This window comes from Buchnera aphidicola (Cinara cf. splendens/pseudotsugae 3390), from assembly GCF_900698845.1.
In the GTDB taxonomy this organism is placed as follows: Bacteria; Pseudomonadota; Gammaproteobacteria; order Enterobacterales; family Enterobacteriaceae; genus Buchnera_F; species Buchnera_F aphidicola_AM.
In genome coordinates, this window is the sequence record NZ_LR217692.1 from 1 (window position 1) to 115,343 (window position 115,343).

General features: G+C 24.6%; 94 protein-coding genes, 8 tRNA genes and 1 other RNA gene. 60 read left to right on the plus strand and 43 right to left on the minus strand.

Going from position 1 to position 115,343, the window contains the following annotated elements; translation table 11 throughout:
- The first annotated feature begins 81 nt into the window (after nt 1-81).
- The gene (gene mnmG / locus BUCISPPS3390_RS00005; RefSeq protein WP_154060629.1) at nt 82-1,974 is read left to right on the plus strand and encodes a tRNA uridine-5-carboxymethylaminomethyl(34) synthesis enzyme MnmG; all 1,893 of its coding nucleotides are present in this window, start codon (nt 82-84) and stop codon (nt 1,972-1,974) included.
- 132 nt (nt 1,975-2,106) lie between these two features.
- Here the strand turns inward: mnmG and gyrB are convergent, their stop codons facing one another.
- From gyrB to BUCISPPS3390_RS00030, 4 genes are all read right to left on the minus strand, one after another.
- Entirely contained in the window at nt 2,107-4,518 is a 2,412-nt protein-coding gene (gene gyrB, locus BUCISPPS3390_RS00010; protein ID WP_154060630.1) for a DNA topoisomerase (ATP-hydrolyzing) subunit B, read from the minus strand.
- Nucleotides 4,519-4,563: 45 nt separating this feature from the next.
- Nucleotides 4,564-5,670 carry a DNA polymerase III subunit beta gene (dnaN, locus tag BUCISPPS3390_RS00015; protein ID WP_154060631.1) on the minus strand — a complete coding sequence of 369 codons (1,107 nt, stop codon included), beginning with the start codon at nt 5,668-5,670 and terminating at the stop codon, nt 4,564-4,566.
- 3 nt (nt 5,671-5,673) lie between these two features.
- On the minus strand, nt 5,674-6,015 hold the full coding sequence (locus BUCISPPS3390_RS00020) for a helix-turn-helix domain-containing protein (protein WP_172599018.1): 342 nt from the start codon (nt 6,013-6,015) through the stop codon (nt 5,674-5,676).
- 296 nt (nt 6,016-6,311) lie between these two features.
- Nucleotides 6,312-6,719 carry a DnaA ATPase domain-containing protein gene (locus tag BUCISPPS3390_RS00030; RefSeq protein ID WP_331877449.1) on the minus strand — a complete coding sequence of 136 codons (408 nt, stop codon included), beginning with the start codon at nt 6,717-6,719 and terminating at the stop codon, nt 6,312-6,314.
- 603 nt (nt 6,720-7,322) lie between these two features.
- Between BUCISPPS3390_RS00030 and rpmH the strand changes: the two genes are divergently transcribed.
- The 5 genes from rpmH to mnmE all read left to right on the plus strand — a co-directional run bounded on the left by rpmH (nt 7,323) and on the right by mnmE (nt 10,943).
- On the plus strand, nt 7,323-7,457 hold the full coding sequence (gene rpmH / locus BUCISPPS3390_RS00035; protein WP_154060634.1) for a 50S ribosomal protein L34: 135 nt from the start codon (nt 7,323-7,325) through the stop codon (nt 7,455-7,457).
- 24 nt (nt 7,458-7,481) lie between these two features.
- Complete coding sequence (rnpA, locus tag BUCISPPS3390_RS00040) at nt 7,482-7,853, plus strand: ribonuclease P protein component (protein ID WP_172599019.1); 372 nt, start codon at nt 7,482-7,484, stop codon at nt 7,851-7,853.
- Between the two features lie 62 nt (nt 7,854-7,915).
- Nucleotides 7,916-8,077 (plus strand): hypothetical protein, encoded by a 162-nt coding sequence (locus tag BUCISPPS3390_RS00045; RefSeq protein ID WP_172599020.1) that lies wholly within the window; start codon nt 7,916-7,918, stop codon nt 8,075-8,077.
- Between the two features lie 562 nt (nt 8,078-8,639).
- Entirely contained in the window at nt 8,640-9,503 is an 864-nt protein-coding gene (gene yidC / locus BUCISPPS3390_RS00050) for a membrane protein insertase YidC (RefSeq protein ID WP_154060636.1), read from the plus strand.
- Between the two features lie 75 nt (nt 9,504-9,578).
- Nucleotides 9,579-10,943: a tRNA uridine-5-carboxymethylaminomethyl(34) synthesis GTPase MnmE gene (gene mnmE / locus BUCISPPS3390_RS00055; RefSeq protein WP_154060637.1), complete on the plus strand. Its 1,365-nt coding sequence runs from the start codon at nt 9,579-9,581 to the stop codon at nt 10,941-10,943.
- A 34-nt stretch (nt 10,944-10,977) separates the two neighbouring features.
- On the opposite strand, the gene BUCISPPS3390_RS00060 is transcribed toward mnmE, so the two are convergent.
- Nucleotides 10,978-11,050 (minus strand) — tRNA-Phe (locus BUCISPPS3390_RS00060).
- Between the two features lie 386 nt (nt 11,051-11,436).
- Here BUCISPPS3390_RS00060 and BUCISPPS3390_RS00065 point away from each other — a divergent pair.
- From BUCISPPS3390_RS00065 to efp, 3 genes are all read left to right on the plus strand, one after another.
- Nucleotides 11,437-11,730 carry a co-chaperone GroES gene (locus BUCISPPS3390_RS00065; protein ID WP_154060638.1) on the plus strand — a complete coding sequence of 98 codons (294 nt, stop codon included), beginning with the start codon at nt 11,437-11,439 and terminating at the stop codon, nt 11,728-11,730.
- Between the two features lie 51 nt (nt 11,731-11,781).
- Nucleotides 11,782-13,434, plus strand: a complete 1,653-nt coding sequence (gene groL / locus BUCISPPS3390_RS00070) for a chaperonin GroEL (RefSeq protein WP_154060639.1) — start codon at nt 11,782-11,784, stop codon at nt 13,432-13,434.
- A 154-nt stretch (nt 13,435-13,588) separates the two neighbouring features.
- Nucleotides 13,589-14,158 carry an elongation factor P gene (efp, locus tag BUCISPPS3390_RS00075; RefSeq protein WP_154060640.1) on the plus strand — a complete coding sequence of 190 codons (570 nt, stop codon included), beginning with the start codon at nt 13,589-13,591 and terminating at the stop codon, nt 14,156-14,158.
- 30 nt (nt 14,159-14,188) lie between these two features.
- On the opposite strand, the gene dnaC is transcribed toward efp, so the two are convergent.
- Nucleotides 14,189-14,923 carry a DNA replication protein DnaC gene (gene dnaC, locus BUCISPPS3390_RS00080; protein ID WP_154060641.1) on the minus strand — a complete coding sequence of 245 codons (735 nt, stop codon included), beginning with the start codon at nt 14,921-14,923 and terminating at the stop codon, nt 14,189-14,191.
- 243 nt (nt 14,924-15,166) lie between these two features.
- The gene (rsmD, locus tag BUCISPPS3390_RS00085; protein ID WP_154060642.1) at nt 15,167-15,745 is read right to left on the minus strand and encodes a 16S rRNA (guanine(966)-N(2))-methyltransferase RsmD; all 579 of its coding nucleotides are present in this window, start codon (nt 15,743-15,745) and stop codon (nt 15,167-15,169) included.
- A gap of 260 nt (nt 15,746-16,005) precedes the next feature.
- Here rsmD and ftsY point away from each other — a divergent pair, with 260 nt between their 5' ends.
- The 3 genes from ftsY (at nt 16,006) to metE (ending at nt 20,716) form a co-directional block, all read left to right on the plus strand.
- Nucleotides 16,006-16,863, plus strand: a complete 858-nt coding sequence (gene ftsY, locus BUCISPPS3390_RS00090; RefSeq protein WP_269471940.1) for a signal recognition particle-docking protein FtsY — start codon at nt 16,006-16,008, stop codon at nt 16,861-16,863.
- Nucleotides 16,864-16,952: 89 nt separating this feature from the next.
- Complete coding sequence (rpoH, locus tag BUCISPPS3390_RS00095) at nt 16,953-17,819, plus strand: RNA polymerase sigma factor RpoH (protein ID WP_172599036.1); 867 nt, start codon at nt 16,953-16,955, stop codon at nt 17,817-17,819.
- A gap of 614 nt (nt 17,820-18,433) precedes the next feature.
- Nucleotides 18,434-20,716, plus strand: a complete 2,283-nt coding sequence (gene metE / locus BUCISPPS3390_RS00100; RefSeq protein WP_154060976.1) for a 5-methyltetrahydropteroyltriglutamate--homocysteine S-methyltransferase — start codon at nt 18,434-18,436, stop codon at nt 20,714-20,716.
- A 243-nt stretch (nt 20,717-20,959) separates the two neighbouring features.
- On the opposite strand, the gene rpoC is transcribed toward metE, so the two are convergent.
- The 12 genes from rpoC to BUCISPPS3390_RS00160 form a co-directional block, all read right to left on the minus strand.
- Entirely contained in the window at nt 20,960-25,192 is a 4,233-nt protein-coding gene (gene rpoC / locus BUCISPPS3390_RS00105; RefSeq protein ID WP_154060645.1) for a DNA-directed RNA polymerase subunit beta', read from the minus strand.
- Between the two features lie 96 nt (nt 25,193-25,288).
- The gene (gene rpoB, locus BUCISPPS3390_RS00110; protein WP_154060646.1) at nt 25,289-29,320 is read right to left on the minus strand and encodes a DNA-directed RNA polymerase subunit beta; all 4,032 of its coding nucleotides are present in this window, start codon (nt 29,318-29,320) and stop codon (nt 25,289-25,291) included.
- 236 nt (nt 29,321-29,556) lie between these two features.
- Nucleotides 29,557-29,925, minus strand: a complete 369-nt coding sequence (gene rplL / locus BUCISPPS3390_RS00115) for a 50S ribosomal protein L7/L12 (protein ID WP_154060647.1) — start codon at nt 29,923-29,925, stop codon at nt 29,557-29,559.
- A 49-nt stretch (nt 29,926-29,974) separates the two neighbouring features.
- Nucleotides 29,975-30,466, minus strand: a complete 492-nt coding sequence (gene rplJ, locus BUCISPPS3390_RS00120; RefSeq protein ID WP_154060648.1) for a 50S ribosomal protein L10 — start codon at nt 30,464-30,466, stop codon at nt 29,975-29,977.
- A gap of 171 nt (nt 30,467-30,637) precedes the next feature.
- Nucleotides 30,638-31,327: a 50S ribosomal protein L1 gene (gene rplA / locus BUCISPPS3390_RS00125; RefSeq protein ID WP_154060649.1), complete on the minus strand. Its 690-nt coding sequence runs from the start codon at nt 31,325-31,327 to the stop codon at nt 30,638-30,640.
- A 2-nt stretch (nt 31,328-31,329) separates the two neighbouring features.
- Nucleotides 31,330-31,761 carry a 50S ribosomal protein L11 gene (rplK, locus tag BUCISPPS3390_RS00130; protein WP_154060650.1) on the minus strand — a complete coding sequence of 144 codons (432 nt, stop codon included), beginning with the start codon at nt 31,759-31,761 and terminating at the stop codon, nt 31,330-31,332.
- A gap of 69 nt (nt 31,762-31,830) precedes the next feature.
- The gene (gene nusG, locus BUCISPPS3390_RS00135) at nt 31,831-32,373 is read right to left on the minus strand and encodes a transcription termination/antitermination protein NusG (protein ID WP_154060651.1); all 543 of its coding nucleotides are present in this window, start codon (nt 32,371-32,373) and stop codon (nt 31,831-31,833) included.
- Between the two features lie 12 nt (nt 32,374-32,385).
- On the minus strand, nt 32,386-32,763 hold the full coding sequence (gene secE, locus BUCISPPS3390_RS00140; RefSeq protein WP_154060652.1) for a preprotein translocase subunit SecE: 378 nt from the start codon (nt 32,761-32,763) through the stop codon (nt 32,386-32,388).
- A gap of 235 nt (nt 32,764-32,998) precedes the next feature.
- Nucleotides 32,999-33,072: transfer RNA gene (locus BUCISPPS3390_RS00145), tRNA-Thr, on the minus strand.
- A 53-nt stretch (nt 33,073-33,125) separates the two neighbouring features.
- Nucleotides 33,126-33,199 (minus strand) — tRNA-Gly (locus BUCISPPS3390_RS00150).
- Between the two features lie 2 nt (nt 33,200-33,201).
- A tRNA-Tyr gene (locus BUCISPPS3390_RS00155) sits at nt 33,202-33,283 on the minus strand.
- Between the two features lie 7 nt (nt 33,284-33,290).
- Nucleotides 33,291-33,363, minus strand: a tRNA-Thr gene (locus BUCISPPS3390_RS00160).
- A 781-nt stretch (nt 33,364-34,144) separates the two neighbouring features.
- On the opposite strand from BUCISPPS3390_RS00160, the gene BUCISPPS3390_RS00165 reads away from it, so the two are divergent.
- From BUCISPPS3390_RS00165 to argH, 4 genes are all read left to right on the plus strand, one after another.
- Nucleotides 34,145-35,026: a methylenetetrahydrofolate reductase gene (locus tag BUCISPPS3390_RS00165; protein WP_154060653.1), complete on the plus strand. Its 882-nt coding sequence runs from the start codon at nt 34,145-34,147 to the stop codon at nt 35,024-35,026.
- A gap of 103 nt (nt 35,027-35,129) precedes the next feature.
- Complete coding sequence (locus BUCISPPS3390_RS00170; protein ID WP_154060654.1) at nt 35,130-35,924, plus strand: hypothetical protein; 795 nt, start codon at nt 35,130-35,132, stop codon at nt 35,922-35,924.
- 20 nt (nt 35,925-35,944) lie between these two features.
- Nucleotides 35,945-37,159 (plus strand): argininosuccinate synthase, encoded by a 1,215-nt coding sequence (locus tag BUCISPPS3390_RS00175; protein ID WP_154060655.1) that lies wholly within the window; start codon nt 35,945-35,947, stop codon nt 37,157-37,159.
- A 41-nt stretch (nt 37,160-37,200) separates the two neighbouring features.
- Nucleotides 37,201-38,583 (plus strand): argininosuccinate lyase, encoded by a 1,383-nt coding sequence (gene argH, locus BUCISPPS3390_RS00180; RefSeq protein WP_154060656.1) that lies wholly within the window; start codon nt 37,201-37,203, stop codon nt 38,581-38,583.
- An 817-nt stretch (nt 38,584-39,400) separates the two neighbouring features.
- Here argH and rpoD read toward each other — a convergent pair.
- The 3 genes from rpoD to rpsU form a co-directional block, all read right to left on the minus strand.
- Nucleotides 39,401-41,242 (minus strand): RNA polymerase sigma factor RpoD, encoded by a 1,842-nt coding sequence (gene rpoD, locus BUCISPPS3390_RS00185; protein WP_154060977.1) that lies wholly within the window; start codon nt 41,240-41,242, stop codon nt 39,401-39,403.
- A gap of 175 nt (nt 41,243-41,417) precedes the next feature.
- Nucleotides 41,418-43,199, minus strand: a complete 1,782-nt coding sequence (gene dnaG / locus BUCISPPS3390_RS00190; protein ID WP_154060657.1) for a DNA primase — start codon at nt 43,197-43,199, stop codon at nt 41,418-41,420.
- An 88-nt stretch (nt 43,200-43,287) separates the two neighbouring features.
- A complete protein-coding gene (rpsU, locus tag BUCISPPS3390_RS00195; protein WP_154060658.1) occupies nt 43,288-43,503 on the minus strand; it encodes a 30S ribosomal protein S21 in 216 nt (71 codons plus the stop codon).
- 226 nt (nt 43,504-43,729) lie between these two features.
- Here rpsU and tsaD point away from each other — a divergent pair, with 226 nt between their 5' ends.
- Together tsaD and BUCISPPS3390_RS00205 are read left to right on the plus strand one after the other, a co-directional pair.
- A complete protein-coding gene (gene tsaD / locus BUCISPPS3390_RS00200; RefSeq protein ID WP_154060659.1) occupies nt 43,730-44,758 on the plus strand; it encodes a tRNA (adenosine(37)-N6)-threonylcarbamoyltransferase complex transferase subunit TsaD in 1,029 nt (342 codons plus the stop codon).
- A 208-nt stretch (nt 44,759-44,966) separates the two neighbouring features.
- Nucleotides 44,967-46,193, plus strand: a complete 1,227-nt coding sequence (locus BUCISPPS3390_RS00205) for a CCA-adding protein (RefSeq protein WP_154060660.1) — start codon at nt 44,967-44,969, stop codon at nt 46,191-46,193.
- 178 nt (nt 46,194-46,371) lie between these two features.
- Here the strand turns inward: BUCISPPS3390_RS00205 and BUCISPPS3390_RS00210 are convergent, their stop codons facing one another.
- Nucleotides 46,372-46,818, minus strand: coding sequence for a PTS glucose transporter subunit IIA (locus BUCISPPS3390_RS00210; RefSeq protein WP_154060661.1), 447 nt, complete (start codon nt 46,816-46,818; stop codon nt 46,372-46,374).
- A gap of 446 nt (nt 46,819-47,264) precedes the next feature.
- Here BUCISPPS3390_RS00210 and ligA point away from each other — a divergent pair, with 446 nt between their 5' ends.
- On the plus strand, nt 47,265-49,037 hold the full coding sequence (gene ligA / locus BUCISPPS3390_RS00215; RefSeq protein WP_154060662.1) for an NAD-dependent DNA ligase LigA: 1,773 nt from the start codon (nt 47,265-47,267) through the stop codon (nt 49,035-49,037).
- Between the two features lie 39 nt (nt 49,038-49,076).
- Here the strand turns inward: ligA and BUCISPPS3390_RS00220 are convergent.
- A tRNA-Lys gene (locus tag BUCISPPS3390_RS00220) sits at nt 49,077-49,149 on the minus strand.
- A 5-nt stretch (nt 49,150-49,154) separates the two neighbouring features.
- Nucleotides 49,155-49,227, minus strand: a tRNA-Val gene (locus tag BUCISPPS3390_RS00225).
- A gap of 152 nt (nt 49,228-49,379) precedes the next feature.
- Here BUCISPPS3390_RS00225 and gltX point away from each other — a divergent pair.
- Nucleotides 49,380-50,795 carry a glutamate--tRNA ligase gene (gltX, locus tag BUCISPPS3390_RS00230; RefSeq protein WP_154060663.1) on the plus strand — a complete coding sequence of 472 codons (1,416 nt, stop codon included), beginning with the start codon at nt 49,380-49,382 and terminating at the stop codon, nt 50,793-50,795.
- 251 nt (nt 50,796-51,046) lie between these two features.
- On the opposite strand, the gene BUCISPPS3390_RS00235 is transcribed toward gltX, so the two are convergent.
- Entirely contained in the window at nt 51,047-51,319 is a 273-nt protein-coding gene (locus BUCISPPS3390_RS00235; protein WP_154060664.1) for a flagellar hook-basal body complex protein FliE, read from the minus strand.
- A gap of 176 nt (nt 51,320-51,495) precedes the next feature.
- On the opposite strand from BUCISPPS3390_RS00235, the gene fliF reads away from it, so the two are divergent.
- The 11 genes from fliF (at nt 51,496) to BUCISPPS3390_RS02160 (ending at nt 60,248) form a co-directional block, all read left to right on the plus strand.
- On the plus strand, nt 51,496-53,184 hold the full coding sequence (gene fliF, locus BUCISPPS3390_RS00240) for a flagellar basal-body MS-ring/collar protein FliF (protein ID WP_172599021.1): 1,689 nt from the start codon (nt 51,496-51,498) through the stop codon (nt 53,182-53,184).
- A complete protein-coding gene (locus BUCISPPS3390_RS00245; protein WP_154060666.1) occupies nt 53,181-54,167 on the plus strand; it encodes a FliG C-terminal domain-containing protein in 987 nt (328 codons plus the stop codon). Before fliF ends, BUCISPPS3390_RS00245 begins: the two co-directional genes overlap by 4 nt.
- 3 nt (nt 54,168-54,170) lie before the next feature.
- On the plus strand, nt 54,171-54,851 hold the full coding sequence (locus BUCISPPS3390_RS00250; RefSeq protein WP_154060667.1) for a FliH/SctL family protein: 681 nt from the start codon (nt 54,171-54,173) through the stop codon (nt 54,849-54,851).
- A gap of 24 nt (nt 54,852-54,875) precedes the next feature.
- On the plus strand, nt 54,876-56,240 hold the full coding sequence (locus BUCISPPS3390_RS00255; protein WP_172599022.1) for a FliI/YscN family ATPase: 1,365 nt from the start codon (nt 54,876-54,878) through the stop codon (nt 56,238-56,240).
- A gap of 237 nt (nt 56,241-56,477) precedes the next feature.
- A complete protein-coding gene (locus tag BUCISPPS3390_RS00260; RefSeq protein ID WP_154060669.1) occupies nt 56,478-56,702 on the plus strand; it encodes a hypothetical protein in 225 nt (74 codons plus the stop codon).
- 114 nt (nt 56,703-56,816) lie between these two features.
- Complete coding sequence (locus BUCISPPS3390_RS00265) at nt 56,817-57,449, plus strand: hypothetical protein (RefSeq protein WP_154060670.1); 633 nt, start codon at nt 56,817-56,819, stop codon at nt 57,447-57,449.
- A gap of 129 nt (nt 57,450-57,578) precedes the next feature.
- A complete protein-coding gene (gene fliN, locus BUCISPPS3390_RS00270; protein WP_154060671.1) occupies nt 57,579-57,965 on the plus strand; it encodes a flagellar motor switch protein FliN in 387 nt (128 codons plus the stop codon).
- Nucleotides 57,966-58,005: 40 nt separating this feature from the next.
- The gene (locus BUCISPPS3390_RS00275) at nt 58,006-58,407 is read left to right on the plus strand and encodes a hypothetical protein (RefSeq protein ID WP_154060672.1); all 402 of its coding nucleotides are present in this window, start codon (nt 58,006-58,008) and stop codon (nt 58,405-58,407) included.
- Nucleotides 58,408-58,414: 7 nt separating this feature from the next.
- Nucleotides 58,415-59,149 carry a flagellar type III secretion system pore protein FliP gene (gene fliP / locus BUCISPPS3390_RS00280; protein ID WP_154060673.1) on the plus strand — a complete coding sequence of 245 codons (735 nt, stop codon included), beginning with the start codon at nt 58,415-58,417 and terminating at the stop codon, nt 59,147-59,149.
- A gap of 35 nt (nt 59,150-59,184) precedes the next feature.
- A complete protein-coding gene (locus BUCISPPS3390_RS00285; RefSeq protein WP_154060674.1) occupies nt 59,185-59,451 on the plus strand; it encodes a flagellar biosynthetic protein FliQ in 267 nt (88 codons plus the stop codon).
- 41 nt (nt 59,452-59,492) lie between these two features.
- Complete coding sequence (locus BUCISPPS3390_RS02160) at nt 59,493-60,248, plus strand: flagellar biosynthetic protein FliR (protein ID WP_420021830.1); 756 nt, start codon at nt 59,493-59,495, stop codon at nt 60,246-60,248.
- A gap of 180 nt (nt 60,249-60,428) precedes the next feature.
- Here the strand turns inward: BUCISPPS3390_RS02160 and rpmG are convergent, their stop codons facing one another.
- The 3 genes from rpmG to ppa all read right to left on the minus strand — a co-directional run bounded on the left by rpmG (nt 60,429) and on the right by ppa (nt 61,462).
- Nucleotides 60,429-60,596 carry a 50S ribosomal protein L33 gene (gene rpmG, locus BUCISPPS3390_RS00295; protein WP_154060676.1) on the minus strand — a complete coding sequence of 56 codons (168 nt, stop codon included), beginning with the start codon at nt 60,594-60,596 and terminating at the stop codon, nt 60,429-60,431.
- A 7-nt stretch (nt 60,597-60,603) separates the two neighbouring features.
- A complete protein-coding gene (gene rpmB / locus BUCISPPS3390_RS00300; protein ID WP_154060677.1) occupies nt 60,604-60,825 on the minus strand; it encodes a 50S ribosomal protein L28 in 222 nt (73 codons plus the stop codon).
- Nucleotides 60,826-60,913: 88 nt separating this feature from the next.
- Nucleotides 60,914-61,462 (minus strand): inorganic diphosphatase, encoded by a 549-nt coding sequence (gene ppa, locus BUCISPPS3390_RS00305; RefSeq protein WP_154060678.1) that lies wholly within the window; start codon nt 61,460-61,462, stop codon nt 60,914-60,916.
- Nucleotides 61,463-61,743: 281 nt separating this feature from the next.
- On the opposite strand from ppa, the gene BUCISPPS3390_RS00310 reads away from it, so the two are divergent.
- A complete protein-coding gene (locus BUCISPPS3390_RS00310) occupies nt 61,744-63,093 on the plus strand; it encodes a metallopeptidase TldD-related protein (RefSeq protein WP_154060679.1) in 1,350 nt (449 codons plus the stop codon).
- 18 nt (nt 63,094-63,111) lie between these two features.
- On the opposite strand, the gene rnpB is transcribed toward BUCISPPS3390_RS00310, so the two are convergent.
- An RNA gene (rnpB, locus tag BUCISPPS3390_RS00315) (RNase P RNA component class A) lies at nt 63,112-63,497 on the minus strand.
- On the minus strand, nt 63,486-64,322 hold the full coding sequence (gene rsmI / locus BUCISPPS3390_RS00320) for a 16S rRNA (cytidine(1402)-2'-O)-methyltransferase (RefSeq protein ID WP_154060680.1): 837 nt from the start codon (nt 64,320-64,322) through the stop codon (nt 63,486-63,488). The genes rnpB and rsmI overlap by 12 nt, the downstream gene beginning before the upstream one ends.
- Nucleotides 64,323-64,653: 331 nt before the next feature.
- Between rsmI and BUCISPPS3390_RS00325 the strand changes: the two genes are divergently transcribed.
- From BUCISPPS3390_RS00325 to dapE, 4 genes are all read left to right on the plus strand, one after another.
- A complete protein-coding gene (locus tag BUCISPPS3390_RS00325) occupies nt 64,654-65,871 on the plus strand; it encodes a beta-ketoacyl synthase N-terminal-like domain-containing protein (protein WP_154060681.1) in 1,218 nt (405 codons plus the stop codon).
- A gap of 228 nt (nt 65,872-66,099) precedes the next feature.
- A complete protein-coding gene (gene tal / locus BUCISPPS3390_RS00330; RefSeq protein WP_154060682.1) occupies nt 66,100-67,056 on the plus strand; it encodes a transaldolase in 957 nt (318 codons plus the stop codon).
- A gap of 74 nt (nt 67,057-67,130) precedes the next feature.
- Nucleotides 67,131-69,128, plus strand: coding sequence for a transketolase (tkt, locus tag BUCISPPS3390_RS00335; protein WP_154060683.1), 1,998 nt, complete (start codon nt 67,131-67,133; stop codon nt 69,126-69,128).
- A 110-nt stretch (nt 69,129-69,238) separates the two neighbouring features.
- Nucleotides 69,239-70,369 carry a succinyl-diaminopimelate desuccinylase gene (dapE, locus tag BUCISPPS3390_RS00340; protein WP_154060684.1) on the plus strand — a complete coding sequence of 377 codons (1,131 nt, stop codon included), beginning with the start codon at nt 69,239-69,241 and terminating at the stop codon, nt 70,367-70,369.
- 262 nt (nt 70,370-70,631) lie between these two features.
- Here dapE and dapA read toward each other — a convergent pair whose 3' ends face one another.
- Both dapA and aroC read right to left on the minus strand, forming a co-directional pair.
- Complete coding sequence (gene dapA, locus BUCISPPS3390_RS00345; RefSeq protein ID WP_154060685.1) at nt 70,632-71,507, minus strand: 4-hydroxy-tetrahydrodipicolinate synthase; 876 nt, start codon at nt 71,505-71,507, stop codon at nt 70,632-70,634.
- A gap of 395 nt (nt 71,508-71,902) precedes the next feature.
- Nucleotides 71,903-72,964: a chorismate synthase gene (aroC, locus tag BUCISPPS3390_RS00350; protein WP_154060686.1), complete on the minus strand. Its 1,062-nt coding sequence runs from the start codon at nt 72,962-72,964 to the stop codon at nt 71,903-71,905.
- 288 nt (nt 72,965-73,252) lie between these two features.
- On the opposite strand from aroC, the gene smrB reads away from it, so the two are divergent.
- The 11 genes from smrB (at nt 73,253) to metG (ending at nt 84,652) form a co-directional block, all read left to right on the plus strand.
- Nucleotides 73,253-73,795, plus strand: coding sequence for an endonuclease SmrB (gene smrB / locus BUCISPPS3390_RS00355; protein ID WP_154060687.1), 543 nt, complete (start codon nt 73,253-73,255; stop codon nt 73,793-73,795).
- Nucleotides 73,796-74,136: 341 nt separating this feature from the next.
- Nucleotides 74,137-75,063 carry an ATP phosphoribosyltransferase gene (gene hisG / locus BUCISPPS3390_RS00360; protein ID WP_154060978.1) on the plus strand — a complete coding sequence of 309 codons (927 nt, stop codon included), beginning with the start codon at nt 74,137-74,139 and terminating at the stop codon, nt 75,061-75,063.
- A 7-nt stretch (nt 75,064-75,070) separates the two neighbouring features.
- Nucleotides 75,071-76,402: a histidinol dehydrogenase gene (gene hisD / locus BUCISPPS3390_RS00365; protein WP_154060688.1), complete on the plus strand. Its 1,332-nt coding sequence runs from the start codon at nt 75,071-75,073 to the stop codon at nt 76,400-76,402.
- Nucleotide 76,403: 1 nt separating this feature from the next.
- The gene (gene hisC, locus BUCISPPS3390_RS00370; protein WP_154060689.1) at nt 76,404-77,468 is read left to right on the plus strand and encodes a histidinol-phosphate transaminase; all 1,065 of its coding nucleotides are present in this window, start codon (nt 76,404-76,406) and stop codon (nt 77,466-77,468) included.
- Between the two features lies 1 nt (nt 77,469).
- Nucleotides 77,470-78,537: a bifunctional histidinol-phosphatase/imidazoleglycerol-phosphate dehydratase HisB gene (gene hisB / locus BUCISPPS3390_RS00375; protein ID WP_154060690.1), complete on the plus strand. Its 1,068-nt coding sequence runs from the start codon at nt 77,470-77,472 to the stop codon at nt 78,535-78,537.
- The gene (hisH, locus tag BUCISPPS3390_RS00380; protein ID WP_154060691.1) at nt 78,537-79,127 is read left to right on the plus strand and encodes an imidazole glycerol phosphate synthase subunit HisH; all 591 of its coding nucleotides are present in this window, start codon (nt 78,537-78,539) and stop codon (nt 79,125-79,127) included. The genes hisB and hisH overlap by 1 nt, the downstream gene beginning before the upstream one ends.
- A gap of 5 nt (nt 79,128-79,132) precedes the next feature.
- Nucleotides 79,133-79,873, plus strand: a complete 741-nt coding sequence (locus tag BUCISPPS3390_RS00385; protein ID WP_154060692.1) for a 1-(5-phosphoribosyl)-5-[(5-phosphoribosylamino)methylideneamino] imidazole-4-carboxamide isomerase — start codon at nt 79,133-79,135, stop codon at nt 79,871-79,873.
- Nucleotides 79,855-80,631, plus strand: a complete 777-nt coding sequence (gene hisF, locus BUCISPPS3390_RS00390) for an imidazole glycerol phosphate synthase subunit HisF (RefSeq protein ID WP_154060693.1) — start codon at nt 79,855-79,857, stop codon at nt 80,629-80,631. Before BUCISPPS3390_RS00385 ends, hisF begins: the two co-directional genes overlap by 19 nt.
- Nucleotides 80,625-81,239, plus strand: a complete 615-nt coding sequence (hisIE, locus tag BUCISPPS3390_RS00395; protein ID WP_154060694.1) for a bifunctional phosphoribosyl-AMP cyclohydrolase/phosphoribosyl-ATP diphosphatase HisIE — start codon at nt 80,625-80,627, stop codon at nt 81,237-81,239. Before hisF ends, hisIE begins: the two co-directional genes overlap by 7 nt.
- Nucleotides 81,240-81,321: 82 nt before the next feature.
- Nucleotides 81,322-82,728, plus strand: a complete 1,407-nt coding sequence (gene gndA, locus BUCISPPS3390_RS00400; RefSeq protein WP_154060695.1) for an NADP-dependent phosphogluconate dehydrogenase — start codon at nt 81,322-81,324, stop codon at nt 82,726-82,728.
- Between the two features lie 280 nt (nt 82,729-83,008).
- On the plus strand, nt 83,009-84,652 hold the full coding sequence (metG, locus tag BUCISPPS3390_RS00405; RefSeq protein ID WP_154060696.1) for a methionine--tRNA ligase: 1,644 nt from the start codon (nt 83,009-83,011) through the stop codon (nt 84,650-84,652).
- A gap of 7 nt (nt 84,653-84,659) precedes the next feature.
- Here metG and tilS read toward each other — a convergent pair whose 3' ends face one another.
- A complete protein-coding gene (tilS, locus tag BUCISPPS3390_RS00410; RefSeq protein WP_154060697.1) occupies nt 84,660-85,991 on the minus strand; it encodes a tRNA lysidine(34) synthetase TilS in 1,332 nt (443 codons plus the stop codon).
- A 20-nt stretch (nt 85,992-86,011) separates the two neighbouring features.
- Nucleotides 86,012-86,084: transfer RNA gene (locus tag BUCISPPS3390_RS00415), tRNA-Val, on the minus strand.
- Nucleotides 86,085-86,308: 224 nt separating this feature from the next.
- Here BUCISPPS3390_RS00415 and BUCISPPS3390_RS00420 point away from each other — a divergent pair.
- Together BUCISPPS3390_RS00420 and tyrS are read left to right on the plus strand one after the other, a co-directional pair.
- Nucleotides 86,309-86,944 carry an endonuclease III domain-containing protein gene (locus BUCISPPS3390_RS00420; RefSeq protein WP_154060698.1) on the plus strand — a complete coding sequence of 212 codons (636 nt, stop codon included), beginning with the start codon at nt 86,309-86,311 and terminating at the stop codon, nt 86,942-86,944.
- A gap of 173 nt (nt 86,945-87,117) precedes the next feature.
- Complete coding sequence (gene tyrS / locus BUCISPPS3390_RS00425) at nt 87,118-88,404, plus strand: tyrosine--tRNA ligase (protein WP_154060699.1); 1,287 nt, start codon at nt 87,118-87,120, stop codon at nt 88,402-88,404.
- A 29-nt stretch (nt 88,405-88,433) separates the two neighbouring features.
- Here the strand turns inward: tyrS and BUCISPPS3390_RS00430 are convergent, their stop codons facing one another.
- A complete protein-coding gene (locus tag BUCISPPS3390_RS00430) occupies nt 88,434-88,808 on the minus strand; it encodes a HesB/IscA family protein (RefSeq protein WP_172599024.1) in 375 nt (124 codons plus the stop codon).
- Between the two features lie 642 nt (nt 88,809-89,450).
- Here BUCISPPS3390_RS00430 and BUCISPPS3390_RS00435 point away from each other — a divergent pair.
- The 7 genes from BUCISPPS3390_RS00435 (at nt 89,451) to pheT (ending at nt 97,331) form a co-directional block, all read left to right on the plus strand.
- Nucleotides 89,451-90,506, plus strand: a complete 1,056-nt coding sequence (locus BUCISPPS3390_RS00435) for a 3-deoxy-7-phosphoheptulonate synthase (protein WP_154060701.1) — start codon at nt 89,451-89,453, stop codon at nt 90,504-90,506.
- A 156-nt stretch (nt 90,507-90,662) separates the two neighbouring features.
- Complete coding sequence (thrS, locus tag BUCISPPS3390_RS00440) at nt 90,663-92,597, plus strand: threonine--tRNA ligase (RefSeq protein ID WP_232036958.1); 1,935 nt, start codon at nt 90,663-90,665, stop codon at nt 92,595-92,597.
- A gap of 3 nt (nt 92,598-92,600) precedes the next feature.
- The gene (infC, locus tag BUCISPPS3390_RS00445) at nt 92,601-93,137 is read left to right on the plus strand and encodes a translation initiation factor IF-3 (RefSeq protein ID WP_154048787.1); all 537 of its coding nucleotides are present in this window, start codon (nt 92,601-92,603) and stop codon (nt 93,135-93,137) included.
- Between the two features lie 59 nt (nt 93,138-93,196).
- Nucleotides 93,197-93,394: a 50S ribosomal protein L35 gene (gene rpmI, locus BUCISPPS3390_RS00450; protein WP_154060702.1), complete on the plus strand. Its 198-nt coding sequence runs from the start codon at nt 93,197-93,199 to the stop codon at nt 93,392-93,394.
- A gap of 48 nt (nt 93,395-93,442) precedes the next feature.
- On the plus strand, nt 93,443-93,802 hold the full coding sequence (gene rplT / locus BUCISPPS3390_RS00455; protein ID WP_154060703.1) for a 50S ribosomal protein L20: 360 nt from the start codon (nt 93,443-93,445) through the stop codon (nt 93,800-93,802).
- Between the two features lie 170 nt (nt 93,803-93,972).
- On the plus strand, nt 93,973-94,938 hold the full coding sequence (pheS, locus tag BUCISPPS3390_RS00460) for a phenylalanine--tRNA ligase subunit alpha (protein ID WP_154060980.1): 966 nt from the start codon (nt 93,973-93,975) through the stop codon (nt 94,936-94,938).
- Complete coding sequence (gene pheT, locus BUCISPPS3390_RS00465; RefSeq protein ID WP_154060704.1) at nt 94,938-97,331, plus strand: phenylalanine--tRNA ligase subunit beta; 2,394 nt, start codon at nt 94,938-94,940, stop codon at nt 97,329-97,331. The genes pheS and pheT overlap by 1 nt, the downstream gene beginning before the upstream one ends.
- Before the next feature lie 696 nt (nt 97,332-98,027).
- Here the strand turns inward: pheT and glyS are convergent.
- Both glyS and BUCISPPS3390_RS00475 read right to left on the minus strand, forming a co-directional pair.
- Nucleotides 98,028-100,109: a glycine--tRNA ligase subunit beta gene (gene glyS, locus BUCISPPS3390_RS00470; RefSeq protein ID WP_154060705.1), complete on the minus strand. Its 2,082-nt coding sequence runs from the start codon at nt 100,107-100,109 to the stop codon at nt 98,028-98,030.
- Nucleotides 100,110-100,112: 3 nt separating this feature from the next.
- Nucleotides 100,113-100,997: a glycine--tRNA ligase subunit alpha gene (locus BUCISPPS3390_RS00475; protein ID WP_154060706.1), complete on the minus strand. Its 885-nt coding sequence runs from the start codon at nt 100,995-100,997 to the stop codon at nt 100,113-100,115.
- A 286-nt stretch (nt 100,998-101,283) separates the two neighbouring features.
- Here BUCISPPS3390_RS00475 and nfo point away from each other — a divergent pair, with 286 nt between their 5' ends.
- From nfo to rsmA, 3 genes are all read left to right on the plus strand, one after another.
- Entirely contained in the window at nt 101,284-102,153 is an 870-nt protein-coding gene (nfo, locus tag BUCISPPS3390_RS00480; RefSeq protein ID WP_154060707.1) for a deoxyribonuclease IV, read from the plus strand.
- Nucleotides 102,154-102,235: 82 nt separating this feature from the next.
- Nucleotides 102,236-102,541, plus strand: a complete 306-nt coding sequence (gene rplY / locus BUCISPPS3390_RS00485) for a 50S ribosomal protein L25 (protein ID WP_154060708.1) — start codon at nt 102,236-102,238, stop codon at nt 102,539-102,541.
- Between the two features lie 1,183 nt (nt 102,542-103,724).
- Nucleotides 103,725-104,543: a 16S rRNA (adenine(1518)-N(6)/adenine(1519)-N(6))-dimethyltransferase RsmA gene (gene rsmA / locus BUCISPPS3390_RS00490; RefSeq protein WP_154060709.1), complete on the plus strand. Its 819-nt coding sequence runs from the start codon at nt 103,725-103,727 to the stop codon at nt 104,541-104,543.
- Nucleotides 104,544-104,990: 447 nt separating this feature from the next.
- Here the strand turns inward: rsmA and carB are convergent, their stop codons facing one another.
- The 4 genes from carB to ileS all read right to left on the minus strand — a co-directional run bounded on the left by carB (nt 104,991) and on the right by ileS (nt 113,364).
- The gene (gene carB / locus BUCISPPS3390_RS00495; protein WP_154060710.1) at nt 104,991-108,224 is read right to left on the minus strand and encodes a carbamoyl-phosphate synthase large subunit; all 3,234 of its coding nucleotides are present in this window, start codon (nt 108,222-108,224) and stop codon (nt 104,991-104,993) included.
- Nucleotides 108,217-109,344 carry a glutamine-hydrolyzing carbamoyl-phosphate synthase small subunit gene (gene carA, locus BUCISPPS3390_RS00500; protein WP_154060711.1) on the minus strand — a complete coding sequence of 376 codons (1,128 nt, stop codon included), beginning with the start codon at nt 109,342-109,344 and terminating at the stop codon, nt 108,217-108,219. Before carA ends, carB begins: the two co-directional genes overlap by 8 nt.
- 85 nt (nt 109,345-109,429) lie before the next feature.
- Nucleotides 109,430-110,263 (minus strand): 4-hydroxy-tetrahydrodipicolinate reductase, encoded by an 834-nt coding sequence (gene dapB, locus BUCISPPS3390_RS00505; RefSeq protein WP_154060712.1) that lies wholly within the window; start codon nt 110,261-110,263, stop codon nt 109,430-109,432.
- Between the two features lie 263 nt (nt 110,264-110,526).
- Complete coding sequence (gene ileS / locus BUCISPPS3390_RS00510; RefSeq protein ID WP_154060713.1) at nt 110,527-113,364, minus strand: isoleucine--tRNA ligase; 2,838 nt, start codon at nt 113,362-113,364, stop codon at nt 110,527-110,529.
- A 473-nt stretch (nt 113,365-113,837) separates the two neighbouring features.
- Between ileS and rpsT the strand changes: the two genes are divergently transcribed.
- Nucleotides 113,838-114,098: a 30S ribosomal protein S20 gene (gene rpsT, locus BUCISPPS3390_RS00515; RefSeq protein ID WP_154060714.1), complete on the plus strand. Its 261-nt coding sequence runs from the start codon at nt 113,838-113,840 to the stop codon at nt 114,096-114,098.
- An 86-nt stretch (nt 114,099-114,184) separates the two neighbouring features.
- Here rpsT and dnaJ read toward each other — a convergent pair whose 3' ends face one another.
- On the minus strand, nt 114,185-115,324 hold the full coding sequence (gene dnaJ, locus BUCISPPS3390_RS00520; RefSeq protein WP_154060715.1) for a molecular chaperone DnaJ: 1,140 nt from the start codon (nt 115,322-115,324) through the stop codon (nt 114,185-114,187).
- Between the last annotated feature and the right edge of the window lie 19 nt (nt 115,325-115,343).

The window sequence follows — 115,343 nt, forward strand, 5'->3', positions numbered from 1 at the left end:
TATATAAATATATAAATATATAATATATAAATATAAATAAATAAATAAATGAATATTAATTCAGTATTTTAGGAAAAAGAAATGGTTTTTTATAAAAAATTTGATATTATTGTAATTGGAGCAGGACATGCTGGTACAGAAGCAGCTTCTGCTTCTTCAAGAATGGGTCATAAAACTTTGTTATTAACACATAAAATTAATACCATTGGTGCTTTGTCATGTAACCCAGCTATTGGTGGTTTAGGTAAAAGTCAATTGGTAAAAGAAATTGATGCAATGGGTGGTTTGATGGCAAAAGTAACCGATTATGCAGGTATTCAATTTAAAATTTTAAATTCAAGAAAAGGATCTGCAGTACAGTCTACACGAGCACAGACGGATAGACTTTTGTATCAAAAAAAAATACAATTTTTTTTGAGAAATCATGATAATTTAACAATTTTAGAAACAGAAGTATTGGATTTAATAATTAAGAATTACCAGGTATATGGCGTTTTGACTGCTGATGGTGTTTGTTTTAAAAGTACTGTTGTTATATTAACCGCTGGAACTTTTTTAAATGGAAAAATGTATATTGGTTCTAAAACTATGTTTGGAGGTAGAAGAGGTGATTCAAATTCATCAACGTTAGCTGAAAATTTAAAAAAATATTTTTTTAGAACTGGGCGATTAAAGACAGGTACGCCACCACGTTTACATGCTAAAACAATTGATTTTAATAAATTAGAACAACAATGGGGCGATATTCCTACTCCTGTTTTTTCTTTTATGGGATCTATTTCACATCATCCTAAACAAGTACCGTGTTATATTACATATACAAATGTGAATACACATAATTTAATTAAAGATAATTTATGTTGCAGTCCGATATATAGTGGTTTTATTCACGGAGTTGGTCCTCGTTATTGTCCATCTATTGAAGACAAAATAGTTCGATTTCCTGATAAATTTCGTCATCAAATATTTTTAGAACCCGAAGGTATTAACAGCGAAATAATTTATCCAAACGGGATTTCTACTAGTCTTCCGTATTCAATACAAAAAAAAATGATTCATTCAATTTCAGGATTAGAAAAATCAGAAATTGTCTATCCTGGATATGCTGTAGAATACGACTATTTTGATCCCAGAGATTTACGTATGACATTAGAATCTAAAATTATCAAAAATTTTTTTTTAGCCGGTCAAATTAATGGGACTACTGGTTATGAAGAAGCTGGCGCTCAAGGTTTAATTGCAGGTATAAATGCCGCGTTATCAGTTCAAAATAAAGATCCTTGGTTTCCTAAAAGGAATGAAGCATATATTGGTGTTTTAATAGACGATTTATGTAATAAAGGTACTTCTGAGCCTTATCGTATGTTTACTTCACGAGCAGAATATCGATTGTTATTACGAGAAAATAATGCTGATGATCGTTTAACAAAAATTGGTTATAAACTTGGGTTAGTTAATCATGGACAATGGACATGTTTTTCTAAAAAAAGAGATAAAATTTCACAAGAATCTGAACGATTAAAAAATATTAAAATTACATCTAAATCCATTAATTCTTTTTTTAAAAATAAAAAATTAGATATTACTTTAAAAAAAAATTGTTCTGCTTTTGATTGTTTACGTCGACCACATATTACATATGATATTTTAATGGATTTTCTTAACCAGAATATATTTGATAATTGTGTTGTTGAAGATAAAGCTGTTATACATGAAATTGAGACACGGAGTAAATATTATGGATATATTAAACGTCAAAAAAAAGAAGCTAAAAGAAGTATTCGATATGAAAATGTAAAATTGTCATCTATAAAAGATTATAAGGACATTATTGGCCTATCGAATGAAGTAATTATAAAATTAAATGAATATCGTCCTTGTTCTTTAGGACAAGCTTCACGTATTTCTGGTATTACTCCAGTAGCGATTTCTATACTGCTTGTTTTTTTAAAAAAACATAATCTTAGTTTTTAGTTTTCTAGATTTAAAATTTTTCAATATATATTTTTCGATATATTTTGGCAGGTTTTATTTGATTTATTTCCTGCCGAAATTAATAAGCATGTGAATTTTAAAATTTATGTTTCTTGTATATTTAATATGTATTTACACATCAATATTTTTTGCATATAAAGCATTTTTTTTAATAAATTCCCTTCTAGGTTGCACTGTATCTCCCATTAAGGTACTAAATAGATGATTAGCTATTTTGGCATCTTGTATAGTTATTTGTAACATCTGTCTAGTTTCAGGATTCATAGTAGTAGTCCATAATTGTTCAGGATTCATTTCTCCCAATCCTTTGTATCTTTGAATACTAATGAATTTTTTTGTTTCTTGTATTAATGTATTAATTGTATCGTCTAAATTTTTAAATATAAAAGATTTTTTATGAAATTGTATATGTGCATAATTTTTACGCATATGATTAATTTTTTTTATGAATTTAATAAATTTTGTGTATTTTTTTGTTGAAAAAAAATCATTTTTTAAATGATAAGAATGAAAAATTTTTTTGTTGCTAACGTTTAATGTTGGTTCATATTTTTTCTGATTTTTTTTTATATAATAAGAATATATATTTTTATTATGAGAATATTTTTTTTTTTGTAGTTGTTTTGTTAATTTTTTAATCCATAATCTTACATTTTTTTTTTTGTCTAAATTTTTTAATGGAAAAATGTAAATCATAGCTTTATATATGAATAATGGTATTTCTTTATTTATAGAAAAAAAATTTTTATTGATTTGTTGGTATTCAAACATAATCCGAGAGAATTTTTTTTGATGATATTTTTGTTTGTTTTTTTGAGTACATATAATGTAACTATTTTTTTGTATAAATTGATATTGATAGGTATATAGTTCTTTTGAATTTTTTAAATACTTTTCTTGTTTTCCACTTTTAACTTTATACAATGGTGGTTGAGCAATATATATGTGTCCATTTTCTATTATTTCCGGCATTTGTCGAAAGAAAAATGTTAATAGTAATGTTCTAATATGTAATCCGTCTACATCCGCATCTGTCATAATAATAATAGAATGATATCTTAATTTTTTGAGATTGTATTCTTCTTTTCCAAAACCACATCCTAAAGCAGTAATTAATGTAATTAATTCTGATGATGTTATTATTTTTTCAAAACGGGCTTTTTCTATGTTTAAGATTTTACCTTTTAATGGTAAAATGGCTTGGTTTTTTCTATTTCTTCCCTGCTTTGCAGAACCTCCTGCAGAGTCACCTTCTACTAAATATATTTCTGATAAATGGGGATCTTTTTCTTGACAATCGGATAATTTTCCAGGCAAGTGAGATGTTTCTAACGATCCTGTTCGACGAGTTATTTCTCGAGCTTTTTTCGCTGCTTCTCTAGATCGTGCTGATTGTATAATTTTAGTAACAATGATTTTTGCATCTTTAGGATTTTCTAATAAAAAATTCATTAAGTGTTCATTTAATAATTTTTCTACTACAGATTTTACTTCTGAAGATACTAGTTTTTCTTTTGTCTGGGAAGAGAATTTTGGATTAAACATTTTAATTGCAATTAAAGCGGTTAGTCCTTCTCTCGTGTCTTCTCCTGTAATTGTGATTTTATTTTTTTTACTTGATTTTTCTTTTTCAGAAAAATAATTTAATGTTCGTGTTAACGCAGCTCGAAATCCTGATAAATGGCTGCCTCCATCTTGTTGTGGTACATTGTTAGTAAAGCATAATATTTTTTCTTGAAACTTTGTATTCCATTGCATAGCGATATTTACTTCAATATTTTTTTTTTGTTTTCTAAATAAAAAAATTTTTTTATGTATTGGTGTTTTTTTATTATTGATTTTTTTGATAAATGATTTAATTCCTCCTTTGTGAAAATATTGAAATTTTTTTTGATTTCTAATGTCTTTTAGTTTAATCAATAAATTAGCATTTAAAAATGATAATTCTTGCAATCTTTTTTGTAAAATTTCATATTGAAAAGTATTATGGTTAGTGAAGATATTTTTATTGGGCCAAAACCGGATTCTTGTCCCTTTTCTTTTCGTGATTCCTGTACATAATAATTTTTTTTTTGGATTTCCATTAAAATATTTTTGATAATATTTTTTTCCATCGCGATAAACATATAATTCTAATTTTTCAGATAAAGCGTTTACCACTGAAACACCGACACCATGTAACCCTCCAGAAACTTTATAAGAACTATCATCAAACTTTCCTCCAGCATGTAGCATGGTCATAATAACTTCAGCTGCAGATACTCCTACTTCTGGATGAATATCTGTAGGTATACCTCTTCCGTTGTCTCTTACAGAGACTGAGTTATCGTAATGTATGATTACTTCAATTAAATTGCAATGTCCTGCTAAAGCCTCATCTATTGAGTTGTCTACTACTTCAAATACCATATGATGTAATCCTGTACCATCATCAGTATCTCCAATATACATACCTGGGCGTTTTCTAACTGCATCTAATCCTTTTAATATTTTTATATTAGATGAAGTGTATAAGTTTGACATGTATTATCCTTTTTTGTATATGAAAAATTAATTTTGAATTGAAAATTATAGTTTTAAAGGCATAATTATATACTTAGTTTCTTTTTGTGCATTTGATTGAATTTGAATACTCGAAATTGGAGTATCAAAAATAATATTAATTGTAGGAGTATTTAGAGCATTTAAAACATCTAATAAATAAAAAACGTTTATAGAAAATGAAATATTTTTTTGCTGATATTTTATGTAAAAAGAATCACATGATTCCTCATCATCTTGATTGTTTGATGTTATTTTTAATAAATTTTCTGAAAAATTTAAAAAAACACCTTTAAAGGTAGTATTGCATAAAATGGATGTTTTTAATAATGATTCTTTTAGTTGTTCGGTGTGCAGCAAAATAGAGTGAGTATATTTTTTTAAAATTACATCATGATAATTAGGAAAGTTACCATTTAATAATTTTGTTATTAATAAACTGGTATCGAATTGAAACGAGACATAATGATAGTCAATATTCATGGAGATTAAGTCATCTGTGTAAGTTAATAGTCTGTTTAACTCTAATATAGCTTGTTTATTAACGATTATGGAAAAAGAAGATATTTCAGCGTTCAACATAATAGTATATATAGATAATCTATGTCCATCAGTCGTAACTGTGCGTAAATAAGATTTTTTATATTCAATCAACATTCCATTTAAAGGATTTCTGACATCATTATGCGCTATAGAAAAATAAATTGATGAAATAATTGTTTTTAATATTTTTTGTGAAATAAAAAATTTTTTTATTTTTTGAATTTTTTTAAATTTTGGAAATTTTTTTTGTGGTAAAGTATTTAATTTGAATAAACTATTAAATATTTTTATATGCATTTTTTCGTTGATTAAATGAAAATGCAATTCTTCATTACGTTTGATATTACGACAAATACTAAATATTTTTTTTCCAGATACTGTAATGCATCCAGAAGTATAGAAGATAAAGTATTTTCTATGTATATATGTATGTAATTCGATTTCTAATGTAGAACTGGTTAATTTTAATATATTTGCATTAATTTTAATAATTACGTTTTCTAAGATTGGAAATACGGTATTTTTAGTAATGATTCTGTTGATTTTTTTAAAAGAATTTAAAAAATCATTGTTTTTAATTTTGAATTCCATGTTTTATACGTTTAATTGATTGAACAAGTGTAAAAAGTCGTAATAAATTTTATTTTTTTTTTTTTTTAAATAATTGATTTTTTTACAAGCGTGTAACACAGTAGTATGATTTTTTTTGCCAAAAGCTTTTCCTATTTCGGAATAGCTATAATCAGTCAATTTTTTTATTAAAAACATAGCAATTTGTCTAGGTTCTACAATAAATTTTGATCTTTTAGAAGAAATAATGTCTGATTTTTTAATATTAAAATAAGTAGCAACTTTTCTTTGAATTACATGTATATCCGGTTTTTTTTTGTTTTTTATTAATTTACTTATTTGTTTTTGTACAAAAATTTTTGTCATTTTTTTTTTTTTAAGAATTAATTTAAAATGTATTTTTTTTAAAAAAAATATTAATTTTTTTATATTAGAACACATTTTTTGTGAAATATATTTTGCTATTTTGTATGATAACTTAATATTATTATCATGAGCCTTGTTTAATAAAATATGTATTTTAGTTATTAATTCAGGAGGATTAATGGATGTAATTAATCCTAATTTAAATTGAGATGGTAAATTTTGTAATATTTTTTTTATTTGATTTATATCAAAATTTGTAGTTAATACAATTTTTTGATTTTTTTGTAAAAATTTATTTAATATATTGAATATTTTTTTTTTTTTTTTTTTTTATAAAAAAAATATTGAATATCATCTATTAATAAAGTTTTTATAGAACTATAATAATTTTTAAAATGGATTAAAGAATTGTTTTTTAATGAAAAAGTCATATTACGAATAAAATTTTTTGCATGTATATAAATTACTTCATGATTATAATTTTTTGTTAAGATTTTATTGCCTATAGCATGAAGTAAATGTGTTTTTCCACATCCAGATTTTCCACATAAAAATAATATGTTAAAAAAATTTTTTGATTTTTTGGTAAACATGTATGCTGCATAACGCGCTAATTGATTCGACATACCTTCAATAAAATTATCAAACTGATAGTTAAGTTGAATATTATTTTTTAAAAGTAGTTTTTTTTTGATATTTTTGATTTTATTTTAATTTTTTTAGTTTTTGTTTTATACTGATTTTTATTTTTTAATATTAACAATATCATACAACATATTTTCTATTTTATAGAATGGTTATTATTTATATTATTTAATATAATGATTTACAGATTTTTTGATATTTTATGTTACGATTAATATATACATAATTTTTTTAAATGTATATATAATAATAATTATATTTTTGATTTTTTTAAAAGAATAAATGTATTGAATTTTGGTAATAAATGTTATTTAAAAATTATATTAATAATAGATATATGATATTATTTTTTTTGTGATACTCAGTCAATTTTTTAAATATTTTTATTTAATTAAAGATCAAGATATACAACTATTATTTAAGCACTTTGATATTAAAAATATATTTATTTTTTAGATTTTTATTTTTGTTTTTTTTATATAAATATTATTATAATAATATATTGTTTGTATTAAAAATATTTTTTTTAATAAATCTAATTTAATCAATTTAAACATGTTCATGTATAACATGATATAATTATTATATGATGTACAGATATTTTATTATTTAATTGACACATACTTGTTTATGTTGTTTGTATAAAAATAGGGAATACTTATATGAAACGTACTTTTCAACCTTCTAACATTAAACGTAATCGTACACATGGTTTTCGTTCTCGTATGTCATCTAAGAGTGGTCGAGATATTTTATCGCACAGACGTTCAAAATTGCGTTCAGTATTATGTGTGTAAAATATTTTTATAAAAGTAATGAATATGTCACGATTTTCTTTAAAAAAGAAATCACGTTTGTTGTTAAACGTTCAATTTCAAAAAATTTATAATAAAAATTACAAAATTCATACAAAACATTTTTTAATGTTTATGCATACAAATTATTTACAATTTCCTAGATTAGGAATTTCTATTTCTAAAAAAAACGTTGCACGGTCACATGATCGTAATCGAGTTAAGCGTCTTATTAAGGAAAGTTTTCGATTAGTGCAACATAATCTGTTGTTTATGGATTTTATAATAATTGTTAAAAAAAATATTCATTTATTAAATAATAGTAAAATATTTTTTTTTTTAAAAAAATTATGGTCTTATAAAAGTAAAAATAATGTCTTGAATATAAATAAATTATAACATAAATTTATATGTCATCGATTTATGATAGTTTTTTTAATTTTAAGTAGTGAGAAAATTTTATGATATATCTGAAACGTATTTTTTTTATAATATCTTGTGTTGTTTTTTCTTTTTTTGTATGGAACTTCTGGAATACACATGCTTCTATAAATCAAAATAATGTAAAGATAAATAGTTTTGTACATAAAATTTACGACATTAAAAATAATAATAATATTTAATTGATTAATGTATCAAATGATTTAATTTTTTTAGATGTTAGTCTATTAAGAGATCTAGATATATCTTCGAATATATTAAATAATGATTTTTAAATAAAAAATATTTGTTGATTTTTTTTAAAATTATAAAAAATTCTTTATAAGATAACTAGTAAAGTGTGAAATAAAAATAATTTCGATATTATAAAAAATATAAAATTATTATATAATATAGAATATTTACTTTATATATATTTTTATTTAAGTTTTAAAAAATAAAAATATTAATACAACAAAATTTTATTTATAATTTTTTTAATAAAAATTAATTCTTTAGTGCTTCATTTGTATGGTATAAAAATAGATAATATATTTTACACGATAATATACATGCAATGTATAATTTTTTATGGAGTATTCTATAAAAAATTGTTTTATAAGTATTTTTTAAAAAAGTTTTATATATAAAGAATTATCAGGTAACTGTTTTTTAATACTTACAGAAATTATTAAAATTTTATTTTTAGTAATATCTGGTATAAAAAATATACATATCATAATTAACATTAACTGGATAGTTATAATGCAAATAAAATTTTTAACAATTTGGATTTCTCATATTTATAATCAATTTGTCATTTTCGTAAATAAAGTTAATAGTAGTATTGCATTAATTAGATTATTATCAAAAGTATATCATGTTCAGTTTTATTATCTTTATAAATTATTTAGTAATGAGTGGTTAAGCACTATAGTAAAAAATATTATGTTATTTTTTTCAAAAAATTTACAATTTATAACAAAATACGCAAAATTAAATATAATTTCCTATCCTGTTTTTAAATTGCTAGTCTTTTTTTATGGTTTTTTTCATAATTGGGGTATAACCATTATTTTTGTAACTATTTTAGTAAAGATAATTATGTATCCATTAACTAGATTACAGTATGTATCTATGTTACACATGAAAGTTTTACAACCAGAAATACAGAAAGTAAAACATCAATGTTGTAATGATTCTACAGTAATGAATAAAAAAATTTTATCTTTATATAAATTTAAGAAAATTAATCCTTTTTTTAGTTTTTTATCTATAATGTTACAAATACCTATATTTTTATCATTTTACTATGTATTGGTTTCTTCAGTAGAATTAAAGAATGCACCTTTTATTTTTTGGATTACAGATCTATCTAGTTACGATCCGTATTATGTACTGCCATTTTGCGTAATCTTGAGTATTTTATTAACTCAATATCATGAATTAAGTTATAATAATATTATAAAAAAGAAAAATTTTTTATGTGTCACGCCGTTTTTATGTATTTTTTTTTTATTTTGGCTTCCTTCTGGTTTGATTTTATATTATATAACGAGTAATTTAATGACTTTTTTACAGCAGTGGATTATACGTCGAAATTTTTTTAAAAATAATAAATATAATTAATAATATTTATATAATTAAAAATTAATCATTATATTAAGCAAATAATTTTTTATATTTTTAGAGTATTAATAAAGTATGATATTTAATGAAACTATTGTAGCTCCAGCTACGGCTTTTGGTCGATCAGGTATTGGAATTATAAGAATTTCTGGTTCTTCTGTTTTAAGAATAATGAAAAAATTTTTAAATATCTCTATGAAAGAACGTTTTGCACATAATGCATCATTTTTAGATTTTCAAGGGAATGTTATTGATCATGGTATTGCATTGTTTTTTTCTGCTCCTAAGTCATTTACCGGAGAGGATATTTTAGAGTTTCAAGGTCATGGAAATCCAATTTTATTAGATATAATTATAGAAAATATAGTACGTATGAATAACGTTCGCTTAGCACGCCCAGGTGAATTTTCAGAAAGAGCTTTTTTAAATAAAAAAATAGATTTAATTCAAGCTGAAGCAATTAGTGATTTAATTAATGCACAATCTAAATTATCAATACAAGCTTCCTTACTTTCTTTGTCTGGTAGTTTCTCAAGAAAAATATGTTTAATTATCGATTTATTAAAAGTTTTTTATTCTCAAGTAGAAGCTACTATTAATTTTTCTGACGAGATAGATAGCTCTTATGAGCGTTTAGATTTCATGCCTCAGTTAACTAAAATTATTGTATTACTAAAAAATTTGACAGATACAGCACGAAAAAGTCACGCTTTACAAAAAAGTATAAAGATTGTAATTGCGGGACTACCTAATGTAGGTAAATCTAGTTTATTTAATTATTTATCTGATCAAAGAGTTTCTATTGTTACGGATATTCCGGGTACTACACGTGATTTAATGTGTAAAGATATATGGTCAAATGGTATATGTTATGAACTTATGGATACTGCAGGGTTACGTAAAAGTCAAGATGTTATTGAGAATATAGGTATCCAGTTAGCAGAAAAAAGTATTCGCAGTTGCGACCATGTTTTTTTTGTTTTAGATACTTCGCGTAATCAGAAAAAAAATAACAAAGTTATATTAAAGAGTATTAAAAATTTACGTATTAATCAAACTATTACATTTATTTTTAATAAAATAGATCTCACTGAACAACAACCACGATTAGAAGTCGTACATCAGAAATTTCAATGTATTTATTTGTCAGTTAAAAAAAAATTAGGGTTAAATAGATTAAAAAAAATAATTAATACAATTTTACATACCAAAAATAATGTTGAAAGTGTTTTTTTAGCAAGACGTAGACATGTTTTGGAATTAGAAAAATCGTTAAAACATTTAATGAAAGGAAAAAAAGATTGGTATAAAAGCAATAATGTTGAATTATTATCAGAAAATATACGTTTGTCAATGAATTGTTTGCTGAGGATTACAGGTCATTTTAATAGCGATGATTTATTAAATAAAATTTTTTCTGATTTTTGTATTGGAAAATAAAAAATTTTTATGAATGAATATGTTTGTATAAATATGCCCGGAGGCGGAATTGAACCACCGACACGGGGATTTTCAGTCCCCTGCTCTACCGACTGAGCTATCCGGGCATTAAAATGATTAAACATTAAAATGTTTGTTTTGTCAATATTTTTATGAAATAAAATTTTTAAATTCGTATCATGATACCATTTTTGCAGTAATGTACAAATTGGGTTTTTGGCAGAATTTTAGGTAATATAAAATCTATTTTTTATAATGTGTACATTATATAGTTATATTTGAAATATAGTTTATGTATATAAATATATCATTAATTTTTTTTTAATTGTCTGATTTTTTTATTGAAAAAATTAAATAAAAATTAACGATGCCCTTGAAATTCTTGATATAGGTCCATATATTCTTAAAATACAAGAGTACATTAACAAAAATATTGGTTTACTCACTGATTACGTAACACGACAACGCGTATTTTACTAGAGAGGATCATACTATGAAGCTTCGTCCATTGCATGATAGAGTAATTGTTAAACGTAATGAGGCTGAATCAAAATCTGCTGGCGGTATTGTTTTAACTGGATCTGCAGCTGGAAAATCCACTCGAGGAGTGGTTTTATCAGTAGGTAAGGGTCGAATTTTAGATAATGGAGTTGTTAAAAAATTAGACGTAAAAATCGGTGATGTTGTTGTATTTAATGAAGGTTATGGTGCAAAAACTGAAACTATTGATAATGAAGAAATATTAATTCTGACTGAAAGCGACATTCTAGCAATTGTAGAAGAATAATAATTTCATAATCATATTAACTAAAAATTTTAAATTTTGAGGACATTTCAAATGGCAGCAAAAGATGTAAAATTTGGTAATGAAGCTCGAATTAAAATGCTTCGAGGTGTTAATGTTTTAGCTGATGCAGTAAAAGTTACACTAGGTCCTAAAGGTAGAAATGTTGTATTGGATAAATCTTTTGGTCCGCCAAGTATAACTAAAGATGGTGTATCTGTAGCACGAGAAATTGAATTAGAAGATAAGTTTGAAAATATGGGTGCTCAGATGGTTAAAGAAGTTGCTTCTAAAGCAAATGATGCCGCTGGTGATGGAACTACTACTGCAACTTTATTAGCTCAGTCTATAGTAAATGAAGGTTTGAAGGCAGTAGCTGCAGGAATGAATCCTATGGATTTAAAACGAGGTATTGATAAAGCAGTAATTCACGCTGTTGATGAATTAAAAAAAATATCAGTTCCGTGTTCTGATTCAAAAGCAATTACACAAGTAGGTACTATCTCTGCTAATGCAGATGAAAAAGTTGGTAGTTTGATTGCTGAAGCTATGGAAAAAGTTGGGAATGATGGAGTAATTACTGTTGAAGAAGGTACCGGCTTACAAAACGAGTTAGAAGTAGTTAAAGGTATGCAATTTGATAGAGGATACTTATCTCCTTATTTTATTAATAAGTCCGATACTGGGTTGGTAGAATTAGATAATCCATATATTTTAATGGCAGATAAAAAAATTTCTAATATTCGTGAGTTATTACCGATTTTGGAATCAGTAGCTAAATCTAGCAAACCATTATTAATTATTGCAGAGGATTTAGAAGGAGAAGCCCTAGCAACTTTAGTAGTAAACTCCATGAGGGGAATTGTTAAGGTTTCTGCGGTTAAAGCGCCTGGTTTTGGTGATCGTAGAAAAGCAATGTTACAAGATATTTCAATTCTTACTGGAGGTTCTGTTATATCAGAAGAATTAGCTATGGAATTAGAAAAATCTTCTTTAGAAGATCTCGGTCAAGCAAAACGTGTAGTAATTAGTAAAGATGCAACCACTATAATTGGTGGTCACGGTGATAAAAATAGTATTAAAGATCGTATTCATCAAATTCGACAAGAAATACATGAAGCTACTTCTGATTACGATAAAGAAAAATTAAATGAACGTTTAGCAAAATTATCTGGTGGTGTAGCAGTATTAAAAGTTGGTGCTGCAACTGAAGTAGAAATGAAAGAGAAAAAAGCTCGTGTAGAGGATGCTTTACATGCAACTCGAGCAGCAGTAGAAGAAGGAGTAGTACCTGGAGGAGGTGTTGCTTTAGTAAGGGTAGCAGAAAAAATTTCTCGTATTAACGGTCAAAATGAAGATCAAAATGTAGGGATAAGAGTTGCTTTGCGTGCTATGGAAGCTCCTTTACGTCAAATTGTTGCGAATTCTGGCGAAGAACCATCAGTTGTAACTAATAATGTAAAAGATGGACGTGGTAATTATGGTTATAATGCAGCTACTGATGAGTATGGTGATATGATAACATTCGGTATTTTAGATCCTACAAAAGTCACTAGATCTGCATTACAATATGCGGCTTCAGTTGCTGGATTAATGATTACTACAGAATGTATGGTTACAGATCTCCCTAAAGATGAAAAATCTTCGTCTGATTTAAGTACTCCACCAGGTGGCGGTATGGGTGGTGGTATGGGTGGTATGATGTAGGTTTTTTTTAATTTTAAATTAATTAAAAATTTTACTACAGTAAAAATAGAAATAATGTAATTACACTATTTTATATATACTGATAGTCTCCTTGTTCTCTGAAATAAATAATTATGAGAACAAGGGATTATATTTATATTTTGAGATATATGTTATGACAACTTATAGCGGTACTTCTTTAAAATCAGGTTTAAAAATTTTAATAAAAAATCAACCATATGAAATTCAATATAGTGAATTTATAAAACCAGGAAAAGGACAAGCATTTGTTAGAATTAAATTAAGACAATTATTGACTGGAAAGATATTCAGTAAAACTGTTAAAGCAACAGATGTTTTTTATTCTACTGATATTACAGAAATTACTGCAATTTATTTGTATAACAATGGATTTATTTGGGTATTTATGAATAAAAAAAATTTTGAACATATCCATGTTTTAAAAAAGTTTTTGTATGGATGTGAAAAATGGTTAACAAATTCCTCTAGTTGTAAAATTATTTTATGGAATAATTCTCCCATTTCTGTTCATACCAATAAATTTATAAATTTAAAAGTTCAAGATATTGATATTACAGTAAAAGGAGATACTATTAATTCTGCTAGTAAATTAGTTTTTGTAGAAACAGGTGCTTCTATTCGTGTTCCTTTATTTATCAAAAAAGGTGATTCTATTAAAATAGATACTCGTTTTGGAAAATATATATCTCGTACAAATCATTAATGTGATGGTTATAATATTTATTATTAATAATTAACGTTGGTTTATTTGTACATTTTTTCTATAACTCTCCCATTCAAATGTTAACCATAAACTATTTCCTAAACTCATTCTATCGAGAACCCTCTCCCCCAATAGACTATTTAATTTTTTATGGTTTAAATTAGATAAAATTCCGGTAGGTTTTTGAGAAGACGATCTTCTATCTATAATTTGATTAATAATCATTTTTTCATATCTAGATTCTGTTTGCATTCCAATTTCATCGATTATAAGTAGGTCTACCGTGCTAAAGTTATATAATAATTTTTCTTCAGTTATTTTTGAAGACGACTGATTAAAAGTACTTTTTAAGGTTGACATAAGATCTGCAACTGTGATGATTAATATATTATTTCCTCGTAAAATTAAATAATTTCCAATAGCTGAAGCTAAATGATTTTTTCCGGTTCCAGGTCGACCTGAAAATATAAAACTAGAAATATTATTTTTAAAATTTTCCGCATATCTTCGGGCAGCGCATAGAACCGTTTTATGTCCTTCATGATTTATTTTGTAGTTTTCGAAAGAACAATTTTTATATAATTCTCGTATTCCAGATCGACCCAAAATTCTTTGTATTTTTGTAGCTTTGTTTTTTTGAATAATAGATTCAGAATATTTTTTTCCTTGTTCCTGGTTCCAAGATAATAATTCTTTATCATTAAAAAATTTTGGTTCTATATAGGCAGGCATGATTTTTTTTAGTTTTTTTAAGAAATTGTTCATTTATAGTATTTATTTTTCCACATGTTGTTATCTTTAATATTTATAGTAATTTTTAAAAATTTTTATTGTTTTTTGTTTAAAACATAATTTTAACTATAACTTTTATGATATAATAATTGTTCATTGATGAATACTTTATGTGAATGTTATTAATTATATGTTATTATAATTTTAAACATAAGATTTTCATTAAATGTATAGTGATATGTATATAATGTTATAGTTTATATTTGATTTATTTTATTAAACTATATAATTTTTTCTATAAAATAATGAAAATGATACTATTCCTATTTTTTTGCTTTTTATTAATTTCCATTTTTTCGGTATATAAATATTATTATCTGTGTGTTCAATATATATAATGGAATCTTTATTAATCCAATTATATTTTTCTAGATATTGAATAGATTTATTAAGCAATATTTTATTATAGAAAGGTGGATCTAAATAAATAATATCATATGGCGTACCATTTTTTTTTAGCCACCATAAAGTGTTAGTGTGAAAAACTGATATATTAGTAATAGAAAAAATTTTTAGTGTTTTTTTTAGTTTGTCAACTAAAATATATTTTTTTTCTAAAGCTGTAACTGATGTAGCTAATCGAGATACTGATTCTATACTTAAGTTCCCGCTGCCAGAAAAACAATCTAAACATATGGAGTTTTTTATATATTGTTGTAACCAATTAAATAATACTTGTTTAATACGATTTCTAGTCGGTCTTACATTTATTTTATTAACTGAATGTAATACTCTATTTTTTAAAAATCCACCAGTAATACGAATTTTTTTTGTTTTTTTATTTTTTTTTTTCATTTTTGTAATGTTTTTATAGAATTTTTAAATAAAATGTTGTAAATATTATAATAATAAAAAATTGAGGTTTATATGTGTAATAAAAAAAAAATTTTTTTTCTAGTTTAAAATCTTTTTTTGAAAAAAAAAATCAGAATAATACTTCTGAAAATAAAACAAAAACTTGTTTAAAAGATTCTTTTCCAAATTCATCTAATTATAAAATTAGTTCTTTTTTTAATAATTATATACATAGTACCAAAAATTTTTTTATTAATAAAATAAATAGTATTTTTTATGCACCAAAATTAGATGAAAAGATGTTTAAAGAATTAAAAAATTTATTATTATCATCTGATTTTGGGATAACCGCTACTGAAAAAATTCTGCATATATTCAAAAAACATATTAAAAGAAAAAATTTAATAAATTCTAAACAAGCTATTACATATTTTAAAAATTTATTATTAAATATGTTAGTTGTATCTAAAGATAAAAATTGTAGTATTTCTAAAACTAAAATGCCATTTATAATTTTGATTATTGGAGTCAATGGTGTAGGAAAAACTACTGTTGTTACAAAATTAGCATATTATTATAAAACACTTGGTTATTCTACTATGGTTGCTGCAGGTGATACTTATAGATCTGCTGCAATTGATCAGTTGACAGACTTAGGTGTATTACATGATATTTCAGTTTTTTCCAAACCTCTAGGTTCAGATCCTGCTTCAGTTGTATTTGATGCAATTAAAGAATCCATAAAACAAAAAAAGAATATTTTGATTATTGATACTGCTGGTCGTTTACATAATAAATATCATTTAATTCAAGAATTACAAAAAATTAATCGAGTAATTAATAAATGTCATCCTACAGCACCTCATGAAATATTTTTGGTACTAGATGCTGGAATTGGTCAAAATTCTATAGAACAAGCTAGAGTTTTTTCTTCCAATCTTCCTGTTACAGGGTCGATTATTACTAAGTTAGATGGTACAGCTAAAGGTGGAATTATTTTTTCAATTGCTAACGAGTTAACAATTCCTATTTGTTTTGTTGGTACAGGAGACAAAATAACAGATTTTTCATCTTTTGATAGTACAAAATTTGTTGATAGTTTTTTTAATATTAGTTAAATCATATTAATGTGTTAAATTATCAAATAGATTCATAGTTTAATTAGAATGCACAGTTTATATTGTACCTTTAGGATAAAATGAAAAAAATAAAACATCAAGTTCACACAATTAGTTTTTTAAATATTGGCAGTTTAGATGCCTATATTCGTATGGCGAATTCTTTTTCTATATTATCTTCTAAAAAAGAAAAGTTACTTGCAGAAAAATTATTTTTTTATAGAGATATAGAATCAGCAAAATTATTGATTTTATCAAATTTGAGATTTGTAATTCATGTTGCTAAAAATTATTCAGGATATGGTTTACCACAAGCTGATTTAATTCAAGAAGGAAATATTGGTTTAATGAAAGCTATTAGGCGTTTTAATCCTAATATTAATGTTCGTTTAGTTTCATTTGCTGTACATTGGATAAAATCTGAAATTCATGAATATGTTTTAAAAAATTGGCGTATAGTAAAAGTTGCCACAACTAAAGCACAACGAAAATTATTTTTTAATTTAAGAAAATCTAAAAAAAGATTAGGTTGGTTTAACTTGCATGAAATAGATATTGTTGCACGTGAATTAGGTGTTAGTCGACAAGAAGTAAAAGAAATGGAAGCAAGAATGTCTGCTCAAGATATAACTTTAGATATTACACCTCCAGATTCTCAATCCGATTACTCTACAAATAACACACGTTCTTCTCTTTATCTAGAAGATAAAAAATCAAATTTTGCAATGAAAGTTGAACAAGATAACTGGGCCTTACATGCTTCGAATAAATTAAGTAATGCATTATTAGTATTGGATGAAAGAAGTCAACAAATTATTAAAAGACGTTGGTTAAATAAAAATAGTTCTAAAATTACATTGCAGGCTATTGCTCAAGATTACGGGATTTCAGCTGAACGAGTTCGTCAGCTAGAAAAAAATGCTATGAAAAAATTAAAAATAGCAATTGAAGCATAATTATTATTAATAACGTATTTTTTTTGAATTGTTAGTATTTATTCTTGAATTTCTATTTCTTTTTTAAAAAATATTAATATATAAATATATTTCTTTAATATATGTATTTATATATAAAATTCTAATAATTTTGTACTATTGATTTTTTATCATATTATAGAAAAGTATTGATTGCTAATTTTGATAAAATTAATATATTTTTATTATCGGTATGTTTATGATTTTATATTATTATGAATAATAGATTTTTTATAATATCAAATATTTTTCTTTAAATATTTTAATATTTATAATGGTTTATCACAAATATTTATATAATAAATTAAATTTTAACTGATTATATTAACAAGTGATCTTCTATTGTTTTTTTTAAAAAAATGATTAATATTTTTAAATATTAATGAGTATTAGGTAAAAAAGTACATATTACATATTTTAATATATATTAATAATATTTTTTGAAAAATATTTGATATCGATAAGTTATATTAGAAATTTTTTACAATAATATTTTTATGTGTGCAACTGATAGTTATTCATTTTAGATAACTTAAACAGTTAATTATTTTGGTGTTTGTTGTTTTTTTATGAATATTAAAACAGGAAAAACATGTATGACTATAAAAAATCATGTACTAGGATTTCCTAGAATTGGTACGCATCGTGAATTAAAATTTGCTTTAGAAAATTATTGGTCAAAAAAAAGTACTTTACGTGATTTATTAACAGTAGGTAAAACTATTAGATATAACAACTGGAAATATCAAGTTGATTGTGGTTTAGATTGTGTAACTGTAGGTGATTTCGCATGGTATGATCATGTTTTAAACGTCAGCATGATGATTAATAATGTTCCTAAAAGACATCAAATAGATAACTCCAAGTTAGATTTAGATACTTTATTTAGAATTGCTAGAGGATCGAAAGTAACTGATAAAAATTGTTCCGCTTCTGAGATGACTAAGTGGTTTGATACAAATTATCATTTTATTGTACCTGAGTTATCTTGTAATCAAAATTTTTATTTTGCCTGGAAACAGATTTTAGAAGAAACTGATGAAGCATTGTCATTAGGATATAAAGTAAAACCAGTTTTATTAGGTCCGCTTACATATTTATGGTTAGGTAAGATCAAAGGAGCTAACTTTAATAAGTTAGATCTTTTAGAGAAAATTTTACCTGTTTATAAAGAAGTGTTAATGGAATTATCTAGCAGAAATATTGAATGGATTCAAATTGATGAACCTATTTTAGTTTTAGATATTCCTACAAAATGGAAAAAAGCTTTTATTGATGTTTATAAAATATTAAAAAATAATAAAATAAAAATTATGTTGTCTACATATTTTGGTGATATACATAATAATATAGATATAATTAATAAATTATCAATTGATGGTTTACATATTGATTTAGTTGCAGGAAAATATGATATATGTCAATTACATAATTATTTTAACGAAGAATTCTTGTTATCATTAGGAGTAGTTAACGGACGTAATATTTGGAAAACAGATTTATTAAAATGGTACACGAAATTAAATTTGTTTAAAAAAGTTAAGCGTATCTTTTGGATTAGTACATCTTGTTCACTTTTACACGTTCCTTTAGACATATCACTAGAAGATAATCTAACAGATTTTGTGAAATCTTGGTTTTCATTTGGGATACAAAAATGTTTAGAAATATCTATTTTGTCTCGTGTACTAAATAAAAATTTAGATATAGAAGAAATACATCGTTGGGTTAAACCTATTAATGCGTATAAATCATCTAATATAGTTAATAATGTTGTAGTACAAAAACGTGTATTGCAAATTTCTTCTGATCAAATGAAAAGACAGCATGATTTTTCTGTACGTTCGGTTATTCAAAAGAAAAAATTAAAGTTATCAATTTTACCTACTACTACAATTGGTTCTTTTCCACAAACTACAGACATTAGAAAGTTACGATTAGATTATAAGAATAAAAAGATTAGCCAATCAGATTATGAGAATAGTTTAAAAATACATATCAAAAATAATATTATTCAACAGGAAAAATTGGGATTAGATGTTTTAGTGCACGGTGAGCCAGAAAGAAATGATATGGTTGAATATTTTAGTGAGTATTTAGAAGGTTTTGTTTTTACGCAATATGGTTGGGTACAAAGTTATGGTTCGAGATGTGTTAAACCTCCCGTTATTGTGGGAGATATTAGTCGGATTACTCCTATTACGGTTATGTGGTCAAAATTTGCTCAATCATTGACTAATAAACCGGTTAAAGCTATGTTAACGGGACCAGTTACAATTTTATGTTGGTCTTTTCCTCGTGAAGATATTTCTAAAGAGTGCATAGCTCAGCAAATTGCTTTAGCTTTAAGAGATGAAGTATTAGATTTAGAAAACGCTGGTATTAATATTATTCAAATTGATGAACCTGCTTTACGAGAAGGATTGCCTTTAAGAAAATGTTATCGGGACTATTATTTATCATGGGCAGTTAAAGCATTTAAGTTGTGTTCATCTGGAGTAAAAGATAGTACACAAATTCATACACATATGTGTTATTGTGAGTTTCATGATATTATGCCTGCAATAGTAGATTTAGATGCTGATGTAATTACTATTGAAACATCTCGTTCAGATATGGATTTATTAGAATTTTTTAAAACATTTAAATATCCTAATGATATTGGTCCAGGAGTATATGATATTCATTCTCCAAATATTCCTACTATTGATTGGATTGAAAAATTATTAATTAAAGCAATAGAATATATTCCTATACAACAGTTATGGGTAAATCCAGATTGTGGTTTAAAAACTCGTAATTGGATGGAAACATTACTAGCTTTACAAAATATGATACAAGCTACTAAAAACATTCGAAAAAAATTTTCAAAAGAATAAGTTTTAACATACATTCCACTTAATGCGATTTGATAAACTGTTAATTGTATTTAGTGGTTTGTTAATGGTTTTTGTATATAATATATTTACTGATGATTTTTGATGATTTTTTATTTTTTTATACATATAAAATGTATTATAGTTTCTATTTGTTTTTTATCTTTGGTAATATAAATATTATTTATATATTTTAATATAATTTAAAATATCGAGCTGTTTATGCAATCAGCTCGAATTATATAATTATAAATTATTGTTAATTTTTTCAGTAGAATTTAACAATTCGGATAAATTTGCTGCTGCTTCTTCAGGACTAATGGATGCAGTATTTTTTTGTCTTTGTGAGGAGTTTTTAATTTTTGTTTTTAATCTTTTTTTGTGATATTTATATCCTGTTCCAGCTGGAATTAATCTACCAACGATTACATTTTCTTTTAATCCGCGTAATTTATCTTTTTTTCCAGCTACAGCAGATTCTGTTAACACGCGTGTAGTTTCCTGAAATGATGCTGCGGAAATAAATGATTCAGTAGCTAAAGATGCTTTTGTAATACCAAGTAAATCACGAGAAAATCTTGCTATTTTTTTCTTTTTAGCTATAAGTTTTTTGTTTTCTAACATAATACTGGAATATTCTGTTTGTTCACCTGGTAAAAAATTAGAATCACCAGAATTTATTATGGTAGCTTTTCGTAACATTTGTCTAATTATAACTTCAATATGTTTATTATTTATTTTTACACCCTGTAAGCGATATACTTCTTGTACTTCATTTACTATATAGTTAGTAACAGCTTGTATACCTCTTAATCTTAAGATATCGTGTGGAGACTCCGGCCCATCAGAAATAGTGTCTCCTTTTTCGACTCTTTCTCCTTCAAAAACATTTAATTGTCTCCATTTTGGTATCATTTCTTCATAAATGTTATTTCCGTCTGGAGGAGTTATAACTAATCTTCTTTTTCCTTTTGTTTCTTTTCCAAAAGAAATAATTCCGTTAATTTCAGCTAAAATGGCTAATTCTTTAGGTTTTCTAGCTTCAAATAAATCCGCTACTCGTGGTAAACCTCCTGTAATATCTTTTGTTCCTGCTGATTCTTGAGGAACTCGAGCTAGTGTATCTCCTGAAGATATTTTCATTCCATTATCTAATTGCACAATTGATTTTCCAGGTAAAAAATATTGAGCCGGCATATCGGTACCGGGTATAAATATATCAGAACCTGTTTTATCAATAATTTTTAAAGAAGGTTTTAAATCTTTTCCTTGTATATTTCTTTCTGATGTATCGAGAATGACAATAGAAGACAAACCTGTCAATTCATCGGTTTGTTTTATAACACTTTGTCCGTCAATAATATCAATAAATTGAATATATCCGCTTACTTCAGTAATTACGGGAATGGTATGTGGATCCCATCGTGCAATTATTTCTCCGGATTTAACTTTCTCACCTTCTCCTTTTGTTAAAATTGATCCATATGGTATTTTATAACTTTCTTGTGTTTTTCCTGCTTTATCTATCATTTTTAATTCAACATTTCTAGAAATTATGACAATTTTTCCATCTGAGTTTATTACAGATTTTGCTCGATTTAAATGAATTAATCCGTTTTTACGAATTTGAATACTAGATTCAGAAGCTACTTTTGAAGCAGCTCCTCCGATATGAAATGTACGCATAGTTAATTGTGTTCCCGGTTCACCAATAGACTGAGCCGCAATAACACCTATTGCTTCTCCTTTACGAACTAATTTTCCTCTAGCTAAATCACGTCCGTAGCAGTATGAACATACTCCAAAATTTGTTTCACAATGTACGACTGATCTTACTTTAATTGTCTCTATGTGATTTTTTTCTAAAATATTACACCATGTTTCATTTAATAATGTATTTTGTGGTATTAAAATTTTTTTAGAGTCTATGTAATAAATGTCTTCTACAGTTATACGTCCTAAAACTCTTTCTCTAAGAGGTTCTTTAACATCCCCTCCTTCAATTAATGGACTCATTAAAATTCCTTCACGAGTTTTGCAATCAGTTTCTGTAACTACTAAATCTTGCGCTACATCTACCAGTCTTCTAGTTAAATAACCTGAGTTAGCAGTTTTTAAGGCAGTATCAGCTAATCCTTTTCTTGCTCCATGAGTAGAAATAAAATATTGTAGTACGTTTAATCCTTCTCTAAAATTTGCTGTTATTGGTGTTTCTATGATAGAACCATCAGGTTTTGCCATTAGTCCTCGCATTCCAGCTAATTGCCTAATTTGAGCAGCAGAACCTCTTGCCCCAGAATCAGCCATAATAAAAATATTGTTAAAGGATTTTTGTCTTGTTTCCGTTTGATCTTTATTATAAAAAATATCATGTGACAAATTTTTCATCATAGCTTTTGCAATATTTTCATTTGCATCAGCCCATATATCTATTATTTTATTATATCGTTCACTTGAAGTTACTAATCCCGTCTGAAATTGTTTATGTATTTCCGCAACTTCTTTTTCTGCTTCTAATAAAATATTTTTTTTGTTTTTTGGTATAATAATATCGTTAATTCCAACAGAAACACCAGATTTTGCTGCATATGAAAATCCAATGTACATAATTTGATCGGCTAAATTAACTGTTTCTTTTAAACCTAATACTCGATAACAAATATTCAAAATATTAGATATATCGGTTTTTTTTAATGTTTTATTTATTATCTTAAATGGTAATCCTGGAGGTATAATAGTCCAAAAAATAGCTCTACCTATAGTAGTTCTGATGATTTTTTTTTGTTCTATTAGATTGTTATCATTATTTTTAACGTACTCGGATATACGGATATTAACGATAGAATGTAAATCAACTGATCCTAAAGCATACATACGTTCAGCTTCTTTAGAAGAAGAGAGTAACATGCCAGATCCTTTTCCGTTGATTTTTTTTCGTGTCATATAATATATACCTAAAATTACATCTTGAGATGGAACAATAATAGGTTCCCCATTAGCTGGAGATAATATATTTTTAGTTGACATCATTAATAATCGCGCTTCTTTTTGAGCTGATTTTGTTAATGGAATATGAATAGCCATTTGATCTCCATCAAAATCAGCATTGTATGCAGCACACACTAACGGGTGTAATTGTATTGCTTTTCCTTCTATCAAAATAGGTTCAAACGCTTGTATACCTAATCGATGCAATGTAGGTGCTCGATTTAGTAAAATAGGATGTTTATGAATAATTTCTTCTAATATATCCCAAACAACTGGTTCTTCCTGTTCTACCATTTTTTTCGCAGACTTAATAGTCGTAGCGAGATTTCTTTGTTCTAATTTTCCATATATAAATGGTTTAAATAATTCTAAAGCCATTTTTTTAGGTATTCCGCATTGATTTAAATGTAAATATGGACCTACGGTAATTACCGAACGACCAGAATAATCTACTCTTTTTCCTAATAAGTTCTGTCTGAATCTACCTTGTTTTCCTTTGATCATATCAGCTAAAGATTTTAAAGGTCTTTTATTTGAACCTGTAATAGATCGACCGCGTCTTCCGTTATCTAATAGTGCGTCAATTGCTTCTTGTAGCATTCTTTTTTCATTTTTTATTATTATATCTGGAGCTGATAATTCTAATAATCTTTTTAATCTATTATTTCGATTAATAACTCGTCTATATAAATCATTTAAATCAGAAGTTGCAAATCTACCACCGTCTAGGGGAACTAAAGGTCTTAGATCTGGAGGTAAGATAGGTAATACAGTTAAAATCATCCATTCTGGTTTATTTTTAGAAATTAATAAAGACTCAATGAGCTTTATTCTTTTTGTGACTTTTTTTCTTTTTGTTTCGGAATTAGTTTTAAGTAGTTCTGTTTTTAATTTTAAACAAATATTTTTTAAATTCATTTTTTTTAAAATCTTTTGTATAGCTTCTGCACCCATTTTTGCCTCAAAATCATCCCCAAACTCGTCTATTGCTTGTATATACTGATCTTCGGATAGTACTTGATATTTTTCTAAATTAGTCATTCCAGAATTTATTACAATATATGATTCAAAATATAATACTCTTTCTATATCTCTCAAGGGTATATCTATTAATAGACCTATTCTAGAAGGTAATGATTTTAAAAACCATATATGTGCAATAGGAGCAGCTAGTTCAATATGTCCCATTCTTTCTCGACGAACTGTACTTTTTGTAACTTCAACACCGCATTTTTCACACACTACACCTCTGTGTTTTAAACGTTTATATTTTCCACATAAACACTCATAATCTTTTATAGGTCCAAAAATACGTGAACAAAATAATCCATCACGCTCCGGTTTAAAAGTTCGATAATTTATTGTTTCAGGTTTTTTGACTTCTCCAAAAGACCAGGATCGTATAATTTCTGGAGATGCTAATGAAATTTGAATGGAATCAAATTCTTCAATTTTATTTTTTTTTTTAAAGATTTTTAATATGTCTTTCATGGATTATTTCTTATAAAATATATAAATAGTTAGTAAAATAGGATGATAATAAAAATTTATATCTATGATTGAGTATTAAAAAAGAAATTTTTTACATTAATCATTGTTTAAGTCAATATTAATTCCTAAGGAACGTATTTCTTTTATGAGAACATTGAATGATTCCGGCATTCCTGGTTCCATTTTATATTTTCCGCTAACTATATTTTTATACATTTTAGTTCTTCCAGATACATCATCAGATTTTACTGTTAACATTTCCTGTAATGTATGTGATGCACCATATGCTTCTAAAGCCCATACTTCCATTTCTCCAAATCTTTGTCCACCAAATTGTGCTTTTCCACCTAAAGGTTGTTGTGTAATTAAGCTATATGAACCGGTTGATCTTGCATGCATTTTATCATCTACTAAATGATTTAGTTTTAACATATACATGTACCCTACAGTTACTTTTCGCTCAAATTTTTCTCCTGTACGTCCATCAAATAAAGTAATTTGTCCTGAGGTAGAAAAATTTCCCATTTTTAATAATTTTTTTATTTCTTTTTCTTTTGCTCCATCAAATACTGGAGTGGCCATTGGCATGCCATTACTTAAATTTTTTGCTAATTTTAATATTTCTTTATCTGAAAAGTCATGTAAATCAATTTTTTGATATGTATTATCTCCAAGATCATATGCTTTTTGTAAAAATTGACGAATTTTTGAAATTTTTTTGTTTTTTTGGATCATATTATTTATAATATCTCCAACTCCTTTTGCAGCTAGACCTAAGTGTGTTTCAAGAATTTGACCTAAATTCATACGTGATGGAACACCCAATGGATTTAAAACTATATCTATTGGTATACCGTCTTTATCGTAAGGCATATCTTCAACAGGATTAATTTTTGAAACAACTCCTTTATTGCCATGTCGTCCTGCCATTTTATCTCCGGGTTGTATTTTTCTTTTTACTGCTAGATAAATTTTTACAATTTTCAAAATTCCTGGTGATAATTCATCACCTTGTTTTATTTTCTTAGTTTTTTCGTTTATTTTTTTTGCGAAATCTTGTTTTAACTTTTGATACTGATTTTTTAATGTATTTATTTCTTTGTCTATGTGATTTGTGTATTGTATTTTTTTTTTAAAATAATCATCTAATGATGTGGTATTAAAATTATTTATAGATATATTTGAATTAATTAATATGTTTTTTATTCGAGTAATAATATTTATTTCAAAAATTTTTAATTCTTCATTAAAATCTTTTTTTGCTGTTTTTAAAAGCATCTCTTCTATTTCTAGTGTTCGTGGATCTTTTTTCGTTCCATCACGAGTAAATATTTGTACATCAATAACTGTTCCGTTAACTCCATTAGGTACTCGCAATGATGAATCTTTTACATCCGAAGCTTTTTCACCAAAAATAGCTCTTAATAATTTTTCTTCTGGTGTTAATTGAGTTTCCCCTTTTGGTGTAACTTTTCCTACTAGTACATCTCCACTTGATACATCCGCACCTACATAAATAATTCCTGAAGAATCTAGTTTTAGTAAAGCAGTTTCGCTTACATTTGGTATATCAGCAGTTATTTCTTCAATTCCTAGTTTAGTGTCACGACATATACAGGATAATTCTTGAATGTGAATAGATGTAAATCGATCTTCTTTTACTACTTTTTCAGAAATAAGAATAGAATCTTCAAAATTATATCCATTCCAAGGCATAAAAGCTACGCGCATATTTTGCCCAAGAGCTAATTCTCCTAAATCAGTAGATGGTCCGTCAGCAAGAACATCGCCTTTTTTTATGGTATCATTAATATTTACGCATGGTATTTGATTAATACAGGTATTTTGATTGGATCTAATGTATTTATTTAATTTGTATATATCTATTCCTGATTGATATGAAGTAATATCCGCGTGATCAACATTTATAATAATTTTTGAAGCATCTACATATTGTACTAAACCACTTCTTTTGGCAATTATAGTAACTCCTGAATCTACAGCTACTGATCTTTCCATACCAGTACCTACTAATGGTTTTTCTGACTTCATTACAGGGACAGCTTGTCTTTGCATATTTGCACCCATAAGTGCTCGATTAGCGTCATCATGTTCTAGAAAAGGTATTAATGATGCTCCGACAGAAACTATTTGCTGAGTAGAAACATCCATATATTGTACTTGTTTTTTATGGAATAAACCAAATTCTCCTTTATGACGACATGTTATAAAGTTTGTACAAAATTTACCTTTTTTATTGATTTTTGTGTTTGCCTGTGCAATAATGTAACTACCTTCTTCTATAGCAGATAGATACTTTATTTCACATGTGACTATTCCTTTTTTTATTATTCTATATGGTGTTTCTAGAAATCCATATTGATTAGTTCTAGCATATATAGATAAAGAGTTAATTAATCCTATATTTGGTCCTTCTGGTGTTTCTACTGGACATACTCTTCCGTAATGGGTAGGATGTACATCTCTTACTTCAAAACCAGCTCGTTCTCGTGTTAATCCTCCAACTCCTAAAGCAGAAATTCTACGTTTGTGTGTAATTTCAGCTAATGGATTATTTTGATCCATAAATTGAGATAATTGACTAGATCCAAAAAATTCTTTAATTGCAGAAGAAATAGGTTTAGCATTAATAATATCTTGTGGCATTAACATTTCTAAATCACTTGACGACAATCTTTCTCGTACTGCTCTTTCAACTCGAATTAGTCCTATTCTAAATTGATTTTCTACCATTTCTCCAACAGATCGAACACGACGATTTCCTAAATGATCAATATCATCAATTTCTCCTTTTCCATTACGTATTTTTATTAGTTTTTTCACTACATCTACTATATCTTTTTCGTCTAAGGTTCCTGATCCATATGATGTACTGCGACAAAGTGATTTATTAAATTTCATTCTACCTACCGGTGATAGATCATATTTTTCTTTAGAAAAAAATAAATTATTAAATAAATTTTCTGTAGCTTCTTTAGTTGGTGGTTCTCCAGGTCTCATCATTCTATATATTTCAATTAAAGCAGTATGTCTATCCTTAGTAGCGTCAATTTGTAGTGTATCTGAAATATATGATCCATGATCACGATCATTAGTAAATAAAACATATATTTTTTTATAATTAAATTTTTTTATTTTTTTAAAATCTTCTTTAGTTAATTTAGTATTTGCAGCAATAAAGGTTAATCCTGTATTCGGATCTATGTAGTTTTTGCTAACTATTTTTCCATAAATATATTCTTGAGGAACATGAAGAGAAGTAATATTGTTTTTTTTAAATTCTTGGATATGTTGATTAGTTACACGTGTACCTTTTTTAAAATATTTTTTTTTGTTTTTTATAACATCAAATGGTATTATTTGTCCTAATAATCTTTTTGGAACTAAATCTATAGTTATTTTGTTTTTTTTTATGCGAAAAATATCGTGCTTAAAAAATTTTTCAAGAATTTTTTCAGTACTAAAATTTAAAGCATGTAATATAACTGTGATTGGAATTTTTCTCCGGCGATCTATTCTTGCAAACAAATGGTCTTTAGGATCAAATTCAAAATCTAACCAAGATCCTCTATATGGTATAATTCTTGCATTATATAATACTTTTCCTGATGAATGCGATTTTCCTTTATCACTATCAAAAAAAACACCAGGACTTCTATGTAATTGAGAGACTACTACTCTTTCTGTTCCATTAACAATAAATGTTCCGTTTTTTGTCATTAACGGCAATTCACCCATATATACTTCTTGTTCTTTAATATATTTAACTATGGTATTTTTTGAATCTTTTTCATAAACAATCAATCTTAGTTTTACTCTTAATGGAACTGAGTATGTTGTACCTCTAACTTGCGATTCTTGCATGTCAAATATTTTTTTTCCTAGTTTATAAGATACATATTGTAATTCAGCGCATCCATTGTAACTTCGAATTGGAAAAATAGATTGAAAAGCAGATTCTAGTCCTTGATTTTCTTTTGATTTAGATTGAATAAATTTCTTAAATGAATTAATTTGAATAGATAAAAGATATGGAATTTCTAAAATTTTTTGTTGTTTACCAAAATTTTTTCGTATACGCTGTTTTTCAGTGTGAGAGTAAACCATTATCTTCCCAATGTATATGTTATTATAAAAATAAAAAATCTTTGTTATATTTAATGTATTTAAAATATAAATATTAATGAAAATTAAAAATTGATTTTAATTTTTATGATATTTTATACAAATAAATAATACTATGAATAGATTATATTTGTGTGAGGTAACGAACTGGTGACTTAATAATCACCAGTCACTGGTATATTGTGTTTATTTTAATAAATTTAAACATTAATTTTGTTTTAATTGATTTCTGCTGTAGCGCCAGATTCTATTAACATTTTACATATATTTTCTGCACTTTCTTTAGTTATATTTTCTTTGATAATTGTAGGAGCAGATTCTACTAAATCTTTAGATTCTTTTAATCCTAATCCTGTAGTACTACGTATTATTTTTATAATCGAAACTTTATTAGAGCCTATTGTTTGTAACTTAACATTAAAAGAAACTTTTTCTTCTTTAGTTGACTCAATAGGATTGTCGGCAGTATTTAAAGGAATATTAGATGATATGTTGAATTTTTTTTCTATCATGGAAATTAATTCCATAATTTCTTTTACTGGCATTTCAGAAATTTTATGTAAAATTTCTTCTTTATTAATTGACATTAGTGTTATTCCTAAAATAGTCAAAAATATGTGAAAAAAGTGTTGACTCTTATTTTGATTTACGTGTAATTTGGTGAAGTAATCGCAGAAATTTTCCTAATGATATCTCTTTTAATAATAATACAAATTTTGTAATAGCTTCTGCGTGTGTTGGCAGTAAAGCTAAATCATTTATTTCTTTTAAATTAAGTATTTTATTTTCATAAATTGCATTTTTTATTTTAAAATGAGGATTTTTTTTATTAAATTTTATGAATAATCGACTAGCACTACCTGGATGTTGTAAAGAAAAAGCTATTAAAGTTGGTCCGTTTAATGTATTTCTAAGTTTAGAAAAATTTGTTTTTATTAAAGATTTTTGTAGAAGCGTATTTTTTACTACATATATTTTTACATTTAACAATATAGATTTTTTTCGTAATTTGTTAATCTTATTTACTTCTATTTTAGATGGATTAGCTGTAATTATAGATAATGATTTTTTTGCAATATTATTGATTTTTTTGATTATTTCTCTTTTTTTATTTCTATGTAACGCCATTTGTTTATCCTATTTTATTATAATGTTTATAAATAATTATAAATAATTTATGTTATAAATGTAAGAATAGGAATATTTTATTTTTTATGATTATAGTTATACATTATAGTTAATCTTGAATGAGTTATTTTATATAACAATATTAGTAATTATTACATACAATCTTAGGTTTTATAGAGTTAAATAATTAATAGAAATACTTGGGCTCATAGTAGTAGATATACTGATTTTTTTGTATAAAACTCCTTTTAATTGATTAGGTTTAGATTGTTTAATATTATTGTATAATGTTAAAAAGTTTTCACACAAATGAATTTCAGAGAAATTTATTTTTCCGAAGTTGCTATGTATAACACCGCTTTTATCGTTTCGGTAATTTACCTTTCCCTTCCGCGCTTCTTGTATTGATTGTTTGATGTTATCTGTCACTGTTCCAAATTTTGGATTAGGCATAATACCTTTAGGTCCTAATATAGGTCCTAACTTTCCTACTATTTCCATAGTTTCTGGTGATGCAATTATTAAATCAAATATAATTTTTTGTTTTTGTATAATACTTGCTAGATCTTCCATACCTACAAAATCAGCACCAGATTCTTTTGCTATTTCTATGTTTTTTCCTGTAGTAAATACGCCTATTTTTATTTTTTTTCCAGTTCCGTGAGGGAGTAATATAGATCCACGAATATTTTGTTCAGATTTTTTAGGATTAATATTTAAATGAAATGCAGCATCAACACTTTCTATAAAATTAGCAGATTTCATTTTTTTTAATATTTTTATTGCGGACTGAATAGTATAAGTATTTTTTTGATTTCTTAGTTTTTGATTGAATTTTTTTTTTTTTGATATTTTTGTCATAATTATTCCTGTATTACTGTAATTCCCATTGATATAGCGGTTCCTTCAATAGTTTTTGCTATTTTATCAATATTTGACCCAGTCATATCTATCATTTTTTGTTTTGCAATTTCATATATTTGTTTTTTTGTAATTTTTCCTACAAATTCATGTTTAGGTGTTTTTGATCCATGTTTAATAGATAAACATTTTTTTAGTAAAACAGAAGTAGGTGGTGTTTTAATAATAAAAGTAAATGTTTTATCAGAATATACAGTAACAACTACAGGAGTAAGAATTCCCTTCTCTAGTTTAGAAGTTTGTAAATTAAAATTTTTACAAAACTCCATTATATTAACGCCTTTTTGTCCTAATGCAGGACCTACTGGAGGACTAGGATTTGCCATTCCGGATAATACTTGTAATTTTATATAAGATGTAATTTTTTTGTTCATTATTATATTCTTTATTAGACATGTGTATAATGTTTGTTAACTAGTTTCATAATCTTGTTTTATTTTTGTTTAATATTTTTCAACTTGTCTAAAATCTAATTCTACAGGAGTAGAACGTCCAAATATTGATACAGATACCGTTAATCTATTTTTTTCGTAATCTACAGTTTCAACAGTTCCGTTGAAATCTGAAAAAGGTCCATCATTAACACGAATATTTTCTCCTGGTTCAAATATTTTTTTTGGCCTAGGTTTATTACCGATTTTTTTTAATTTTTTAAAAATAATTTGGATTTCATGATTACTCATTGGAGTCGGTCTTTCAGATGTACTACCTACAAAACCTAGTACTTTCGGTAAACTTTTAATTAAATGCCAACTGTAATTATTCATAATCATTTCAATTAAAATATATCCTGGAAAAAATTTATAATCACTTTTCTTTCTTTTTCCTTTTCTTATTTCGATAACTTCTTCGGAAGGAACGATTATTTTTCCGAATATATTTTTCATTTTTTTTATTTTTTCATTACTCAGTATTGACTGTGCTACTCTATTTTCAAATCCTGAAAAAGCTTGTAAAACATACCATTTTTTTTTATCTACACACAATTTTTATAACCTCTATCTTAGTATCCAAGATATAGCATGAAGTATAATTCCATCTAATATCCATAAAAATATAGATGTTAACGTTATTAACAATAACACCATGCTAGTTGTTTTACATGTTTCTTTATAAGTAGGCCATATTATTTTTGATAATTCCATGTTTACATCTTTTGCAAAAATAATTGTTTTTTTTCCAATAAATGTACTTAAAAATATACTAAATAATAGTATGTGGTATATAACAAAAAATATAATTTTTATATTTTTAGAATACTGATGAATAAAAAAAATATAATTTAATATCATGCAAATAATAATTATTGTTATACATAGCCACTTGATTTTTTCTGTATATTTAGTGTATATGTTATATAATTTATGAATATGCATAATTATAGCGCTCGTGTAAGTATATTTATATAAATATATTGTATTAAATATAATTATCTATTTTATTATTAAAAATTTTATATTTAATAAAAACTAAATTTTTTCAATATATGAGTATTGATTTATTCATCATACAGACATATTGGATACTTAAACATAAGTAGGGCATGAAGGACGTATTTTTTGTGTTTGATTTGTGAAAAATTTTATAAAGAATGTGATAAATGTTTATTTTTGCTGATACCTAGATTTGAACTAGGGACCTCATCCATACCAAGGATGTGCTCTATCCAGCTAAGCTATATCAGCGTGATCTTTATTTATTGTATAGAAAATTTTTATCTATAATAGATGTTTTTATATAGCGGTCAGCGGGAATTGAACCCGCATCATCAGCTTGGAAGGCTGAGGTAATATCCTTTATACGATGCCCGCTTTTGGTGGGAGTAGGATTCGAACCTACGAAGTCAATGACGTCAGATTTACAGTCTGCTCCCTTTAACCGCTCGGGAACCCCACCTTTATTATGCCGGCTACCGGAATTGAACTGGTGACCTACTGATTACAAGTCAGTTGCTCTACCTGCTGAGCTAAGCCGGCTTGAAAACTAGTTCATCACGTAAACTAATAATTATTATTATAAATAAATTGATGTAACTCAATATTGATTTTAGTTTATATTAATGAAAATAACAAGTTTTATTAAAAAAATTTTTAAATTTAATTGTTTCCTAAAAAAATTTTTTTAATTATAACATATTTTTTATAAAAATATAATTATTTTAGATTATGATGATGTTTGCAAAATTAAGAAATTTTTCAGTTATTTTTATGATAATCAAATTATATTTCAGAAGATTTATTTATTTTAAATGAAAAAAATATATATATGTTAAATAAAAAAAATTTTTTATATTAAATATGTAAATATATTTCAAGTGTTTAAATAGTTTAATAAATGTTATAATTATTAATAGGAAGGATTTGATTTTTATTTTTTTATTTTTTAATCAATACAGAGTATTTTAAAATTTAAATAAAATATATTAGTTTTATTTTTATATATATGTTAGGAATATTTATCAATAGATATTATTAATAGAGTAAAATAACATCTATATTGTATTTGTATATAAATATAATATTTTGTATGGCATCATACATATATTTTTTAAAATTTCATTTTAATTAATTTTTTTTAAATATAAATTGTAGTTATATTTCTTTTTCTTACATAGTTTATAACTGTTATTACAGTTATTTGAAATAAGTGCATTATGTTTAGTTTCATACACCATATTTTTAGGTATTATTATAAATAACAACAGTTCTTTATTTTTTATAATAATATTGATTTTAAATAATTATAATTAGGGTATATATGATATATATAATTAAAGACAGTAATAAGCCATATAATTATGAATCATATCATTTAAAAAATAAAATCAAAGTTTCCTTTGAGGTTTTTCCACCACAAAATAGTAAATTAGAAAAAAAATTATTAAATTCAATATGCGTATTAAATCAAATTCGTCCAGATTTTTTTTCGGTTACAAATAGTATACATGCAAAAAATCGAGACAAAACATTTTTTGTTGTACAAAAAATTCGTGCTCTAACTAAAGTGAATGTATTTGCACATTTTACAACTATTGGTTTAAATCAATCAGAAATAAAGAATATTGCTTGTAAGTATTGGGATTGCGGCATTAAACATATTATTGCTCTTCGTGGTGATTTACCGGATCAATATTCTCGAAAAATAATATATGCTAATGATTTAATTAAATTACTGCTGTCAATACATGATTTTGAAATATTAGTAGCAGCATATCCTGAATTACATCCTGAATCTCGTAATATACAAGAAGATTTGATTAATTTAAAAAATAAAGCAGATTTAGGTGTAAAAAAAGCTATTACACAGTTCTTTTTCAGTGTAGAAAAATTTTTAAAATTTCGTGATAATTGTACTAATATTGGTTTACCAATTACTATAATTCCAGGAATATTACCAATTTTAAATATTAATCAATTGAAAAGATTTTCTTGTCTGAATAATGTTTATGTACCTAAATGGATTTTTAGTGCTTTTGATGAATATAAAAATGATTTAAAACAATGTATGGATTTAAGTATTAGAATTGCTGTCAATTTAATTATTAGTTTATATAAAGAAGGTATTACAAATTTTCATTTATATACATTAAATCAATCTACTTTAAGTTTTAAGATTTGTCATCAATTAGGTTTAATCTAGTTAATGAATAATTTTATTGTGTTAATTAATATGTAATATTTAATGTTTTGCTAAATAAATTTTATAAACTTTAATATTAAGTATTAAATATAAGGTTTGAATAATGGACGGTCCTTTAGTAGTCAAAATAGGTGGTATATTATTACATAGCAACAATGCCATTCAACGTTTATTTAAAGAATTAAATATATATAGTACATCAACTAATACCAATATAATATTAGTTAATGGCAGCAGAATGTATAGTAATTTTATTTTTTCTAAGTCTGATTTATATGCGCGGAATAATGATTTTTGTTTATTTAAACAATTAAATACTAAAAATTTATTATATTCTATTATACCAAATATAGTTAATGTACGCTTGTTAGCTTGGTCCAAAAAATATAATATTGCAGGATATAGTATGTTTTTGCCAGATTTTTTTAGTTATTTAAGAAATTTAAGTAACGAGTATTCAGTTATTAAAAAATTTTTAAATCAAAACAAAAAAGAAGTATTAAAATATATAAAAATTATCTCCTTTTTTTTAAGTCAGTGTTTTATTCCTTTTATTTGTTCTTCTGGATTAGATTTAGAAGGTAATTTTTTTAATATTAATTCTGATGTAGTCGCCATGATATTAACTATTATATTTAACGGTCGTTTAATTATATTAACTGATGTGCATGCTGTTTTAAATGGTAAAGGACAACGAATTCCTACTATTTTTTGTGAAGAAGTATATAGTTTATGTAATGCAGGTATAGTTACTGATGGTATGATTATTAAATTACAATCTGCTATGATAGTATCTAAATATTTAAAAAAATCAGTTGAGATAGCTAGTTGGCATAATCCACATGATTTACTGAATTTATTTGAAGGACGATCAATTGGGACTAGAATTATAGAATAATATAATAGGTTAATAACTATATGAAGAAAGATAATACTCAAAGAACAGTGGTTTTAGCTTATTCTGGGGGATTAGATACCTCTGCTATTATACCATGGATAAAAGATCACTATAACTTTAACGTAATTGCATTCGTTGCAGATATTGGTCAATCTCGTCAAGATTTGTATAATATTAAAGAAAAGGCTATTAGCTCCGGAGCATCTGACTGTTACATAGCCGACTTAAAAAATGAATTTGTAGAGCAATATGTATTTCCTATGTTAAAGATGGGCTCTATTTATGAAGGACAATATTTTTTAGGTACTGCTATTGCAAGACCTTTAATTGCTAAAGCTCAAGTAGATTTTGCTAATAAAATTAATGCAATTGGATTAAGTCATGGAGCTACTGGTAAAGGAAATGATCAAGTTCGTTTTGAATTAACGTATGCTGCACTTAATCCTGATTTAATTGTCATAGCTCCGTGGAGAGAATGGGAATTTAAATCTAGAGAAGATGTTTTAAAATATGTACTTGAAAAAAAAGTTATTACTAGTGTAACTAAAGAAAAGATTTATAGTCGTGATGAAAATATATTTCATGTGTCCACCGAAGGGGGAATTTTAGAAAATCCTTGGAATGCTCCTGATGATAGTTGTTGGGTATGGACTAAGAATCCTGGTGACGCACCTGATAAACCAGAAAGAGTTCATTTGTTGGTTGAGAAAGGTTATGTGAAACAAGTTAATTATAAATCTTTAAGTGCATACAAATGTTTAAAAAAACTTAATGATATAGGAAGTAAACATTCTATTGGACGAGTTGACATGATAGAAAATCGTCTAGTCGGAATAAAATCTAGAGGTTGCTATGAAACTCCTGGTGGTACAATCATATACTATGCTTTAAGAGGTTTGGAGCAATTAATATTAGATCGAGATAGTATGCATTGGAAAAATAAAATATCTTTAGATATGTCTTCTATAATATATGACGGAAAATGGTTTACTCCGGTTCGAGAATCGCTTCAACAATCTTCTGAAGTCTTATCAGATAATATTTCAGGTGAAGTAATAATAGAGTTATATAAAGGATCCGTAACAGTTTTACAAAGAAAATCACCAAATACATTATATTCTAAGGAATATGCTACTTTTAGTCAAGATGACGTTTATAGTCAATTAGATGCACAGGGTTTTATTCGTTTGTTTTCTTTATCGTCACGTATTCGAGCTTTAAACAGTAAAAAATAGTATATTATGTGTTAATGTTATATTTTGAATGAGGTAAATATATGTCTTTGTGGGGTGGAAGATTCACGGAAGCATCTAATGTAAAATTTAAAAAATTTAACAATTCTTTACACATTGATTATCGTTTAATACAGGACGATATAAAATCTTCTATAGCATGGTCAAAAATATTATTAGATGTTGAAGTATTAACCAATCAAGAACAACAATTAATAGAAAAAACACTATGTTGGATTTTAAACAAATATGCTAATAATACTGAGAAAATAGTAGAATCAGATGCAGAAGATATACATAGTTGGATAGAAAAATTATTGATCAATAAAATTGGTTCTATTGGAAAAAAATTGTATACAGGTAGAAGTCGTAATGATCAAATTGCTACAAATTTAAAATTATGGTGTAAAAGAAAATCAAAGATTATTTTAAAAAAAATTGTTAAGTTACAGAGTATTTTTTTAAATCAAGCATATTTACATCAAAATACTATCATTCCTGGTTACACACATTTGCAAAGAGCGCAACCAATCACATTTTCATACTGGTGTTTAGCATATATTGAAATGTTAGAAAGAGATCGACTACGAATTTTACATGTAATTCAGAATTTGAATCTTTCCCCTTTAGGTTGTGGAGCCATTGCTGGCACTTCCTGGGATATTAATAGAAAAAAATTAGCTTTGCTTATGGATTTTTCTAATTGTACAAAAAACGCTTTGGATAGTGTATCTGATCGAGATTTTATTATAGAGATTTTATCTGCAGCAGCGATTAGTATGATGCATTTGTCTCGTTTTTCAGAAGATTTAATATTCTATAATTCTGGTGAAGCTAATTTTATTGAATTATCTGATTCTATAACTTCTGGTTCTTCTTTAATGCCGCAAAAAAAGAATCCAGATGTTTTAGAGTTAATAAGGGGTAAGTGCAGCGGTGTATATGGTTCTTTGTTTTCTATTTTAGTTCTGTTAAAAGGATTACCATTATCTTATAATAAAGACTTTCAAGAAGATAAAAGATATCTATTTCAAGGAATAGATAGTTGGGTAACATGTTTAGATATGAGTTGTATTGTATTAAATAACTTAAAATTAAATAAATTACGTTCTAAACAGTTGGCACAAGAAGGATACAGTAATGCTACTGAATTAGCCGACTATCTTGTAGTCAAGGGGATCTCTTTTAGGGATGCTCATCATATTGTCGGAAAAATTGTTGTAGAAGCCATTCGTCAAAATAAATATTTAGAAGAATTAGATTTATTACTTTTTAAAAAATATTGCGTGACTATAGAACAAGATGTATATAAACATTTAACTTTAGAGTCGTGTTTAAAAAGAAAAAATGCAATTGGTGGAGTATCTCCAGAACAAATTAAACATTCATTAGATGCAGTAAAAAAACGCTTACTTCATCTTTCGTAAATTAAGAATGTTTTTTATAATACATGTTATGATAAAAATATTTTGTTAACATCACGCGATATTTTAAATATCGCGTGATGTTATTAAAAAATATATTAAATATATAAAAATTTTGAATATAATTTTTTTTATTTTAGTATAATTTTTATAAATATATATGATATATATGCATAATATATAAAATCTTTTACACCACTTAAGATTTATGATGATAAAGCAGGGTTTTTTGGTACTATTATTATGGTCTGTAATTACGTAAATATTATCTATATAAATAAAAAATATTATTTTAAGATTTTTATAAATAACTGAATATTGAGTATATATTGATTTTTAAAGTATCATTTTTAATTAAAAATAAATTTTATGTAAAATATAAAGATAATTGTTTCTATTTTCTTGAACATTTTCAAGGTTATTTATTTTATTATAAATAATATTTTTAATTTATTAAATAAAATTATTTAGTATATTCTAATAATGTTAGACGGTTTTTTTTGGATATGTTATTATAATTAATAATAATGAAACATTTTTTATAATTTTTTTTATTGGTATATATCCACCTAATAGATATAAACTACATAAAATCATTTATTGTGTATGTTGTTTGTAAATGTTATTTTATTAATATATCATCACTTTAATGAATGTAATTTCTTAGGATTAAGTATTGTTTAGATTGTATAATATATATAATTTGTGTATTTATTTTTTAAAAATATAATAGTATTTTAGTTTTTATGTACATACTGATATATTTTTAATTTTATTAAATTTTAATTTTTTTTATTGATTTTTATGTACAAATATGTGATTAAGAATTATCTAAGAAACTTTTTAATATTTCTGACCTACTAGGATGACGTAGTTTTCTAAGTGCTTTTGCTTCAATTTGACGAATTCTTTCACGAGTTACATCGAATTGTTTTCCAACTTCTTCTAATGTATGATCAGTATTCATGTCAATTCCAAATCTCATTCTTAATACTTTTGCTTCTCTCTCTGTTAACCCGGACAAAACATCATTGGTAATTGTTTTTAAGCTTTCCGATGTAGCTGATTCTAAAGGTAATTTTTGGTTAGTATCTTCGATAAAATCGCCTAAATGTGCATCATCATCTTCTCCTACAGGTGTTTCCATAGAAATAGGTTCTTTTGCAATTTTTAATACTTTTCTTATTTTTTCTTCCGGAATTAACATTTTTTCTGATAATTCTTCTGGCGTAGGCTCTCTTCCGGTTTCTTGTAGTATTTGTCTAGAAATTCTGTTTAATTTATTGATTGTTTCAATCATATGTACAGGAATACGAATAGTTCTTGCTTGATCAGCTATAGATCTGGTAATAGCTTGTCGTATCCACCACGTTGCGTAAGTAGAAAATTTATAACCTCGGCGATATTCAAATTTATCAACTGCTTTCATTAATCCAATGTTGCCTTCTTGAATGAGATCTAAAAATTGTAATCCTCTATTGGTATATTTTTTTGCAATAGAAATTACTAATCTTAGATTTGCCTCTACCATTTCTTTTTTTGCTCTTCTAGCCATTTCCTCCCCTAGGGAGATTTTTTTATTTATATCTTTTACTTGTTTAATAGTTAATCCTGTTTTTTTTTCTAGCTTTAGTAGTTTTTTTATACTATGATGTATTTTTTTTTGTGCTATATATAAATTATTAGACCATGGTTTTTTTTTTTGAATAGCTAAATTATACCATGAGTTACTAGTTTCTTGCCCTTTAAATAGTTGTATAAAATTTTTTTTAGGCATTTTACATTTTTTTGTGCATAATTTCATGACTTTTCTTTCATGTATTCGAACTTTTTTAATCATTTTCCTCATACTTCTGACTAAATAGTTAAATTGTTTTGGAACTAGTCTAAATTGTTTAAATATTTCAGATAATTCATGAATGGCAGTAATAGAATCTATATGATTTCTATTTTTTTTTTTTATAGTGTTATGGACAGTATGATATTGTTTTTTTAATTGCAAGAATTTTCTTTGTGCTAATTTAGGATCAATGTGGTTATAATCATCCACTGCTTCTTCTACTGATGTAGTTTTCTTTTTTTTTTCAGTTTTATGTTTGGATATATTAGTTAATGTAGTATCTCTAGTATTATATATGTTTTTTTTTATGCTTAAATCTATAAAACCTGTAATTAATTCGGATAATCTGATTTCTCCTGATTCTACTCGAGTGTATTGTTCTAGTAGATATAAAATTGCTTCAGGATATTCAGATATAGAGGATTGTACTTGATGAATTCCTTCTTCGATTCTTTTTGCGATATCTATTTCTCCTTTTCGGGTTAAGAGTTCTACAGAACCCATTTCTCGCATGTACATTCGTACAGGGTCAGTTGTTCTTCCAATTTCTGTTTCGACATTTGATAACACTTGAGCAGTTGCTTCTGCTGTTTCTTCATCAGTATCGGTAGGTTCTGTATTAATAATAATTTCTTCTATCTCGCGTGCTTCTTCCACTACATGAATTCCGAGATCTTTTATCATTTGGATGATATTTTTTATTTGATCAGAATCAGTAATTTCATTTGGAAGATGATCGTGTACTTCTGAATATGTTAAATATCCTTGTTCTTTTCCATGAGAAACTAACATTTTTAATTGTGATTTTGGTTTTTTCTTCATAGGACGACATCCGTTTATGTTGCTTGATTTGTTTAACAAGTAAATAATATGTATTTTTGAAGTATAAATTAATTGTGTTTTATAATATTTAATATACATTTTATCGTATATCAATAAATTACGATTTATCTTATAATATAAATTATTTAATATTTTTAAATATCAGATAATTTTTTTAATTAGATGGGTATGTATTGTATTTAATTTTTATTATTTTTTTATTTATATGCCACAATTTATTTTTTTCTATAAGATTTAAGCCGTATTTCCTTTCTAAAGCAATTAATTGATTATATTGATACTCTAAATGTTGTATTTTTAAATTACGTACTAATTCTTGTATTAGAGAGTGTATTTTATCTTTTTTAACCATGTATTCCCATGTGCTTAAGTATTTAAAAATCTTTTCTAATGGAGTATATCTATAAAATTCGAGCAAGTGTCCTGTTTTAAGTATTTTTTTTTTACAAATTAATTGTATTAATTCTATTAAAATTTTTTTTCCAATTATATTAAATTTTTTAATTTTTTCTATTTTTTTAATGGTTTGGGCTAATTTTGGATTTTGGAGGATCAGACTAATTAATAATCTCATGGTAGTAATTTTGAATGGTTTATATGTTTTTTGATTTTTTTTGTTGTATGGTATAGTAATCAGTTTTTTTAATTGATAAGTGTCTAGTATTCCGATTTTATTTCCTAATAATTTTCTTAAAAAAATTTTTACTGTTCGACTAGGTATTTTTTTAATTAAAGGAATAGTTATTTGACTCAATTTTATACAGTCGTTAATACAGCTTAAATTCATGTTACTAGAAATATTTTTAAATAAATATGAATATAATGTTTTAGAATTTTTAATTCTATTTTCAAATTTTTCTTTGCCATCTTTAATAATAAGACTGCCAGGATCCTCATTTTTTGGTAGTAACATAAAATTTATTGTATAGTTATCATATAAAAAATTTAATGATAAATTTAATGCAACCCAGCTAGCTTGTTTTCCAGCATGATCACCATCAAAACAAAAGATAATATTTTTGCTAATTTTAAATAACATTCTTAATTGATATTGTGTAATTGTTGTTCCTAGTAGAGCTATTGAATAATTAATATTAAATTGTGCTAAAGAAATAACATCTAAGTATCCTTCTACAACTAGTAATTTTTCGGGTTTAGGGTTATAACAAGTTAATTCATATATTCCATAAAGATTTTTTTTTTTTTGGAAGGTTATTGTTTCTGGTGAATTCAAATATTTTGGATGATTGTATTTAGCTAATACTCTAGCTCCGAAACCTTGGATACAACCGTATTTATTTTTTATTGGAAAGATAATTCTTTCTTTAAATCGATCACATAGTTTCTGTTTTTTATCTTGAATAGTTACACCACAATCCATTATAATAGATTTATTAGCGTATTTTTTTTGTATATAACGTGTAATTTGATAATTATGTGACGTAGCAAAACCTAAAGAAAATTTTTTTATTGTGGCTATATTAATTCCTCTTTTTATCAAATATTGGTACGCTTTGTTCGGTAAATTAAATAAATTTTTTATGTAAATTTTAGATATCTGAAGCAGTATAAGATGTATCTTATTTTTATAAGAATATTTTTTTATAAATTCACATTTATTTTGAAGAAATGAAATATTAATGCCGTTTAAAGTAGTTAATTCAATAATACTGTTTAAAAAATCTAATTTTTCATATTTCATTAAAAAATCTATTACGTTTCCGTGTGTTCCACATCCAAAACAATAAAAAAATTGTTTTTGTGGACTAACAACAAACGAAGGTGTTTTTTCATTGTGAAAAGGGCATAATGTTTTATAATTGTTTCCAGATTTTTTTAAAGTAATATATTTATTAATTAATTCTATTATATCAGTGCGTTCTATTAATTCATGAATAAATGTCTGAGGAATTTTTCCGTATATTTTTTTAATCATGGTATATATATTTTATTTGAATTGTGTGACCGTTATTATTTATAATAGACGGTCTGAATATTTTTAGAATATAAAAAAGTAATAATTTTCAGTACATTCTGATACGTTTAGCATTTTCTCGAGCTATTTTTTTAGCTAATCTTTTTATTGCTGATGATTTTGCTCTTTTTCTTTTTGTTGTGGGTTTTTCATAAAATTCTCTACGGCGTATTTCAGCTAATATACCAGCTTTTTCGCAGGATCGTTTGAATCTTCTTAAAGCAACATCAAAGGGTTCGTTGTCTCGTATTTTAATAATTGGCATGATAGTTTCCATAATATTTATTTAATTAATTTATCATAAATATGATAGTAATAGTATTTGTTGGACATAGTTTTGTATAAATTTTTATCGGATATTATAGTCTAATATCTAGATAATATTCTTTATATGTATGATATAAAATTATATCATACATATGATACACGATTAGATAGATAATATATATTTAATAAATTTTGGTAGAATTAATTACATTAATGGATAAATTATGTGGATATTAGGAATTGAAACATCTTGTGATGACACTTCTGTAGCTATATATGATCAAAAATTAGGTTTGATATTTCATTCTACTTTACATCAAAACAATGTACATGAAAAATTTAATGGTATTGTTCCCGAATTAGCTGCACGAGCTCATTTAGATAAGTTATCATTTTTAATTGAGAAAGTTTGTGAAAAATATTTATTTGATGATAAATTTAATATTAAAAAAAATGTTTTTTGTGCAATTGCATATACAGTAGGACCGGGTTTAGTAGGTTCACTTTTAGTGGGAGCTACAATTGCACGCACTTTATCTTTGGCTTTAAATATTCCGTGTATTGCTGTTAATCATTTAGAAGGACATTTATTTTCAGCAATGTTAACCAACACAAGCTGTTCTTTTCCTTTTATAGCTTTATTGGTATCTGGAGCGAATACACAAATAATTAAAGTTGATAATTTAGGTCAATATACTGTATTAGGTAAAACATTAGACGATGCTGTTGGTCATGTTTTTGATTATATAGCAAGGTTATTAGGTTTAGGATATGGAGGAGGAAAAAAAATATCTTATTTAGCAACGCGCGGTCAAACTGGAAAATATTTTTTTCCTCGTCCTATGGTAAAACAGTCTAATTTAAATTTTAGTTTTTCTGGATTAAAAACACATGTTAAAAATGTTATTTTAAAATGTTCTAATTTATCATATGAAAAGTATAACATAGCTGCTTCTTTTGAAGAAGCTGTGGTAGATACATTAATAATAAAATGTAATATTGCTATCCAACAAAATAATTTGAAAAATTTTTTAGTGTGTGGTGGTTTTAGCGCTAATAACTTGTTAAGAAAAAAGTTGAAAATTTTATTAAAAAAAAATAATATGAAAGTTTTCTTTTCTAAAGAAATTTTTTGTACTGATAATGCTGCTATGATTGCATATGTAGGTTTTTTAAGATATAACTTAAATTTAATTTCTTGTGATAACTCTATAGAAGTATACCCTACGTTATCGATTAATGATAGCGTTTAATTAATTTTTCTTTACCTACACTTTTTTTAATTGATTTTTAAAAAATAAAATATAGAAAAAGTAAGATAGTTGTTTATTCTATTTTAAAATAGATATTTATTTATATAAATATATGTTAATTTATTTTATAAAATCATAAATTTTAAATTTTTATGATTTTATTATCAATATATTTTAATGTATTTATATTATTTTTATGGGCGGTATTTTGAAAATTTATTTAGTTGGTGGAGCTATTCGAGATCGTTTATTAGGTTTTCCTGTACACGATCGGGATTGGGTAGTTGTAGGAAGTACGTCTCAGAAAATGTTAAAAAAAAGATATTTACAAGTAGGAAAAGATTTTCCAGTTTTTATACATCCGAAAACACGTGAAGAATATGCTTTAGCTAGAACAGAAAAAAAAAGTGGTGTTGGATATTCTGGATTTTTGTTTGATTTTTCTTCAAAAATTACTCTACAAGAAGATTTAGTTAGGCGTGATTTAACTATAAATGCAATTGCTCAAGATAAAAAGGGCAATATTATTGACTTATTTAACGGTCAAAAGGATATTAAAAAAAGAATTTTACGGCACGTCTCTTCTTCTTTTGTTGAAGATCCTGTAAGAGTATTACGTGTAGCTAGATTTGCTGCAACATTATCACATTTAGGTTTTTATATTGCATCAGAAACTTTGATATTAATGAAATTAATTTGTCAAAAAAAAGAATTATTATATTTAACTCCTGAACGAATTTGGAAGGAAACGTATAAAGGATTATGTACACGTAATCCTCACGTTTATTTTAAAATTTTACATCATTGTAATGCTTTGTTTTATTTATTTCCCGAAATTAATTTTTTTTATAGAAAAACTAGCTTTTTTGATTTTCATTGTAACTGCGTTAACATTTTACAATTAAGTTTAATGGAATTATCTAGAATTTCTAAATGTACTACTGATGTTGATATTAGACTTTCTTATTTTTTACAATTTATAAGTTATATTTATTCTATTTCAGAAACAGATATTAAACATTATTTTTTTTATAAAAAGCCTGTTTTTTTAATAAAAAGTTTGTGTATGCGATTAAAAGTTCCTAAGGAAACACAAAAAATTTTAATTATTGTATGTGGTTTTCATAAATTTTTACAAACTATTAAAATTCAAAATTCTACATTAATTGTTGATTTTTTTGATATTATTGATGTATGGAGAAAACCGGATAGATTAAAAAAACTAATGTATTTAGATTTTTATGATGGTACTACTTATAACATTAAAAATAATTCTTTTGTTTTAGGAAAATTGTTAATATCTATGTTTTCGGCAATTAAAGATATTTCGGTTCAAGATTGCATAGACACAAAATTATTTAAAGGAATTGCTATTAGACATGAATTATATCGTTTACGAGTAGATAGTTTAAATAAATGGAGAAAAAAACAATAAAAATTTTAAAATATGTTTATGATTTTATTAATACTCAAGAATAAATACTATTTTTCTATTATAAAATATATTTAATGTTTTTATAAATTTTCTAAATAAATATTACATTAATTAATTTTATTAAAAATATATTTTATATATTTACTATACATAATAGTTTATATATAAAATTTTTATTTTATATAGAAGCTAGTACTGTTATTCCTGCTTGTGTTTTATGTAATTTTTTTTTTAAATTGTTAATTTTCTGTTTGCATATAATGTTAACGGTTGTTTGGAGATATATAGATTGATCATGTAGACTAGTACTTTTTATTAAAAATAAAATTTTTCCTGCATAAATGTTTATAGACTCTGTATTAATTGGAATATAGATATATTTTTGATTGTTTTTTTTAAATAGTTTATTCTTTATTACAATTTGTGCTCCGTATTCAGATTGAATTATAAATTTTATTTTTTTAGGATGATAATTTTTTATTTGTCCGTTACATGGAGATACAATTATTTTTTTGTTAGAATGAATTATTATTCTTGTTTGGTTCATGATAGGATTTTTTATATCAAAAATATTTTGAATAATTCCAGTGATTGGTGATAAAATATATCTTTTTTTTTTATTCATATATTATTTTTTATTAATTTTTAATTATTATTTTAATGTATAATTATTGTTGATTTTTTTCAATGACAGTGATTTTATTTATTTTAATTTAATCGGTTATTTTAATTTTTTTTCTGTGTGTATTTATATATATTTTAATAAAAAAATTTATTATATAGAGAATTTTATGTAAGTAATTATAATTTTTTATAATAATTTCTAATATAATTAGATATTATTAATTTTTTTTAAGAGTTTTTTAAAAAAATAGAACGTGTAATCAAATATTTTTTGATATTAATAATATTTTTTAATTATGTTGATGTGTACAAAGATTAAATTATAACAATATTTTTATAATTATACCATTTTAAAACAATAAATTTACTTTTATATATTTTACAAAATAAGTATTTTATATATTATGATTTATTGTAATTTTATAGTTATTTATATGGGTGTATACGATGAAATCAATATATGATAAAATTATAAATTTGCGATTACAGTTAAAATATCATAATTACATGTACTATACTCTAGACGCTTCAGTAATATCAGATTATATGTATGATAAGTTACGTGATCAGTTAATTAAATTAGAGAAAAAATATGAAAAAAATGATTTGCTAAAAATAGAACATCCTGTATTAAAACAGATAGGAAGTAAAAAACTGCATATTTTTTCTGAATGTATACATAAAACTCCTATGTTATCCCTGCAAAGTACTAACGAAATATCCGAAATTATACGTTTTGATGAAAAAATAAAAAAACATTTTAACTCTGTTAATAATATAAAATATTATTGTGACCTTAAAATAGATGGTTTAGCTGTTAATTTATTATATAAGAATGGTATATTAATTTCCGCGGCTACACGAGGAGACGGTTGGATTGGAGAAAATATTAAAGATAATGCTTGTACTATTACTTCTATACCAAAAATAATAGTAGGAAATAATGTTCCTGAAACTCTAGAAATACGTGGAGAAGTATTTATTAAAAAATCTGATTTTTTAATTTTAAATCAATTTTCTATGTTGAATAAAACAAAAGTATTTTCTAATCCACGTAATGCTGCTGCTGGTTCGTTACGTCAATTAGATCCTCATATTGCTAAAAAAAGGAAACTGATGTTTTTTGTGTATGGATATGGTGTTTTTACATCAAATGAAAGAATTAATAGTCATTATGATCGATTGATGCAACTTCAAAAATGGGGATTCCCTATACATAAAAATTATTTATTATGTAATACTAGCGTAGATATTATCAATTTTTATAATCAAATATGTATTGAAAGATCAAAATTAGATTTTGAGATAGATGGTATAGTTATAAAAGTAGATTCTATTGTTTTGCAAAAAAAATTAGGCTATACAGAAAAATATCCTAGATGGGCTATTGCTTTAAAATTTTTTTCTCAAGATGTAGAAACGAAAATTACAAATGTGACATTTCAAATTGGTAGAACAGGAATGATTACTCCTGTAGCCCATTTTTTACCAGTAAATATTTCTGGGGTAACAGTATGTAAAGCATCTGTATATAATTTTAGAATACTAAAAAAGTTAAAGATTTATATTCATGATTATGTAAAAGTTTATCGTGCAGGAGATGTCATTCCTAAAATTAGGACCGTTTTAATTAAAAAAAGAGATAAATTTGCTAAAAAAATTATTTTTCCAAAATATTGTATGTCATGTGGTTCAAAATTATTACATTCTTTTAATTTTACTAGATATTATTGTCCTTCTAATTTTTTATGCCCGGCACAAAAATTACAGAGGTTAATATATTTTTCTTCAAAATCTGGCATATATATCAAAGGTTTAGGTCAAAAAAACATTATTAAATTAATAAATTATGGATATTTACGTACTCCTGTTGATTTTTTTACTTTAACTTATGATAAACTACAAATGGTACCAGGTATAGGAAAAAAGTTATCAACTAAAATTATTAATAATATTAATTTTTCTAAAAATGTTCGTTTGGAAAAGTTTATTTGTGCTTTAGGTATTCTAGATGTTGGTATTTCCGTTGCAAAAATTTTATCTAAATACTATAAATCAGCTATCAAATTTATTAATACTAATTTTAAAACAGTATCAAATATCAAAGGTATTGGTATAAATATATCTAAATCAATTATTACATTTTTGAAAAATAAAAATAATTTATTTATTACATCAAAATTGATAGATCAATTAAATATTTTTTTTGTTTCTAATTGATATTTAAATGTATTTTTTCTGGTTATTTAGCGGATAATATGGGTCGTGCAGGATTTGAACCTGCGACCAATTGATTAAAAGTCAACTGCTCTACCAACTGAGCTAACGACCCATTTATGGGTGATGACGGTTTCGAACCGCCGACCTTCTCCGTGTAAAGGAGAAGCTCTACCAACTGAGCTAATCACCCTTATATATAACTATATTGTAGAACAGATATATTATGAGTCAATATATATTTTATATATATTTGTTTATTTGATTAAAAAATATACAATATTATAAATATATATTATATTTGTAAATATTTTTGACTATTTTAATTAATAATTTGAGTATTTTATGAAAATTAAAACCAGATTTTCTCCTAGCCCTACAGGATTTTTACATATAGGTGGCGTGCGAACAGCTTTATATGCATGGCTTTTTGCTCGCAAACATAAAGGTTCGTTTGTTTTACGAATTGAGGATACTGATTTAAAAAGAATAAGTAGTAATTTTGTTTCAGATGTTTTAAATAGTTTAACATATTTAGGATTGTTGTGGGATGAAGGACCTATTTATCAAAGTCATCGCTTAAAAATATATCAAGATATAATATCATTTATGTTAAAAAAAGGTCTTGCATACAAATGTTATTGTTCACAAGAAAGATTAGATACGTTAAGAAAAATTCAAATTTTGAATAAACAAAAACCAAAGTATGATCAAAAATGTTTAAATAATAATTATATTTTTAAAAAATCTAATATTCCTTTTGTGGTACGTTTTAAAAATCCTTCTGAAGGGATGGTGAAATTTACTGATATGATTAGAGGTGATATATCTATATCTAACTATGAATTAGATGATTTGATTATTCAGCGATCTAATGGTATGCCAACATATAATTTTTGCGTTGTAATTGATGACTGGAAAATGAATATAACTCATGTAATTCGAGGTGAAGATCATATTAACAATACTCCAAGACAAATTAATTTATTGAATGCATTAAATGCTCCTGTTCCAATATATGCGCATGCATCAATGATTTTAGACTCTAATGGAGCTAAATTATCAAAGAGAAATACTTCAATGAGTATTTCTAGTTATATTAATGCAGGATTTATTCCTGAAGCAATTTTAAATTATGTATTGCGTTTAGGTTGGTCTTATAAAAATCAAGAAATTTTTTCTATTGAAGATATGAAAAATTATTTCAATTTGCAAAACATAAGTCGTTCACCAAGTATTGTAAACGATAAAAAACTTTTATGGTTGAATCATTATTATTTAAGTAAATTACCAACTGAGACTATATACAATTATTTAGTTTCTTACATGAGTAATAAAAAAATTTTTTTGGATAATAAAATTGATATTCGTGGTTTATTAAAAGAATTTTTAAAACATCACAATACTTTAAAAGAATTTATATCCTCGTATGTTTACTTGTACAAAGATATCAATTTATTAGACGTTAATAATATTAAAATATACTGTAATATTACTAATGTCAAAATATTAAAATTTTTACATAAAAAATTTTTTTTGTTAACCTCTTGGAATAAATCAAATATTTTATTTTTAATTAAAAGATCTGTATTAAAGTTTAATATATGTTTTAAAGATGTAGCGACTTTAATTAGAATTGGTATTTCTGGACGAGAGCATACACCTAATATTTCTACCATAGTTTTTTATTTAGGAAAAAATACATTTTTATTACGAATACATAATTTTATTAAGTATATACAATTAAAGATATATAATTAAATATATATAATCATATATATTGAGTATGATTTTTAACACTACTAGATATTATAAGTATAATTAAATTAAATAAAGTAAATACATATTATTTATTTATATATAACACAATAGTAATATTGTACTATATATGTTTAGTTGTACTAAACATATATTATGTACATATAATAACATGTAATTATATTACGTGATATTAATTGAATTAATAAAAAAATTTTTGTTATATTTTGAATAAAAATAGCTATTTTTACAGTTTAAATTTGCATATTCATTATTTCTTCGTATAAATTAATTAATTTGTTTTGTATTTTTAATAACATATTTATCTTATATTCTTTATTGTTTTTTTTTGTTTTTGTGTTTTTTAAGTTAAATTCTTTTGTGTTATTTTTTATTTTTTTAGTATTTAATAATTCAGGTGATGTATTTTTTGATATTTTCAAAAAATTTTTATTTTTTATATTTTTTGGGTTTGATACAGAAGATATTGTTTGGATTGATTGCGGCTGTATTGAATTTATTTTCATAAAATCTGTCCTGTTTTTGTATATTATTTTTATAATATAATTTTTATTTTAACATATAAATATAGTATATTATTACATATTTAAACATTTTTTAATTTATTATATATGTTTATTGTTATGGTTTTTAGTTCGTACATTTTTGTATTTATATGATAATTATTTTTCAGGAAAAAAGTATGGATTTTATAAATATGTTGTATTCAAAAATACAAAAAAAATGGAAGTATTTTTTGTTTTTTATTTCACATAAATTAAAATTTATTATTGCTAGTTTTTTAGTAGTAATTTTTTTTCTATGTGCAGTTTTTTTTTGGATGAATAAAGTTAATTATGTAGTATTGTACAATAATTTGTCTGATATTGATGGAAAATGGGTGATATCTAAATTAAAAGATATGCATGTTTCATATCAATTCCATCGTTCTTCTAAAAAATTATTAGTTCCTGAAGATAAAGTTGATGAATTACGTTTTTCTTTAATGAATAAAAAAAATGTAATAAAAAAAAATGATGGTTTTAAGTTACTTGATAAGGAAAAATTTGGTATTAGTCAATTTCATGAACATGTTAATTATCATCGAGGATTAGAAGGAGAATTATCACAAACATTAGAGTGTATATTTCCAATTCAACATGCTCGAGTACATTTAGTATGTAAAAAAGACACTGATTTTTTTAGAGATGATCAGGTACCATCAGCTTCGGTAGTTGTTACTGTTTTTCCGGATACACAATTAACTGAAGAACAAATAGATGCTATTGCTTTACTAATATCAGGAAGTGTACCGAATTTATCTGCTGATAATATTATTGTAGTCAATCAATTTGGAAATATTTTAAATAAATGTACTTTAAATTATTCTAGATTTTTTAATAATAATAAATATAAAAAAATTAATATTTTAGAACAATATTATTGTGATCATATAAATAATTTATTAGCGTCTATGTATGGATCAAAAAATTTTATTGTACATGTGTGTGCTAAAATAAAAAAAAATAATACTATTATCAATAAAGTTAAAATAAAAAAAAATAATACTAAAGATCAATCTAAAAAATTATTAGATAATATATCAGATGTTTTTTTAAATAATAAAAAGAATACTATCTCTAGTAGTATTATACATAAGTTATTTTTAATGAAAAAAATAAGTACATTTATTACTAAAAAAATTTTAATGAATAATGTAAGTCAAATTAATTCAACTGTTAAAAAAAAAATCATCAATATGAATAATTATATTTTGTCTAATAATATGAATTCAGTTCATAATGTTAATGAGAAATTAATAAATTCTAATACGACAAATGATTGTGCTGATTATTTTTTTCCTGATTTCAGTAAATTAGATATTCAACATTTAAATATTACAATATTGATAAATTATAAAAAAAATGATGCAGGAATATATATTCCTTTTTCTTTTCAAGAATTACAAGATTTAGAAAAATTAATTAAATCAGTAATAGATTTTTCTGATCACCGAGGTGATTGCATTAATATAATTAATTATAAATTTTTTTCTTCGCATATTATTTCAAATCATGATATTTTTTCTATATATAATTATTTAAATGTAAATTATCTATTATTTTTTTGCATCAGTTTTTTTTTTGTTTTTTTATTTATTTATATATTATATAAAAATATTATAATAGATAATAAGAAAAAAAATTCCCTAACAACAGTTAGTAATATCAGTAAAAATTCAAAAAATTATCATCGTGTAAGTACCGATAAATTAAATTATAAAAAAAACGATTGTATTGATAAAGATCATTGTTTCATTAAGCATGATTTTTTAGATAAACATCCAAAAATTATTGAACAAGTGATACGTTATTGGATAAATAAAAAATGATATGTTTGAATGGTATACAGAAAAGTGCTTTATTGTTAATATCTATGGATACAAAAACTTCGGCGGCGGTTTTAAAAAATTTTACTAATTCAGAAATTAGTAGTTTTATTGATGCAATTTTAGCTCTGGATGCTAATATTTTAAAATATACCGATACAGTACTTTACGAATTTTATGACTTATTAAAAAAAAATAAAATTGTCAATTTTGATATTAAAAATCATATATCACAAATTATAGAGCATACACTAGGTTTAGATTTATCTCGTAAGTTATTTAAAAAAAGTTTAATAAAAAACGATTTTATTTATAATATCGCTATGTTAGAAAAATTAGGAGCAAAAAATATTTTTTTGTTAATTAAAAACGAGAATTTAAATATTGTAACAGCATTGTTAGTGCATATTAACACAACATTAACAACTGATATTTTATCTTTTTTTAACACACAAAATAGATTAAATATTTTAAACAATATGGTAAATTTTACTGGTTTACATTCTTCTGGTTTTTTAGAATTAAATAAAATTATTCGTATGTTTTTATATACACAAAAATCTTCTTTAGTAGAAAAAGAAAGAATTAATAAAATTGTATATATATTGTCTTATTTTGTGCAAGATAATATTGTTCAGTTTATTAATAAAATTAATACTCGACATAAAAATATTTTAAATAAACTGATAAGCCAATATTTTAATTTTAACGATATAATATATATTGAAGATAATAGTATAAAATATATTATAGATAATACAAACATAGATCATTTATGTGTTTTCTTGTGTCATATTGATGAATCTGTTCAAAATAAGTTTCTTTATAACATGTCACGTGAGAAATATCAGTATTTCAAAAAAACAATGTTATTAAATAAATCAATTGCTTATAATATTATTTTTTTTAAAAAAAAATTATTACTTAAAAATATTAAGAGATTTATACGGAATAATAAGATTATCATAAAATCAGAGCAGGCATAGTATATGAAAGTTTTTACTAACAATAATTTATGGAAAAAATGGTGTTTTAAAAAATCTAAAAAAATATTTCATGTAATGGGTACTCAAAATATTGAAAAAAATAAAACTTTAGAGCGGTCTGATTTTATTAAGAATAAAAATTATTCTTCATATTCTGATATATATCAGAAAGGATATAAAAAAGGTTTATTAGACGGGTACCAAAAAGGATATTGTGTTGGTTGGATGCAAGGATTTAATTATTCTTGTGATTTTTTTTTAAAAAATATCGAACAGTGTATTCAAGTACAGCTTTCTAATATTCTTAGACAGTTTAAAACTGCTATTGAGAATTTTAATTGTAATTTTTCGAAACGTTTAATTAATATTGTGTTACGTATCTCAAAAATTTTTTTGGATGATGTATTATCAGTTAATAAGCAGTATTTGATTAAAAGAATAAAAAAGATTATTAAGCAATCAAAATATATATTTCAGAAATTACAATTACATGTTCATCCTGACCATTATCGCACTATAATAAATAAATTTGGATTTTTAATGAATAAATATAAATGGACTGTAATTAGTGATAAAAAAATAGATATTTATAGTTATCGTATTATTACTTCTAAAGAAGAGATAGATGCTTCTTTGTCATCTTTTTGGCTTAGAATTAATGATGCAGCTAATTCATTAGATTAAAGATATATAAATGGTGTATTAAATATGTGGTTTCATCGAATTAACAATTTTGAAAAAAAAATATCACTTATTACTCGTGATATTTCATATGGTCGAGTATTAAGTGTTAATAACTTAATAATTGAAGCAACAGGAATATATTTACCTGTGGGATATTTTTGTTTTGTAGAACGCATGTATCGTGAAAAATTGTCTAAAGTAGTGTGTAAAATTATCGGTTTTAAAGAAAAAATTATTTTTTTGATACCTATTACAAGTTTAGACGGTATTTTTCCCGGATCTAAGGTTTTTTCAGGATATCATACCAATCATAATATTTCTACATATATTAAATTTCCGTTTGGAAGGCAGTTATTAGGTCGTATATTAGATAGTTTTGGTCGTCCTTTAGATGATCTTGGAAAGATTAAATCAAAAAAAAAATCTTTTAGTTTTTTTAAATCATTTATTAATCCTTTAAAAAGAATTCCTATTACTAAAGTTTTAGATACAGGTGTAAGAGCGATTAACAGTTTATTAACAGTTGGTCGAGGTCAGAGAATGGGTATATTTTCTCAGCCTGGTTTAGGTAAGAGTATGTTGCTTGGGATGATGTCTAGATATACTGATGCAGATGTAATTGTAGTTTCTTTAGTAGGTGAACGAGGTAGAGAAGTTAAGGAATTTATTTATAATGTTCTAGGTGTTAATAGTTTAAAAAAATCTGTTATAATTGTTTCTCCTGCAGATGTTTCTCCTATATTTAAAATTCAGTCAGTTCAATATGCAACATCAATTGCAGAATATTTTTGTAAAAAAAATAATCATGTATTATTAATAGTTGATTCATTAACACGATATGCTATGGCATATCGAGAAATATCAAATGCAATGTATGAAGTTCCTGTTTTGAAAGGATATCCTGCTTCTATTTTTTCCAATATTCCTTATTTAATTGAACGCACAGGTAACGTAAATAGTAATGGTTTCGGTTCTGTTACTTCTTTTTATACGATTTTAACTGAAGGAGATGAATATAATGATCCTATTTTAGACATAGCAAAATCTGTACTAGATGGACATATAGTATTATCACAGATTTTATCAGAAGAAGGACATTATCCAGCAATTGATATTGAAAAGTCTATTAGTAGATCTATGCATTCAATTGTAAACAACGATCATTATAAAAAATCCATATATTTAAAAAAATTAATTTCATGTCATCGTCATCATAGTGATTTGATTAATTTGGGTGTTTATGTGTCCGGTAATAATAAATTGTTAGATGAAGCAATAAGTGTATGGCCGATTTTGAAAAAATTTTTACAACAAAATTTTTTAGAATGTTGTACTTATACTCAATCAATTATTGAATTATCAAAATTATTAAAAAACTTTAATATATAAAATGGTGATATATATGATTTATAATATTTCTCATATCTGTGTTTTAAAAAAAAAATAAAAATAGATATTAAAAAAAACACTCATTATGTAAATTTTTGTAGACAAAAAATAAAAAAAATACAACAATATTTATTACAACTACATAAATATTATAATCAATATAATGTATATTTATATGAAAAATTTTTTCTTGGAAGTTCGCAATATATAATTAAGGTATATATACAGTTTTTATTAATGTTGAAAAGATTTATTTTTCAGCAACATATTTTTTTAAACTATTTTGAAAATCAAGTTAAAAATAGATTACTAATACATCACAAATTATATTTAAAATTAGAAATTTGGAAGAAATTAGAATTACGTATTAAGAATCGTATTGTACAAAAAAAAATATTAACAAATCAGCGTGAAGATAGTTTAATATGTTCAAATATTTATAATTTTTTACATCGAATATGAATAAAATTATTGATTTTTAGTTCTTTCAAATATAAATTATGATATTATATATAAAATAATTTTTTTTATTAGGAATAGTTATTTCATATTTTATAAACAAAAAAGTTATATATTATGTCTAGACAATCTAAATTTTTATATAAAAAATCTAAAATGCATGTATTACGCCGTAAACATTTTATTAATTTTATTTTAAAAAAACAAAAATTATTTTTTAAAGAATTATTTTTTGATTTTTGTTGTTTATTGGAAAAAAAATTTAATAAATGGTTTTGTCGTGATGTAAACATAGATTTTTATACTAGTAGTGTAGAATATAATCATATATGTTTACATAAGATGTATTTAAGCTTTATTGGTAAAAATTTTTTTTTAAACGTTAATTCTAATGAATGTTTAATATTAATTTCGCGAGTTTTTACTTCTATGTTTATAGGAAATATATGTGGAAATTATAATGTGTGTGTAGATATAAAATCTAGTAATTTAAAATTAACTAAAAACGAAATGAATATTCTAGATATATTATTAGAAAAAATTTTTTTTATTTGTAATACAACTTTTTTAAAGAAAATTTCTTCTTCTATCATTAACACAGGTAAATATATTACAGAGGATTATTTATTATCAAGTAATTTTGTATCTAGTTCTTATGTATGTTTTACTTTTCTGATTTATATTGATAATCATCAGAATAGATTAAAAATATATTTTCCTAAATATATTGTAGGAGATTTACAAAAATAAATTTTTTTAATTTATATGCTTTTTAAGCATATTTATTTTTGATTAAATTTATTTTAAATGTAGATTTTTTAAATATTTGTGACAAATTATTTAATAAAATTTTATAAAATTTTTTTTAAGGATATCATAATGCCAGATAGTTTTGAAAAGTTGAAAAATAATGAAATAAAACAAAAAATAAATTTTTTTAATACTAAAGATAAGATATCTATAACTGATACCAAAGATATTAATTGCAAAAATTTTAATCTTACAGACAATAAAAAAAAAATAATTGATGATACTACATCATATAATTTGTCTTTTATGTCGATTCCTGTTTATATTACAATAGAGTTAAGTAAAAAAAAAATTACTATTAAAGATTTATTAAAATTATCTAGTGGTTCTGTATTAGAGCTAGAAGATAAAGTAGATGAACCATTAAATATTTATGTTAATAAGCATTTAATTGCTATAGGAGAATTAGTGGTTCATAATGATAAATATGGTGTTCGTATAATCAAATTATTATAAAATTAATTATAACATAACTTTGTAATCACGTGGATAATTTATGAAATTATATAGTTATATTCAATCAAGCTTAACTAATAATATACTTCATGGTACAATAAATTATCTTTCTTATACATATAAAATTGGTAATTTATGTATTTTTTTTCTCCTATTCATCTTAGGTATTTTTTTATTAAAAAAAATTAAATTATTTTGTTTTACAAATACTTGTAGAAATAGAATGTATATAACTGATAAAATCTATTTGAGTCCTTCTCAATATTTTTGTATACTTCATGTTGAAAAATTTAGATTTTTATTAAGTATTACTGCAAATTCTATTCGTGTTATTCAGACATTACCAGATAGTAAAGAAATTGTTTTAAAAAAAAATAAACCTTGTTTAGGGTATATAAAATTGTTAAATATATTAAAATCTACATTCTTTTGGTTTAGGTGAGGTGATTATGTTACATAAAAATATAGTTTCTTTCTTATCTATTGCCCCAATTTTTTTAAATAAAGGTATTTTGAATAATACAATAAATAATATAATTAACTCTGGAGTTGATATATTGAACTTTTCTATTCAGTCATCTATGATACTAACATTATTGAGTTTTGTTCCAGCATGTTTACTAATGATGACTTGTTTTACGCGCATCATTCTTGTTTTTGGTTTTTTAAGAACTGCATTAGGAACTCCTTATTCTCCACCAAATCAAATATTAATTGGATTGTCTTTATTTTTGACTTTATTTGTAATGTCTCCAGTATTAGATAAAATATATAAAAAAGCGATTATACCATTTTATAAAAATGAAATTAATATAAGTGTAGCTTTAACTAAAGCAATAAGACCTTTACAACGTTTTATGATGAAACAAACTAGAAAATCTGATGTTGCTGTTTTTTTACGTTTAGCGAAAATTTCGCCAACAAAACATATAGAAAACATTCCTATACACGTATTATTGCCAGCCTTTGTTATTAGCGAGTTAAAAACAGCTTTTTTAATTGGTTTTACAGTCTTTTTGCCTTTTGTAATTGTCGACTTAGTTGTAGCTAGCATCTTGATGTCTTTAGGTATGATGATGGTTCCACCATCTACAATTTCTTTACCTTTGAAATTAATATTGTTTGTTTTATCAGATGGTTGGAAATTATTGATTATTTCGCTTTCAAAAAGCTTTTTTATTTAAAATTTGTTCTTTTTTTTATTTCTATGGATGTTATTATGGATCAAGAATTTTTAAATACTTTGTTTCAAGATTCTATTAAATTTGCAGTATTATTATCTGCTCCATGTTTGTTATCTGCTTTATTTAGTGGCATATTAATTAATATTTTTCAAACATCTGTACAAATAAACGAACAAACACTGTCATTTATACCTAAAATAATTTCAGTTATTATTTCTTGCATATTTTTTGGACCTTGGATGTTACAATTAACTCTAACATATATAAAAAATATTTTTCACATAATATCAACTGTTAATTAATTATTATGATAAATCAATTATTTAATCATCATATTTTTTATATGAGTAGTACACTATTATTAATAATGATTCGTATTTTTTTTATACTTATTTATTCTAATATATTTCATTATACGGATAAACATTTATCTATAAAAATTTTATTAATTTATTTGATAAGTTATTTATTAACACCTTTTGTGTGTACAAATCATATCAGTGATATAAATAATATAGATTTTTTTATCTTAATATGTAATCAAATATTAATAGGAATGATAATAGGGTGGTTGTTTCAGTGTGTATTTTCTTGTATAATTTTTATAGGAGAAATTATTAGTGCTCAAATTGGTTTATCGTCTTCTGTTTTCTTTAATTTTGGGCAACACGTTTATTCTTTAGTTTTTTCGCAATTGTTAAGTATTTTTTTTTTATTTCTATTTTTTATAAATAACGGACATTTAAGATTTATTATTTTTATAATTAATAGTTTTAGTGTATTTCCATTAAATGGTATTCCTATATATAGGAATATTTGTTTATCTATTATTAATTTTTCTAGTTTAATTTTTATAAATGGAGTATATTGTGTTTTACCAATTTTGTTTTTTTTTTTGATTTTATATATAGCATGTATGCTATTGAATAGAATTTTACCCAATATGTCATTATTTTCTTCTTTTTCGGTTATTATTTTTATTTTTAGTTTAATTTTGTTTAAATATTTTATTTTTCGGTTTTATTGGATTAGTACGATTTTAGTAAAAAATTTTTTTTATTATTTAAAAGTATATATTATAGGATTATTACATCGCTAATGATTTTTGTTATTAATATATATTTTTATTTTAAGTATTTTAATTATTATATATAAATTTTTTCATACTTTTTACTAAGTAAATACGAAAATATTAATATAATATAGTTTATTGGAGATCTGCAGTAGATCTCCGGTAAATACGTATAATACATATTTGTATTACAAATATTTTAAAATATTAGTTAATTTTTTTTTCTTCGTACATAATATGCTTCCTATAAATAGGATCATATTTTTTTAATTTCAGTTTACTTGTTGTGTTTCTTTTATTTTTAGTCGTTGTGTAGAAGTGCTTACTTTTACTGGAGGATATTAGTTTTATCTTAATTCTATTAGATTTAGCCATATTTTACCTATATAATGTATTTTTTATATATTTTTTCAATTCCAAATTTATTTATCATTCTTAATCCTTTCGCAGATATTCGTATTTTTATCCTTTTTTTTTCTTTTGGTAACCAAAATTTATGATATTGTATATTAAGCGAAAATTTTCTTTTAGTAGCATTCATAGCATGAGAACGATTTTGTCCTAGCATGGATTTTTTCTTAGTAACTTGGCATATTTTTGACATAAAGGTTATTCCAAATAGTTATGATAATCATTGTTATTTGTTTAAAGTAATATTTTATTTAAAATGAAAATGTTAAAATTTTTATATATTATGTATTTTGATTTATTTTTTTGTGGTATCTTGTAACAGAACTATTGATTTCTTGATAGGCAGATTCAATACTTTTCCATCCTTGAATTTGTACAGACTTGTTTTTTTCTAGATTTTTATAGTTATTAAAAAAATGAATAATTTGTTTTTTTAATAATTTTGATAGTTGATTAATATTATTGACTTCAATATATTCTTGTGTAGTTTTTTTATGTGGAACAGCTATAATTTTTGTGTCTATTCCTTGTTCATCTTCCATACTTAATAATCCAATAGGTCTGCATCGGATAATAGATTTCGGTTGTAGAGGATATGGAGTAGGAATTAAAATATCTAATGGATCACCATCTAACGATAAAGTTTGATTTATGAATCCATAATTACATGGATAAAACATAGCTGTAGGTATAAATCTGTCTACGTGTAATACGTTAAAAGATTTATGTAATTCATATTTTACAGGACTAGAACAAGCAGGAATCTCTATAATTCCATATATATCATAAGGTATATTTTTTCCTGCTGGAATTTGAGAAAAATTTTTCATATTTTTACCATAACTATAAGAATAAACAATTATTTATATTAATTAGGAGATTAATAGAACGGATTTTTTATAAATTAAGTCTGCAGATAAATATATTTAGAAATTTTTAATTTAATTAATATTGTTTAAAAATATGTCAATATATATTGAATATTTTCAATATTTTTATTATTAAGTTATATTTATAAAACATGCAGAGTAGATTTTAGTGTTACAATAACAATTATTGTTATAATATATATCATTTAAATAACACATGAATCTTTATTAAGGATATATTAATGTTATTTTGTCATAATTTACAAAAAGATTTAAAATTTTTAATGCATAATATGCAGTATGTTTTGTTATATTTAAAAAAAAATTCTACTTTTGGTGTTATTGAGATAAAAAAAACATACTGTATTTCCATATCTAGTAGATATGGAATTATAGATGATATTGAATCATCTAATTGTACGAATCATGTAGTTACAATTTATAATAATTATCGTCGATCTTCTGTTTTTTCTAATGATGTATCTATTTCAGGCATTTGCAGATCTATTGATAAATCAATTATTATGTCTAAATATATAAACGTTGATAAGTATTTAAGATGTCCAGATATAAATTTATTATACAAGAATAATAAAACAATAAGTATATTTTTTCCTAAATTATTTAGTCTAAAGGAAATTAAGAATTTAGTCAATATTACTGATTTTTATGCTTTAAATTTTGATTCCAAAATTACTAGCACTGAAGGATCTGTTTTTGAATATTTTATTGATTTAAAAATTTTAGGTAATAGTTGTGATTGGATTGGAACACGAATGTCTACACGATATTATTTATCTAGTTGTGTCGTTGCAAGTAGTCAGGGTTGTATGGAAAGAGATTTTAGTTACACTACTGCAAGAGATTTCGAGGATTTAGATAAACCAGCGGAAATTGGAAAAAGTAGTGCTCGAAAAAGTATTGCAAAATTAAATTCAAAAAAAATTGCAACACAAATTTCTCCTATTATTATCAAATCAGATATTTCATATGAGTTATTTATTGATTTGAAGCGTGCTATTAATGGATATGCAGTATATAAGAAATCAACATTTTTGTTAAATTGTATGGATAAACAAATTTTTCCTACTTGGTTAAACATCTTTGAAAATCCATTTTTGGATAAGGGTTTATCATCTAATTTGTTTGATAATGAAGGTATAGCTACTGTTTCTAGAAAAATTATTAATAATGGAGTGTTAAAAACTTGGTTATTAGATACATATTCAGCTAATCGATTGAATATTCCAACTACCGGACATTCTGGAGGAACATATAATTGGTTGATATCAACTAAGAAAAAATTTATTCAATCATTTAATCAAATTCTAGACTCAATGTACACAGGTTTTTTAGTAACAGAGTTATTTGGAGATGGTGTAAATATAGTAACCGGAGATTATTCTAGAGGTGCATGTGGTTTTTGGATAGATCACGGAAAAATAAAACATCCAGTACATGGTGTTACTATTTCTGGTAACATATTAGATATGTGGAATAACATGATAACTCTAGCAAACGACATAAATTCAGGAAACTCAATTCAGTGTGCATCAATATTAATTGATAAAGTACAAATTTCAGGTTTTTGAAAAACAAATACGTATTTTGTATGAAGTTGATTTATAAGCCGGGTTCTGTTAAAAACAGTCATTTATCTAGATTAATAATTTCTTATTAATTCAAAGCAGTCTACCCGAAGTAATGTGCGGGTCGCACGCTTCTACTTGACTTTGCTCCTGGTGGAAGTTTACCGAGCCAAAATTGTTACCAATTTTGCGGTGCGCTTTTACCGCACCATTTCACCTGTACCTTTTTTAAATATTTTAAAAATATTAAATATTTACATTTAATTTTTATATTTGGTAGTTTTTTTTCTGTTGCACTAGTCGTAAGATCACTCTTCCCAGGTGTTACCTGGCACCATACCCTAAGGAGCCCGGACTTTCCTCTGTTAACTATGTAAATTTTAAACAGCGACTGTTCAATCAACTTCATGTAATTTTTTCTTGATAATGGTATTATATAAAATATTTTTATTAAATCCACATATTTTTGCAGTAATTTTTATTGCTGTACTTTTCTGCATGATTTTTTCTAGAATATAAAATATTTTAAATACTTTTTTCGATATAACATTAGATATTATAGGGTTTGATCCATTAATAATGATAGTAATCTCTCCTTTTTTCCAGTTTATTTCTTTTTTAATTTTAGATAACAATTTTTTAATAGTACCGCGTTGAATATTTTCCCATTTTTTTGTTATTTCTTTAGCAATTGTAATTTTTCGACGTTTACCCATGATTTTTTTTATTAATTTCATAGTTTTTACTAATCTTTTTGGAGATTCGTATAAAATAATTGTTCTTTTTTCATGACATAAAGAAGATAGTTTTTTTTCGCAAGCAGTTTTTGTTTTAGGTAAAAAACCTTCATAACAAAATTGATGAGTTTTAAATCCTGATGCACTAAGAGCCGTAATAGCTGCGCAGGCTCCAGGTAATGGTACTACACGAATTTTTTGGTGATAAGATTCTTTTATTAAAAAATATCCGGGATCATTGATAACAGGAGTTCCTGCTTTAGATACTAGTGCAATATTATTGCCAGATTTTAACATGCTTATATACTTTTTTGTTTTTTTATGTTCGTTGCATGCATTTAACGATAATAGGATATTTATTATTGAAAATTTTTTTAATAATACTGATGTATGTTTTATATTTTCTGTAATAATATAATCTACTTTTTTTAATATATTAATAGAACGATATGTGATATCTAGCAAATTTCCAATAGGTGTAGGTACGATGTACAATAAACCTGTTTTGTTTTTTTTTTATACATACTAGTATGTTTCTCTTGTTATATGTTCTTGATTTTTTACATGTAACTGAGTATGATTTTTATTTAAAAATAAATAGTATTTTTAGATCATAATTATTTATATTATAATTATAATTTATTAATTATATTTTTATTATATAAAATATCGTAATTTATTACAAATAAAAAATTTTATTAATTAAATTATATATTTCAATATCTTAAATGATTTATCTGAATAGTTAATTATACTTATATCCTATATCATGATGATATAAATAGTTTTTTTAATTTTTATTAAATATATTTTAAGGATTTAACTATTGAAAAGAACAGTTATTACAGGTTTTGGAATTATTTCAAGTATTGGTACTACCGAACAAGATATTGTGAAATCATTAAAAAATGGCATTTCCGGTATAGTTTTTTCTCAAAAAATGAAAAAATTTGGTCTACATAGTACAGTTTGGGGTAATTTTTCTGCGGATAGAATAAAAGAAATACCTTCTAGGTGGTTACGATTTATGAATCCTGCAACTATGTATTCTTATCTATCTTTTAAAGATGCTATTCAAGATAGTAATTTATATCCTGAAATATATATGAAAAATCCTAGAGTAGGTATTATTATGGGATCTGGAAGTGGACCAGCTCAATGTCATGCGCCTTTATTTAATAAACAAAAAAATAAAACTAGTGTAGTTAGTCCATACTTTGCTATTAAAAATATGCCATCTTCCATCTCTGCTTGCTTGGGAACTCTTTTTAAAATTCAAGGCGTCAGTTATTCTATTAGTTCAGCATGTTCTACTTCCTCTCATTGTATTGGTCATGCATACGAATTGATTTCTTCAGGCAAACAAGATATGATTTTTGCAGGTGGGGGAGAAGAATTAAGTGTTGAATTAGCATGTCAATTTGATTCTATGAGAACTTTATCTACACATTTTAATAACACCCCTGAATGCTCTTCTAGAGCATTTGATAAAAATCGCGATGGATTTGTTATTTCGGGAGGTAGCGGTATTCTTATTTTGGAGGAATTAAGTTTTGCTTTATCAAGGAATGCTAAAATATATGCTGAAGTAATTGGATATGGGGCTACTAGTGATGGGTATAGTATGGTACTTCCTTCAGGAGAAGGTTTTGTTCGTTGCATGAAATACGCGATACGAAATACTATTAATTCTGTTGATTATATTAATGCTCACGGTACTTCTACTAAAATTGGTGATAGTGCAGAATTACATGCTATTAAAAAAGTTTTTGATTTTTCAAAGGTAGATCCATATATATCATCAACTAAGTCTATGACAGGTCATTCTCTAGGTGCTTCTGGAGCTCAAGAAATTATATATACTATGTTAATGTTAAAACATAATTTTATTGCTCCTAGTATTAACATAGATGATTTAGATTCATCTGCTGTTGGTATGAACATAGTAAAGAATGTTATTAATGTTGTTATTGATGTTGCCATGTCTAATAGTTTTGGTTTTGGAGGTACTAATTCTAGTTTAGTGATAAAAAAATATTTTTAAAAATTTATTTTTTGTTTTATTTAAAAGTTTATTTTAATATTTCTTTATTTTATAATACTATTTCATAGTTTTGATAAATTAAGACATTAATATGATATTATATAATTAATATATTTGTATTATTATAATGCATGATTAATTTTATTAAATTTTTATAATAATTATATTATTATTTATACTCTTATATATATTATTATTTTTACATGTTTATATTGTGAGATTTTATATATGAATCAATTAGAACGTTTGAAAAAATACACCACTGTAGTTGTAGATAGCGGAGATATTGAATGTATTGCTCAATATAGACCGCAAGATGCAACTACTAATCCAACATTAATTTTAAAAAGCGCTTTATCAAAAAAATATGAATGTGTTGTTAATGAAGCGATTCAATATGCTAAAAAGACAGGAGGATCGAAATCAACTCAATTACAGAATGCTAGTGACATGGTTTCCGTAGGATTTGGTAAGGAAATTTTGAAATATATTCCAGGATATATATCTACAGAAATTGATGCAAGATTATCATTTAATACTAGTGCATGTGTTAAAAGAGCGATCAAATTAATCGATTTATATCGAGAACAGAATATTGATACTTCTCGAGTTCTAATTAAATTAGCGGCTACATGGGAATGTATTCAGGCTGCTTATAAATTAAAAAAATTAGGTATTTTGTGTAATTTAACTCTTTTGTTTTCTTTTGCACAAGCTCGTGCATGTGCTGATTCTGATGTTTTTTTAATTTCCCCTTTTGTTGGTAGAATTTATGATTGGTATCAAAAGAACAAAACAGATAATTCATATTTTTCTAATTCTGATCCGGGAGTTTTAGCTGTAAAAAAAATTTTTCTTTACTATAAGAAATATATGTATAAAACTATTATTATGAGTGCTAGTTTTAGAAAAGTAGAACAGATTTTAGAATTATCAGGATGTGATCGTATTACGATATCTCCTGATTTGTTGAATGTATTAAAAAATCAAACGTGCAAATTTAATAGAAAATTAGATATTGATAAAATTTCTACTATTTCATCTAAGCCAACACCTTTATCAGAGTCTGAATTTAGATTTTTACATAATCAAGATGCAATGGCTGTAGAAAAATTATCTGAAGGTATTCGACAATTTAGTCATGATCAAATAGAATTAGAGAAATTCTTATTGAGTTTGTTTTGATTTTCTTGATTTTTTTTTAAAAAATAATTTTTAATATTTTTATATTTTAAAAATATATCCTAAAAGGAATATACATGTTATCACGAAAAGAATTATCAAATGCAATACGAATTTTAAGTATTGATGCTATTCAAAAAGCACAATCTGGTCATCCTGGAGCTCCTATGGGAATGGCAGATATTGCTGAAGTTTTATGGCGTGATTTTTTAAAACACAATCCTAATAATCCCTTATGGGAGAATAGAGATAGATTTGTATTATCAAATGGTCATGCTTCTATGTTATTATATAGTTTATTGCATTTATCAGGATACAATATTTCTATAGATGATTTAAAAAATTTTAGACAATGTTTCTCTAAAACACCTGGTCACCCAGAAATATATTGTACTCCTGGAGTAGAAGTTACTACTGGACCTTTAGGGCAAGGATTAGCCATGGGTATTGGTATGGCTCTTGCTGAAAAATTATTCGCGCAATGTTTTAATAGAGAAACATTTAATATTGTAGATCATTTTACATGGATTTTTATTGGAGATGGATGTCTCATGGAAGGTATTTCTCATGAAGCATGTTCGTTAGCGGGTACTTTACAATTAGGTAAATTAATTGTATTTTATGATAAAAATGGTATTTCTATTGATGGTGAAACATCTGAATGGTTTACTGATAATACAAAAAAACGTTTTTTATCATATAACTGGCACGTTATAGAAATAAACGGTCATGATTCAGAAGAAATTATTTACTCAATAAAAAATGCTAAAAAAAATACTACTCAGCCATCATTAATTATTTGTAATACAATTATTGGTTTTGGTTCTCCTAATAAGTCTGGTAAGTCAAGTGTACATGGAGCTCCCTTAGGAGATGCAGAGGTTTCTTTAACTCGTGCGCACTTAAAATGGTCTTACGATCCTTTCTATATTCCTCAGCATATATATTCTGCTTGGAATGCTGTTAAATCAGGAAATTTGGCTGAAAGATCATGGAAAAATATATTAAAAAATTATTCTATAAAATATCCAGAATTATATAGAGAGTATAAACGTCGTATAAAACAAAAATTACCGTATGATTTAGATGTTTTTTTGCAAAAATTTTTGTTAAAAATGAACAATTTACCGAAAGATCTTTCTACTCGTGAAGCTTCGCAAAAAACTTTAGAATATTTTGGTCCTTTTTTACCCGAATTAATAGGTGGTTCTGCTGATTTAGCTCCTAGTAATTTAACTATTTGGTCAGGATCTAAATCTATAAATAAAAACAATACTGGTAATTATATTCATTACGGAGTAAGAGAATTTGGCATGACAGCGATAGCTAATGGAATTTATCACCACGGTGGTTTTATTCCATATACAGGTACTTTTTTAGTTTTTGCAGATTATGCACGTAGTGCGATTCGCATGGCAGCTTTAATGAAAACACGACAAATTCTTGTTTATACTCATGATTCTATTGGTTTGGGAGAAGATGGACCAACCCATCAACCTATTGAACATATTGCTATGTTAAGAGGAATACCTAATCTAAGCGTGTGGAGACCTTGTGATTCTCTAGAAACAGCAACTGCTTGGTTTTATGGTTTAAATAGAAAAGAAGGTCCGACTGCTTTAATATTATCGCGTCAAAATATAACACAATTTACGAGAACAGAACATCAAATAAAAAACATATTTAAAGGTGGATATATTTTAAGAGAATTTGGTGATAAAATTAGTATTATTATTATTTCTACTGGCTCAGAAATACCCTTATCTATTAGTGTTGCTAAAAAAATGTATACTTTAGGTTATCATGTTAGGGTAGTATCTATGGTTTCTACGGATTGTTTTGATAATCAAGATGTAACGTATCGTGAATCAGTATTACCTAAAAAAATTATACATCGAGTATCTATTGAAGCAGGAATTAGTACTTATTGGTATAAATATGTAGGAATAGAAGGTTTAAAAATAGGTATTGATAAATTTGGAGAATCTGGACCAGGTACCCATTTATTTGATATGTTTGGTTTTACAGTCAATAAAATAGTAGATAGAATTAAAAAGAATTTTTTTATTTCATAAGATTAATTGTTTTTATTTATTTTTGGTACTATTATATTGTTATGTTAATAATAATTTTTTTTTGAGAATTTTAAAATATTTAATTATATAAAATCATATTAGGGTATGGTATGTATACCAAAGTACTTAATCTTGCTCAACAATTAATAAATATACCTTCAATTAGTCCAAAGGATCTTGGTTGTCAAGAAATATTAATACAGAGATTACAATCATATGGTTTTTTCATTGAAAAAATGAATTTTAATGATACGAACAATTTTTGGGCATGGAGAGGTTCTGGAAAATCCATTACTTTTTTGGGGCATACAGATGTTGTACCTGCTGGAAATTTATTAAACTGGACAACTCCTCCTTTTATATCTACCGTAAAAAACGGTGTATTGTTTGGGAGAGGTGCGGTAGATATGAAAGGTTCAATTGCTGCTATGTTAATAGCAGTAGAAAATTTCTTAAATAAGAATCCTAATCATCATGGTCGTATATCATTTTTAATCACTTCTGATGAAGAATCGACAGGTAAAAATGGAATTAAGAAAGTTTCTGCAATATTAAAAAAAAGAAATGAAAGAATTAATTATTGTTTAGTTGGAGAACCTACGAGCGAAAAAGTTTTAGGTGATTGTATAAAAAATGGTCGTCGAGGTTCTTTATCAGCTGAATTAAAAATATATGGTAAGCAAGGTCATGTAGCTTATCCTAATTTAGCCCATAACCCTATTCACTGCTCTGCCTTATTTTTAGTAGAATTATCTAATTTATCTTTTGATAAGGGTAATGATTTTTTTGAACCGACTAAAATTCAAATTTCAAAAATATTTTCAGGAAAAAATTATACTACTAACATGATACCAGGAGAATTAAACGTATTTTTTAATATACGGTTTAATCCTTTAGTAGACGAAAAAGTAATCATAAATATAATTAATAAATTACTTATTAAACATTCACTGCAACACTCTATTTCTTGGAAATACTATGCTAAACCCTTTCTTTCTGTACCCAATAATTTATGCCATATTTTAATGACTAGTATATATAATAATACTAGGATTACTCCTGTTATTAAAACAAACGGGGGCACTTCAGATGGTAGATTTCTTTTTAATTTATCTGATGAAATAGTAGAATTTGGTTTGTTAAGTTCAACTATCCACCAAACAAATGAATGTGTAAATGTTTTGGATTTATTACAATTACAAAACATTTATTATGATGTTTTAAACGCTTTGTTTTTATAATTTTTATATCACAATAATATATACATTATACGTATATATTATTGTGATTAATGATTATTATTTATTTTTTATAAAATAATTTTATATAAGTTATACAATGATAAATATGAATTTTATCATTGCATAAATGTGTATAAAATATTTTTTTTAAATACGATAGTATTTGTTTATGTTTTTATTGATATTTTGGGATCATGTATTATTTGAATTAAGTAAGATTTATTGTGGTATTAGTTTGATGATTTTGATATATTTTTTATGTTTACGAAAGTATTGATTGAATAGCTTTTTTTAAAATATTTTTATTTTCCTGTAACAAGGTTGTCATAGGTAATCTCAATGAATTATATTTTATTAAACCAACATATTTAGCGGCCCATTTGATGGGTATAGGGTTTGTTTCTTGAAATAAAAGATGGTGTAAAACACTTAATTTAGAATTTATTTTTCTAGCGTTCGTAAAATCGCCTTGTAAAGCTAGTTTGCACATTTTATACATATATTCTGCTGCAATGTTAGCAGTTACAGAAATTACTCCTATTCCTCCTAATTGAATAAAATCTAATGCAGTTGAATCGTCTCCGCTAATTAAAAGAAAATCATTTTTAACTAGTTGTTTAATTTTACTGACTCTAGATAGATCTCCCGAAGCATCTTTTAATCCAATTATGTTTTTTAATTTTGATAATTGAGCGATTGTTTGCGGTAGTAAGTCGCATCCTGTGCGATTTGGTACATTATATAATATTTGAGGTAAATAGGTACTTTCTGAAATTGCTTTAAAATGCAAGTATAATCCTTTCTGTGTAGGTCGATTATAATAAGGTGTAACATTTAAACATCCAGAAATACCTGATTTTTCAAGTTTTTTAGTTAGTATGATGCTTTCTGCAGTAGCATTTGATCCTGTTCCGGCTATTATAGGTATTTTTTCATCTGCAAATTCTAAAGTATTCATAATAACATTTGTATGTTCATTTTTATTTAATGTAGCTGATTCTCCTGTTGTACCTACTGAAACTATCGCATTAGTTTTATTTTTGATGTGATAATGAATTAATTTTTTTAAACTTTTTTTACAGATATTTCCTTTATCATCCATAGGTGTAATAAGAGCAACAATACTTCCTTTAAACATGTTATGATTCCTTGTTAAAACAAGAATATGTATATTTTAATACGGTTATGATGATTGATTAACGTGAATAATATTTTTATATTTTACTTTTTAAAGAAAATAATATATTAAAGTAATATATAGTACGAAAATATAAGTATTTTATAAAAATAAAAATATTAAATATTTTTTATGATTTTTTTTTTGAGTTACTATTCACAATATTTTTTTTGACAAAAACAGTAACAAAAATTTTTAGTATTTTTATACATATCAAATAATATATTTTATTTAACTTCAATGCATATATTTTGTTATCTGTTTCAAACATCATGCAATTATATAATTTTAATTAATAAAAGTATAATTTTATTATAGATAATTGGTGATTTTTTATTTTTTTATATTAACAAATCTCATTTACCACATTGAGCGCGAAAGCGTAAAACATGATCCATTAATGTAATAGCAAGCATAGCTTCTGCAATAGGAACAGCTCGTATACCTACACAAGGATCATGCCTGCCTTTTGTTATTATAGAAGTTTCTTCTCCTTGGATATTAACAGTTTTTCCAGGTATTCTAATGCTTGATGTTGGTTTGAATGCTGCTTGAATTATGATTTTATCTCCATTACTGATTCCCCCTAAAATCCCTCCTGAATGGTTACTAGTAAATCCATTTGATAAAATTTCGTCTCGATGCATATCTCCTGTTTGCTCAACTACTTGAATACCATCTCCTACTTCAACTGATTTAGCAGCATTTATACTCATAATAGCGTGAGCAATGTCAGCATCTAATCGATCAAAAACAGGTTCTCCTAAACCAATAGGAACATTTTCGGCAATAATTATAATTTTAGCTCCAATAGAGTTTCCAGATTTTTTTAACTTCTTCATATACTGAGTTAGTTCATTTATTTTGTGAGAATTACTACAAAAAAAAGAATTATTTTCTACTTCTTTCCATGAATCAAAAGGGCAATGAATAGGTCCTAATTGAGATAAATATCCTCGAATAATTATATTATATTTTAGTCTTAAATATTTTTTTGCAATTGCTCCTGCTGCTACACGAATGACTGTTTCTCGTGCAGATGATCGACCTCCCCCTCTATAATCTCTAATTCCATATTTTTTGTCATATGTAAAATCAGCGTGGTTAGGACGATATATATTCTTAATATCAGAATAATCTTGCGATCGAGTATCTGTATTTTTTATTGCTATTCCAATACTAGTTCCTGTTGTTTTTCCTTGAAAAATACCTGAAAAAATTTCAATTATATCATTTTCTCGACGTTGCGTAGTAAAAGGAGAAAAACCTGGTCTTCTTCTGTTCAGTTCGTGTTGTATATCACTATTTTTTAAAGAAAAACCTGGAGGAACGCCATCAACAATTCCAGCTAACATTGGTCCGTGTGATTCTCCGCAAGTTGTAACTGTAAATAATTTTCCAATTGTGTTTCCAGCCATATAAACCTCGTGTTTTATAAAAGAAAACGGATTATTTAATATATGTAATCATTTTATTGCAATATTTTATTTTTAAAATAAACATATAAATAATAATATTATGTATCATGCAAGACAGTTAAATGATTTTGTCAGGATTAATAATTATTAGAAGAAATTAATGTATAAACTATCATTTTTAAAAACTATATATTTTGTTTAATTATTATTAAATGATATCATTATTTTGTATAATTATATATGTCTCAGTGTCTATTAGTATAATTAAATATTATAGAAGGTATGATTATGAAAAAAAATAATATAACTAATGTAAACGAAAAAGAAACTTTTTTATATTATATGAAAGGTGTGAAAAAAATTATACAAGATAAAATCTATCACATAAATGTACAAGATAATAATAAATACAATTTATACATTAAAAATATTGTAACACAAGATGCACATAGTTATTATTTTAGGCATGTAGTGGATGAAAATTCATGCTGTTCTGTATCTAATGATCCTGTTTGTTTTGTTCGAAATATCAGCTATAATTTGGATCTTAAAAAATTGAAAAGAGGAGAATATCGACCTGAAATTACTTTGGATTTACATGGTATGAATTTGTATCAAGCAAAAAAAGAATTAGGAGTATTAATTGCAATTTGTCATCAAAAAAAATTTTTTTGTGCTAGCATACTTCACGGATATGGTAAAAAAATATTAAAAAAGAATATACCTTTTTGGTTATCCAAACATCCTGATGTACTGGCTTTTCATCAAGCCCCTAGATTTTTTGGACATGATGCTGCTATTTTAATTTTTATCAAGAATGATTGTGAGTAGTAAATATGGAATTTATATTATGATTATTATATAATTATAAATATAGTAAAACTTATAAAACTTTCATGTTGTATAATTTTTATATATATTTTATAAACATGAAATTATATATTATGTTTTTTGACGATTTTATTTTTATATAGATACTAAAACAATTATTTTTATATGATAAAATACTGTTATAAATAAATATAGTAGATTTTGTAAATTCGTTAAAAAATTGACTTTTTATACAAAAAAAACATATAAGTGAAAGTAAATATTTTTAGTATTAATTATATTATACAAACCATTAATAAATATATTTTTATATGAATAGATTTTTCTCTTTATTATACATAATGTTAATAATAAATAAGGTAATAAAATTGAATAAAAATCGTGTACGTTTAGCTATACAAAAATCTGGTAGATTAAGTTATGACTCGCACGAGTTGTTAAAAAGCTGTGGTGTAAAAATTAATCTACAAAAATCTAGTTTGTTTGCTTTTGCTGAAAATATGCCACTTGATATTCTTCTAGTACGAGATGATGATATTCCGGGTTTAATTATGGATGGAGTAGTAGAATTAGGCATCATTGGTTCTAATGTTTTAAAAGAACAATCTTTAACTAGATTACTAGTTAAAGAATCTGTTTCATATACTTTATTACATAAGTTAGATTTTGGTGTTTGTCGTCTTTCTGTATCAGTTCCATTAGAAATGAAATATTCAGGAATATCCTGCTTACAGAATCTTCGTATTGCTACATCATATCCCAATTTATTAAAAAGGTATTTTGATAAACAAAATGTTTCTTTTAAGCCGTTTATTTTAAATGGTTCGGTGGAAGTAGCATATAATTCGGGATTAGCAGATGTAATATGTGATTTAGTATCCACTGGAGCTACTTTAGATGCAAATGGATTAAGAGAAGTAGAAACTGTTTATCATTCTTGTGCTTGTTTAATTTCTCAAAAAATAAAATCTTTAGTTCCAGAAAAAAAAATATTTATCAAAAAGCTTTTAAATCGCATCAAAGGGGTAATTAAAGCAAGAGAATCTAAATACATAATGTTACATATTGAAAAAAATAAATTAAATGCAGTTACAAATTTATTACAAGGAGCGGAACGCCCTACTATTTTAGAGTTGTTTGGGAATAAAAATAAAGTAGCTTTGCACATGGTGAGCAGTGAAAATATTTTTTGGGAAACCATGGAACAATTAAAGTTACTAGGAGCGAGTTCTATCTTAGTACTCCCTATAGAAAAAATGATGGAATGAAATAATTATGTTAAATATGAGTAAAAATATTTTTTATTGGGATAATTTATCTGAAAAAGACAAATTTTCCTTGTTATTAAGACCTAAGTTGCAAGTTAACAACAGTTTAAAATCTTCTGTTTCAAAGATTCTTAAAAATGTAAAAAAAAACGGTGATACTGCTTTACATACTTATAATTTACAGTTTGATAAAATTGAATTAGATTTTTTTTATGTTAAGGAAAAACGAATAAATGCTGCTTCTTCTTTAGTTTCTGAATCATTTAAGAAAGCTGTATTAATAGCAAAAAAAAACATTAGAATGTTTCATGCTAAACAAATTTTTGCTGATTTAGATGTATGTACGTATCCAGGAGTTCGATGCCAACATATTAGTAGACCAATAAATTCAGTAGGTTTGTATGTTCCAAAAGGTCTTTACCCATTAGTTTCTACTGTTTTGATGTTAGCAATACCTGCTAAGTTAGCAGGATGTCCAAATATAGTTTTATGCTCTCCTCCTCCTGTCAGTAATGAAATATTATATATTGCAAAGATATGTGGAATAAAACGAGTAATTCAATTAGGTGGAGCGCATGCAATTGCAGCTTTGGCTTTTGGGACTAATAGTATACAAAAAGTTGATAAAATTTTTGGACCAGGCAATATTTTTGTAACAGAAGCTAAATTACAAGTTAGTCAATCAATAGATCCTTGTGTTTCGATTGATATGCTAGCAGGTCCTTCTGAAATGTTAATTATTGCTGATAAGTATTCTAATCCTGAATTTATTGCTTCTGATTTATTAGCTCAATTAGAACATGATAATAATTCTCAGGTAATATTAGTCAGTACTAGCGAGAATTTAGCTAACTGTGTAGTTTCAGAAATTAAACAACAAATACCTTTTTTAGTAAAAAAGAATATTATTTTACATTCGTGGAAAAATAGTAAAATTATTGTAACTAAATCTATATTAAAATGTTTTGAAATATCAAATTTATATTCTCCTGAACATTTAATATTACATATTAAAAATTCTAGAAATTTTCTGTCGCATATAAAAAACGCTGGATCAGTTTTTTTAGGTTCATGGACACCCGGTGCTGCAGGTGATTACATTACTGGAGCTAATCATGTTTTGCCTACATATGGGTGTTCTAGTACATATTCTTCTTTATGTGTTTCTGATTTTAAAAAAATAATTACAATTCAATCTATGACAAGGAAATCTTTGCAAAAATTATCTAAAAGTATTATGGTTTTATCTAAAACGGAAGGTATGGATGCTCATAGTAAATCAGTAAGCACTAGAATTAATTATTTAGATGCCATTAATATAAAAAATGAGTCGATATAGTATGAAACGTCTAACTCCGCATCACATACATGCTTTACACCCATATCAATCTGCACGTCGAATTGGTTTAACTGGTCGTATTTACTTAAACGCTAATGAATCCCCCTGGAATAATATTGTTAAATACAAGCATACTGATTTAAATCGATATCCAGAATTTCAATCATCTGTGTTATTAAAAAAATATGCTCAGTATTCTGATACATCTATTAATAATATATTAATTACTAGAGGAGCAGATGAAGGAATAGAGTTACTAGTTCGTGCTTTTTGTGTTCCAAAAAGTGATAAAATTATGTTTTTTCCCCCAACATATGATATGTATGCAGTGATAGCGAATATGTATAATATCAAAAAAAAAAAAATTCCAATATTATCAAGTTTTCAATTAGATTTGATAAATATAAAAAAATATATTAATGATGTTAAATTAATTTATATTTGTAATCCAAATAATCCTACTGGAAATTTTTTTTTAAAAAATGACATTATTAGTATTCTTACTATTATTCCATTAACAACTTTATTAATAATTGATGAAGCGTATGTTGATTTTTCTATTGAAAATAGTTTTATTTCAAAGATACACAAGTATGCTAACTTAGTTATTTTAAGGACGTTATCTAAAGCTTTCGGTCTATCAGCTTTGAGATGTGGTTTTGTTTTGTCTAATCCTAATATTATTAATATTCTTAAAAAAGTATCAGCTCCTTATCCTATTGCTACTCCTATTTCAGATCTTGCTGTACAATCTCTAAAATTGGAGAATATTAAACAGGTTCAAGAAAACATTTTACAGGTTGCACTTAATAAAGATTTTCTAGTCAAAAAGTTACAGTCTTTTTCATGTGTAGATTATGTATTTCCCAGTAAAACTAATTTTATTCTTGTTAGATTTTTTGATTCTGATGTTGTTTTTCAATATTTTTTATTACATGGAATTGTAGTTCGTGATCAATCATATAAAATAGGTTTAAATAATTGTTTAAGAATATCTATTGGAACTATTAAAGAATGTCAAGAAGTAATTCAAGTTTTATGTATGTTTGAAGGAAAAAAACTATAAGATGAAAAAAAAATTTTTATTTATTGATCGTGATGGTACTTTAATTCATGAACCTAAAAAAACATTACAAATTGATAGTTTTAGTAAATTTGTTTTAGAAAAAGATGTGATTATTTCTTTATTACAGTTAATAAAACTTGGTTATAAATTAGTTTTAATTACTAATCAAGATGGTTTAGGTAGTGTTTCTTTTCCTTTAAATAAATTTAGTAAAATACATAATTTAATGTTAAGTATTTTTTCTTCACAAAAAATTTTTTTTGACAGTATTTTGATTTGTCCGCATTTTTTTCGAGATAAATGTAATTGTCGTAAACCAAATACTGCTTTAGTAAAACATTGGATTAATGATAATAAATTTGATAAAAAAAATAGTTATGTTATTGGAGATAGAGATACTGATATTCAATTAGCTAATAATATGGGTATAAAGAGTTTTTTGTATAGTGCTAATTTTTTTTCATGGCAAAATATAGTTGCTTGTTTACAGCGTCCTAATCGTTTTTCAGAGATTTCACGAAATACTCTTGAAACAAAAATATTTATAAAAATTAGTCTGGATACTCCTATTGACAACTATATAAATACTGGTATTCACTTTTTAAATCATATGTTAGACCAATTTAGAATTCATAGTGGTATTTATATGTATATTGATGTTATTGGAGATTTGTGGATTGATGATCATCATACAATTGAAGATATTGGAATTACATTGGGATCTGCTTTAAGACATGCCTTAGGAAATAAAGTTGGTATTTCTAGGTATGGATTTACATTACCTATGGATGAAAGTATTTGTTCATGTGCTATTGATATATCTGGTCGTTCTTTTTTGGAATTTTATGCTGTTTTTAACAATAAATATATTGGTGATTTAAGCGCTTGTATGATAGAACATTTTTTTTATTCAATTAGTCAATCTATGAAAATTACTATTCATTTGCATGCTTGCGGTAAAAATGATCATCATTGTGCTGAAAGTTTATTTAAAGCGTTTGGTAGAACTTTAAAACAAGCTATTTACTTGGACGGTTTTAGTTTACCTACTTCAAAAGGTGTTTTATAATGTCAATTGTAATTATTAATACCGGTTATTCTAATATACACTCTATTAGGAGTGCTATACGTAGGGTAGGATATACATCAAGTGTTACTGATTCAATTCATGATATTAAAGTAGCTGATAAAATATTTTTACCGGGTATAGGTACTGCTGTTTCTGCAATGAAAATGTTAATACAAAATAATTTGTTATCTTTTATAAAAAAGACAAATCAACCAATTTTAGGAATTTGTTTAGGTATGCAGTTATTAGGGAAATATAGTTATGAAGGTAAAAAATGTATTTTATTAAATAAAATATCTAATTCAATAAAGAAACTACCGAATAAAAACTGTTCTGTTCCACATATTGGTTGGAATACTGTATGTTATACAGATTCTCATATTTTGTTTCAAAACATAGATGATAATACTCGATTTTATTTTTTACATAGTTATTATATGGATATTAATCCACATACTATTTCTATATCAACACACGGTCTTCAGTTTTGTTCTTCAGTTGCAGTACAAAATTTTTTTGGAGTACAATTTCATCCAGAAAAATCAGGATATGCTGGAGAACAATTAATTAAAAATTTTTTAGAGATATAACGAATATGATTATTCCATCTTTAGATTTTATTAATGGTAGAATTGTACGACTATATCAAGGTAATTATAGTAATAAAACTTTATATGATATTGATGTTTTTAAACATATAGATCAATACATTAATGAAGGTTTAACATATATACATTTAGTAGATTTAGATGGATGTAATAATCCTGAAGATCGTCAAAAAAATATTTTAAAAATTATTTCTCATTATCGTAATAAAATTACTTTTCAAGTGGGTGGGGGAATTCGTTCTATACATGATATAGAAAATTTATTACGTGTGGGGGTTTCAAAGATTGTAATAGGAACTATTGCTATTAATCAACCTGATCAATTTAAACAATGGCTACTTAAGTATGGCAGTGACAGATTTGTATTGGCTACAGATATATATGTAACAGATAATAATGATTATAAACTGGCTATTCATGGCTGGAAAACTATTACTGATATAAACTTAGAAAATATACTTTATAAATTTATTCCTTATGGATTAAAGAATATTTTATGTACAGATATATCAAGAGATGGAACGTTTTTAGGTCCTAATATAATTTTATATAAAAATTTAAAGAAAAAATTTCCAAATATAATATTACAAGCTTCGGGAGGAATTAATTCTCTTTCAGATATATATCTTTTAAAAAAATGTAATATAGACCATGTTATTATTGGACGAGCTTTATTAGAAAAAAATTTTACTTTTTCGGAGGCTCAGCAATGTTGGCAAAAAGAATAATAGCATGTTTGGATGTTAACAATGGAATGGTAGTAAAAGGTATTAAATTTAATAATCATGTAATTGTTGGTAATATACTTGAACTAGCAAAATATTATTCACAGGAAGGAATTGATGAATTGGTTTTTTACGATATATCAGCTTCTCCTAGAAAAAAATTGCTAGATATTCAGTGGATTGCTCGTATTGCAGATATTATTAATATTCCTTTTTCAGTAGCCGGTGGAATTTCTTCTGTAGAAGATGCAAGATTAATTTTATCCTTAGGAGCAGATAAAATATCCATTAATTCTCCAGCTTTACATAATCCTTCATTAATTAGCCAGTTAGCAGATCGTTTTGGAGTACAGTGTATTGTAGTTGGAATTGATTCGTGGTACGATAAAAATAGTAAAAAATATCATGTTTTTCAATACACCGGTCAACAAAGTAAATCTTGTTCTACATTGTGGAATACCATTGATTGGGTTCAGAAAGTACAAAAATTAGGTGCAGGTGAAATTGTTTTGAATACCATGAATACAGATGGTATGAAAAATGGATATGATATTATACAGTTGCAGAGAATTCGAGACATTTGCTCAATACCACTGATAGCGTCTGGTGGAGCCGGTAATATGTATGATTTTTTAAATGTATTTAATTATGCGCATGTTGATGGAGCTTTAGCTGCTTCTATATTTCACGACAAAACAGTTTCCATTATAGATTTAAAAAATTTTTTATCTGATAAAGGGGTGATAATCAGAAAATGTTAACCTATGATGATATAAAAAACTTAAATTGGAAGAAGTTTAAAAATATGATACCTGCAATTGCTCAACATTATGTTTCAGGAGAAATATTAATGTTTGGATATATGAATCAATCTGCATGTATACATACTTTTAAAAATAAGCTATTTACTCTGTACTCTCGAAAAAAAAAACGTTTGTGGGTTAAAGGAGAAACTTCTAAAAATTTTTTATATGTAAAAAAAATAACAACAGATTGTGATCGTGATGTTATTTTAGTACAGGTTAAACCTGCGGGAAATGCTTGTCATCTAAATAGATTTAGTTGTTTTGAATCTTCACAACCAATATATTCTTTTCTTTTACAATTAGAAAATGTTATTAAATTAAGAAAAAAAAACGTTACTCATAAATCTTATGTGAACAATTTATTTTCTTCTGGTAAGAATAGAATTGCTCAGAAAGTTGGCGAAGAATCAATTGAAGTAATTATAGCTTTTTTAGAAAAAAATTCTGTTAATGTTATTAATGAATCATCTGATTTATTGTTTCATTTATTAATTTTGTTACAATATATAGATATAGATTTTCAATTAATTATAAAAAATTTAAAGTGTAGGGTTAACAAATAATATTTAATATTTTTAAGTAATATTAATTATTTATAAAAAATTATGCATACAATTTTTTATAAATTTACTCTTGAGGATATATATGTCTAATCATGATATTGGTGTTATTGGAATGGGGGTTATGGGAAAAAATTTAGCATATAATATTGCTAATACTGGATATACAGTGTCGGTATTTAATCGATCTAATAACATGATCATGCAATCTTTATTAGAAAAACCTATTAAAAAAGTATTTCCGTATTTGTCTATAAAAGAATTTGTAAATTCTATTCGTAAACCTCGGTGTATTTTGCTAATGATCCAATCCGGATCTCCTGTAGATGAAATAATACAAATTTTGTTATCTTATATACAGATTAATGATATAATAATTGATGGTGGAAATTCATTTTATGTTGACACTATTAGAAGATTTAATTTTTTAAAACAAAAATCTATTCAATTTTTAGGTGTTGGTATATCAGGCGGTGAAGAAGGAGCTTTATACGGTCCTTCAATTATGCCTGGAGGAAATAGAGAAGCATATGATTTGGTGGCTCCAATTTTTGAAAATATTTCTGCTAAATATAATAAAGAAGCATGTGTACAATATATTGGTCCGGATGGATCTGGACATTATGTAAAAATGGTTCATAATGGTATTGAGTATAGTGACATGCAATTAATTGCAGAAACATATTCTTTGTTGAAAAATTTAATTGGCATGAATAATGTTGATATATCTAATATATTTAAGAAATGGAATAAGGGAGAATTATGTAGTTATTTGATAGAAATAACAGGAAAAATTTTGTGTAAAAAAGATGTAGATGGAAATTTTATTTTAGATTCTATCTTAGATTCTGCGTCTAGTAAAGGTACAGGAACATGGACAGCTAAAAGTGCTTTAGAACTGTATGCTCCTTGTTCTGTAATTGCAGAATCTGTTTTTTCTAGATATTTGTCTATTATGAAAGTTAATAGGATGATTGCATCGACAATTTTGTTTGGACCTAAAATATCTTTAGATAAATCTTTTAATATAGAATTATTTATTAGTGATCTTGAAAAGGCTTTATATTTAGGAAAAATTATTTCATATGCACAAGGTTTTTTCTTAATTAAGACAGCTTCTCAGCATTATCATTGGAATTTACAATTTTACAATATTGCTAAAATTTTTCGTGCTGGATGTATTATCAGAGCAGATTTATTGAATAATATTGTAACGTCATACAATGAAAATAATGATTTAATTGATTTATTATTTTCCCCTATCTTTCAGGAGATTAGCAATGCTTATAATGTATCTTTGCGCAATATCATTTCTATAGCAGTACAAAATGGAATATCCATACCAGTTTTTTCCAGTGCGTTATCATACTACGATGGATATCGCACTGTAAATTCTTCTGCTAATTTAATACAGGCACAGAGAGATTATTTTGGATCTCATACATATCAAAGAATTGATCAATCTGGAACATTCCATACTGATTGGTCCTAGATTATTAGTACAACTATTACATTATTTATCATGCTATTTTTTAGAAATATAAATATTAATTTTTGTATTTTTTTATTGTATATCGGTACTCAATTAGAGTTTTTTGTAAAGAAATTTTATGATTTTTTATTTTTAAAACAAAATATATATAATATGTACACAAGTATATGTTTGTGTCTATCGTTATAGGCATAAATTTTTTTAGAAATTATAAGGTTTTTCATTATTTTATAGTTTTTGTGTGATATTGATTAATTTTATTTTATCATTATGGTTATTTATGAAATCTTCTATCAATAAAATGTTAGTAACATGTGCTTTTCCATACGCTAATGGGGACATACATTTAGGACATTTATTAGAACAAATTCAAGCAGACATTTGGGTTCGATATTTTCGTATGAAAAATCGTTCAGTTATTTTTATTTGTTCAGACGATACACATGGTACAGCAATTATGTTGCAAGCGAAAAAATTGCAGATTAGTCCTGATCAATTAATTCATGATGTACAAAAAAAACATGAAAAAGATTTTTTGCAATTTTCTATAGTTCATGATAATTACTCATCTACACATAGTGTAACTAATAAAAATTTTTGTATAAAAATATATAACCATTTATTAAAAAAAAATTTTATTAAAGAAAAGAAAATTATTCAATTATATGATACACATTTTAAGATGTTTTTATCAGATCGATTTATTAAAGGTACATGTCCACAGTGTAAATCTAAAAATCAATATGGTGACAATTGTGATGTTTGCGGGTCTATTTATGATGCAACTGAATTATTAAATGCTACTTCCGAGTTATCGCATGCACCTTTGAAAAAAAAATCTTCTAATCATTTATTTTTTAAATTATCTTCTTTTTCAAATTTTTTAAAAAAATGGGTTAATTCTGATGTTTTGCAAGTCTCTGTTTTTAACAAAATTAATGAATGGTTATCTGGTAATTTAAATTCTTGGAATATATCTAGAGATAAACCATATTTTGGATTTTTGATTCCTAACTATACTGACAAGTTTTTTTATGTATGGATGGATGCTCCTATTGGATATATTAGTTGTTTTAAAGAATTATGTGACATGAATCAAGATATAAACTTTGATGATTATTGGTCAATAAATTCTAAACATGAACTGTATCATTTTATTGGTAAAGATATTATTTATTTTCATGCTCTATTTTGGCCGGCCATATTGGAGGGATATGGTTATAGAAAACCCACAAAAATATTTGCACATGGTTATTTGACATTTAAAGGATTAAAATTATCTAAGTCAAAAGGATCCATGATAACTGCTAGTAAATGGTTATCCTGTTTTGATTCTGATTCTTTGCGATATTATTTTTCTTCAAAATTATCTGATACAATTCAAGATATAGAAATGAATTTATATGATTATGCACGTAAAATTAATTCTGATATTGTAAATAGTATAATTAATTTAGCTTCGCGTAATGCTTCTTTTTTAGAAAAATATTTTTATAATGTTTTATCTAATGATATTATTATTACATCGACAGTATATAAAAAATTTATTAATTCTTCATTAGATATTGAGAAATTATTTGAAAATAGAAAATTTTCTTTAGTAGTGCAAAAGATTAGATACTTATCTGATTTAGCTAATAAATATATTACTGATAAAAAACCATGGATATTAATAAAAAATGTATTTAATAAACAGAAAGTTCATAAAATCTGTTCTTTAGGAATTAATTTATTCAGAATATTGATCATTTTTTTAAAACCTATTATGCCTATTTTAGCTTCTAATGTAGAATGTTTTTTGAATACATCTTTAGTATGGAAAAATATTCGCGAACCTCTCATGAATCATAAAATTAATAAATTTTCTTGTTTATATAAACGCATTAAAATGAGTAGTATTGATGATTTTTTATCACAAATATAGTTAATATTTATAAGATACGATTTATCCATACAATTTTTATATATTTTAAAGAATTAATAGATACACGTTGTATGGTAAATACTCCAATAGCGGCAATTAATTTATCATTATAAAACAATAAAGGTATTGTATTTCTTAACCAAGGAGGTATTTTATATTTTTGCCAAATTTTTTTTATGTTGATTTTTTTATTTTCTTCATTATTTTTGTAGTTTTTTTTAACATGAAAACGAATGTTAACTAATACATTTTTTGGAGGATAAGGAATTTTATAAATATCTTTTTTTTGTTTTTGTTTTTTTTTTTTGTAAGGTATTAAGATTCCTAAATTTTGTGGTAATTTTAAAATTTTATTTATTTTTTTCCAATATATTATTTTATTTTTGATGTTTTTATAAGGAAAAATGTAATAAATTGTGTTTTTAAATCTTCTTATTTCGGAGTTACAGAAAATTATTTTTTTATTATAATAGTTTTTATTATGAATAATTTCTTTATATGTTCTATGTAGTACATAGTATGTAGATTGGTTGGCACTATTTTGATTAAACCATTGTTTTAAAATGGAATATTGGGCCTCTTTTGTGAGATTTTTAAAATTTAATAATGATAATGATCCATCAGAAAAAATATTTTTTTTTAAAAAATATAAAATAAAAAAATTTAAAGATTTTTGATCTTTAGCAAGTATTTGCATGCTTTTAGTACAATTTTTTAAAAAACTTGGCCATTTTTTATATATTTTTGATAGAATTTTTTTTCTTAAAAAATTTCTATCGTATTGTATAAGTTCATTAGATTGATCTTCGATCCATAGAAGATTTTTTTTTTTTGCCCAAGATATGATTTTTTTTTTTGGTGTATAAATTAAAGGTCTTACTATTTTTATTCCATGATACATAGAACTATATTTCATTCCTGAAAAACCGTTTATACCGCTTGTTCTTTTAAGAGATAAAAAAAGATTCTCACACTGATCATTGAGATTGTGTGCTGTTAATAAAATTTCTTTTAAAAATATATGTTTTTTGAAAATTTCAAGTCTTTTTATTCTTGAATAACCTTCAACTCCATACTTGTTATTTTTTGGTATATGGATGTTATCTACAATGATATGTATTTTTTTTTGTTTGCAAATATTTTCGCAATGTTTTTGTGAGTATAAAGCATGTGAGTATAAATTGTGATTTATATGTATGGCGCGTATTTTTATGTATTTAAAGTTTTTTTTATATTTTAAGAGTTGATGTAATAATACGATAGAATCAACTCCTCCGCTCAGAGCTAATAAAAAATATTTTTGTTGAGGATATTTTAAGAATAATTTTTTTATAAACATATTTAATATCAATGTTGTTTTACGTTCGAGTGGATTTGAACCACTAACTTCTACTATGTCATAGTAGCACTCTAACCATTGAGTTACGAACGTATATAATACGTATTATAGTATGTCAAATAAATGTGTAAATGCATATATATAAATTATATAATATTTAAAATATAATTAAAAATTATATTTTATAATATAGCATATGGTATCATAAATTATAATAATAATATATATTTAAAAAATATATATAATTATATTAATTCGTAATTTTGAAATATTTCATAAATTATTTAGATAAAAATATTTAAAATATTTTTTAGAATATGAATAAAAATAAACGTTTGATTATTTTAAAAAAGTTTGAACAACATTATTCAAGCTCAAAAATTAAATTGAAGTATAAAACATGTTTTGAATTGCTGATTTCTATTATTTTATCTGCTAAATCATCTGATACACAAGTTAATAAAGTCACTAAAAAATTATTTTCGTATATGCGTAAACCATCAGATGTACTAGATTTAGGTTATGATAAATTAAAAGTGATCATTCGATCAGTGGGATTATTTAATAAAAAAGCTTTAGCAATTATTAAAACTTGTCGAATTTTAAAGAAGATATATAATGAAAATATACCTATGAATAAAGATAAATTATTATTACTACCCGGAGTAGGGAGAAAAACTGCAAATTTATTTTTAAATATTGTTTTAAAAAAAAATTTTATTGCTGTGGATACACATGTTTTTAGAGTATCTAACCGTACTAATTTTGCGAATGGATTATCTCCTTATCATGTAGAAAATAAATTGTATAAGTGCGTACCTATTAAATTTCAATCTCGTCTTCATAGTTGGTTTGGATTACACGGACGATATTTTTGTCGATCTTTATCTCCAAAATGTTCAATGTGTATTATTAAGATATGGTGTGAATATCCTTATAAAATTATTAAATAATAAAATAATATAGACAATGTATAGTATTAAATACTATTATATACTTTTATATCATAGTTTATGAGTATGATTATAATACGATATATGATTATTATGGCTTAATTTTTTTATTTTTGATATTTTTTATATAAATGATATTTATTATTAATATTCAATGTTTACAGGTTATTAGGATGATAAAAAAAAGTAATATTTTAGATTTTTTAAATGAAAAAGGTTTTTTTTCTCAAATTTTTAGCAAAAAAAATTTATATAAGCATATTCAACAAAAAAATATTCGTTTGTATTGTGGATTTGATCCTACTGCTAGTAGCCTACATATAGGTCACTTGTTGCCAATTTTATGTTTAAAATATTTTCAAGAATTTGGTCACACTCCTGTTATTTTAATTGGAGGTGCTACAGGTATAGTAGGAGATCCAAGTTTTAGGGCGAGTAAACGACCAAAATATTCTCGAGATTTTTTACAATTTAATCAAATTTGTTTAGAAAAGCAGCTATTATTTTTTTTTAATAACAATAATTGTATTAATAATAAAGCTATTATATTGAATAATTATTCTTGGTTTAAAGATACTTCAATGTTGTTCTTTTTGAGAAAAATTGGTATACATTTTTCTATTAATAATATGATTCATAAAGAATCAGTAAGGAAAAGATTAACAGAAGAACAAATTGGTATGTCTTTTACAGAATTTTCATATAGTCTATTGCAAGCATATGATTTTTCTTTTTTGTATAAAAAATATGGTGTTACTGTGCAGGTCGGTGGATCAGATCAATGGGGAAATATTTTATCTGGTATACGGTTAATTAAAAAATTATATCAAAAAGAAGTATTTGGTATAACTAATCCATTGTTAACTGCATTTAATGGAGAAAAAATTGGAAAAACAGGTAATCACACTATTTGGTTAGATTCTAGAAAAACTAGTCCATATAAGTTCTATCAATTTTGGATTAATGTTTCAGATGATGATGTAAATAATTTTATTAATCTATTCACTTCTATAAATATTAAAAAATTAAATACAATATTTAGTAATACTAATGATATTAATAATTTAAGAAATAAAAAAATTTTTTTAGCAGAATTTCTAACTAAATTTGTACATGGAAAAAATGCTTTAAAAGCTGTTCAACGTATTATATATTTTTTGTTTGGCCAAGGATCTAAACAGAATATTACAGAAAATGATTGCGAACAACTTATTCAAGACGGTATTCCATCTGTTGTTTTTAACAATTATTTAGATTTACCACATGTTTTAGTTAAAACTGATTTATCTACCTCTTTAAATCAAGCTCGTAATATGATACTTTCCGGTGCAATTCGTATAAATGGACAAGTACAAAACAAAAAAGATTATTTTTTTATTAAATCAGATTTTTTATTTAATAAATATACATTGTTATGTAGAGGAAAAAAAAATTATGTTTTGATTTTTTGGAAAATATGATTTTTATATTAAAAAAATTCTTATAAAAATTAAGTTTCAATATTTTGGATATTGAAGCTTTCTCCACAACCACACGTAGTAGTATGTTTGCTATTTTTAAAAGTAAAAGAGGAATTTAATTCTTTTTTAGAAAAATCTATTATAGTAGTATATAATTGTGATATTATTTTTTTTGGAATGAAAAATTTAATAGATTTTATTATATAAATGTAATCTGAATTATTTTTTTTTTTTTCTAATTTTAAGATATATTTAAATCCAGCACATCCTGATTTTTTTAATTCTATTTTAATACCGTAACTATTTTTATTTTTGTTTAATAAAAACAATATTTGTTTTTTTGCTCGTTTAGTTAACTGAATAGGTACAATTGTTTTTGTGTTTTTTTGTATTGTGGTGTTCATCATTATATTTTTTCCTGAAAGAATGTATCTTAAAAATTAATGTGATTTTTATTTAATTTTTAAAATAAATTATAATTATATTATTTTTATGTAAATATGTAAACAGTAATTTTAATGTATATGTTTATAAACATTAAATAAAAAGTGTTTTAAATTATTTTAGATACAAAAATTATTTTTAAATATATAGTTAAATGATTTTTTTTTATTTAAATAAACAGTGTAGATCTTTTAAAAAAATTTTTGAATTTTTTATTTATTTGGTAAATAGATAATTATATTTTATAATAAATCATTGTTTAAAAGATTATAATATTTATTGAATCATATATTCTTTTTTATGGTGAGATAAGTATTTATATTTTGATAGTATATAAATACTAGTAATATTAAAAATTTATAATTTAAGATTATTTAGTTTTATTAATTTTTAATTACATGATTTGAATATGGTATTATATAGTTATTTGAAATACAATATTTTTATTAACAATTTTTATATATGGCAACTCTTGTTAATATATGTTGTGTACAATATTTTATTTTAAATATATTAAATGTATTAAATATATTTTATAAACATTACAATGAATTTTTTATTAATATAAATTTGAATTTTTGTTAAATTATATCGAGAATAAGATGAAAAAAAAAAATGAATTGTTAGTTAATGCAAAAAGTAATGGATTTTTAATCACTCCATTAGCTTTGTTTAATCGTTATTCTATGACACCAGATGTACATGATTTAATTCGTTCTACACGTAATAATATAAAAAAAATTCTATCGGGTCATGATAAACGTTTATTAGTAATTATAGGTCCGTGTTCTATTCATGATCCTACTTCTGCTATTGAATATGCAAAAAAAATACAAATATTACGTCAAAAATATTCTAAATTTTTAGAAATTGTAATGAGAACATATTTTGAAAAACCACGAACTGTTTTAGGTTGGACCGGTTTAATTTCTGATCCTAATTTAGATGGTAGTTCAAATGTAAATGAAGGTTTAGCTATAGCTAGGAAATTGTTGTTAGAAATTAATAAATTAGGCGTACCAACTGCCACAGAGTTTTTAGATTCTACGGTTAGTCAGTTTATTTTCGATTTGATTAGTTGGGGTGCTATTGGGGCGCGAACTACAGAAAGCCAAGTTCACAGAGAGTTAGCTTCTTACTTGCCATGTCCTGTAGGTTTTAAAAATGGAACAGATGGAAATATTTTAATTGCAGTAGATGCAATTCGTTCGGCTACTGCTAGTCACTTATTTTTATCTCCGAATCAACAAGGAAAAACTGTAATTTATCATACTACTGGAAATTCTTGTGCTCACATTATTATGCGTGGAGGTAAAGTACCTAATTATCATAAAGTAGATATTGAACATGCTATTAAAAAATTAAAAATGTTTAATTTGCCAGAACATTTAATTATAGATTTTAGCCATGCTAATTCTTTGAAAAAATATAAACAACAATTAGTAGTTTCAGATTCTGTTTCACGACAAATTTATAATGGATCTACTGCTATATCAGGTGTTATGATTGAAAGTTTTTTAAAAGAAGGTTCTCAAAATTTAAGTGATATAAAAAATTTAAACTTTGGTCAATCCGTCACAGATTCTTGTTTAGGTTGGGATGATAGTTTGTTACTAGTACAACAATTATTTAAATCAGTTGCAATTCGTTTTAAATAATTTTTCATATATGCTATAGCATATTATAGATATTTTTTTAATTGGTTTTTTTAATTCACATAAAGTATAGATATTGTTTAGAATATTTTAGATTACATAATATTTATTTTAAATAGATACATATTTGATACAACATGAATTTTATAAGGATTGAATATGCCGATTGTTATATCGTGCAACGGAGTTGATAGAAGTTATACTAAGACAGTTACTGTAAAAAAAATTTTGGAAGATTTTTATCCTATACATACATCAAATTTTGTAGCAGGTTTAGTAGATAACAAATTAGTTACTTTAAATACTATTATATCTAAAAATTCAACAATTGTTATGATTGATGACAGTAATCAAAAATTTCTGTCTCAAGTAAAAAGGTCTTGTATTCAGTTATTAAACCGTGTATTAAAAGATATATGGTTGGATGTTAAAATAGCTAACTCATGTATAAATGAATATGGATTTCACTGTGACATTGATATGTCATATGTATTAAGAAAAAAGGATTTACATGAAATTTCTAAACAAATGTTAAAAAAAATTTCTACTGCTTATAAAATATTTGTTAAACGTATTGATATATCAGATTTTTTAGATTTTTTACAAAAAAATAATGAAACTTATCAAATTGATATTATTCGTAAAAAATATAGTAGTAAAAATACTATTGATGTTTGTTATCATGAGGATTATTGTGAATTTTATGATCATGCTCAAGTTTCTAATATTAAGTTTTGTAAACATTTTCTTTTACAAGACGTTTCAGGAGCTTATTGGAATAATAACAAAAATAATAAAATGTTACAAAGAATTCATGTAGTAATTTGTACATCAAAATACCAGTTATTGAAATTTTTATCTATTTCAAAAGAAATAAAAAAAAGAGATCATCGTAAAACTGCAAAATTATTAGATTTATATCATATTCAAAAAGAGTCACCGGGTATGATATTTTGGCATAAAAACGGATATGTTATTTTCAGACAACTAGAACAGTTTATTCGCGACTATTTATTTAGACATCATTATGAAGAAGTTAAAAGCCCTGTTATTATTGATAAATCTTTATGGGAAAAAAGCGGTCATTGGAAATATTACAATACATCTATTTTTGTGACTAAATCTGAAAATAGAGAATATTGTATTAAGCCTATGAATTGTCCAGCTCATGTTCAAATTTTTCAAAGTAAATTGCAGTCTTATAAAGATTTACCGATACGTATCTCTGAATTCGGAAGTTGTCATAGACAGGAATCATCTGGTTCATTACATGGGTTAATGCGAGTACGTGGATTTACTCAAGATGATGCTCATATTTTTTGTACTCAAGAACAAATAAAAAAAGAGTTAAATGATTGTATTCATTTATTACTTGATTTATATAATACTTTTGGTTTTAAAAAAATTTTTATTAATTTTTCTACTCGTCCTACAAAAAGGATTGGCAGTGAAAAAATGTGGAATCAAGCAGAAAAAGATTTAGAGTATGTGCTAAAAAAAAATAATTTATCATTTCAATATCAAAGTGGAGAAGGAGCTTTTTATGGTCCTAAAATTGAAATATCTTTAGAAGATAATTTGCAAAGAATATGGCAATGTGGAACTATTCAATTAGATTTTTATTTAGCGCAACAGTTAAATGCTTATTATATTGACAAAAATAATGTAAAAAAAAATCCAATTATTATTCATAGGGCTTTATTAGGATCGATAGAAAGATTTATAGGTATTTTACTTGAAGAATTTAAGGGTAAATTACCGATATGGTTATGTCCTATTCAAGTGAATGTAATTAGTGTTTCTATATTACATTCTTCATATGTACAAAAAATAGTACAAAAATTATTATTACATGATATTCGGGTTATTTTTGATGTAACCAATACTAGTGTTGGATTTAAAATTCGTTCTTCTATTGTACAAAATATACCATATACTTTAATATGTGGAGATAAAGAAATACAGAATAAGTATATTACAATAAGAAATAGATTTAGTAATAAACAATACAAATCTACAATTGATATTTTTATTAACAATATTATAAATAATATTAAAAATCGTAGTATTCAAGATTTTATAATGGAGGGTTAGGGTATTAAAGTCGGAAAAAAAAATCAATTATCTCGTTCGTATCGCGTTAATTATGAAATTCGTTCTATTGAAGTGCGGTTAACGGGATTACAGGGCGAATCATTAGGAATTGTTAGTGTTCATCAAGCTCTGGAAAAAGCTAAAATAGATGGTTTTGATTTAGTTGAGATCAGTCCAAATTCTAAGCCTCCAGTATGTCGTATTATGAATTATGGTAAATTCTTGTACGAAAAAAACAAAGCTCTAAAAAAGCAAAAAAAAAAACAAAGGATTGTTCAAATTAAAGAAATAAAATTTCGTCCAAATACTGATGAAGGTGATTATCAAGTTAAATTAAGAAATTTGATACGATTTTTAAAGGATGGTAATAAAATAAAGATTACTTTGAGATTTAGAGGTAGAGAGATGACTCATAAAGATATTGGTATAAATATGTTAAATCGCTTAAAAAATGATTTGTCTACCTTGACTTATGTTGAGTCTTTTCCTACAAGAATTGAAGGTCGACAAATGATCATGATGTTATCTCCAAAAAGATAAATTATATTACTAATTAGTATACATTTTTATTAAAAATATATTTTTATTTTGGAATTTTTATGCCTAAACTTAAAACATTACGTAGTGCCGCTAAAAGATTTAAAAAAACTGCTTCAGGTCAATTTAAACGTAAACAAGCAAATTTACGTCATATTTTAACTAAAAAAAGTACTAATAAAAAACGTGATCTTCGTAAAAAAATTATTCTTTCTTCATCGGATTATGCTAGGGTTAATAATTTTCTTCCTTATTTATGATTCTAGAAGAATAATTTTGACAGATTATATGTATATAGGAGATTTTTGATGGCACGTGTTAAAAGAGGTGTTACTGCACACGCTCGTCATAAAAAAATAATTAATTTAGCAAAAGGATATTATGGAGCGCGTTCCCGAGTATATCGTGTTGCAAAACAAGCAGTTATTAAAGCTGGACAATATGCTTATAGGGATAGGCGTAATAAAAAAAGAAATTTTCGTAAATTATGGATTATTAGAATTAATGCAGCTGCACAAAATTATAATTTATCATACAGTAGATTTATTCACGGATTAAAAATATCTTCCGTGAATATTAATCGAAAAATGTTAGCAGAAACAGCAATATATGATAAAGTTGCATTTGAAGCATTGATAAGATGTTCAAAAAATTCTATACATTTGTAATAAATTAATAAAAAATTTTATAAATTTATCAGAGGGAGAATCATTAATCTCCCTGTGTACATTAAAAATTTTTATTTTTTGTATGTATTTTATACAATAAATATATTGGTATACACGTGAAACTACAACAAGAAATATATAAATCAATACAAAAAATCTTATATCATGCTATGTATGAAATAAAAAAAATAGATGATATTACGTCACTTAACAATTTTAAATCGAAATATTTAGGAAAAAACAGTGTTTTATGTTTTTATTTTTCTAAATTAATTACTCTGGAAATTTCAGAACGTATACAGTGTAGTGTTTTTTTAAATAGTTGTAAAAAAAAAATTCAAGATAAGATTAATTATAAAAAAAAGAAGTTACAAGATAATCAATTAAATCAACAAAAAAATAAACATTTTTTGGATTGTACCTTACCGGGTAGAAAAATTGAAAAAGGTAATTTACATCCTCTTACTGTTATCATTAATGAGATCAAAAAATTTTTTAATTATTTAGGCTTTAAAACATTTTACGGTCCAGAAATAGAGAGTACATATTATAATTTCGATGCTTTAAATATACCAAACGATCATCCAACTAAAAGTATGAATGATACTTTTTGGTTTGATATAAATCATGTATTACGAACACAAACATCTAGTGTACAAATTAGAATTTTAGAGAAATATTCTGTTCCTATACGTGCAATTGTTCCTGGAAAAGTATATCGTCGTGATTATGATCACACACATACACCTATGTTTCATCAAGTTGAAGGCTTAATTGTGGATACTTCAATTTCTTTTTCACACTTAAAATGGATTTTAGAGAATTTTATTGTTAAAATTTTAAATAAAAATGTAAAAGTACGTTTTCGTAGTTCATATTTTCCTTTTACTTGTCCTTCAGCTGAAATGGATATTCAAGATAAACACGGAAAATGGTTAGAAATATTAGGATGCGGTATGGTTCATCCAAATGTTTTAAAATACTGTAATATTGATAGTAATACGTATTTAGCTTGTGCTTTTGGCATTGGTGTAGAAAGAATAGCTATGTTAAAATATGCAGTTTCTGATATTCGTTATTTTTTTGAAAATGATATACGATTTTTAAAACAATTTTATAATAGTGAGAAATATTAATGAAGTTTGGAGAAGAATGGTTATATAATTGGGTTGATCCGTCTATTTCAAGTACACAGATATGTGAACAATTAACAAATTTTGGTTGTGAAGCGGAATGTATTCCTAATAAACAGATTTATGTAAAAAACACAATTATTGGTCAAGTTATTTGCAAACAATTGTGTTCTACTAATAAAAAATTAATAAGATATACAGTACGTGTATATTATGATACAAAAATTTATGTTTTGTTCAAAGATAAAAAATATCTAGTAGTAGGAACTAAAATATCAATTATTTTACCTAATTTGAATTCAAAAAAAAATACATCTTCTGTATTATCAAATGTTAAAAAAAATAGATTAAATGGTACTTTTGGTTCATATCATTTATTAGGAATAGAACAGAATAATCACGATATTGTTATTTTTACACATAACGCTTTAATTGGATTAAATTATAATCACTATATACATATAAATAAATATATAATAAAATTTTTTATTCCATTTAATAGAGTAGATTTACGTTCTATTTGGGGTTTGTCGCGTGAAATAGCTTTGTTAAATAATTTGCCTATACCTAAATTGAAATATCAAGATGTATTATTACGTTCTCATGCTTGTAATAATAGTATAGATATTACTATTAAGCATGATTATATACAATATATTTTTTGTGAAATACATTCTGTGCAGTTTTGGTCTATTTTACCAATTTACATTCAAGAAAGATTAAGACATGCAAGTATGCTTACAGATAATATAATTATAAACATTATTAATTATATCTTTATTGAAACTGGTCATTGGTTTCATATATTTGATTTAGACAAATTAAACAATAAATTAAATATATATAGTTTAGAAAAAAAAGAATTTGTTCGTAATATTCATAATCAAAAAATTTATTTACAAAAAGGTACTATTGTTTTATCAGATTCTAAAAATATTTTATCTTTTGAAGATATGGAATATTCTGGATGTTGTAGAGTTAGTCGTCATACAAAAAATTTATTTCTAGGATCTATATGTTTTGATCCTATGTTTATACAACAACGATGTTTATTAGCACCTTCGATTGACAGACAACTAGAATACTCTAAATATAATATATATCCTTCTTTACAAAAAAACATTTTTCAATATGCACAGAAATTGATAACAAGTATATGCGGAGCAAAATCTTCTGCTTTTAAAGAGTATCATATGAAGAATTGTATTAGTGAGTCCCCTGTATTGTTATTAAAACTTGAAAAGTTAAATAAAATTACTGGAATTTCTTTTTTTAAAGAAGATATATTATCTATTTTAAAGATTTGTCGTTTTTCTTTTTATGAAGATAAAAATATTTTTTATGTTATACCGCCTTTTTGGCGTACCGACATTAGAATTGTTGAAGATGTAGTGAGTGAAATTATTCGAGTTTATGGTTATAAAAAAATTGTATCAACACCACCTACAGAATATATGAATATTATGTCGAATAAGAATAAAAATATATCACTATCACGAATTAAATTATTTCTGATAGATCGTGGATATTTTGAAATTATTTCATATAGTTTTATAAATTCTATGACACATAAATATTTCCTGTCAGATGACAATATTATAAAAATATGTAATCCTATTTCTAATGATATGTCAGAAATGAGATCATCAATATGGATTAATTTATTGAATTGTATTGCTTACAATCAAAAACGTCAACAAGAATCTATTCGTATTTTTGAAACTGGATTATGTTTTTTTTCGAATAAAAACAATTGTGCTTCTATAATTCAAAAAGAATATTTATCTGGTGCAATGAGTGGTTTTTTTAGTCGTCGTGAATGGTACTTAAAAAATAGAAAAGTTGATTTCTATGATTTGAAGGGTGATATTGAATCTATTTTAAATATTTGCGGTAAATTAAATCATGTAGAATTTATTTCAGAAAAATATATTGGATTATGCCCTAAACAAAGTGCAGGAATTTATTTATCTGGCCAATTGATTGGTAGAATTGGTGTATTAGATGTTTCTCTTCATCGAATTTTTGATTTAAAAGATTCAGTTGTTTTATTTGAAATTATGTGGGAAAAAATTAATAGTTCTTCGATTATTAAGAAAAAATCTGTATCTTTATTACCAAATAGTAAAAGAGATATTTCTATATTAGTGTCTGATACTATTTTAGCTAAAGATATTTTAAATGTATGTCATGATAGTATTAGTATCCATACTTCAGATATATATATATATGACATATATACTGGACCAAATATTCCTTTTAAAAAAAAGAGTGTTTCTATTTGTTTTATTTTTCAAAGTACTGATATCATGTTACATGAATCAAAAATTAGTTCTAATATTTTAAAGTGTATAAAGGAATTAAAAAATAAATTAGGAGCAGTTTTAAGAGATTAAATTAATATCGTTATAACTAAGATATAAATTTTAGGTTATTTATTTAAGAATAATTAAGTATATAAATACAAGAAATATGATAGAAATTTTTGTATAAAGATAAGTGAATATTTAAAAAAGGAAATAAAAATGGTTTAATTTTATAAATTTCATTTAAAAATAAAACATAATAATTGAAATGAACTTCAAAAAAAATAATAAAAAATTTTATTTTTAATAAAATAATAGTTTTTAAGTCTTTTTTAGAATTCTAATATGGTAGAAAATTTTCATAATGTATTGTTTATTAATATATTTAAATATTTTATATGTTCTAAATGTGATGTTTTTTATTAAAAATTTGTATAAAAATAAAATGTTTGTTTGATTTTTTTAGATTTTTATTTAATTTTTAAGTATTATTTTTAAAAAAATAGATATTGATATAAATAATTTTAGATTTTTTTTTTAGCAAGAAATTTTCTTACATAGTAAATATATAAGTTCATATTTTTTTATGTAATGAATATTAGTATTTTTCATCTATTAGTACGCTACTGGATAGCGTGCATAATTTTTATTATAATATTATACTTAAATTATACACGTAATCTCAGAATTTTTTATAATTTTATTATATATTAAAATTTAATATATAAATTTTTTGTATGTATATAAAATATCTTGTAGTCATTTTATGCATATAGGATTGTTTTTTTATAAATTAGAAAAATTAGTAATATATAAAAATATTTCTTGTATCTTCTGTAGTATAAAAATACGATGTGAACGTATTTCTATATTTAAATCATATACAAAGGATTTTTGAAAAAATATTTCTATAGGTTCACATAATTTTTTAATACATTTTAACAAATATAAATAATTTATATTTTTATTTTTATCTAGTATTGTTCTTATGTATTGAATATGCTTAATTAATTTGTTCTCATGTGTTAAGAAATTTTTAGTGCAATTTAAGTAATGTGAATTTAGTTTTATAAGTTTTATTTTTTTTGGAATTTTGGAAACAATATTGTTGATTCTTTTATAAGTATTAAGAATTTTTTTAAAGTCATATTTTTTTTTGAAATCGGTAAGCGCGTTGATTCGTGAATTAATATCATAAAGATTAGATAATTGTAATGATAAAACCGATAAAATTGTTTTTTTTTTATGTTTTTTTGTATATAACGATATGTATTTAGAATATATAAAATTTAAAATTGATTTTTTTATTATTTTTGTATTTTGTATATGAGGATATAAATTAATAGATTTGGCAATTATTTTTAAAAGATTAATATTTATTTTTTTTTCAATTATAATTCGAATAATTCCTACAGCTGCTCTACGTAAAGCAAATGGATCTTTTTTGTTGGTAGGTTTTTTTCCTATACTGAAAATTCCGATAATAGTATCTATTTTATCCGCAATACTTAATACACAAGATATTTTTTGAGTTGGTATATTAGATTGTGAAAAATTTGGTAAGTAATGCTCTTTAATAGCAAGTGCGACTTTTTTATTTTCTTGGTTATATAACGCATAATACATACCAATAGTTCCTTGAAGAGCAGAAAATTCTGTTACGATATTAGTAGTTAGATCGCATTTGGATAAAATGGCAGCTTTTTGTGTTAATAAAATGTTAGTTTTAATTTTATGAGCAATATATTGACTTAATTTACTTATCCTTAAAGTTTTTTCATACAGTGACCCTAATTTTTTATGAAAAGATATGTTTTTTAATAATGTTAATCTTTTTGCAAATATTATTTTTTGATCTGTATTGATAAAAAAATTTACGTTACTTAATTTTGAATGCAATATTTGCTCATTTTCTTGAATTATTTTTTTATAGTTTAAAGTATCAACGTTGCTAATAAAAATAAAATTATTTGTTATAATATTCGTTATTTTGTCATATAAAGGAAAATATTTTTGGCTATTTTCCATAGTATACGCTAATACTTCTTCAGGTATTTTTAAGTATTTTTTTTTAAATGTAGCTAAATGTGCTACTGGCCATTCTACTGAAGCTGTAATTTCTTCTAGTAATTTTTCATTTATATTTACTGATTTTTTAGCTTTTTTAGATAAATATTGTATTTGACTAAATATTTTTTTTTTTCTTTCTTCGTGATCAATTAGAATATATTTTTTTTTAAATAATTCAGTTGTATATTGATTTGCATGAGTAAAAATTATTTTTTTAGGCATCATTAAAAAATGTCCATAAGAAATATTTTTATAAGTAATACCAGGCATATTTAATGAAATATTTTTATCATCTAACAATATCATAATATTACGTATTGGACGAGAGAATCGTATAGAAGTAGTATTCCATATCATAGATTTTTTTAAAGGTATTTTTTTTATTGCATGAGAAATAATGTGTATTAAAGTTTTTTTCAATGAAACTATTTTCTTTAAACTAGCATATGCAATATGTTTAGTGTTTTTAATGCATTGAGTTTCAATCTGTTGTGCAGGTATATTATATTTTTTTGACCATAGTGTTGCTGAAGGAGTAATTTTTTTATTGGAATTAAATGATTCTTGAGCAGAAGGACTTATTTTTTTTATATGTATATATTTATTGGAACATGATAAAAAAAAAATTTTTACAGCTATTTTTTTAGAAGTATAGTATAAAAATATAGATTCGTATTTAATGTTATTTTTATGAAGTTTTTTCTGTATAGTTACATAAAAAAATTGGGCTATAGTAGTTAGCTCTTTGCTAGGTAAATCTTCTGTTTGTATTTCTATTAATAATGTTTTTTTTTTCATTTTTTACTCTTTATTTTGATTATATATATATTGTATAGCAATTTTTTTTATTTGTTTTCGTATATTTAAGATGTGTTCAGTTCGATCTGTTGTTGATAATATTTTTTTACAATCTAATAAATTAAAATAATGAATAGCATGTAACATTTGTTCATATGCTGGAATAGACAAAGGAATAGTGAGGTTTATTAGTCTATTTGCTTCTTGTATATGCAGTGTAAATAATTTTAATATCTGTTTTGTATCAGAAAATTCAAAATTATATGAAGAATTTTCTTGCTCTTGATGTAAAAATATATCTGAATATTTTGTTTTAGTTGTATTTCTACTAGTGTCCCATAAAATATCATAGATATTATTTATATTTTGTAAGTGCATAGAAATTCTTTCCAAACCATATGTAACTTCAATAGTTGGTTGGTTACAAGTAATACCACCCATTTGTTGAAAGTATGTTATTTGAGAAATTTCCATTCCGTTTAACCATACTTCCCATCCTAAACCAGAAGCTCCAAGTGTAGGATTTTCCCAATTATCTTCCATAAATCTAATATCGTTATTCTTGATATCCATTCCAATTTTTTTTAAAGAAGATAAATATAGTTTTTGAATATTATTTGGAGCAGGTTTCATAATTACTTGAAATTGAAAGTAATGTTGTAATCGATTAGGATGGTTTGTATATCGTCCATCTAATGGTCTTCTGGAAGGTTGCAAGTAGGCTATTAAAGAAGATTTTTTTTTAAGAATACTAAAAAAAGTATGATGATGGAATGTAGCTGCTCCTATAGAGATATCTAACGGTTGTAGAATGATACAGTTATGTTTACGCCAAAATTTTTGTAGTGTATAAATTGTTTTATAAAACGTGTTGTGATGAATAGACATAATTTTTCTTTTTTTAATAGTTTTAGAAATGTGGGTAATATATATTGTAATATTACTTTGATATAATTTTTACGTTATTTTGATTATAGTCTTACATACAAATGTGATATTTATTGCATAAATATTAAAAAATTAATAATATTTTTTATCACTTATATAAGCAAAATACAAAAAACATTGTAAATATTTTATGATATTTGTATATTAATTATAATCAATCTAGTATTCTGATACTAGATTTATTTTTTATAAGATATCAATTTTAAATAGGAATAATTAATTATATATGAAATATATAGGTGCACATGTAAGTACTAAAGGGGGTTTAGAAAATTCTGTATTACGGGCGCATCAATTAGGAGCAACAGCTTTTTCTATTTTTGTATATAATCCATTGCGATGGATAAATTCTCCGTTACAGAGAAATATTATATATAATTTTAGAGAATCTTGTAAAATATATCATTATTCTCCTTTGCAAATTTTGCCGCATAGTAGTTATTTAATTAATTTAGGTCATCCGCAAAAAGAACTGAATAAAAAATCATGTGAAACTTTTATTAAGGAAATTAAATGTTGTTATGAATTGGGTTTAATAATGATTAATATTCATCCTGGTAGTCATTTATATCAGATTACAGAAAAAAAATGTTTAGAAAATATTTCTAATTCCATAAATTTTGTATTGAGTAAAACACGCAAAATCATTGTTGTTTTAGAAAATACCGCTGGTCAAGGAAGTAATATTGGGTATTGTTTTGAGCATTTATCATTTATTATCAATAAAATTGAAGATAAATCTCGTATTGGTGTATGCTTGGATACTTGTCATTTATTTGCTGCAGGATATCGATTAAATAAAAAAAATGATTTTTTAGAAACATTTAAAAAATTTGACAGTTTAATTGGTTTTCAATATTTATCAGGAATTCATATTAATGATTCTAAAGGAAGTTTTAATAGTCGATTAGATCGTCATCATAATTTAGGATATGGAAAAATAAAAAAGAATGTTTTTTCATGGATCGTTCAAATTGTTGAATTCAAAAAAATTCCAATGATTTTGGAAACTAAAGATACAAGTATGTGGAAAAATGAAATTTGTTGGTTAAAAAAACAGTCTATGTTGAATTCTAGAAAAATTTTAAACGTATAAGATATTATCTTATGTTATATTGATATTTAAGTAATGTGATTTATTAATTAGATTTTTTTTATTATTAGTTGGAGTTGTTTATATGATAAAATTACATGCAATTTTCCGTGATAAACGAGGTACTAGTAATAGTCGCTATATACGCAAAATATATCGTCGTGTTCCAGGAGTAATATATGGTAAAAAAAAATTAAATCAAGAACTATGGATTTCTTTAGAACATGATGTAATTTTTAATTTGCAAAAAAATATTGAATTTTGTTCACAAAAAATTGTGATTATTTTAGAAGAGAAAAAATTTTTTGTTATTGTTAAAGATATTCAATATCATGCTTTCAAATCTATGTTATTACATATAGATTTTTTTTGTGTGGATATGGAAAAATAAGATAATAATTTAATATTTTATATGTTTAATTTTTATAAAAAATAATTGTAGTACATAATGTTTAATGATTTTTCTTTCTAATATTCTGTATCGGCACGTTTTTTGTATTAATACAATTTATAGAATTGTTTTTGTATTAAATTTTTCGTGCCGATTATTTTTATTTTGATTTTGATTGTTTAAAGTTTAAATTATTTTTATCTATTAAATTTTTTTAACAATATAAAAATATTTTTTAGAAATTAAATTTTTATATTTTATTTTAAATATATATATAATAATAGTTAAACATAAAAAAATTTTTAATTGTAATTAATATTTTTATGTAAATGTATTTATGTAAAGTAAATTAAAATTATGTTTTAAATATTAATCTTTGAATGTACAGTGTATTTAATTTAATTTGATAATAGGAATATGTAAAAATATAATTCAAATGTTTATAATTTTAATAAAATAATTTTTTAATAAATTAAAAAATTATTAATATTTTAATAATAAAACTATATATATTTACATTTTTTAAAATCAGATGAATTCGATTAAGAAAAATTTTTTATTTAAATGATTAATTGTATTATATATACATGATTATATATCAAATAAATAATAGTTTGCTAATAGCAAAATATTCATCACAATAATTGTTTTTGCTGTTTTATTTAACTATTACAAATAATTTTAAAAAATAAAGTGATTTTAATATATAATACCTAATATTTCAGATATATGTAAATATAAATTAATTTAAAATTATTTTTAATAAAGACACTATTTCTAATATAGTATTTTCAATATATTATATTGATATATATATATGAATTTTGTTATTTTTTTAATAAATTTAAATTTTATCTATAAATAAGATTATTTTAAGATAAGTATTTTACTACATAAAAATACAGTTTTATAAAATAATGTAATATAGGTGAATGTACATAAAAATATATATCAATGTTTAGTTGATATTTCAGAGATATATGATAAATATCATTATTAATAACGTAATTGGTTGACTTTTTTTACGCATCATCACTGTTAATTGTACTATACAAAAGTATCTTATAAATAATGTTTTTCTTATGAATGATCTTATGTATTTAACAATAATTAATTAATTAATTAATTAATTAATTAATTTTTAATTACATAGAGATGATTAAAAATTCAACGTGGTAAATATATGAATAGAATTATGTATAAAAAACATATTCCGGTAAAAAGATTTGGTCAAAATTTTTTAAAAAATGATATTATTATAAAAAAAATTATACAAAGTATGAATTTAAATAATTTTGATAATGTTATAGAAATTGGTCCTGGTTTAGGCGCGCTAACATTCCCTATATGTGAGATTATAGATAAAATTACTGTACTTGAAATAGATGAAAATATAATATTTTTTTTGTTGTGTCATAAGTATAATAAAAAAATGAATATTATTTTAACTGATGTTATGAAGTTTGATTTTCGATATTTTTTTTCTTTGAAAAAAGATGTTTTTTACAGATTAGTAGGTAATTTGCCCTACAATATTTCCATTTGTTTTTTTTTAAAAATGATTTTGTATAATTTACATATTTATGATATGCATTTTATGTTTCAAGAAGAAGTAGCGTATCGTCTATTAGCTAATCCTGGACATAAAAAGTATGGAAAATTAAGTGTTATGGCTCAATTTTTTTATAGAATTACGCCCATTACTCCAGTAGATAAATTTGATTTTTTTCCTAAACCAAAAATAAATTCTATTTTTTTACGATTTGTTCCATATAATCATAAATATGATGATTATAGCATAGAAAAGTATTTTTTTGCTTTAGAATTAATTACTCGCACTGCTTTTCAACATCGACGTAAATTATTAAAGAGTAATTTATCTAATATTTTTTCTGAAAAACTTTTATTAAAATTAAATATCCATTCATTTTTTCGCGCTGAAAATGTTTCAGTGTATCAGTATTCATTATTAGTAAAAAATTTTTTAAAATCATATACTTAATCATATTATTTTATACACAATAAATAAAATATTTTTTTAAGAAATAGCTTTTTTATGAAATTTCATGTTGTAAATATATGTAAATACTTTTATTGTAAGGATATTTATATGACTTTTTTATATTTTTATATTTATAACTATAAAATTTTATAATAGTGGATTATATTTTTGTAACAGTGGATTTTATTTGGTTATATAGTTATATTATTATGTAACTATATATCTATATAATTCTGTGGTTATATAATTATATAATGATTTCATTTAGAATGTTTTATTTAAATAATATCAGTATTTTGTATTACATATTTTATTTTATATTAAAAAATAAAATATAATTATCAATTATTTTTTAGATTTTAATATAAAACAATTCATATAATTTTTAATTATATTTACGTAAATAAAAATATTTATATAAATATTCAATAATAATTATTTTATTAATTAAAATTTATTGTGATGTATGTCTTGTAAACATAGTATATTTTTTTTTCCAATATATTTTAGTGCAGAAACAGTAGCAAATGCTCCATTTAACGTAGAATCATAATGTATTTTATATTTTAAAGCCATATTGCGTATTTTTCGTGTTTCTATATTTTTTTTGTTATCTACAGCAGTGTTTATAATGTATATATATTTTTTATTTTTTATGAAATCCTGAATGTTTGGTCGTCCTTCGTAGATTTTGCTAACTAATTCTGCTTTAATTCCTGTAGATTTTAATTTTAAAAATGTCCCTCGTGTTGCTTCTATATTAAATCTTAGTTTTCTTAATTGTATGGCAATATCTATAATAGAATTTTTATCTTTTTTTTGTACAGACAATAATACTATTCCTTTTGTCTTTAAGTGTATAGATATTCCTAACATAGCTTTATAGAATGCTAGTGCAAAGTTTTTTCCTAAGCCCATCACTTCTCCGGTAGATCGCATTTCTGGTCCTAACATAGGATTGGTTTCTGGAAATTTATTAAATGGTAATACTACTTCTTTTACAGAATAATGTTTTGGTTTAATTCTTTTGATGTATTTCTGTTGTGATAAAGTGTTTCCACAAATTACACGCATCGCTATTTTGGCTAAAGGAATACCTAGAGCTTTTGAAATAAAAGGAATGGTTCGTGAAGCCCTTGGATTTACTTCTAAAATAAATATTTTTTTATTTTTAACGGCAAATTGAATATTGATTAATCCAAGCACTCTTAATTCAATAGCTAAAATTTTTGTTTGTTTTTCTATTTCTTTTTCAGTTTGTTTATCTAGAGTATAAACAGGTAGAGCGCATGCTGAATCTCCAGAGTGTATTCCTGCTTGTTCTATATGTTCCATAATTCCTCCCACAAAAACTTTTTTTCTATCACAAATTGCATCTACATCTATTTCAGTGGCATTATCTAAATATTGATCTAATAAAATTGTTTGTTTTTTTGATTTTTTATCGCGATTTTGAAAATATTCAATGAGATGGCTATCACTATAGATTATTTCCATTTCTCGACCACCCAGAACATATGAAGGGCGAACAATAATTGGATATCCTATTTTATTAGATTTTTTTAGTGCGTCTTGAATACTATTAGAAGTGTAATTTTTAGGTTGTTTTAATTGTAATCGATTGATAATTTTTTGAAATTTTTTTCTGTTTTCAGCAATATCAATATATTTTGGTTGGGTTCCTAATATTTTTATTTTTTCTTTTTGAAGGTTTTTAGCTAATTTTAAGGGTGTTTGACCACCATATTGAATAACAATACCCATAGGTTTTTCTATGCGTATAATTTCTAAAATTTCTTCCAATGCAATAGGTTCAAAATATAATCTATCAGAGATGTCATAATCAGTAGATACAGTTTCTGGATTACAATTGATCATAATTGTTTCATAATTATCTTTTTTTAGTATTTGAGATGCATGAACACAACAATAATCAAATTCAATTCCTTGACCGATTCGATTGGGTCCGCTACCTAATATAATTATTTTTTTTGGATTTTTTGTAGGTAGTGATTCACATTCATCTTCCCAAGTAGAATACATATATGCTGTTTCTGTAGAAAATTCAGCTGCGCAAGTGTCTATGCGTTTATATGTAGGATGGAGTTTTAATTCATATCTTTTTTGACGTACATCTTTTTCTTGTACATTTATTAATTGAGAAATTCGTAAATCTGAAAAACCTTTAGATTTTAAATATTTTAGATTTATGTAATTTAAATCAGATAATTTTTTTTTTGCAGTATTTTTTTCTACTAAAATTAAATCTTGTATATTATTTAAAAACCAAGGATCTATATGTGTGAGCTGGTATATTTTTTTTATACTCCATTTTAAGCGAAAAGCTTCTCCTATATACCATAATCTTTCCGGACCAGTTTCTCGAAGTTCATGATATATTTTTTTTTTTAACAAAACAAGATTATTTATTTTATTTACTTTAATATTAATGTCAAATCCTGTAGATCCAATTTCTAAACTTCTAATTGCTTTTTGTAATGATTCTTGGAATGTCCGACCAATGGCCATAACTTCTCCTATAGATTTCATTTGAGTAGTAAGTCTATCATTACATTCATGGAATTTTTTAAAATCAAATCTGGGTATTTTAGTTACAATATAGTCTATAGATGGTTCAAAAGCAGCTGGAGTGTTATTTCCTGTAATATTATTTTTAAGTTCGTCCAAAGTATATCCTATGGATAGTTTCGTAGAAATTCGTGCTATAGGAAAACCAGTAGCTTTAGATGCTAGAGCTGATGATCGAGATACTCTAGGATTCATTTCAATAACTATCATTTTTCCGTTTTGTGGATTTACTGCAAATTGAACATTAGATCCTCCACTAGTTACTCCAATTTTTTTTAATATCATAATTGCAGCATTACGCATATTTTGGTATTCTTTATCGCTTAATGTTTGAGCTGGAGCAACAGTTATAGAGTCTCCTGTATGTATTCCCATAGGATCTATATTTTCAATAGTACATACAACAATAAAATTACCGGACATGTCTCTGATTACTTCTAGTTCATATTCTTTCCAACCTATTAATGATTCATCAATTAACAATTCAGATATTGGAGATATCTCTAGACCAAGTAGACAGATATTTTTAAATTCTTCATAATTATATGCAATACCACCACCACTACCACCCATAGTAAATGAAGGTCGAATGATACAAGGGAAACCAATAGATTCAATTACTTTATTTGCTTCTTCAAAATTATGTGCAATACCACATTTTGCTGTATTTAAGTTAATAGCTTTCATAGATTTTTCAAAAGAAGATCTATTTTCTGCTTTTTGAATAGATTTAATAGTAACTCCGATTAATTCTACTTTATATTTTTTTAGTATCCCTTTTTTATGCAATTTTAAAACACAATTTAAAGCTGTTTGTCCTCCCATGGTAGGCAAAATGGCATCAGGTTTTTCTTTTTTTATAATTTCAGTAATGATCTTTACGTCAATGGGTTCAATATATGTTCTATCAGCCATATCAGGATCAGTCATAATAGTTGCTGGATTTGAGTTTATTAGTATGACCTTGTATCCTTCTTCTTTTAGAGCTGCACAAGCTTGAACCCCGGAATAATCAAATTCACACGCTTGTCCAATGACAATAGGTCCTGAACCTATAATTAAAATAGAATGTATATCGTTTCTTTTAGGCATTTTTTAATTCCTGATTTTGCATGTTTTTAATGAATTTATCGAATAATATATGAGTGTCATGGGTACCCGGAGTAGATTCAGGATGTCCTTGAAAACTAAAAGATGGATGATTTTTTACAGCGATACCTTGAATAGTATTGTCAAATAAAGATACATACGTAACAGTCACATTTTCTGGTATTGAGAATTTATCAACGGTGAAGTTATGATTTTGTGTGGTTATAAAAACTTTTTTAGTATATATATTTTGAATTGGATGATTAGATCCATGGTGCCCAAATTTCATTTTGGTAATTTTTGCTCCTAATGATAAAGCTAAGATTTGGTGTCCTAAACAAATTCCAAAAATAGGAATTGGTAAATTTAATAATTTTTTCGTGTCTTTAATAGCTTTAGTATATAATCTAGGGTCTCCTGGACCATTAGATAATAATATTCCTGATGGTTTTAAAGAAACTACTTTTTCTATAGAAGTAGTTGGAGATATTAGCGTGATTTTGCAGTTTTTTTCATGTAAAATGTTTAATATACTAGTTTTAACTCCAAAGTCATATACAGCAACATGAAATTTTTTTTTTTGATACATATCATTTATTGATTTCTCTGGTATCCATTCTTGAAGATTTTTTACTCCGATTGATATATTTTTTTTGTTTTTTTTTTCTTTTTTATAACGTAGGATGTTTATAATAGCTTTTTTTTTATTCATATACAGTTCTGATTGTATACATCCATACTGTGAACCATTTTTTCGTAAAATATGAGTAAGTTTTCTGGTATCAATGTTTGATATTGCAATAATTTTTTTTTTTTTTATATATTCTGATAAATCTTGTATACTACGAAAATTGCTACTTATTGACGATATTGACTTAGTTATAATACCTTTGGCAAAAATTTTTTTAGATTCTTCATCTTGTTCGTTAGTTCCAATATTACCAATGTGAGGATTAGTAAATGAAATTATTTGGCCGTAATATGAGGGATCTGTTATGATTTCTTGATATCCAGTCATGGCAGTATTAAAAACTATTTCTCCAATTGTTTCACCTTCAATACCTTCAGAAATTCCGTAAAAAATAGTTCCATTTTCTAAAATCAAGTGTGCTAATTTTGTCATAAAATTTTCCTGATATATATTTCACAGATATGTAAAAAATATTTGTTTATTAGTAACTGATATTTTATATTTATACTGTATACTATTATGAAATAAGAATACTTTTGATAACATTATTCATGCTATACAAACCTTTCTTTTTATTATGTATCCATCTAGCTGCTTGTATAGCTCCTTTTGCAAAAATAGAACGATGAGTAGCTGTATGTTTAACGGAAATTTTTTCATATTTATTTGCAAATAATACAGTATGTTTTCCGATTGTATTGCCTTCTCTGATAACTGAAAAACCAATTTTATTTTTCTTTCTTTTTCCTACATTTCCGTATCTTGAAAATATGGCTGATTCAGAAAATTTCCAATTCATAGATTTAGAAATAATTTTTCCTAATTGTAACGCAGTTCCTGATGGGGCATCTATTTTATTTCTATGATGAGATTCTATTATTTCTATATCAGTATTTTTGCCTAATATTTTAGATATATATTGTATTATTGTATGCATCATATTAATGCCAATACTAAAATTAGGTGAATATAATATTGGAATTATTTTAGATGCTTTTTTTATAGTTTTCATTTGCATGGAAGTAAATCCAGTAGTACCAATAATTATTTTTTTTTTATTTTTAATACAATATTCTATTATTTTTAGCGTTACATTTGGTTTACTAAAATCAATTATTGTATCAAATGGTAAAGCATGTTTATTTTTTTTTAGTTTTTTAAAAGTAGTAAAAAAAATTGTTTTATCTGAATACTTTTCTTTATTGTAACTAGCATGTGTACGTGTGTGTTTTTCTTTAATTAACGCGTAGATTAATTTAATATTTTTCTGCTTTACTGCTTCTTTGGTTAACATTTTTCCCATTTTACCTAATGCTCCAGATATAACTATACTAGTATTTATGTTTTTCATTTTTATATCTTACCCTTATTAACGTAATGTATAATGATTTTTAAAAAATATATTGTATGTATGCAAATAATTTTTTTAAAATCTTGTTTTTGTATAAAAAAAAGAATCTATATTTATTATTACATAACATTGTTGTTTGTATATAAATAAATATTCTTGGATACGATAAAAGCATGTAATATGAATGTATTTAAAATAGAATTTTATATTGAATAATTTCTGTAGATATATTTTTAATATATATTTTTGTAGATTCATTTTTTTTATAAAAAAATATGTTGATTTTCTTTTTTATTGATATTTTTTAGACATCTACAACAAAGATTCATAATATTTTTGATAAATCTATTTTTCTTTGAATAATGCCAACATCTTGGACATTTTATTTTATTACTTTTTTTTATTGTGATTTTTAAGTTTTTTACGGAGTTACTTTTATAAGCTATTTTAGGTGCATTAGAATATCGACATAATTGTGTTTCAGATACTAAAAATATAAATTTTAATTCGGTGTTAAAAGAGAGCAGTATTTTAAATAAATTTTTATCTACATATAAAATTAATATTATTTCAAGTGAATTGCGTATATATTTGGTTGTTTTTTCTTGTTCAATAAATTTGTTGACTTCATTTCTTATAGTGAATATTTTTTTCCAAAAAAAAGCGTTATAATAAATTTTTTTTGAAGGAAATCGTATTTTTTTAAACCATTTTTCTGTAAATATAGATATTTTTGTATTCTCTTTAAAATAATTCCATGCTTCTTCTGCTGTGAATGATAATATTGGAGCAATCCATCGTATAAGATAATGTAAAATATAAAATATAGCGGTTTGCCCACTTCTTCTTGCTACACTGTTATTGTGTGTAGTGTATAATCTATCTTTGATTAATTCTAAATAACAAGATCCTAGTTTAATAGAACAAAAATTGATAATTTTTTGTACTACGTCATGAAAGTGATAAATTGAATAATTTTTGATAATTTTTTTTTGGTAATTATATGTTGTTTCTAAAATCCACTGATCTAATAACAATAGATTTTTATTTTTTACGGTATGGATAGATGAATTAAAATCAAAAAGATTAGAAAATAAAAATCGTATCGTGTTTCTAATTCTTCTATAATGTTCAGATGTTTGTTGTAAGATTTTATGAGATATAGACATATCGTTGGTATAGTTAGTGTATGCTACCCATAATCTTAAAATATCTGCCCCCCATTTTTGGATAATATCTTTTGGTTTTTGGTTATTTTTTAAAGACTTAGACATTTTTTGACCATGTTCATTAATAACAAATCCATGAGTTAAAACTGTTTTATATGGAGCTTTATTTTGTACAATTACTGATGTAATTAAAGATGACATAAACCAACCACGATGTTGATCTGATCCTTCTAAATACAAATCAGCTATATGGCTAGATGTTTGATAAGTATTATTTTTATATATTTTTAATTGGTGACTTGCTCCAGATTCAAACCATACATCAAGTACATCATTAATTTTTTCGTACATATCAGCATTGTCTTTTAACCATGTTTGTGTGGTAGATTTCCACCATACCATATAACCATATAATTGAATTTTTTGTTCTATTTTTTTCATAATAGATACTGTGTTAGGATGTAATTTTCCTGTTTTTTTATGTATAAATAATGGAATTGGAATACCCCAAGTTCTTTGTCTCGAAATACACCAATCAGGTCTATTTTTTAACATTTTTTTCATCTTGGTTTTTCCCCATTCTGGAATCCAATTAACTTGTTTAATTTTTTTTAATATTTTATTTTTTAATATAAGATTAGATGTTTTAATAAACCATTGTGGTGTAGCTCTATAAATAACTGGTTTCTTGTGACGCCAACAATGTGGATAAGAATGTTCAATGGTTTCGAAAAAAAATATTTTTCTTTTGCTTTCTAATAATTGTAAAATTATATTTTCTGCTTTAAAGATATGAAGATTATTTAATATGCTAAGTAATGGAATGTTATATAAGCCACGTGCATTGACAGTTTGATTAGGTTTTATGTTATATTTTTTACATGCAATAAAATCTTCATATCCATGGTCTGGAGACATATGCACAGCTCCGGTACCTAATTCATTAGATACGTGATTAGATAGTATTATAGGAACGACAATACTTAAAAAAGGGTGTATACAGTTTAAATTTTTTAGATTTTTTCCTTTTATACAACCTCTTATTTTCCAATTTTTTGTGTTAGTTTTTTTGAATAAACGTATTGCTAATTGTTCTTCACAAAGATAATATTTTTTTTTTATTTTTATCAGTTGATAATATAGATTTGGATTAATAGCAATAGCTTGACACGTTGGAAGTGTCCAAGGTGTAGTAGTAAAAATAATTATTGAAATATCGGTGCATTGTTTTTTTTTTTTTCTTTTTTCTATAAAAAATTTATCCTTTAATAAATTTTCATCTTGTATTTTAAATAAAACGTAAATAGAATATGAATTTTTTGTTTGATATTCTATTTCAGCTTCAGCAAGTGAAGATTGACATTGAAAACACCAATAAATAGGTTTTAGATCTCTATATATATATCCTTTTTTAATAATGCGAGATAGAACACGTATCGTGTTTGCTTGATTATTATAATCCATCGTTAAGTTTATATTTTTCCAATCAGCTAAAACTCCTAGCCTTATGAAATCTTTTTTCTGTCTATAAACTTGTTTTAATACATATTCATGACATTTTGTACGAAATTTTTGTTTATTTTCTTCAACTAATTTTTTTTTAAACATTTTTTCGACTTTTTGCTCAATAGGTAATCCATGACAATCCCAGCAAGGAACATATGGAGCAAAAAATCCTGACATACGTTTGGCTTTTAAAATAATATCTTTTAATATTTTATTAACAGCATGACCAATATGAATATCTCCGTTCGCATATGGTGGTCCGTCATATAAAAAAAAACATTTATTTTTTTTATTTCTTGAATTTATATGATCATATAATTTATTTTTTTTCCACTTTTTAAGTATTTCTGTTTCTTTTATAGATAAGTTTGCTTGCATAGAAAATTTTGTTTGAGGTAAATTTAAAGATGTTTTTATTTTTTTCATATATAATTTCCAAGTAATTATTAATTTGAATTTGTTTATAATACATAAATATATTAATATTATTGATATGTTTTTTTTGGTAGTATTTAAAATACATATTTTGTAAAAATTAATTTTTATTAACAATATAAATTCAGTACAGTAATAATTAAAATTATGTATTATATACAGTATTTTGATATCTTATTTTTAATAAATAAAATTTTTTATGTTTTTTTATGTATTAAATTAATATGTATAAAGGTACATTTTATACTTCTTAGTTGATATTATTGATTGTAAAATATATAGTAATGTTATATTAACATGAATCATTTAATTTATTGTATATAATAGTGTTATATTCAAATATACAATATAGACGTAAATAATATATATTTATTTAGTGATATTAATGTAATTTATTTAAAATTATTAAATTAGAATACATACTATTTATTTTTAATATTTTTATTTCAGGAGTTATAATTATTTTGGCAAATATAAAATCATCTAAAAAACATGCTGTTCTATCAGAAAAACGTAGAAAATGTAACGCGAGTAAACGGTCTATTATTAAGACATTTATGAAAAAAGTATATTTTTTTATTAAAGAAAAAGAAAAGAAAAAAGCCTACAAAGAATTTTGTGTGTTTCAATCTATTGTTGATAAATATGCTATTAAAGGAATTATACATACGAATAAAGCTGCTAGATATAAATCTATATTAATCAAAAATATTAAACAAATTTAATATATTTTATATTAAATTATATAATTTTATGACACAAGTATTGCATCTATTATATCGCTACATAGATAGCAATACCCTCTTTTTATTTATTGAGTTAGATTTTCAAAAAATCTTTTTACACTGTCAAAAAATCTTTTAGACTTAGGGCTGTTATTTTCTCCTTTAAAATCACCAAAACTTTTTCCTAATTGGTGTAATAAATTTTTTTGAGATCTATTTAGATTTACTGGTGTTTCTACTATTATTTTACATAATAAATCTCCTGGATATCTTTTTCTTACTGATTTAACCCCTTTTCCTCGTATTCGGAGTAATTTACCAGATTGTGTTTCAGAGGGTATTTTAAGTTTTAATCTCCCCTGTAAAGTAGGTACTTCTATCTCTCCACCTAAAGAAGCAGTAACAAAATTTATAGGTACTTCACAATGTAAATGATTGTCCTCTCTAGTAAAGATTGGATGTTTTTTTACATTTATTTGTATATACAGATCTCCTGATTGAGCTCCATACTGACCAGATTCTCCTTCATTATTTAATCGGATACGATCATTAGTATCTACTCCAGAAGGAATTTTAATAGATAATTTTTTAGACACTTTAATTCGACCTTGTCCATAACATATCTTGCATGGATTTTTTATAACTGTTCCTTTACCATGACAGGTTGGACAGGTTTGTTGAACACTAAAAAATCCTTTTCTCATATGTATTTGTCCATGTCCATGACAATATGTGCATGTCTGAGATTTTTTCCCATGTGCTGTTCCTTTTCCAGAACAGGAATGGCATGTACTTAATGTAGGAATTTTTATTTCTTTCGTAGTTCCCTGAACAGCTTCTTCTAATGTAAGATTAATGTTATATTGTAAATCTGATCCTTTTTCTGTATTTTTTTTTCTGTTATTTCCAAATATATCACCGAAAACATCACCAAATATATCATTTAAATCAGATGTAGAAGTAGTAAAGCTACTATGAAAATCTCCATTATTTCCATTTTGCTCAAATGCTGAATGTCCATATTGATCGTAAGCAGTTCTTTTCTTTTTATCACTTAAAACTTCATATGCTTGCTTTATTTTTTTAAACTGTTCTTCAGCAGTTTTATTTCCTTGGTTACGATCAGGATGATACTTTATAGCCAGTCTCTTATAAGCTTGTTTTATTTCGCGTTCACTAGCAGTATTAGAAACCTTTAAAATTGTATAGTAATCTTGTTGTGTCATGATTGATTATGGTTCCGAA

Excerpts from the sequence above, each read along its gene's own strand:
- BUCISPPS3390_RS00420 (WP_154060698.1), top strand. The coding sequence starts at position 86,309 with ATGAATAAAAATAAACGTTTGATTATTTTAAAAAAGTTTGAACAACAT.
- fliF (WP_172599021.1), top strand. The coding sequence starts at position 51,496 with ATGGATTTTATAAATATGTTGTATTCAAAAATACAAAAAAAATGGAAG.
- hisB (WP_154060690.1), top strand. The coding sequence starts at position 77,470 with ATGAAAAAAAAATTTTTATTTATTGATCGTGATGGTACTTTAATTCAT.
- BUCISPPS3390_RS00065 (WP_154060638.1), top strand. The coding sequence starts at position 11,437 with ATGAAGCTTCGTCCATTGCATGATAGAGTAATTGTTAAACGTAATGAG.
- fliN (WP_154060671.1), top strand. The coding sequence starts at position 57,579 with ATGCCAGATAGTTTTGAAAAGTTGAAAAATAATGAAATAAAACAAAAA.
- dnaG (WP_154060657.1), bottom strand. The coding sequence starts at position 43,199 with ATGATTAAAAAAATATACGGAAAAATTCCTCAGACATTTATTCATGAA.
- rplK (WP_154060650.1), bottom strand. The coding sequence starts at position 31,761 with ATGAACAAAAAAATTACATCTTATATAAAATTACAAGTATTATCCGGA.
- yidC (WP_154060636.1), top strand. The coding sequence starts at position 8,640 with ATGCAAATAAAATTTTTAACAATTTGGATTTCTCATATTTATAATCAA.
- BUCISPPS3390_RS00245 (WP_154060666.1), top strand. The coding sequence starts at position 53,181 with ATGATATGTTTGAATGGTATACAGAAAAGTGCTTTATTGTTAATATCT.
- tkt (WP_154060683.1), top strand. The coding sequence starts at position 67,131 with ATGTTATCACGAAAAGAATTATCAAATGCAATACGAATTTTAAGTATT.
- BUCISPPS3390_RS00475 (WP_154060706.1), bottom strand. The coding sequence starts at position 100,997 with ATGTCTATTCATCACAACACGTTTTATAAAACAATTTATACACTACAA.
- rpoD (WP_154060977.1), bottom strand. The coding sequence starts at position 41,242 with ATGAAGAAAAAACCAAAATCACAATTAAAAATGTTAGTTTCTCATGGA.
- BUCISPPS3390_RS00175 (WP_154060655.1), top strand. The coding sequence starts at position 35,945 with ATGAAGAAAGATAATACTCAAAGAACAGTGGTTTTAGCTTATTCTGGG.
- gndA (WP_154060695.1), top strand. The coding sequence starts at position 81,322 with ATGTCTAATCATGATATTGGTGTTATTGGAATGGGGGTTATGGGAAAA.
- mnmE (WP_154060637.1), top strand. The coding sequence starts at position 9,579 with ATGATATTTAATGAAACTATTGTAGCTCCAGCTACGGCTTTTGGTCGA.
- BUCISPPS3390_RS00170 (WP_154060654.1), top strand. The coding sequence starts at position 35,130 with ATGGACGGTCCTTTAGTAGTCAAAATAGGTGGTATATTATTACATAGC.
- rplL (WP_154060647.1), bottom strand. The coding sequence starts at position 29,925 with ATGTCAATTAATAAAGAAGAAATTTTACATAAAATTTCTGAAATGCCA.
- gyrB (WP_154060630.1), bottom strand. The coding sequence starts at position 4,518 with ATGTCAAACTTATACACTTCATCTAATATAAAAATATTAAAAGGATTA.
- glyS (WP_154060705.1), bottom strand. The coding sequence starts at position 100,109 with ATGAAAAAAAAAACATTATTAATAGAAATACAAACAGAAGATTTACCT.
- rsmA (WP_154060709.1), top strand. The coding sequence starts at position 103,725 with ATGAATAGAATTATGTATAAAAAACATATTCCGGTAAAAAGATTTGGT.
- efp (WP_154060640.1), top strand. The coding sequence starts at position 13,589 with ATGACAACTTATAGCGGTACTTCTTTAAAATCAGGTTTAAAAATTTTA.
- groL (WP_154060639.1), top strand. The coding sequence starts at position 11,782 with ATGGCAGCAAAAGATGTAAAATTTGGTAATGAAGCTCGAATTAAAATG.
- metE (WP_154060976.1), top strand. The coding sequence starts at position 18,434 with ATGACTATAAAAAATCATGTACTAGGATTTCCTAGAATTGGTACGCAT.
- carB (WP_154060710.1), bottom strand. The coding sequence starts at position 108,224 with ATGCCTAAAAGAAACGATATACATTCTATTTTAATTATAGGTTCAGGA.
- BUCISPPS3390_RS00165 (WP_154060653.1), top strand. The coding sequence starts at position 34,145 with ATGATATATATAATTAAAGACAGTAATAAGCCATATAATTATGAATCA.
- rpmG (WP_154060676.1), bottom strand. The coding sequence starts at position 60,596 with ATGGCTAAATCTAATAGAATTAAGATAAAACTAATATCCTCCAGTAAA.
- thrS (WP_232036958.1), top strand. The coding sequence starts at position 90,663 with ATGCCGATTGTTATATCGTGCAACGGAGTTGATAGAAGTTATACTAAG.
- pheT (WP_154060704.1), top strand. The coding sequence starts at position 94,938 with ATGAAGTTTGGAGAAGAATGGTTATATAATTGGGTTGATCCGTCTATT.
- rpmH (WP_154060634.1), top strand. The coding sequence starts at position 7,323 with ATGAAACGTACTTTTCAACCTTCTAACATTAAACGTAATCGTACACAT.
- tyrS (WP_154060699.1), top strand. The coding sequence starts at position 87,118 with ATGATAAAAAAAAGTAATATTTTAGATTTTTTAAATGAAAAAGGTTTT.
- BUCISPPS3390_RS00275 (WP_154060672.1), top strand. The coding sequence starts at position 58,006 with ATGAAATTATATAGTTATATTCAATCAAGCTTAACTAATAATATACTT.
- nfo (WP_154060707.1), top strand. The coding sequence starts at position 101,284 with ATGAAATATATAGGTGCACATGTAAGTACTAAAGGGGGTTTAGAAAAT.
- ligA (WP_154060662.1), top strand. The coding sequence starts at position 47,265 with ATGAAATCAATATATGATAAAATTATAAATTTGCGATTACAGTTAAAA.
- dapE (WP_154060684.1), top strand. The coding sequence starts at position 69,239 with ATGTATACCAAAGTACTTAATCTTGCTCAACAATTAATAAATATACCT.
- rnpA (WP_172599019.1), top strand. The coding sequence starts at position 7,482 with ATGTCACGATTTTCTTTAAAAAAGAAATCACGTTTGTTGTTAAACGTT.
- mnmG (WP_154060629.1), top strand. The coding sequence starts at position 82 with ATGGTTTTTTATAAAAAATTTGATATTATTGTAATTGGAGCAGGACAT.
- aroC (WP_154060686.1), bottom strand. The coding sequence starts at position 72,964 with ATGGCTGGAAACACAATTGGAAAATTATTTACAGTTACAACTTGCGGA.
- gltX (WP_154060663.1), top strand. The coding sequence starts at position 49,380 with ATGAAAATTAAAACCAGATTTTCTCCTAGCCCTACAGGATTTTTACAT.
- metG (WP_154060696.1), top strand. The coding sequence starts at position 83,009 with ATGAAATCTTCTATCAATAAAATGTTAGTAACATGTGCTTTTCCATAC.
- BUCISPPS3390_RS00435 (WP_154060701.1), top strand. The coding sequence starts at position 89,451 with ATGAAAAAAAAAAATGAATTGTTAGTTAATGCAAAAAGTAATGGATTT.
- rpoB (WP_154060646.1), bottom strand. The coding sequence starts at position 29,320 with ATGGTTTACTCTCACACTGAAAAACAGCGTATACGAAAAAATTTTGGT.
- rpmB (WP_154060677.1), bottom strand. The coding sequence starts at position 60,825 with ATGTCAAAAATATGCCAAGTTACTAAGAAAAAATCCATGCTAGGACAA.
- dnaJ (WP_154060715.1), bottom strand. The coding sequence starts at position 115,324 with ATGACACAACAAGATTACTATACAATTTTAAAGGTTTCTAATACTGCT.
- BUCISPPS3390_RS00045 (WP_172599020.1), top strand. The coding sequence starts at position 7,916 with ATGATATATCTGAAACGTATTTTTTTTATAATATCTTGTGTTGTTTTT.
- secE (WP_154060652.1), bottom strand. The coding sequence starts at position 32,763 with ATGCATATTCATAAATTATATAACATATACACTAAATATACAGAAAAA.
- BUCISPPS3390_RS00430 (WP_172599024.1), bottom strand. The coding sequence starts at position 88,808 with ATGAACACCACAATACAAAAAAACACAAAAACAATTGTACCTATTCAG.
- rplA (WP_154060649.1), bottom strand. The coding sequence starts at position 31,327 with ATGACAAAAATATCAAAAAAAAAAAAATTCAATCAAAAACTAAGAAAT.
- carA (WP_154060711.1), bottom strand. The coding sequence starts at position 109,344 with ATGACAAAATTAGCACACTTGATTTTAGAAAATGGAACTATTTTTTAC.
- BUCISPPS3390_RS00265 (WP_154060670.1), top strand. The coding sequence starts at position 56,817 with ATGTCTAGACAATCTAAATTTTTATATAAAAAATCTAAAATGCATGTA.
- fliP (WP_154060673.1), top strand. The coding sequence starts at position 58,415 with ATGTTACATAAAAATATAGTTTCTTTCTTATCTATTGCCCCAATTTTT.
- BUCISPPS3390_RS00255 (WP_172599022.1), top strand. The coding sequence starts at position 54,876 with ATGTGGTTTCATCGAATTAACAATTTTGAAAAAAAAATATCACTTATT.
- dapB (WP_154060712.1), bottom strand. The coding sequence starts at position 110,263 with ATGAAAAACATAAATACTAGTATAGTTATATCTGGAGCATTAGGTAAA.
- hisH (WP_154060691.1), top strand. The coding sequence starts at position 78,537 with ATGTCAATTGTAATTATTAATACCGGTTATTCTAATATACACTCTATT.
- smrB (WP_154060687.1), top strand. The coding sequence starts at position 73,253 with ATGAAAAAAAATAATATAACTAATGTAAACGAAAAAGAAACTTTTTTA.
- rplY (WP_154060708.1), top strand. The coding sequence starts at position 102,236 with ATGATAAAATTACATGCAATTTTCCGTGATAAACGAGGTACTAGTAAT.
- tal (WP_154060682.1), top strand. The coding sequence starts at position 66,100 with ATGAATCAATTAGAACGTTTGAAAAAATACACCACTGTAGTTGTAGAT.
- hisIE (WP_154060694.1), top strand. The coding sequence starts at position 80,625 with ATGTTAACCTATGATGATATAAAAAACTTAAATTGGAAGAAGTTTAAA.
- BUCISPPS3390_RS00235 (WP_154060664.1), bottom strand. The coding sequence starts at position 51,319 with ATGAAAATAAATTCAATACAGCCGCAATCAATCCAAACAATATCTTCT.
- rplJ (WP_154060648.1), bottom strand. The coding sequence starts at position 30,466 with ATGGCGTTACATAGAAATAAAAAAAGAGAAATAATCAAAAAAATCAAT.
- pheS (WP_154060980.1), top strand. The coding sequence starts at position 93,973 with ATGTATGAAATAAAAAAAATAGATGATATTACGTCACTTAACAATTTT.
- hisC (WP_154060689.1), top strand. The coding sequence starts at position 76,404 with ATGAAACGTCTAACTCCGCATCACATACATGCTTTACACCCATATCAA.
- hisD (WP_154060688.1), top strand. The coding sequence starts at position 75,071 with ATGTTAAATATGAGTAAAAATATTTTTTATTGGGATAATTTATCTGAA.
- BUCISPPS3390_RS00310 (WP_154060679.1), top strand. The coding sequence starts at position 61,744 with ATGTTATTTTGTCATAATTTACAAAAAGATTTAAAATTTTTAATGCAT.
- tilS (WP_154060697.1), bottom strand. The coding sequence starts at position 85,991 with ATGTTTATAAAAAAATTATTCTTAAAATATCCTCAACAAAAATATTTT.
- rpoC (WP_154060645.1), bottom strand. The coding sequence starts at position 25,192 with ATGAAAGACATATTAAAAATCTTTAAAAAAAAAAATAAAATTGAAGAA.
- rplT (WP_154060703.1), top strand. The coding sequence starts at position 93,443 with ATGGCACGTGTTAAAAGAGGTGTTACTGCACACGCTCGTCATAAAAAA.
- tsaD (WP_154060659.1), top strand. The coding sequence starts at position 43,730 with ATGTGGATATTAGGAATTGAAACATCTTGTGATGACACTTCTGTAGCT.
- BUCISPPS3390_RS00250 (WP_154060667.1), top strand. The coding sequence starts at position 54,171 with ATGAAAGTTTTTACTAACAATAATTTATGGAAAAAATGGTGTTTTAAA.
- rsmD (WP_154060642.1), bottom strand. The coding sequence starts at position 15,745 with ATGAAAAAAAAAAATAAAAAAACAAAAAAAATTCGTATTACTGGTGGA.
- hisG (WP_154060978.1), top strand. The coding sequence starts at position 74,137 with ATGTTAATAATAAATAAGGTAATAAAATTGAATAAAAATCGTGTACGT.
- BUCISPPS3390_RS02160 (WP_420021830.1), top strand. The coding sequence starts at position 59,493 with ATGAGTAGTACACTATTATTAATAATGATTCGTATTTTTTTTATACTT.
- BUCISPPS3390_RS00020 (WP_172599018.1), bottom strand. The coding sequence starts at position 6,015 with ATGACAAAAATTTTTGTACAAAAACAAATAAGTAAATTAATAAAAAAC.
- BUCISPPS3390_RS00285 (WP_154060674.1), top strand. The coding sequence starts at position 59,185 with ATGGATCAAGAATTTTTAAATACTTTGTTTCAAGATTCTATTAAATTT.
- rpsU (WP_154060658.1), bottom strand. The coding sequence starts at position 43,503 with ATGCCAATTATTAAAATACGAGACAACGAACCCTTTGATGTTGCTTTA.
- BUCISPPS3390_RS00385 (WP_154060692.1), top strand. The coding sequence starts at position 79,133 with ATGATTATTCCATCTTTAGATTTTATTAATGGTAGAATTGTACGACTA.
- argH (WP_154060656.1), top strand. The coding sequence starts at position 37,201 with ATGTCTTTGTGGGGTGGAAGATTCACGGAAGCATCTAATGTAAAATTT.
- BUCISPPS3390_RS00210 (WP_154060661.1), bottom strand. The coding sequence starts at position 46,818 with ATGAATAAAAAAAAAAGATATATTTTATCACCAATCACTGGAATTATT.
- dapA (WP_154060685.1), bottom strand. The coding sequence starts at position 71,507 with ATGTTTAAAGGAAGTATTGTTGCTCTTATTACACCTATGGATGATAAA.
- dnaN (WP_154060631.1), bottom strand. The coding sequence starts at position 5,670 with ATGGAATTCAAAATTAAAAACAATGATTTTTTAAATTCTTTTAAAAAA.
- rpmI (WP_154060702.1), top strand. The coding sequence starts at position 93,197 with ATGCCTAAACTTAAAACATTACGTAGTGCCGCTAAAAGATTTAAAAAA.
- BUCISPPS3390_RS00260 (WP_154060669.1), top strand. The coding sequence starts at position 56,478 with ATGTTGAAAAGATTTATTTTTCAGCAACATATTTTTTTAAACTATTTT.
- ileS (WP_154060713.1), bottom strand. The coding sequence starts at position 113,364 with ATGAAAAAAATAAAAACATCTTTAAATTTACCTCAAACAAAATTTTCT.
- ppa (WP_154060678.1), bottom strand. The coding sequence starts at position 61,462 with ATGAAAAATTTTTCTCAAATTCCAGCAGGAAAAAATATACCTTATGAT.
- dnaC (WP_154060641.1), bottom strand. The coding sequence starts at position 14,923 with ATGAACAATTTCTTAAAAAAACTAAAAAAAATCATGCCTGCCTATATA.
- hisF (WP_154060693.1), top strand. The coding sequence starts at position 79,855 with ATGTTGGCAAAAAGAATAATAGCATGTTTGGATGTTAACAATGGAATG.